Origin of the sequence: Micromonospora sp. II, assembly GCF_001709195.1 — a bacterium.
GTDB classification, from domain to species: Bacteria; Actinomycetota; Actinomycetes; order Mycobacteriales; family Micromonosporaceae; genus Micromonospora; species Micromonospora chalcea.
In genome coordinates, this window is sequence record NZ_LYXF01000004.1 from 56,991 (window position 1) to 170,108 (window position 113,118).

Sequence of the window (113,118 nt, forward strand, 5' to 3'; positions counted from 1 at the left end):
CACCGATCTTCAGGCCGGCGATGCGCTCGCGGATGCGCGCCACCAGGTCGTCGGCGACGGGCTCGACGACCACCAGGGCGGAGATCGCCATGCACCGCTCGCCGGCCGAGCCGAACCCGGCGTTGACCGCCGCGTCGGCGGCCAGGTCGAGGTCGGCGTCCGGCAGCACCACCATGTGGTTCTTCGCGCCGCCGAGGGCCTGTACGCGCTTGCCGTTGCGGGTGCCGGTCTCGTACACGTACCGGGCGATCGGGGTGGAGCCGACGAACGACACGGCCTTGACATCGGGGTGCTCCAGCAGCCGGTCGACAGCGACCTTGTCGCCGTGCACCACGTTGAACACGCCGGCGGGCAGGCCGGCCTGCTCCCAGAGCCGGGCGACGAGCAGCGACGCGGACGGGTCCTTCTCGCTGGGCTTGAGCACGACGGCGTTGCCGGCCGCGATGGCGATCGGCACGAACCACATCGGGACCATCACCGGGAAGTTGAACGGGGAGATGACGGCGCAGACGCCGACCGGCTGCCGGATGGAGTAGACGTCCACGTTCGTGGACACGCCCTCGGAGTAGCCGCCCTTGAGCAGGTGCGGGATGCCGCAGGCGAACTCGACGACCTCCAGGCCGCGGGTGACCTCGCCCAGGGCGTCCGAGACGACCTTGCCGTGCTCGGCCGTGATCAGCTCGGCCAGTTCCTGCTTGTGCTGGTTCACCAGCTCCCGGAACGCGAACAGCACCTGGGTGCGCTTGGTCAGCGACGAGTTCCGCCAGGAGGCGAACGCGGCGGCGGCGGAGGCGACCGCCTGGTCCACCTCGTCGACGGAGGCCAGCGGCACCTCCGTCCGGACCGTGCCCAGCGCCGGATCGTAGACTGGGGCCGTACGCTCGGTGACGCCGGCGAACGCCTTGCCGTCGATCCAGTGGGTCACCCGCTCCAGCGGGACGGGAGCGGGCACGGTGCCGGGTGCTGTCTGGGTCATGCCCGGATCATCTGCGCTTCCCCAGGCCCGGGCAATGGGCACTGTGTCGTTCCCGCCCGGGAGAAGCACACATACTGTGCGCCGGAGCGAGGAGGGAGACGGTCTGATGCCGATGACGGTTCGCGACGTGCTCGAACTGCCGGCGTTGCAGCAGGCCGGGCCGCGTGTCATGGCCGGGCGGGACCGCCTGGACGCTCCGGTGCGCTGGGTGCACGTGGCCGAGATCCCGGAGATCGCCGACCTGCTCCGCGGCGGGGAGCTGGTGCTGACCACCGGTATCGGCCTGCCGCCGGACGACGACGGGCTGCGCCGGTGGATCGACGGCCTGGCGGCGGTCGGCGCGGCCGGGGTCGTGGTCGAGCTGGGCCGCCGGTTCGGCGGGACGCTGCCGGCCGCGCTCGTCGAGCAGGCCCGCAGCCGGAACCTGCCGCTCGTCGCGCTCCAGCGGGAGATGCGGTTCGTGGCGGTGACCGAGGTGGTCCACTCGGTGATCGTCGAGGAGCAGACCGCCGAGCTGCTCGCGAAGGACGAGATCCACCGGATCTTCACCGAGCTGTCGGTGGAGGGCGCGGAGCCCCGGCAGGTGCTCCGCGAGGTCACCCGTCTGTCCCGGCGTCCCGTGGTGCTGGAGAACCTCTCCCACCAGGTGCTGGCGTACGAGACCGGCCCGCTGTCGGCCGAGGAGCTGCTCGACCGCTGGGAGACCCGCTCACGCGCGGTCGAGGTCCCGTCCGGCACCGGCTACGAGCCGCGTTCGGGCTGGCTGGTGACCGGCGTGGAGGCGCGGGGCAACAGGTGGGGGCGGCTGGTGCTGCTGTGCGACCAGGAGCCGCCGGCCCGGACGAGCGTCCTGCTGGAGCGCGCCGCGTCCACCATCGCGCTGAACCAGCTCGTCGCCCGGGACGACTCGTCTGTCGAACGGCAGGCGCGCAGCAGCCTGCTGTGGAGCATCGTCAACCACTCCGCGCCGACCCGGGACGTGGCGCTGCGGGCGCGCGGACTCGGTGTGCCGCTGGAACAGCGGCGGCTGCTCGGGGTGGTGGTCCGCCGGCGCCGGCCGGGCCCGGGGCCCGGCGCCGAGATGAACGCGCGCCGCCGGGAACTGCTGGACGCGGTGGAGACGGCGGTGCGCGACTGCGGGCTGTCGGCGCTGGCCGGGGACGTCGACGGGCTCGGTGGTGCGGAGGTCACCGTGCTCGTCGCCCTCACCGACGCCGAGTCCGACGAGGCCGCGTTGCTCGGCCTGTCCACCGCGCTCACCCGGGCGGGCCTGCGGGCCGGGTCGGACGTCGTGGTCGCCGCCGGATCAGTGGTCAGGTCGCTGGACCTGGCGCGGCGCTCGCTGATCGAGGCGGCCCAGGTGGCCGACGCCACGGCGCACACCGCCGAGCCCCGGCCCTTCTACCGGCTCCTCGACGTCCGCCTCCGGGGCCTGCTGTACCTGCTGCGCGACGACGTGCGTCTGCAGACGTTCGTCGAGCGCGAACTGGGCCCGCTGCTCTCCTACGACGAGCGGCACGGCACGAACCACGTGGCGCTGCTGGAGGCGTACCTGGTCGAGGGGCGCAACAAGCGGCGTGCGGCGGAGGAGATGTCGCTGTCCCGCTCCGCGCTGTACCAGCGGTTGCAGTTGATCGAGCGGGTGCTCGGCGTCGACCTGGATTCGAGCGAGCGGCGCCTGTCGCTGCACGTGGCGCTCACCGCCCGCGACGTCATGCGCGGCGGCGGCATCTCCGGTGCCGCGGGCTGACTGTCACCTGCCGCGACGGGCCCGGGGGCGCCGCACACCGTCGCGGGTGGGCGAGGTGTGCACGCTGACGCTGACGACCGGGATCGCCCTCGCGACGCTCTTGCGTACCGTCTCCAGCGACGCCGTGGCGGGGGAGCACTCCACGATTATCACCGCCGATCGGTCCGGGCACTGCACGTACTGGACGTGCGTCACCGCGACCCGGCGTGAGTGCAGGACGGACAGCACCTTGAGCAGGCCGGTGGTGGAGTGCCCGGGGCCGAGGTGCACCACCATCGTGCACGCGCCGGCGGGGGAGTCGTCGTGCGGCCGGACGGCCGGGCCGGGAAGCCGGCGATCGACGGTGTCGGGGGGAAACGGGAACGTGGTCACGGGAGCCTCACAGTGTCGAGCCGACAGGGTGGCTTGGCCGGCGACGCACGCGAAGGCGTACGCCGCCTAGGTAATCGGCCCGATCGCGATGTGCATGCCCACGGCGGGGAGTGTGGCACGTCTCCGGGCCGCCGGGGAGGCTCCGGCGGCAAGCCGTCCGGCACGTGAGACAGCGCTCTGACCTGCGGATCGACGATCGTGGTGAGGCTTCGCGCCGGGCGCCTGCGAGTTACCGGCCGGTACGCATGCACTTAAGGATCGTTCAGGATCTCGCTCTACACTCGGGCTTGGGACGACGACTTGAGAAGGAGCTCCGCGCATGGACGCTGACGAGATCGCCGCCGGTCGGGCCCGCTGGCAGGCCCGCTACGACGCCGCCCGCAAGCGCGACGCGGACTTCACCACGCTGTCCGGCATGAGCGTCGAACCGGTGTACGGCCCGCCGGAGGGCGCGGCGTACCCGGGCTTCGACCGGATCGGCTGGCCGGGCGAGTTCCCGTACACCAGAGGTCTGTACCCGACCGGCTACCGCGGGCGGACCTGGACCATCCGGCAGTTTGCCGGTTTCGGCAACGCCCGGCAGACCAACGAGCGGTACAAGATGATCCTCGGCGCCGGTGGCGGCGGGCTCTCCGTCGCCTTCGACATGCCGACGCTGATGGGACGCGACTCCGACGACCCGCAGTCGCTCGGCGAGGTCGGCCACTGCGGTGTCGCCGTCGACTCGGCCGCCGACATGGAGGTGCTGTTCGACGGCATCGACCTGGCCGGCGTGACCACCTCGATGACCATCTCCGGTCCGGCCGTGCCGGTCTTCTGCATGTACCTGGTCGCCGCCGAACGGCAGGGCGCCAATCTGTCCACACTGGACGGAACGCTCCAGACGGACATCTTCAAGGAGTACATCGCGCAGAAGGAGTGGCTGTTCGACCCCGAGCCGCACCTGCGCCTCATCGGCGACCTGATGGAGTACTGCGCCCGGGAGATCCCCCGGTACAAGCCGCTGTCCGTCTCCGGCTACCACATCCGCGAGGCCGGCTCGACCGCCGCGCAGGAGCTGGCGTACACGCTGGCCGACGGGTTCGGGTACGTCGAGCTGGGCCTGTCGCGCGGGCTCGACGTGAACACGTTCGCCCCCGGCCTGAGCTTCTTCTTCGACTCCCATGTGGACTTCTTCGAGGAGATCGCCAAGTTCCGCGCCGCCCGCCGGATCTGGGCCCGCTGGCTGCGCGACGTGTACGGCGCCACCAGCGAGAAGGCGCAGTGGCTGCGGTTCCACACGCAGACCGCCGGAGTGTCGCTCACCGCGCAGCAGCCGGTCAACAACGTGGTACGGACCGCCGTGGAGGCCCTGGCCGCGGTGCTCGGCGGCACCAACTCGCTGCACACCAACGCCCTCGACGAGACGCTCGCCCTGCCCACCGACGAGTCGGCCGAGATCGCCCTGCGTACCCAGCAGGTGCTGATGGAGGAGACCGGGGTGACCAATGTGGCCGACCCGCTCGGCGGCGCCTGGTACGTCGAGGCGCTCACCGACCGGATCGAGGCCGAGGCGGAGGAGATCTTCGCCCGGATCAAGCAGCTCGGCGGCGAGGGCCCGCACGCCATCGGCCCGATGACCTCCGGCATCCTGCGCGGCATCGAGGACGGCTGGTTCACCGGGCACATCGCCGAGTCGGCGTTCGCCTACCAGCAGGCGCTGGAGAAGGGCGACAAGAAGATCGTCGGCGTCAACTGCCACACCGGCACCGTCGCCAAGGACCTGGAGATCCTGCGCATCTCGCACGAGGTGGAGCTGGAGCAGCGCCGGGTGCTGGCCGAGCGCAAGTCGGCCCGCGACGACGCCGCCGTCACCGCCGCCGTGGCGCGGATGGTCGAGGTGGCCCGCAGCGGCGAGAACATGATCCCCGCCATGCTCGACGCGGTCCGCGCCGAGGCCACCCTCGGCGAGATCTGCGACGCCCTCCGCACCGAGTGGGGCGTCTACCGCGAGCCCGCCCGCTTCTGACCGCCGCTTTGTAAGGAAGGGCCCCTTGTTAACAGCTGCTGTTAACAAGGGGCCCTTCCTCTACCGCAGGCGTTAACAAGGGGCCCTTCCTTACGGGCGGGCTGAGCTGGGGGAGAGTGGTGACTGTCGCCGTCGCGGCTGGTCGGAGATCCGTCGCGTACGTGCGAGACTAGACAACCATGAGCGACCCACGGATCACCTCGTCGATCTTCACCCGCGGCGCGGTCGACCTCAGCGCGCTGCGCACCCCCGCACCTGCCGACACCTCCACCGCCACACCGTCTCCGGGCGGCACGCCCGCCGGGCTGCCGGGCAGCCCCGCCGGCTCCGCCGCCGTGATCGACGTGACCGAGGCGAACATCCAGTCCGAGGTGCTCGAACGCTCGCTCACCACACCGGTAGTGGTCTTCTTCGGCGCCGCCGGTTACCCGGAGAGCGACCAGTTCGCCCCGGTGCTGGAGAAGCTGGCCGCCGAGGGCGGCGGAGCGTGGCTGCTGGCCCGGGTCGACGTGCAGCAGCAGCCGCGGCTCGCGCAGATGTTCCAGCTCCAGGCGCTGCCCACCACGTACGCCATCGTCGGTGGCCGCCCGATCGACGCCTTCCCCGGCCCGGTGCCCGAGTCGCAGTTGCGACAGTGGCTCCAGGCCGTGCTCAAGGCCGGTGGCGTCACCGTCGCCGAACCGGAGGACCCGCGCCTCGACGCCGCCGACGACGCGCTGATGAGCGGTGACCTCGACGCGGCCGAGGCGGCGTACCGGAAGATCCTCGCCGAGTCCCCGGCCGACGCGGCGGCGGAGGCGGGCCTGGCGCAGGTCGGGCTGGCCCGCCGGGTCGCCGGCGCCGACCCGCAGGGCGCGCTGGACGCCGCAGCCGCCGCCCCCGACGACGTGGACGCCCAACTGCTGGCCGCCGACATCGAGGTGCTCAGCGGCCTCGCCGACCAGGCGTACCAGCGGCTCGTCGGCCTGGTCCGGCGCACCGCCGGGGACGACCGGGACCGGGTACGCCAGCACCTGCTCGGCCTGTTCACCATCGCCGGCCCGGACGACCCCGCCGTGGCCTCCGCCCGACGCGCCCTGGCCAGCGCGCTGTTCTGAGTCAACCCGCGCGGGCCGGCGCACCGCCGGCCCGCCCGACCACCGAGGACGGGAGCCCATGATGCGCCGGATCGCCGTCCTCGACGCGCCGACGAACCTCGGGCTGCGCCCACCCACCGCCAGCTCCGTGCCCGGATGCGCCAAGGCGCCGGGCGCGCTGCGCGACCACGGCCTGCTCGCCCGGCTGCGGGCCCGAGACGCCGGCTGCCTGACCCCGCCCCGGTACGACCCGGGGGACTGGCGACCCGGCGACGGCGTCTGCCACGCGCCGGAGATCTCCGCGTACTCGCTGGCGCTCGCCGACCGGATCGGCGCGATCATCGACCGGGGCGAGTTCCCGCTGGTGCTCGGCGGCGACTGCTCGGTGCTGCTCGGCTCCGGGCTGGCCATGCACCGCCTCGGCGAGGCGGTCGGCGGGCGGATCGGCCTGGTCTTCGTCGACGGCCACTCCGACTTCCGGCACCCCGGCAACGCCTCCTACGTCGGCGCGGCCGCCGGGGAGGACCTGGCGCTGGTCACCGGGCGGGGGCAGCCCGACCTGGCGGCCATCGAGGGGCGGCGGCCCTACTTCCGGGACATCGACGTGGTGGTGCTCGGCATCCGCGCGCAGGACGAGTACCGCCTCGACCTGCAGGCCGCCGGCATCACCACCCGGCCGGTGCCGGCGCTGCGCGCCGAGGGCGCGGCCCGGACCGCCCAGTGGGCGCACGAGCAACTCGTCGACTGCGCCGGCTACTGGGTGCACATCGACGTCGACGTGCTCGACCCGGCGGTGATGCCCGCCGTGGACGCGCCCGACCCCGGTGGCATCGCCTTCGCCGAGCTGGAGATCCTGCTGGCCGGGCTGGTCGACACCCCGCACTGCCTCGGCGTCGAGCTGACCGTCTTCGATCCCGACTACGACCCGGACGGGGCGTACGCGGCCGAGATCGTGAACACGGTGGTGGCCGGGCTCGCCCCGGTCGTCGCGCCGGGCGCCGTTCCGCCCCGTCTGCTGCCGCCCGGCCCGCCGCCCCAGCGCGCACGGTACGCGGAGGCAACCCGGGCGGGCAGCTTCCTATCGCCGAACGGCGACGCCGCAGAGCGGGACGCGGATCCGGCGGCCGGGACCGCCGGGCTCGGCTCCGGCCTGGCGGCGGACGAGCCGGATCTCGCCTCAGCGCCGACGTCCGGAGGGCTCGCCTCGGCGTCGTTGGAGACGCCGGTGCCGGCCGTCGCCGTTGAGCCGATCGGGCCAGCCGCCGCGGTCTCCTCCGGGCTGCTGCGTCGGGTGCCCCAGACCGACGAGGACGCACCGAAGGACACCCCGCCGTCGTCCGCGGGCATCGACTGATCGCGCGGCAGTTCAGCCCGGCCGTCGGAACACGAACGCCGCCGCCTTCCGCTGCACGGCGGTCACCTCGGCGACGCTCAGATGGAGCAGCCTCGCCGCCGACGCCATCTCCTCCGGAAGCGTAGCCCCGCTCTCCAACGGGACGTCCGTGTTGAAGCAGACCGGCACACCCGCGTCGAGGAAGGTCCGCACCGGGTGGGCGTGGGCCGCGTCGACCGCGCCCAGGGCCAGATTCGATGAGATCGACACCTCGACGAGCACACCGTCGTTTCCCAACCGCTTGAGCAGCGACGGGCTGCGGGCGGCGGCGACCGCGTGGCCCAAACGCTGCGCGCCGAGTTCGTCCAGGGCACGCCATACGCCATCCAGGTGCCCGAACTCCCCGGCGTGCACCGTGACGCCGAGCCCCGACTCGCGGGCGGCGCGGAACAGGCCCCGGAACGGAGCCGTGTCGTCGTACCTGCTCTCGTCGCCGGCGAGGTCGATGCCCACGAAGGTGGCCGGAAGGTCGGCCAGCGCGCCCGTGCAGGCGCGAACGAACTCCTCGTCGCTGTCCCGGTTGATCAGGAGAATCCCCCGGACCGACGGGCGCTCCAGCGACTCCATTGTGGTGTGCGCGACGCGGAGGAACGCGGCCAGTGGCATGCCGTCCCACACGAACCGCCGCGGCGAGAGCCGGAGTTCGACGTGATCCACCCCTTCCCGGCGCTGCTCCTCGTGCATCTGCCGGATGAACGATCGCAAGTCGTCCGCCGATACCGGGAGCCGTCCGCGATTGCCGACGTCGTGCGCGGCGAAGAAGGCCGCCGGATCCCGGCGATGCTCGGCGGGAGTCAGGCCCACCTGTAGACGTTTGCGCTGCTGGGGTTCGAGGTGCAGATGGAGGTGGGGCAGCACGGTCAGTACCTCCTCGTAGCCAGCACCTTTACCCAGCTCTGCGCGGATCGGCCCGAGTTGCTCTCCTCCTCGGTCCAGGCCCGGGTCACCTCGAAGCCGGCCTCCTCTACCAGAGCGCGCAGCTCGGGCAGCTCGTACAGGAAAAAGTGCCGGACCTCGCCCGATTCGCCCAGCTGCTCGCTGACGAGCCCTCGGCCCTCCTTGACCGAGATCTGCATGATGCCCCCGGGTCTCAGCACCCGGTGCAGCTCGTCGAGCGACCGTCGTACGTCCGCACCGCCGAGATGCAGCAGGACCGCCGAACACCAGATCGCGCCGACGGAGCAGTCGGCCAGTGGGATGTCCCTGATGTCGGCCACCAGCCGTGAGAACGGGGCGCTCCACTTGACCTGGGTGAGCAGGGAGGCAGAGGCGTCCATGGCGACGACGGGACGGCCCCTGGCCGCCATGTAGTGTGCGTCCCGACCCGCGCCCGCCCCGGCGTCCAGTACCGGACCGGTGGTCGCATCGAGCAGGTGGTCGATCTGGTGGGGAAGCGCGGAGTCGTCCGCGAACTGTTCGGTGTCCGCCGCGTAGCGCGCGGCGTTGTTCTCGTAGGTGGCCAGCGTCTCGTCCAGGACCTCGGCACCAATCGTCTCGTTCATCCGCGCCTCGTCCCGTCGGAGTTCCCTAATGGTGATGTGGCAGTTCTCAATATAGGGAAAAGCGGCCCAGTCCCAGGTGTCCGGCAGGCCCACGATTTCGGCCCAGACACGTCGCGCGTACTGCGAAACCGCAGGAGGTTCGAGGGTCAGATAGTGGAAGGACGGTGCCCACGAGCAGTAGTAGTAGTTCCTGCGGGCGTCGGCCGCCTTGATCAATGGGCCGAGGCCGTCGACGGGGTGGGCGCCGGGCGGAACCAGCGCGCGGGCATCCGCCTCCGGCGGGAGCGGAAACAAATGGATGTGACAGTGGGTGATGCAGCCGCCGCCGCGGTGACCGGCCTCCTTGCCCGACGAGCCGTGTTCGACCAGAGTCACCCGGCAGGCGAAGACGCGCTCGATCTGGGCGGCGACGGCGCGGGCCAGGACGTGCAGCCGGGACCGTTCCCCGGCGGGGAGGTCGCCGCTGCTCGGCGCGTGACGGTGCGGTACGACCAGGGCGTAGCCCGGAGTCAGGGAGCCGAGTCCGGCCATGACGTCGAGGCCCGACCACCGCATGACGAGCCGGGGCGGCGAGGGATCGTCGAGGCCGGACGCGCCAACGGTGTTGCGCCTGACCTCCCGGCACATCTCGCAGCTGTCGGCCGGTCCGCCCGTCACTGCCCTTGCCCTCCGCGCCGCCGGCGTGCCCCCCAGATCAGTTGGAAGATCAGCAGCAGCGCGGGGAGGATGAGACCGACCAGAAACTCGGTGCGATCGACGGCTCTGGTCAGGTAGAGGACCACCGCGCCGATCGAATAGACGACCCCGATCGACCACAGTGCGAGCGTCACCTTGCGTCGGCGTACCCAGTTCAGCAGGAAGTTGCGCATCAACAGGGCGCTGGTCAGCCTCCTCGCGCTCACCTGTGTCTGTACCAGGGCGCAACCCGGGTAGAGGAGCTGAGCCTCGCCGGTCCGTCCGGGGAACACCGCCTCCCGCATCTTCGACAGGGCCGAGACGAAGGGCCAGATCGCCCAGATGGACTCCCGTAACGGGCTGCGTGGCAGTTCCCAGGCGCCGGTCGGACCCTGATCCCGCATGATCGCGGAAGCCGCCGTGAACAGTTTGGGTTGCAGCGGGTCGACGCCGGCCGCCAGGAGAGCGGTGACGGCGATCGGGCCGGCGAAGTGCGGCAGGACATTCTGGAACACCGTCTGGCGGTCCCCGTCCGGGTACGGGACGTCGAACTCCTCCACCGTCGACGACCGCTCGACGTGCTCGCCCGCCTCCAGCCGTTCGAGGATCCAGTCGGTCGTCTTGCTGATCGTGTTGACGCTCAGCGCGCCCTCGAGTTGGGAGAGGGCGAGCAGTGCGAAGCTGGTGTGCAGGAGGGTGGGCGGAGCGCCGGGCAACGGGCCCCAGGCCGGCGCGTCGGGGCTCTGCGCCCCGATCAGCCACTTCTTGGCGTTGTCGATGACGTGCGGCGGGCCGCCGCACTCCTGGAGCGCCAGCATGCACAGCGCGGTGTGGAAGACTCGTGAGGGTTGACCGGCGTATGAGGCCCAACCGAAGTCGGTGTTCTGGTTCTCTTCCAGGAAGCGCACGCCACCCCGCAATGCGTCGGACGCGGCGAGCCGACCCGTGCCGGGAGGGCTCAGCGCGCGTACCACCCACGCGGTGGCCTCGATGATCGGGAAGCCGTTGGTGGTTCTCACGGCCCAGCCACCCGCTCCGCCGTCCGGATCGACGATCTGCTGGTCGACCAGGTATTTGATGATCTCGTCAGCCCGTTCGAACTCCTGACCCGCGATGCGGAAGGTGAACAGCCCGACGGCGGAGGCGGTGATTCCCGGATTGGGATCGTCCAGGAAGTGATACCAACCAGCCGTGCCCTCGGGCGACCGGAAGTTGACCCGAAGGCAGGACAAGGCGCGGTCGATGGATTCGGACAGGGATTTTCCCGAGAGCGCTGCTACTGGGTGTGCCAATTCATCTCCACAGCGATGATGGGCGGATCGCCGCCTGTGGGCGCGTGTCGGCACCGTACAGCGCTGTCTTGATGTTCACCACCCGTCATGACGGGAGTCGATGGCCGTCGGTTGCGGTAATGACCCGATCGACGACTGTCCGAGAAAAAGCGCAAGGGATTTGCGAGGGTGTGTCGGAGTTTCGTCGCCGCGTCGGCCGCCGCTTCCCCACCGCAAGTGAATGCCGGACATCCGACAGTGCTGCGCCCGGTGCGCGTACGGCGGGGCAGGCGGGCTAGCGGGCGAGGCCGCGCAGGAACTTCTCGGCGATCGGCGCCGCCACCTTCGAGCCCGCCCCGCCCTGCTCGACGAAGACGGCGAAGGCCACGTCACCCTGCCACCCGACGAACCAGGCGTGCGTGTTCGCCGGGTTGTTGTCGTACTCCGCGGTGCCGGTCTTGCCGTGCACCGGCTCGCCGGGCACATCCGCCAGCGCGCTGCCACTGCCCGCTGTGACCACCCCGCGCATCAGCGACTTCAGCGCCGTCACCGACTCCGGCTTGAGCGCCTCGCCGGCCGGCGCGGGCTTGGCCGGCGCCGGGTCGAGAAGCAGCTTGGGCTGCTCGAACTTGCCCCGGGCCACGGCCGCGGTGGCGCTCGCCATGGCCAGCGGGCTCACCAGCGTGGTGCCCTGGCCGATCGCGGCGGCGGCCTGCTCGGTGGCCGGGCCGTTGGCGGAGACCTTGCCGGTGAACGCGTCCGCGCCGAGATCCCACGCGGCCTCCAGGCCGAGCGTACGACCGGCCTGCGCCAGCCCGTCCGGGCCGAGCTTCGGCGCCAGCGCCACGAACGCGGTGTTGCAGGACTTGGCGAAGTCGGTGGCGAACGGCACCGCGCCCAGCTCGAAGTTGTCCGAGTTCTTGAAGCTGCGGCCCTCGACCGTCGCCGTCTTCGGGCAGTTCACAGTGGTCTGCGGGGTCACCGCGCCCCGGTCGATCAGGCCGAGCGCGCTGACCATCTTGAACGTCGAGCCAGGCGGCACCTGGGCGGTGAACGCGAGGTTCTCGCCGGCCGCCCCGGGACCGTTCGCGGCGGCCAGCACCGCGCCGTCGCTGATCCGCAGCGCCACCAGCGCGGAGCGGCGGGTCTGCCCGCGCAACGCGGCGTCGGCAGCGTTCTGGGTCGCCACGTCGATGGTGGTCTTCACCGGCTGACCGGGCTTCGGGTCGGCGCGGTACAGCTCCGTGCCGGTCGGCTCGACCTTGCCGTCCGGGGTGGTCCGCTCGGTGATCACGGTGACGCCGGTGACGCCGCGCAGCCGCTCGTCGTACCGGCCCTGGAGGCCACCGTGGCCGACCAGGTCGCCGCGCGCGTACCGCTCGGGGTGGGCCTGCAGGTCGTCGGCGGTGGCCTGGTCGACCGAGCCGAGCAGCGCCCGGGCGAACTCGCGCGTCGGGGCCAGCATGAGCTGGTCGGTGGCGAACCGGGTGCCGGGCAGCTCGTAGATGCGCGGCTTGATCTGCCGGTACGCGTCCTCACGCAGCGTCACCACCTCGACGAGCCCGTCCGGCTTCGCCTCCTTGAGCCGCTTGGGCAGGTCGCCCAGGTCGACCGGCGGGCTGAGCGCGGGCCGGATCGCCTTGAACGCGGCGTCCAGCTTCTTGACCAGGCCGGGCACGTCGGTGACCTCGCCGGGAACGACCTGCACCCGGACCACCGGGCGCGGCGCGACGATCGGCTGGCCGGCGGCGTCCAGCACGCCGGCGCGCTGCGCCGGCTCCCGCCGCAGCGCGATCCGGTCGCCGCTCTCCAGCTTCTCGTGCACCACAGCCGGTTCCCAGATCACCTGCCACTGGTCGTCGCCGCCGCGCTTGAGGCGTACCGGGTTCTCGTAGGCCCAGCGGGCGCCGCCGGGCAGCGCCCAGCTCACCTTGACCCGGGCGGTGGCGACGTCGCCCTTGGTGGTGATCTCGCCGGTGCGCGTCAACTCCGGCGGGTTGGCGGCCAGCTCACCGGCGAGCGCCTGGAGCTGCTTGGTCACCTCGCCGGCCGCCACCCGCCCGCCGGCCGGCTGGATGAAGCCGACCGCCTGCAGGTCGCCGGAGCGCCAGCCGCCGAGGAACGCCTCGACGGCCGCCTCCGGGCCGTCGTCGCCGGAGCAGCCGGTCAGCGCGCCCGCTGTGACCAGGGCGGCGGCCAGCCCCGCGAGGAGGCGACGACGGGTGTGACGGCTGGGGCGGACGGGGTACGACACGGGCATGAAGCGGTCCCTCCGGTGCTCAACTGCCCTGCACGCTAGTACGGCCCGGCGCTCGCCACCGCCCCGCCACGGCCTCCGGCAGCGCGGAAAGCCCCGTGTGGCAGTGTGATGAACATCGCCAGTCGGGGTACTCCGCGGGCGGCCGACCACGAACCCGCAACGGGTGAAAGGACAGAGTCCCGATCCGGACGTCCGGCCGGTGGTCCGCCGCGGGAGGTACCACGCGGTAGGGCCTAGGCTGGGCGGCAGAGTGACCCACAGTGCGGTGGGTCGAGGGGAGTGGCACCGATGGACCGGCGTCCGGCGATCAAACCGGGACCCGACCTCCGGCAGGCTGACACCGGCCGGGACGACGACAGCTTCGATTCGGCGACCGACGGGGACGGTTTCAGCCGTCTCGACACAGGAGTGACCGGGATGACCGGTTCCAGCATCGACACCCTCTACGACCTGGGCCTGCCCACGCAGGCACTGGCCGACGAGTCGGAGGACGCCGAGCTGGACGAGCCCGTTCCCAACGCGGAGCGGCTGGTCGCCCAGGCGGTCGCGCTGGCCGGCGACGACCACGATGCGGCCACACTCGTGGACCGCTTCTGGCGGTTCGCGCCGGACGAGGAGCTGATCGGCTTCACCGCCGAGGAGATGCTGGAGGCGGCCCGGGCCCACCGGGACCTGGCCCAGCAGCGGGTTCCGGGCGAGCTGAAGCTGCGCATCCACGAGCCGGACGCCGAGCAGCACCACACGGTCGTCGAGATCGTCACCGACGACATGCCGTTCCTGGTCGACTCGGTGACCGCCCTGCTCAACTCCCGTCACCTCGACGTGCACCTGCTGGTGCACCCGCTGGTCGTGGTGCGGCGCGAGCCGCTGGGCCGGCTCACCGAGGTCTCGGCGGACGTGGAGCCGGACGACGCCATCGCCGGTGACCTGGTCGAGAGCTGGATGCGGATCGAGATCGACCCGGTCCGCGACCCGGCCGAGCGGGAGGCGCTGCGCCGCGAGTTGCAGCGGGTGCTCACCGACGTGCGCGAGGCGGTCGAGGACTGGCCGAAGATGCGGCAGCGGGCCCTCGCGCTCGCCGACGAGCTGGCCGCCGCCCGGACGTCGGACAACCGCCCGCCGGTGCCGGAAAAGGACATCACCGACTCGGTGGAGCTGCTGCGCTGGCTGGCGCACGACCACTTCACGTTCCTCGGCTACCGCGAGTACCGCCTGGTCGACGCCGACGGCGCGCGCGGCAGCGGGCAGGCCCTGGAGGCGGTGCTCGGCACCGGCCTGGGCATCCTGCGCTCCGACTCGCCGGAGGCCCGGTCGCTGAACTCGATGACGCCCGAGGCGCACGAGAAGGTGCTGGAGAAGCGCCTGCTCATCATCACCAAGGCCAACTCGCGTGCCACCGTGCACCGCTCGGCGTACCTCGACTACATCGGCTTCAAGATCTTCAACGAGGCCGGCGAGGTGGTCGGGGAGCGGCGCTTCCTGGGCCTGTTCTCCACCGCCGCGTACCGGACCAGCGTGCAGGAGCTGCCGGTGGTCCGGCGCAAGGTCGCCGAGGTGCTCGACCGCTCGGGCCTGAGCCTGCGCAGCCACTCCGGCAAGGACCTGTTGCAGATCCTGGAGACGTACCCGCGCGACGAGCTGTTCCAGATCAAGACCGACGACCTCTACCACGCGGTGATCGGCGTGCTGCGGATGGCGGGCCGCCGGCAGCTGCGGGTGTTCCTGCGCCGCGACGCGTACGGGCGGTTCATCTCCTGCCTGATCTACCTGCCGCGGGACCGGTTCACCACGCAGAACCGGCTGCGCATGCAGGACATCCTGCTGCGCGAGCTGAACGGCGTCGGCGTCGACTACACCACCCGGGTGACCGAGTCGATGCTGGCCCGCGTGCACTTCATCGTGCGGACCGACCCGAACAACCCGCCCGGTGACATCGACGCCGACCTGCTCGCCGAGGAGCTGGCCGACGCGACCCGCCTCTGGGACGACGACTACCGGCTGGTGCTGGAGCGCAAGCTCGGCGACGAGCAGGCCAAGCACCTGTTCGCCCGGTACGCCGACGCGTTCCCGGAGGGCTACAAGGACGGGCACACGCCGTACGAGGCGATGAAGGACCTGGCGAAGCTGGAGCTGCTGGAGGAGCCCGGCCAGCTGGAGATGCACCTGTTCCGCAAGCAGGCGCCGCCGCGTCCGTACGCCGCCCGCGCCGCCGACGCCGACGAGGCGATGGACGTGCGGTTCAAGGTCTACCGGTACGGCGAGCCGATGATGCTCTCCGCCGTGCTGCCGGTGCTGCACTCGCTCGGTGTGAAGGTGGTCGACGAGCACCCGTACGAGGTGGAGCGCGTCGACGGCCGGATCTGGCTCTACGACTTCGGTCTGGAGCTGCCCGAGCGGCACCAGGACCTGGCCGAGGTACGTCCGCACGTGGAGAACGCCTTCGCCGCCGCCTGGCGGGGCGAGGCCGAGGTGGACGGCTTCAACGAGCTGGTGCTCCGGGCCGGGCTCACCTGGCGGCAGGTCGTCGTGCTGCGCGCGTACGCGAAGTACCTGCGCCAGGCCGGCACCGTGTTCTCCCAGGAGTACATGGAGCAGACGTTCATCGCGTACCCGCAGATCGCCGAACTGCTGGTGAAGCTGTTCGAGACCCGGTTCGCCCCGGGCGCCACCACGCTCGACGAGCGGCGGCAGCGCAGCGGTGAGCTGGTCGACGCGATCGGCGAGGCGCTGGACGAGGTGGCCAGCCTCGACCAGGACCGCATCCTGCGGGCCTACCTGACGCTGATCCAGGCCACGCTGCGCACCAGCTTCTACCAGAAGCCGGTGGGCGGGCGGCCCAAGCCGTACGTGGCGTTCAAGCTGGACCCGCAGGCCATCCCGGACCTGCCCGCGCCGCGACCCAAGTTCGAGATCTTCGTCTACTCGCCCCGGTTCGAGGGCGTGCACCTGCGCTACGGGCCGGTGGCCCGCGGCGGCCTGCGCTGGTCCGACCGGCGCGAGGACTTCCGGACCGAGGTGCTCGGCCTGGTCAAGGCGCAGATGGTGAAGAACGCGGTGATCGTGCCGGTCGGCGCCAAGGGCGGCTTCGTGCTCAAGCAGAAGCCGGGCGACCGGGACGAGGCGGTGATCTGCTACAAGGAGTTCATCTCCGCGCTGCTGGACGTCACCGACAACATCGTCAGCGGCGAGATCGTGCCGCCCGAGGACGTGGTCCGGCACGACGGCGACGATCCGTACATGGTGGTGGCCGCCGACAAGGGCACCGCGACGTTCTCCGACATCGCCAACGAGATCTCCGAGGCGCACAGCTTCTGGCTGGGCGACGCGTTCGCCTCCGGCGGCTCGGCCGGCTACGACCACAAGAAGATGGGCATCACCGCCCGGGGCGCCTGGGAGTCGGTCAAGCGGCACTTCCGGGAGCTGGGGCACGACACCCAGACGCAGGACTTCACTGTGGTCGGCGTCGGTGACATGTCCGGCGACGTGTTCGGCAACGGGATGCTGCTGTCGAAGCACATCCGGCTGGTGGCCGCGTTCGACCACCGGCACATCTTCCTGGACCCGGATCCGGACTCGGCCCGGTCGTGGGAGGAGCGCAAGCGGCTGTTCGACATGCCGCGCTCGTCGTGGGAGGACTACGACCGCGAGCTGATCTCCGAAGGCGGCGGCGTCCACTCGCGTACGGCGAAGTCGGTGCCGATCTCGCCGCAGGTCCGCGCGGTGCTCGGCCTCGACGAGGACGTCACGCAGCTCAGCCCGCAGGAGCTGATGAAGGCGATCCTCACCGCGCCGGTGGACCTGTTCTGGAACGGCGGCATCGGCACCTACGTCAAGGCGTCCAGCCAGACCAACGCCGAGGTCGGCGACAAGTCCAACGACGCCATCCGGGTGGACGGCAAGAGCCTGCGCTGCCGGGTGGTCGGCGAGGGCGGCAACCTGGGCTTCACCCAGCAGGGCCGGATCGAGTACGCCTCGACCGGCGGCCGCATCTACACCGACTTCATCGACAACGCGGCCGGTGTGGACTGCTCCGACCACGAGGTCAACATCAAGATCCTGCTCAACACGGCGGTGGCCGACGGGGAGCTGGACCGGCCGGAGCGTGACGAGCTGCTGGCCCGGATGACCGACGAGGTCGCCGAGCTGGTGCTGCGGGACAACTACGACCAGGCGCGGGCGCTGAACAACGCCCAGGCCCAGGCCGCCTCGCTGCTCCCGGTGCACCGGCGGATGATCAACGACCTGGAGCGGTCCGGCGCGCTGGACCGGGCCCTGGAGGCGCTGCCGTCGGACGAGGAGCTGGCGGTCCGCACCGAGAGCGGGCTGACCGCGCCGGAGTTCGCGGTGCTGCTCGCGTACGTCAAGATCGTGCTGGAGCGCGAGATCGTCGGCGAAGGCCTGGCGGACGAGGAGTGGACGACCGACATCCTGGTCAACTACTTCCCGACGCCGTTGCGGCAGCGCTTCGCCGACCGGATGGGCCGGCACCGGCTGCGCCGGGACATCGTCACCACTGTCCTGGTCAACGAGGCGATCAACCGGGGCGGCATCTCGTTCGTCTTCCGGGTGGTCGAGGAGACGGCCGCCTCCGCGGCGGACGTGCTCCGGGCGTACGTGGTGGTCCGCGAGGTGTTCGGCCTGCGTGACCTCTGGGACGCGGTCGAGGCGCTGGACAACAAGGTCTCGCCCGAGTTGCAGACCGCCGTCTACCTGGACACCCGGCGGCTGCTCGACCGCGCGGTGCGCTGGCTGGTCACCAACCGCCGGTCGCCGATCGACGTGCCGGCGGAGATCGACCGGCTGCGCGACGGTGTGGCCCAGCTCCTGCCGGACCTGGAGCACCGGTTCTGGGGCACCGAGCGGGAGGCCATCGCGGCGCACATCGAGTCGCTGGTCGACCGGGGGCTGCCGCGTGACCTGGCCGAGCAGGCGACCCGCCTGATGTACAGCTTCGGCCTGCTCGACATCGTCGAGACGGCGCAGGCGACCCGGCGGGACGTGGGCGAGGTGGCCTCGGTCTACTTCGTGCTCTCCGACCGGTTCCGGGTGGACGCGCTGCTGTCGAAGATCTCCCTGCTGCCGCGCGAGGACCGGTGGCAGACGCTGGCCCGGATGGCGCTGCGCTACGACCTGTACGCCGCGCTGGCCGCGCTCACCGCCGAGGTGCTCGGCTCCACCCCGGACGACGTGCCGCCGGTGGAGCGGGTGCAGGAGTGGGAGCAGGCGAACGCCACCTCGATCCACCGGGCGCACCGGGCGATGGGGGAGTTCGACGAGTCCCGCGCCGACCTGTCCGCGCTGTCGGTGCTGCTGCGCCAGATCCGTACCCTGGTCCGGACCTCGGCGGCGGCCTGACCGCAGACGCGCGCGTGGCCCGGTGGTCGGGGAACCGACCACCGGGCCACCGCCGTTTCCGCCCTCAGCTCGTCATCGGGGCGTAGACGACGATGTTGTTCAGGTAGCTTCCGGCCGTGCGGTCGAACACCCCGCCGCAGGTCACCACGCGCAGGGCGGGCACGGCCGACGGACCGTAGACCTGCGCGGCGGGAAAGGCGGTCTTCGGGTACGACCCGACCTCGCGCACCGTGAACGTGGCGGACCTGCCGTCCTGCCGGGTGACCACTATCGTGTCGCCGGCCACCAGCGCGCCGAGGTTGAAGAACACCGCCGGGCCGAGCTGGGCGGAGTCGACGTGGCCCACGATCACCGCGTTGCCGGCCTCGCCCGGGCTGGCGCCGGGGGAGTACCACCCGGCCTTCATGGCCTGGTCCAGCGGGGGCACCTGGACCGTGCCGTCCGGGTTCGTGCCGAGCGACATGATCTCGGCCCGCACCCCGATACGGGGGATCGAGATGGTCGTCGGCGCGGACCGGGGCAGTGGAGCCGGGGCGGCGCCGTTCGGGCTCGTCGCGCCCGCTGGGCCCGTTGCTGCCGGAGCGCCCGGGACCGCTGCGGCCCCCGGGGCGGCTGCGGTGCCCGGGGCGGCCGCGGTGCCCGGGGCGGCGCCGGGTGGGCCGGTCGTCGGGCCGGGCGTCGCGGGGCCGACGGCGCCCCCGGCGGCGTCCGCCGTCGGCAGGCCGGTGCCGTCCGGCGTCAGCTGACCCTCGGCGTCCGGCCCCGGTTGGCCCTCGGCGTCCGGGTCTGCTTGGGGGCCGGTGGTGACCGGGGCCGCCTGCCCGAGCGGCTGCGGCGGGGACGGTGGCGGGACGGTCCGGACGGACGCGCCGATCAGACCGGCCCCGGCCATGGCGAGCAGGACGACGACGGCCGTGCCGGCGGCACGCCACGGACTTCCGTGACGGCCGCCGGCCCGGGTCGTCGTCCGGTCAGACCAGGTCACCGGCCCGCCGCCGGCGCAGCAGCACCAGGCCGCCCAGTGCCGCGGCGCCGATCATGCCCGCGCCACCGGTGGCGAGGGTACGGTCCACGCCGGTGGTCGTCATGCCGCCGTCGCCGCCGTCGACCCCACCGCGCGGCAGGACCACCAGCTCGCCCTCACCGCAGGAGCCCCGCAACTCGTACCGGCCCGGCCGGGCGTCGTGCGAGACGGTGGCCTCGCCGTAGTAGACGAAGTCCTTCCCGTGCTCCCAGCCGTCCTTGCCGTCCTTGCCGTAGTCGCGCTCGGCGTCCTTGCCGTAGTCGCCCTTGTCGTCCTGCCAGGCGCCTCCGCTCGCCTGCCAGTCGTCCTTGTCGCCCGGCCAGTCGCTCTTGTCGCCCGGCCAGTCGTTCTCACCTTCCTGCCAGTCGTTCTTGCCGCCCTGCCAGGAGCCGTGCTCGTCCTTGCCGTCCTTGCCCTTGTCGTCCGGCCGGCCGCCACGGTCGTCCTTGCCGTGCTCGTCCTTGGCGTCCTTGCCGTGCTGTTCCTTGCCGTCGGGGCCGTGCGCGTCCTTGGTCCAGTCCGGCCCGCCCGGCTTCTCCTTCTCCCAGCCCGGCTCGGCGTCCTGGCCGTACTCGTCGTGCCCCTGCCAGTCGCCGGGGTCGACGGCCGCGCCGGCCCCCGCGCCGCCCGGCTGCGGCTGCCCTTCCGGCTGGCCGGCCGGCGGCTGGGGCTGGTCCGCCGGGGGCTGCGGCATGCCGTCGCCACCCGGGCCGTTGCCGCCGGGCCCGTTGCCACCCGGGCCGTTGCCACCCGGGCCGTTGCCACCCGGGCCGTTGCCACCCGGGCCGTTGCCACCCGGGCCGTTGCCACCCGGGCCGTTGCCGCCCGGCCCGTTGCCGTCGGGCCCGTTTCCGCCCGGCCCGTGTTCGTCCCCGCCCGGCTCGCCGCGGCCGTCCGGGCCCTTGCCGTGGTCGTCCTTGCCGTCCGGGCCCTTGCCGTGCTCGTCCTTGCCGTCCGGGCCCTTGTCGTCCCAGCCCCAGTCCTGGTCGCCGCCCCAGTCACCGCCCCGGTCGGCCCAGTCGCCGTGCTCGCCGTCGCGGGCCGGGCGCAGGTCGACCTTGCCGGTCACCTTCGACCAGACGGTGGCGTGCTGCTGCGGCTCGGAGCAGATCGCGAGCAGTTCGACGGTGTCCCCCGCCTTCACCACGTGCGGCTTGGCGATGACCTTGCCCTCGTCGTGCCCTCCCGCGTAGGCCATTCCCGGGGTGAACACGAGAAGGCCGGCGCCGCCGAGGGCAGCGCCCGCGACCACCTTCCCGAGCATCTTCTTAGCCATGACCAGCGTCTCCATCCCTGTTCGTCCTGAGCCCGACGTCAGTCGAGCTAAGGCCGACGCTAGACCTTTTCGCGACTTATTCGGGGAAAGATTCGCTTTTAGGAGTTTGTCGAGATCGGGCGTGTCCGCGCTGTCCCCGCCTCCGCGCGCCGATCGGCCCGACTTCGGCGACCCCGCGACCCGGATCCCGCTCGTACGGTTCCGACGGTCTCGCCTCCGCCGGTGGGTGGAACGCCATGGGTGTCATTTGGCCGTTTTGGCACCCATGGCGTTCCAGTCGGCCGGGCGGAGGCGGGACGGTCCGCCGCCCGGCGTGAGGGTGGCGCGGCGAGGTGGGGGCCGCGGGTGGTTGGCGGCGAGCCCGGCTGGTGTAGCGGGGTCCGGGCGCGCGGTGAGCGGGGCGGGGTCGGGGCGGGCGGTAGGGTGGGCCGCGAGGCGCATCGAGGCATTGCCATGGAAGCGCTCCCATGCAAGAATCGCTGCACGCGGTTCGGGGAGCCACACCGCGAGCTCAGGCGTCGAGGGCAGCCGGTTGACCGGCCGACGTCCGGCTCCATCGGCCGGTCCTGCGGACCGGTCGGCACCACCACCCCCAACGCCCGTCCGGGTCGGGCGTCCCCCGAAGTAACCAGTGGCGCGCACGGTCGTTCCCGCAGGGCGACCGCCGCCGCCATTTGCGCCGGGCCGTACGCGGATCCGGTCTCGCCCAAGGAGATCAGTGGCATGAATCTGTGGAGAAGGCTGTCCGGCCGGAACCGGGCGCTCGCGCTGACCAGCGCCGGCGTCCTGGTAGCCGGTGGACTGGTGACCCTCCCGGTCACCGCGGCGCAGGCCGCCACCCAGTGCAGCGTGACCTACACGACCAGCGACTGGCCCGGTGGATTCACCGGCACCGTGACCATCAAGAACATCGGTGACGCGCTCACCTCGTGGAACCTCGGCTTCACCTTCCCGAACAGCTCGCAGCGGGTGGTGAACGGCTGGTCCGCGCGGTGGTCCCAGAGCGGCCAGAACGTCACCGCGCAGAACGAGGCGTACAACGGGTCGCTCGCCAGCGGCGCCAGCACCACCATCGGCTTCAACGGCTCCTGGAGCGGCAGCAACCCCAAGCCGACCCAGTTCACGCTGAACGGCACGGTCTGCAACGGCGGCACGCCGACCACCAGCACCCCGCCGACGAGCACGCCGCCCACCAGCACGCCGCCGACCAGCACCCCGCCCACGAGCACGCCGCCGACGTCGACCCCGCCGACGTCGCAGCCGCCGCCCGGGCAGCGGGTCGACAACCCGTACGCCGGGGTGAAGGGGTACGTGAACCCCGAGTGGAAGGCCAAGGCCGAGTCGGTGTCCGGCGGCAACCGGGTGTCGAACAACCCGACCGCGGTCTGGATCGACCGGATCGCCGCCATCAACGGCACGCCGGACAGCAGCTCCAACGGCGCGATGGGCGTCCGTGACCACCTGGACGCCGCGCTCGCCCAGGGCGCCGGCTACATCCAGTTCGTCATCTACAACCTGCCCGGCCGCGACTGCTCGGCGCTCGCCTCGAACGGCGAGCTGGGCCCGGACGAGCTGCCCCGCTACAAGGCCGAGTACATCGACCCGATCGCCGCGATCCAGGGCGACTCGAAGTACCGGAACCTGCGCATCGTCAACATCATCGAGATCGACTCGCTGCCCAACCTGGTGACCAACACCTCGGGCAACGCGGGCGGCACGGTCATGTGTGACACGGTGAAGGCCAACGGCGCGTACGTGAACGGTGTCGGCTACGCCCTGGCGAAGCTGGGCGCGATCGGCAACGTCTACAACTACATCGACGCCGCCCACCACGGCTGGATCGGCTGGGACAGCAACTTCGGCCCGGTCGCCGACCAGCTCAAGGCCGCCGCGGTCGCCTCCGGCAGCACCGTCGCCAACGTGGCGGGCTTCATCGTCAACACGGCGAACTACTCCGCGCTGAAGGAGCCGTACGTCAAGATCACCGACACGGTGAACGGCCAGACCGTGCGGCAGTCCAAGTGGGCCGACTGGAACCAGTACCTCGACGAGCTGTCGTTCGCCCAGGCGTTCCGGCAGAAGCTGGTCTCGATCGGCTTCGACAGCAACATCGGCATGCTGATCGACACCTCCCGCAACGGTTGGGGCGGCTCCGCCCGGCCGACCGGCCCCGGCCCGTCGACCAGCGTGGACGCCTACGTCGACGGTGGCCGGGTCGACCGCCGCTTCCACACCGGCAACTGGTGCAACCAGGCCGGCGCGGGTCTCGGCGAGCGGCCGCAGGCCAACCCGGAGCCCGGGATCGACGCCTACGTCTGGGTGAAGCCCCCGGGTGAGTCGGACGGCTCCAGCAAGGAGATCCCGAACAACGAGGGCAAGGGCTTCGACCGGATGTGCGACCCGACCTACACCGGTAACGCCCGCAACGGCAACAGCATGTCCGGTGCCCTGCCGGACGCGCCGATCTCCGGCGCGTGGTTCGCCGCCCAGTTCCAGCAGCTGATGCAGAACGCGTACCCGCCGCTCTCCTGAGCCGCGGCCGTACCACCCGCGGCGGCGGGAGTGAGGCACCGCCCGCGCGGGTTCCCCGGGCCCCTGGTCGACGCCCACGTCGACCAGGGGCCCTCGGGCGTCCGGGTCAGGGAACCGTACGCTCGATCGCGGCCCGGCCCAGCTCGTGCAGGTCGTGGCGGGCCCGTTCCAGGTTCTCCGGCGTCATGTCCTGGCCCCGGGCCATCACCAGGTCCTCCGGGTCCCAGGGCTGCTCGGCGCCGGTACGGATGCCGTCCGGCGCCGCGCCCGTGCCGGTGCCGGTCGCGCCGGTCCCGGCCGCGTACGGGTCACCGATGATGTTCGGCGAGCCGGTGTCGGCCACCGCGCCGTCGGGCTCGGTGAAGGTGGGGTTGTCCGGGTCGACGCCGCCGGCGCGCAACTGGGGCACCGTGCTGTCGTCGTCCACCGCCGCGGCCACCTCGGGGGTCTCCTCGAGCGGCCGCTCGCCACCGCGGTCACGATCGGTCATGCTGCTGCCCTCCTGTCCCTTCGCGTGATCCCCTGGGCGTACCCGGTGCGGGCCGCGCCATGCGGACGGTCAGGCGTCGTCGTGGCCGGGCTCCGGCGTCTCGGTCGGGCTCAGCCGTTGCCAGAGCAGCATCAGCAGGCCGAACACCAGCATCGCCGCGCCGGCCCACAGGTTGATCCGCAGGCCCTGTGCCTTGTCGATCTCGGCGGACGTGTCGAAGAGCCCCATCAGGCCGACGATCAGCCCGTACGCGACGAACAGGCCGCCGATGACCCGGCGGATGTCGAACAGCCGGGCCGCCGCCGAGCGGGCCTCGCGGGCGTCCTCGGTCTCGTCGACGAGCGGGTCGTGCGCCTCGCCGCCCTGGTAGTTGCGGTCCGCGTCGTCTGTCATGGCGTGCGTCCCCTCCTCTAGAAGACCGGGATGTAGAACAGGGCGGCGAGGATCACGGCGACGACGCCGAGCAGCACCGGGGAGCGGTACCAGGCGGCGTCGCCGGCCAGCGAGTCGTCGGCGAGCGCGGTGTCGCTGAGGCCGTACACCAGCCCGGTCAGCTGGTCGTCGGTCTTCGGCCGGGTCAGCGGCGTGACGATCGCGGCCACCACCGCGACGGTGGCGAAGGCCAGGCCCGCGCCCCAGAAGCTCTCCTCCAGGTCCGAGTTGAAGCTGATCACGCCGCCCTTGTAGAGCAGGTACGTGGCGGTGGCCACGACGGTGCCGGACAGCAGCGACCAGAACCCGGCCAGCGGCGTCATCCGCCGCCAGAACATGCCGATGATGAAGGTGCCGAAGAGCGGGGCGTTGAACACCGAGAAAAGCGCCTGGATGTAGTTCATGATGTTGCTGAACCCGGCCGCGATGAACGCGGTGCCGATGCCGATCACCACCGCGCCGACTGTGGCGAGCCGGCCCACCTTCACGTAGTGCTCGTCCGACTCGTTGCGCCGGAAGTACGCCTGCCAGATGTCGTACGTGAAGACGGTGTTGAACCCGCTGACGTTGGCCGCCATGCCGGCCATGAACGAGGCCACCAGGCCGGTGACCGCGATACCGAGCACGCCGTTGGGCAGCAGGTCGCGCATGAGCAGCGGGATCGCGTTGTTGTAGACCAGGTCGCCGTCGTCGGCGCCCAGCCCCTTCACGGTGACCAGGGCGATCAGGCCGGGGATCACGGTGACCGCGGGGATGAGCAGCTTCGGGTACGCGGCGATGATCGGCGTACGCCGGGCGGCGCTCATGTTCCGTGCGGACAGCGCGCGCTGCACCTCGGCGAAGTTCGTGGTCCAGTAGCCGAAGGAGAGCACGAAGCCGAGGCCGAACACGATGCCCAGCCAGTGCGCGCCGAGCGGGTTGCCGGTGCTGCCGGTGCCCTCCCAGGCGTGCAGGCCGGCCTCGCCGAGCCTGGAGTCGCGGACCGCGTCCATCAGGCCGCTGACGCCGCCGACCTTGACCAGGCCGATGACCGTGATCGGCACCAGGCCGGCGATGATCACGAAGAACTGGAGCACCTCGTTGTAGATCGCGCCGGAGAGCCCGCCGACGGTGATGTACGCCAGCACGATCACCGCGCCGACGATGATCGCGAACCAGAGCGGCCAGCCGAGCAGCGCCTGCATGATCAGCGCCAGCGCGTAGAGGTTCACGCCCGCGATCAGCACCTGGGCTACCGCGAAGCTGATCGCGTTGAGCAGGTGGGTGGGGCGGTTGAAGCGCAGCCGCAGGTACTCGGGGACGCTGCGGACCTTGGAGCCGTAGTAGAACGGCATCATCACGATGCCGAGGAAGACCATCGCCGGTACGGCGCCGATCCAGTAGTAGTGCACGGTCATGATGCCGTACTGGGCGCCGTTGGCGGCCATGCCGATGATCTCCAGCGCGCCCAGGTTCGCCGAGACGAACGCCAGGCCGGTGACCCAGGCGGGCAGCGATCGGCCGGAGAGGAAGAAGTCCACGCTGGTGCGGATCGCGCGCCGGGCGGCGAAACCGACGCCGAGCACAGTGACGAAATAGAGCGCGAGGATCAGGTAGTCCACCGCGTTCATGTCCAGACGCAGGCCGCCGCCGCCCATGCCCGTGCTCCCCTCGTGTGCACCGCTGCCCGCACGTACCCCGTTTGCGAAGTTTCATGCCTGCTGGCCGGTCCGGGCACGACGGAGCCCCGGCCGGGTCGCCGGCCGGGGCTCGGTGGGGTCCTGCGGCGGGCCTCAGCGCCCCAGTACGCGGTCCAGGAAGTCGCGGTAGCCGCGCACGGCCACCCGGAGCTGCTCGGTGTCGGTGGAGCCGGACTCCTGCCACGCGCCGAGCCGGGTGCGCTGCTCGCGCAGGGCGGTGGAGAGCGCCTCGATCGCCTCCTCGACGAGCGACTCGGCCTCGCCGACCGCGGCGCGCGGGTCGTCCACGAAGCGCAGCTGCACGTCGCGCCAGCGGTCCCGGAAGCCCTGCGCCGCCGCCGGCGCGAACAGCGTCGCGGCGTCGGCCGGTACCGCGCCCGGCGTGGGCCGGTCCGCCCCGCCCAGGGCCGTGCCGGCCGCTGCCGCGCCCGCCGCCGCGGTGCCCGCGTCGATGTGGTCGTGGCGCCGGTCGGCGTCCTCGTCGGCCGCGGGGACCGGCTCGGCGTCGGGGTCGACCAGGCCCGGCTCGGCGCTGCCGTACCCGACCGCGCCGTCGGCCGCCGCGTCGTCCCGGACGACACCGTTGGCCCGTGCGTCGCCGTCGACCGCCGCGTCGCCGTCGGCGTGCTCGGCGTCCCAGCGGTCGCGGTCGTGCAGTCGGTCCCCGGCCGTCGGATCGGCCCGCTCGTCGTCCAGCGGGTCGGTCCGGCCCGGCGCGCCGTCGCCCGGCACGGCCGTGTCCTCGTCGCGGGCGTCGCGCTCGTCCTGCGGACGGCCGCTCGCCAGCGCCGACGCGGCGACCGCGTCGCCCACCGTGGCCGCGCCGAACGCCGTCGGCAGCGGCGCCGGCTCGTGGAACGGCGGACGCCCGTCGTCGTCGCGCCCGTCGTCGGTACGGTCGGCCGCGTCGCTCAGTTCACCGGCTTCGTACGCGCGGGTCTCGTCGACCTCGTCGCCCCGGTCGTCGATTCCGTCGTGGCGCCGGTCGTCGGCGCCGAGTTCGCGCCGGTCGTCGGCGACGGCCGGGTCGTCGAAGGTGCCCCGGTCGTCGAGCGCGTCCTCGGGCACGTCGGCCCGGTCGGCGTCGTGCCGGCCGGGGCCGGCGTGGTCGCCCGGCTGTGGCACCGGTACCGGCGCGGACCGGACGGCCTCGGGGTGGTCCTGCGTGACCTGCTGCTCTTCCTGGCGCATGGCGGCGGCCTCCTCAGCGGCTCGTGACGTCGTGGTCGTGGTCGGGGTGGCGCTGCTCCGGCTGCTCCCGCTGCTCCGGCTGCGGCGTCGATGTGGGCACCGGGTCCTCACCGAGCAGGTCGGCGAAGAGGGCCCGGTAGTGCACGAGCGCCTGCCGGAGGTCCTCGGTGCCGGCCTCGCCGCGCTCGTTGCGCTGCCGGATCTCGTGGGCGTCGCGGTAGTGGGTGAGCGTGCGGGCGTGCTCGACGGAGAGGTGGGCGATCTGGTCCGAGAAGTCCCCGGTGGGGTATCCGCGCTCGGCGATCAGGCGGCTGACCAGCTCGTCCGCCTCGCCGACGGTCTCGGTGGGCGAGTCGACGAAGCGCACCTGCAGCTCTTCCCAGGCGGCGGCGTAGCGGGCCCGGGACTCCGGGCTCAGCGGGGTCAGCTCCAGTTCGGCGTGCCGGCGCTCGCGCTCACGCAGCTCGCGTTCGGCCGCGCCGCGGCTGTCCTGCTCGGCGACGACCCGGTCGTACTCCGGGCCGAAACGCTCCCGCAGCGCCCGGCGGCGGCTGGCGACCACGGCGAACGCGGCGAGCGCGGCGATGACGAGGACGACGATGACTATGACGATTACCTGGGTGGACGACATGGCTCCTCCTTCGCCCGCTGGTATTCCCTCATGCGGGTGATCGCCAATCCCGTTGCGCGGCACTTTCCGCCCCGGTCGGGAAATAAGGAGCGGTGTCGCGACCGCCGTCCGGTGCCGGTCCGGTGTCCGACTGCGCCCGCCGTGCCCGTCTCGGACCGTAGTGAGAGCCGAGACGGCCGGTAGTGCATCCGCCCCGGATTACGTATCCTGCCCAAGGCGTCCGGGCCGGGGCCCGGCGTCGTGGCCGGCGAACGTGACGGCCGCTGCCGGCGCCACCGAGCGACACCTTCCCGGGCGAGGTCTGATTGAACACCCGTGACTGGCCGATCCGCGCCAAGCTGACCGCGCTGGTCATCGGCCCGGTGACCGGGCTGCTGGCGTTGTGGATCTTCGCCACCACGCTCACCTTCGGGCCCGCGCTCGACCTGCTCTCCGCCCGTACCCTTCTCTACGACCTCGGCCGTCCCGGCGAGCGCGTGGTGGCGGAGCTGCAACGGGAGCGACGGCTGTCGGTGGTCCAGCTCGCCGGCCGCAGCGCCCTGCCGGCCCTGGCGGAACAGCGCGTACGCACCGACGACGCGATCGTCGAGCTGCGCCGCAAGGTCGACGGCAAGGCCCTGCGCGACGTCGCCGACGAGCAGCTCGACGGCCGCCTCGACCAGCTGGTCTCGGCACTGGACGCGCTGCCCGCCGGACGCGCCTTCATCGACGACCGGAAGGTGGACCGGTCCGGCGCCGTCGGCCTCTACAGCGGGATGATCGGTTCGGCGTTCCAGGCGTTCGGCGCGATGGCAGCGCTGCCCGACGCCCAGCTCAACCGGGAGGCCACAGCGCTCACCGCGCTGGGCCGCTCCCGCGAGCTGCTCGGCCAGGCCGACGCGCTGCTGGCCGGCGCGGTCATCGCGGGCCGGTACGCCGACGGCGAGCACGAGCAGCTGGTCCGGACCCTGGAGAACCAGCGTTTCCTGGCGGAGACGGCGGTCGCCGAGCTGCCTTCCGAGGAACGGACCTCGTACCAGCGGTTGACCGAGGGCGCCGGGTTCGTCAAGCTGCGCGCGCTCCAGGACACCCTGATCCGCTCGTCCGCGTTGCCGGCCCGGTTCGACATGGCCGGCTGGGAGGCCGGCCACGCCGAGGTGTGGCAGAGCCTGCGCGACTTCGAGCTGCGCGGCGCGGACGCCCTGGCCGAGCGGTCGGTGCCGATGGCCACCCGGATCCTCGTCCAGCTCGCCGCCGCCGGTGTGCTGGGTCTCGTCGCGATCGTCGTCTGCGTGCTGGTGGCGCTGCGGGTCGGCCGGTCGCTGGCCCGGCGGCTGACCGGCGTACGCACCGCCGCGACCGAGGTCGCCGAGCAGCGGCTGCCCGACGTGGTCGCCCGGCTGCGCCGCGGCGAGGAGGTCGACATCGCCCGGGAGGCGCCCGAACTGGACCACGGCGGCGACGAGATCGGCCAGGTGGCGCGCGCGTTCAACGAGGTGCGGCGTACCGCGGTGCGCGCCGCGATCGACGAGGTCACCCTGCGCCGGGGGTTCAACGAGGTGATCCTCAACCTCGCCCGGCGCAGCCAGGGCCTGGTGCACCGGCAGTTGGCGCTGCTGGACCGGCTGGAACGGCGTACCGAGGACCCGGACGAGCTGGCCGGACTGTTCCAGGTCGACCACCTGGCGACCCGGCTCCGGCGGCACGCCGAGGACCTGGTCATCCTCGCCGGCGCCGCGCCCGGGCGGGGCTGGCGCCGGCCGGTCGCCGCGGTCGACGTGATGCGCGGCGCGATCTCCGAGGTCGAGGCGTACGACCGGGTCGACGTGGGTGAGGTGGCGTCGGCCGGGGTGCTCGGCCGGGCCGTCGGCGACGTGATCCACCTGCTCGCCGAGCTGATCGAGAACGCCACCGCGTACTCCCCGCCGGGCACCCGGGTGGACGTCACCGGCCGGACCGTGCCGGGCGGCTACACCATCGAGATCACCGACCGGGGGCTGGGCATGTCCGCGCCGGCCCTGGCCGCCGCCAACCGCAAGCTGGCCGAGCCGCCCGAGTTCGACCCGGCCGGCAGCGCCCGGCTGGGGCTGTTCGTGGTGGCGCGCCTGGCCGCACGGCACGGCGTGCGGGTGGAGCTGCGGCCGGCCCGTCCGGCCGGGATCGTCGCCGCGGTGTTCGTACCGTCGGATCTGATCACCGACGAGCCGCCGGTGGGCACGGACGGCCCCGCCGGGCCGGAGCGGCGGCGCCTGGCCAAGGTGACCCGGTTGACGACGGTGCCGCGTCCGGGGCGCCCGAACCGGCCGGGACGGGACCGGTCGGAGAGCACCGTGGTCCCGTTGCAGTCCGCGCGCGCCTCGACCGTGGAGCCTCCCACCGACGGCGACGGCCTGCCACGCCGGATCCGGCGGCGCGGCGCGTCCGCGCGTCCGCGCGCGGCGGTCGTGGACGCCCCGGCGTACCGCACGCCGGAGGAGGCGCGCCGGGCCATGTCGGCGTTGCAGGCGGGCACCGCGCGGGGTCGCCGGGACGGCGCCCGCGCCACCGACCCGGCCGGTGACGCCGATCCGGCCACCACCGAAAAGCCTGACACCGGTACGCCGTCCGCCACGTCGGGGCCGGCCGTGGAGCCCGCCCTGCCGGTGGCGGAGGACCGAACCGCGACTGAGAGGGACGCCTAGTGGTGTACACGACGCGGCAGAACGCCGATCTCGACTGGCTGCTCGACGACCTGGTGGAGCGGGTGCCCGCCGCACGCCGGGCGGTGGTGCTCTCGGCGGACGGGCTCCTGCTCGGCGCCTCCGGCGACCAGGACCGCAGCGAAGCGGAGCACCTGTGCGCGCTGGCGTCCGGCTTCTCCGGCCTGGCCAAGGGCGCCACCCGGCACCTGGGCGGCGGCGCGGTCCGCCAGACCGTGGTGGAGATGGAGTCGGCCTATCTCTTCGTGACCGCCGCCGGACAGGGCGCCTGCCTGGCGGTGGCGAGCGACGCCGACGCCGACATCGGCCTGGTGGCGTACGAGATGGCGATGCTGGTGATCCGGGTCGGGGAGAACCTGGCCGCGCCGGCCCGCAGCGGCGGGGGGCCGGCCGATGCGCGCTGACTCGCCGGGGCCGCAGCACGAGTGGCTGGACGCCGACGCCGGTCCGGTGGTGCGCCCGTACACGCTCACCGGGGGCCGGGTGCGCCCGCCGGTGGACGGCTTCGACCTGCTGGCTTTCGTGCTCGCCACGCCGGACGCCGAGCCGGCCGGCACGCCCGGCCTCCAGCCGGAGCATCGCCGGCTGATCGAACTGGCCCGCCGGCCGAAGGCCGTGGCCGACCTCGCCGCCGACCTGGACCTCGCCGTGGGCGTGGTGCGGGTGCTGCTCGGCGACCTCCTCGCCCATGGCTTCGTCGCGGTGCACCGGCCACCGGCCACCGCGTACCTGCCCGACGACAACATCCTCAAGGCGGTGGTCAGTGGACTCCGTGCGTTATGACCGGGAGCCGGGGGCGCCCCAGGTGCCGCTGGCTCTGAAGATCCTCATCGCCGGTGGCTTCGGCGCCGGCAAGACGACGCTGGTCAGCGCGTTGAGCGAGGTCCGGCCGTTGCAGACCGAGGAGGTCCTCACCGGCGCCGGGCTCGACACCGACGACGTCTCCGGGGTGGAGCAGAAGGCGACCACCACGGTGGCGATGGACTTCGGCCGGATCACCATCAACGACGACCTGCAGGTCTACCTGTTCGGCACCCCGGGTCAGGACCGGTTCTGGTTCCTCTGGGACGAGCTGGCGTTCGGCGCGCTCGGCGCGGTGGTGCTCGCCGACACCCGGCGGCTGGCCGACTGCTTTCCCTCCATCGACTACTTCGAGCAGCGGGGCATCCCGTTCGTGGTGGGCGTCAACTGCTTCGAGGGCTCCCGGCGGTTCGGCCTGGAGGCGGTGCGCGACGCCCTCGACCTGGACCCGGACGTCCCGCTCGTGCTCTGCGACGCCCGGGACCGGCAGTCCGGCAAGCTGGTGCTGATCTCGCTGGTCGAGCACGTGGCGCGGCAACGCGGCGAGCCGGTGCCGGTGGGCTGAGCCGCCCGCGGCGAATCTCGTCGGCCGTCGCGGGACTGATCGGACGCCTGACCGGGAAGCCTCTGGTTGGATCTGGCGGAGACAGGACCGACGGAAGGTGGGAGCGGTGACCGGGCAGGACGAGATCGTCCACATCGGCGGCTACACGGCGGAGACGGGCGGGCGGGGTGAGGGCGTCGTCGCGGCCCGGCGGGACCGGGCGACCGGCGGGCTGACGCCGCTGGGTGTCGTGGCGGTCACCCCGTCGCCGTCGTTCCTGGCCCGGCATCCGGCGCTGCCGGTGCTGTACGCGTGCAACGAGCTGCCGGACGGCCGGGTCGGCGCGTTCCGGGTGGCGCCGGACGGCGACCTCACGCCGCTGGGCGAGCGCCCGTCCGGCGGGGCCGAGCCCTGTCACGTGGCGGTGGCCCCGGACGGGCGGCACCTGTTCGTGGCGAACTACGGCGGCGGCAGCGTGGCGGTGTTCGGCCTGGACGCCGAGGGCGTGCCGGGGGAGCGCGCCGACCTGGTCCGGCACGAGGGGCACGGGCCGGACACCGACCGGCAGGAGCACGCGCACTGCCACATGGTGTCGCCGGATCCGGCCGGCGGCGCGCTGCTCGCCGTCGATCTGGGCACCGACTCGGTCTACCGGTACGACGTCGACGCCGGCTCCGGCCGGCTGACGCCCCGGGAGCCCCGGGTGAGCACTCCGCCCGGCACCGGGCCCCGCCATCTGGCCCGGCACCCGGACGGGCGGCGCGCGTGGCTGGTCGGCGAGCTGGACGCCACTGTCACCGCGTACGACCTGACGCCGGACGGGCCGCGGGAGCGGGCGCGCGTCGACGCCAGCGGGCGGGCCGGGCATGTCCAGCCGTCCGAGGTGAGCGTGGGACCGGGTGGGCGTTTCCTCTACGTGGGCAACCGGGGCGTCGGCACGGTGGCGGTCTTCGCGCTCGACGGCGAAGCGCCGGAGCTGGTGGCCGAGGTCGACACCGGCGGTGAGTGGCCCCGGCACTTCGCGTTCGCCGGTGAGCACCTGTACGTCGCCGACGAGCGGGCCGACATGATCAGGATCTTCCGGGTCGATCCGGTCAGCGGCGTGCCCGAGGTGATGGGGGAGCCGGTGCCGGTGGCGAGCCCGACCTGCTTCCTGCCGTGAGCGGACGGTCACCGAAACGACCGTCCGCAGTGGACTTCATCACTCTGAAATGACTGACCAGTAACTTAGCGTATGAGTTAGGTGATCAACTGTTTCTGCTGCGTAACTTTCGTCCGAACGGTTGTGGTGGTAACCCCACGAGGTACGCAAGATGGTCACCGTGTCTGGCCGCCATCGCATGCGTTCCAACCTCCGTGGAGCAGGCGCCGCCGCTGTGGCGGTAGCCCTGGTCGCCGTCGTGGGCGGCTCCTGGTTCGGCTACCAGCAGCTGGCCGGCCCGAACTGTTCGGGCCGGATCGAGCTGTCGGTGGCGACCGCCCCGGAGATCGCCCCCGCGGTGCGCGGCGCCGCCGACCAGTGGGTCGCCGACGGCGCCGCGGTGGGCGGCACCTGCATCGCCGTCAACGTCTCCTCCTCGGAGTCGGTCGAGGTGGCCGCCGCGGTGGCCAGCAAGCACGGCGCCACGCTCGCCGGAGTCGGGCAGGCCAGCGGCACCGCTGTCACCCCGGACGTCTGGGTGCCGGACTCCTCGACCTGGCTGGTCCGGCTCAAGAGCGGCGGAGCCAGCGCCTTCGCGCCGACGAACGGCGCCTCGATCGCGCGCAGCCCGGTGGTGGTGGCGCTGCCCGAGCCGGTGGCCTCGCGCATAGGGTGGCCGGACAAGAAGCTCCGCTGGTCCGACCTGCTGACCCAGGTCACCGCGAGTAAGCCGCTGCGGGCCGGGATCGTCGAGCCGACCCAGGACGCGGCCGGCCTGTCCGGGCTGCTGTCGCTCACCGCCGCCGCCAGCTCCACCGGCGATTCCGGCTCGCCGAAGGCGCAGGAGGCGATGGTCGGGGCGCTGCGGGCCCTCGCCACGAACCGCTCCTCGCTGCGGCAGGACCTCCTCGCGCGGTTCCCGCGCTCGTCGGACCCGACGGCGATCGCCAACGGGCTGGGCGCGGCGGCGCTGTCCGAGGAGGACGTGATCGCCTACAACAGCACGAAGCCGCCGATCCGGCTGGCCGCGCTCTACCTGGAGCCGGTGCCGATCCCGCTCGACTACCCGTTCGCGGTGCTGCCCGGCATCGAGCCGGCCAAGGCGTCCGCCGCCCGGGTGCTCTTCGAGGTGCTGCGTACGCCGGACTTCAAGGACCGGCTGGCCGCGCAGGCGCTGCGCGCGCCGGACGGCAACTGGGGGCGCGGCTTCCAGGCCCCGACGGGCGCGCCGAGCCCGGCGAACGGCGGCGCGAGCCAGGTGCCGCCGTCCGGTCAGGGCGGCGCGGCCGACCTCGACCCGGGCGCCATCTCGACGGCGACCACCACCTGGTCGGTGGCCACGCAGTCGGGCCGGATGCTCTGCGTCATCGACGTCTCCGGCTCGATGAAGAAGCCGGTCGCGACGGCGAACGGCGCCAGCCGGGAGCAGGTCACGGTGGCCGCCGCGAGCCAGGGCCTCGGGCTCTTCGACGACTCCTGGTCGATCGGCCTGTGGACGTTCTCCACGAACCTCCAGGGCTCGCAGGACTGGAGCGAGCTGGTCGGAATAAAGCCGTTGTCGAGCAACCGGGGGGCGCTGCAGCGCGGCCTCGCCTCGATCAAGCCCTCCAGCGGCGACACCGGCCTGTACGACACCATGCTCGCGGCGTACAAGAAGGTGCAGCAGGACTGGGAGCCGGGCAAGGTCAACTCGATCGTGCTGTTCACCGACGGCAAGAACGAGGACGACAACGGCATCTCGCAGAAGGAGCTGCTGGACCAGCTGAAGAAGCTGAAGGACGACGAGCAGCCGGTCCAGGTGGTCATCATCGGCATCGGCACCGAGGTGAACCGGGCCGAGCTGGAGTCGATCACCAAGGTCACCGGCGGCGGCGCGTTCGTCACCACCGACCCCAGCAAGATCGGCGAGATCTTCCTCCGGGCGATCGCGCTCCGGCCGCCCGCCCCGCGCTGACCTGAAGCTCAGCGCTAGTCTTCCGCCGTACCGGCAAATCCGGTACGGCGGAAGGCTTCCCGGGTCAAGACGCGGGATGAGAACTGACGGTAATGCGTCCGAATCAATCGGTAACCATAATTGTCCAGGCATGATGACCGGGTGCCTCGACCGCGGGCTCCACACCGGAGCCGGGCGGGGACGGGGCGGTCCTGAGCGAAGTGGGGAGGGCCGGTGACCTCGGCGACGCTGTTGACCCCTGCCACGTCGTCGCGACCCGGTGGTGAACGCCCGGGCAAGACGACACGAGCCGCGGAGCGGGCCTACATCCGGGTCCTGGTGGTGCTGGACACCACCGTGCTGGCGGTGGCCATCCTGGTCGGTTACCTGGCCCGGTTCGGCGACGAGGAGCCGACCGGGTCCGAGATCCCGTACGTCGTGGTAGCCCCGGCGCTGCTGCTGGTCTGGCTCGTCTCGCTCAAGGCGATGCGGTGCTACGACGACCAGGTGCTCGGGTACGGCGCGGACGAGTACCGCCGGGTCAGCGCGGCGAGCATGCGGCTGGCCGGCGGTATCGCGATCGCCGGGTACATCGCCGACGTCGGCGTCTCCCGGGGCTTCCTGGCCATCTCCTTCGCCGTCGGCACCGTCGGCCTGGAGGTGGCGCGGTTCGCGGCCCGCAAGCGGCTGCACCGGGCCCGCGACCGGGGCGCCGGCTGGTCGCGCAAGGTGCTCGTGGTGGGCGACACGGCACACGTGCTGGAGCTGGTGCACACGCTGCGCCGGGAGCCGTACGCGGGCTACCAGGTGGTCGGCGCGTGCATTCCGGACGCGCTGCTCGCCCCGGTGCCGCAGCGGCTGGGTGACGTGCCGGTGGTCGGCTCCTTCCGGGGCATCCCGGAGGCGGCCACCGCGATCGGCGCCGACACGGTGGCGGTCACCGCCTCCGGTGAGCTGACCGCGACCCGGCTTCGCCGCCTGGGCTGGCAGCTGGAGGGCACCGGGGTCGACCTGGTGGTGGCACCGGCGCTGACCGACGTCGCCGGCCCTCGCATCCACACCCGCCCGGTCGCCGGCCTGCCGCTGATCCACGTCGAGGCGCCCGAGTTCCGTGGCGCCCGCAAGCTGGTCAAGGGCTTCGTGGACCGGTCGATCTCGCTGATCGCGCTGCTCGTGCTGGCGCCGCTGCTGATCGTGATCGCGCTCGCCATCAAGATCGACAGCCGGGGTCCGGTGCTGTTCCGGCAGACCCGGGTCGGTCAGGGCGGCGAGGAGTTCGGCGTCTTCAAGTTCCGCACCATGGTGGTCAACGCCGACGCCCTGCTCGCCGAGCTGGCCGCGCGCAACGAGACCGACGGCCTGATGTTCAAGATGCGCGACGACCCGCGGGTGACCCGGGTGGGCCGGCTGCTGCGCAAGTGGTCGCTGGACGAGCTGCCCCAGCTCGTCAACGTGCTGCTCGGCCAGATGAGCCTGGTCGGCCCGCGCCCGCCGCTGCCGTCCGAGGTGGCCCGCTACGACGGCGACGTGGCGCGACGCCTCCTGGTCAAGCCCGGCATGACCGGCCTCTGGCAGGTCAGCGGCCGGTCCGACCTGAGCTGGGAGGACGGCATCCGGCTCGACCTCTACTACGTGGAGAACTGGTCGCTGGCCGCCGACCTGACCATCCTCTGGAAGACGTTCGGCGCCGTGATCAACAGCCGCGGCGCGTACTGAGCGGGCCGGGTCAGGGCTGCGGGCCCAGCCAGTCCAGGCACACCACCACCGCGTCGTCCACCAGATCGCCGGCGACGAAGGCCCGCAGGTCGCCGATCAGCGACCGGACCGCGTCCAGCGGCTCCATCGGCCCGGTCCGGCGCAGGAACCGGTCCAGCGCCGCCTCGCCGTAGCGCCCCTGCTCGGTGGTGGCGTCGATGACGCCGTCGCTGACCACGAAGAGCCGGTCACCGCGCTCCAACTGGAACGTCTGCTCCCGGTAGTCGGTGCCCTCGAACATGCCGAGCGGGAACTGCTCGTCCAGCGTCTGCTCGCTGACCTCGCCGGCCCGCAGCCGCAGCAGACGGGGCGAACCGGCGTCGACCACGGCCAGCGTGCCGGTGGCCAGGTCCAGTTCGACGAGCAGCACCGAGACATGCTGCTGGCCCCGGTGCTGCGCGTAGATCGCCTGGTCGGCCAGCGCGGCCTGATCGGCCAGGGGGAGCCCGGCCCGGCGCGCGTTGCGCAGCGCGTACGTGGCCAGCGAGGCGAGCAGCGCCGCGGCCACCCCCTCACCGAAGCCGTTCAGCACCGCCAGCCAGAGCCGGTGGCCGTCGTCGGACCAGTCGAAGCTGTCCCCGCGCACCGCGTACGCCGGTTCCAGCTGCCCGGCCAGGCTGAACGACGGCCGGATCCGGCTGCGCCCGGGCAGCAGCTCCCACTGCATCTCGGCGGCCAGCGTGAGGCGCCGGCTGCGCCGGGCGGTCCGGTAGATGTCGGTGGTCGCCATGACCGCGCTCAGCTCGTGCCCGAGCACCGTGGCGATGGTGTCCAGCTCGCGGCGCGCGTCCGGGTCGGCCGGTACCGGAGAGACCCGGAGGACGCCCCGGCGTTCGCCGCGCATGCCCACCGGGAACCAGCCCACCTCGTCGGCGATCACCGGCTCCTGATGGTCGAAGGCGCGCCAGGCCGGGTGACCGGGGCGGGCGAGCGCCTCGCCGTCACCCAGCGGCAGCAGCTCGGCGAGCCGGTAGTCGACCTGGTAGAGCTCGGTGCGGGTGATTCCGTACGTGCGCGCCAGCTCGGCGGCGAGCCGGTCCACGATGAGATCCGTCGGCGCCTCGGTCAGGACCCGGCGCGCGCGGCCCTCCGCTCCGCTCATCTTTGCTCCTTTGCACAGGTCGCCGGGCAGATCCGGGGGGTAGTCTCGGGCCCACCATGACCGAAGAGCCTGGTCCCCAGGGACCTGACACGAGTATGTCCGCCGCCCTGGACGAGGCGGCAGGCACCTTGCTCGCCGTCTGGGAGGCGGCCCGGGAGCGCACCACCAGCCGGCTGTCCAGTGCCCAGTTACGCGCGATCATGGTCGTCGAGCAGTATGACGGCATCAACCTCCGCCGGCTCGCCACCCTCACCGACATGCTGCTCTCCTCCGCCAGCCGGCTCTGCGACCGGCTGGTCGCGGCCGGCATGCTGGAACGCGAGCCGGGCCGCTACGACCGGCGGGAGATCTCCCTGCACCTCACTCCGGAGGCCCTGCGGCTCCTCGCCGAACTGCGCACCGACCGGCGGCGCCGGCTGGAGCGGATCCTGGACGGAATGAGCTCGGAGGGCCGGGTGGCACTGCTGCAGGGCATGCGCGAGTTCGACGTGGTCGGCCGGCGCGGGGAGGCGACAGCGGCCGAGGGCTGGCCGGTGCTGCAGCCCTCCGGGGAGCGGATCGGTGACCCGGTCCGCCCGTCCGGCGAGCCGCCGGTGGCCCGTACCGCCTGACTTCACCCGCGGACGGCCCGCAGCCGGGCCACCACCCGGGGATGCTCGGTCAGCGCCCGCTCCAGCGTGCCGAGCACCTCGTCCAGCAGCGCCCGCCCGCCCCGGGACGTCAGCGCCTCCGCCTGCCACTCGACGAAGTCCCGCAGCAGCCGGTCGTCGTCCACCCGCACGGCCGCGATCAGCGCGTCCACCAGGTGCGCGATGCCGGTGGCGGCGTCCTCGGCGGTCTCCTCGGGCGGGTCCACCGCGGTCAGCGCGAGCCGAACCAGCTCCCGCCGCCGGTGCAGCAGGGCGACGTACGAGTCGTCGGGCGGCGGTGGTGGCGCGCCGATGTGCGTGCCCGCGGACAGCGGCCGGTCCAGCAGCGCGACGGCGTCCCGGGCGCTGGCGCCCCAGGCCGCCGCGCCGATCGTGGCGGCCCACCGGCCCTCCGGCCCGAAGCCGGGGCCGCCCGCCAGTACCGGCACCCCGGCCGCGCGGCTCGCCTCCACCATCCGCGCCGCCCGGACCAGCCGGTTCGGCTGCACGCAGCTCAGCAGTACCGCGTCCGGGCCGGTCTGGTGCAGGTAGGAGACCAGGTGCCGGGCCGGCACGCTGGCGCCCAGGAACGTCACCCGCCAGCCGGCCGCCCGGACCACCTCGGCGACGATCCGGGCGGCCAGCGCGTGCCACTCGCCCTCGACGCAGGCCATCACCACGTGCCCACGTCGCGGTGCGCCGATCGTCGCGCCCACCGCGCCGACCACGAGTTCGCTGACATGGGTGGCGGCGTGCTCCTGGGCCACGCTCCAGGAACCGGTGAGCCAGCGGCGGCCGATCTCCTGCTGCGCCACCGCGACGAGGTCCACCAGGACGTCCGCGACCGGCACGCCGTCGGCGAGCAGTTCCTGCGCCAGCGCGATCGCGCCGGCCCGGTCGGCCCGGTCCAGGTGATCGAGATACGCGGCGAGCGTCTCCGGCCCGATCCGGCGCTCCGGGCTCACCCGGCGGCCAGCGCCAGCATGGCGATGTCGTCGTGCGGCTGCCCGTCCAGCCACTCGTCGACGAGCTGGAGCACCCGCTCCACGAGCGCGGCCGGCGGGAGCCCGGCACCGGAGGCGACCGCCTGGCGCAACCGGTCCTCGCCGAACATGGCCAGCTCGGTCGGGCCGCCCCGGGCCTCGGTCACCCCGTCGGTGTACGCCAGCAGCAGGTCGCCCGGCGCCAGCCGTACCTCGGCGTCGACGAACCGCGCGTCGGTGAGCGCGCCCACCGGCATGCCGCCCACCCGGACGGTCTCGATCCCGCCGCCGGCGCGGGCGACGAGCGGGGCGGGGTGCCCGCCGCCGGCCACCCGGACCCGCAGCCCGCCGCCGGGCTCGCGGCGGACCGCGCCGAGCAGGAGCGTCGTGAACTGGGCCCGGCGGGCGGCGTCCGGCGCGTCCAGCAGCGCCCGGTTGAGCAGCTCCAGCAGTTCCCGGGGACGCTGCTCGACGAGGCGCAGCGTCTGCAGCGACTGGCGTACCCGGCCGGTCAGCACTGCCGCGCCGACGCCCTTGCCGCAGACGTCGCCGAGCGCGAGGAGGCCGCCCTCGCCGGTGGGGAACACGTCGTAGAAGTCCCCGCCGATGCGCAGGCTGTCCCCGGCGGCGCGGTAACCGCCGGCGAGCGTCATCCCGGGCAGGCGCGGCAGTTCCGGCGGGAGCAGGCTGTTCTGCAGCACGCGCGCCAGGTGGGCCTGCTCGCCGTACAGCTCGGCCGCGGCCAGCGCGGCGCCGGCCCGCCCGGCGAACTCCCGGGCCAGTGCGATCTCCCGCTGGTCGAAGCCGGGCCGTTCGGGGCGGCGGGCCAGCACCAGCGCGCCGGCCGGGCCGCCGGCGCTGGGCATCGGGCTGATCAGCACGGTGCCCGGCCGGCCGAAGCCGGTGGGCAGCACCTCGGCCAGGTCGGCCAGTTCGGCGTCGAGCCAGGGACTGGGCTCGGTGCGGTCGCCGTCGAGCGCCTCGACCAGCCCGGGGACGGACTCCACGGTGCGCCAGCCGGTCACGCCGGTGACCGGGCCGGAGTCGCCGGTGGCGTACCGGATCCAGTGCGGCGCGTCCTCGGCGGGCGGGGCCGGGCGGTGCACCACCACGGCGACGTCGGCCAGGTAGGGCACCGGCAGCGTGACCGCGGCGCGCAGCGTCTGGTCCCGGTGCAGGGACAGCCCGAGCCGGCTGCCGGCCCGGGCGAGGAACGCGGTCCGGGAGCGTTCGGCGAGCAGCGCGTCGGTGCGTGCGTGCTCCTCCGTGACGTCTCGGACGTACCAGGCGCCGCGCCCGGCGGCCAGCGGGCGCCGCAGCCCGCGCAACCGCCGGCCGTGGTGCTCGGTCTCGAACGTGTCCGACCCGGTGCGCGCCGCCTCGGCCAGCGCCGGCACCTGGCACCCGGCCAGGTCGACGCCGGGGCTCAGCTCCGGGAGCAGGTCGATGGCCATCGCGTTGACCAGGGCCACCACGCCGGCCGGGTCGACTGTCACGACCGCTTCGGCGAGCCCGTCCAGCAGCTCCTGGGCGAGCCGGTCGTCAGCCGGGAGCGCGGCCCCGGCCACCCGCCGGGGTCGCTTCCTCCAGGCGTGCCCCCCGCCGCTGACCGGCCCCGCGACACCGCCCCGGCGCGCGGCTGTCACCTCAGGTGGCCGGGCGCTTCGGTCAGTCGACCCCTGCGCATGCTGTCGGTGCACTCCTCGCTCGGCGGACAGGTTGCCTGGCGGCAAGCGTACCGAGCGCGGGCACGTAATGCCCGTCCAGGAACGGCCGGATCAGGCGCTGCGGGCCAGCCAGCCCACCGGCCGGTCGACGATCCGGCGGACCACCGAGCCGGCTCCGCCGACCGCCGCGGACTGCGCCCCGAGCACGGCCGGGCGTACCTCGACCGGTGCCCAGGCGGCGGTCAGCACCCGCCGGGAGATCTCCGCCACCACAGGCGGCCGCAGCCAGGGGGCGAGCGGGGCGTATCCGCCGCCGAGCACCACCGTGTCCAGGTCCAGCAGGTTCACCACGCCCGCCACGGCGACCCCGAGGGCGGCGCCGGCGTCGGCCAGGGCGGTCAGCGTGGCCGGGTCACCGGCGTCGGCCAGGTCGGCGAGCCGGGTGGCGGCGGTGTCGGCGGGCAGTTCCGCGCCGGGCAGCCCGGCGGCGGCCAGGATCGCCTCCTGGCCCGCGTACCGCTCCAGACAGCCCTGGCCGCCGCAGCGGCACGGCCGCCCCTGCGGCTGGACCGGGAAGTGACCGATCTCTCCGCTCCAGCCGCGCGCGCCCCGGTAGAGCGAGCCGTCCAGCACGATTCCGGCGCCGATGCCGATCTCGCCGGTGATGTGCAGGAAGCTGTGGGGGCCGGCCGGTCGCGCGTACAGCTCGCCGAGCGCCGCCAGGTTGGCCTCGTTGTCGACCACGAGCGGTGGCACCCCGTCGACCGGCTCGGCCAGCGAATGCCCGGCCAGCAGCGCCGGCACGTCCACGTCCCGCCAGCCGAGGTTCGGCGCGAGCCGGACCAGGCCGCCGTCGCCGACCAGGCCGGGCACGGCGAGCGCCGCGCCGGCCAGGGTCAGTCCGTCGCGTACGGCGGCGGCGCGCGCCTCGGCGGCCAGCGCGGCGAGCCGGGCGAGCGCGTCGGCGGGGGAGACCGGGCGCAGGTCGGCGCGGCGGACCAGGTGGTGCCGGACCGTGCCGGTCAGGTCGACGACGCAGGCCGCCAGGTAGTCGACGTTCACCTCCAGGCCGAGCCCGGCCGGGCCGTCGGAGGCGAGCACCAGCCCCCGGGCCGGCCGGCCCGCACCGGTACGCGGCTCCGGCTCCGCCTCGGCGACCAGCCGGCCGGCGATCAGGTCGTCGACCACGGCGGAGACGGTGGCCCGGGTCAGGCCGGTGTCGGCGGCGATCCCGGCCCGCGAGGGCGGCCGGTCGGCGGCGGCGATCCGCCGGAGCACCACTGCGAGGTTCAACTCGCGCAGGCTGCCCTGCCGGACCGCCCCGGCCGTGCTGGCGCTTGTCACCTCTTGACACTGCCACATCGCCGCCATTTAATTCAACCGCTGAACAAATCGCGGACGACACCACCACTGGAGGTCTGCCATGGCACCCCGTCCCACCCCCGCGGACAAGTTCTCCTTCGGCCTCTGGACGGTGGGCTGGCCGGCCCGTGACCCGTTCGGCGACGCGACCCGTCCCGAGCTGGACGCCGTCGAGGCCGTGCACCGGCTCGCCGAGCTGGGCGCGTACGGCATCACCTTCCACGACGACGACCTGGTCCCATTCGGCGCGGACGCCGCCACCCGCGACGCCCGGCTCAGCCGCTTCCGCAAGGCGCTCGACGAGACCGGCCTGGTCGTGCCGATGGTCACCACCAACCTGTTCAACCACCCGGTGTTCAAGGACGGCGGCTTCACCAGCAACGACCGCGACGTGCGGCGGTACGCGCTGCGCAAGGTGCTGCGCAACATCGACCTGGCCGCCGAGATGGGCGCGAAGACGTTCGTCATGTGGGGCGGCCGGGAAGGCGCCGAGTACGACGTCGCGAAGGACGTCCAGGCCGCGCTGGACCGCTACCGCGAAGCGGTCGACCTGCTCTGCGAGTACGTCGTCGACAACGGCTACGACCTGCGCTTCGCGCTGGAGCCGAAGCCGAACGAGCCCCGGGGCGACATCCTGCTGCCCACCGTCGGCCACGCGCTCGGCTTCATCTCCACCCTGGCCCGCCCGGAGATGGTCGGGCTGAACCCGGAGGTCGGGCACGAGCAGATGGCCGGGCTGAACTTCGCCCACGGCATCGCCCAGGCGCTCTGGCAGGGCAAGCTGTTCCACATCGACCTCAACGGCCAGCGCGGCATCAAGTACGACCAGGACCTGGTCTTCGGCCACGGCGACCTGCTCAACGCGTTCGCCCTGGTCGACCTGCTGGAGCACGGCGGCCCGAACGGCGGCCCGGCCTACGACGGCCCGCGCCACTTCGACTACAAGCCGTCCCGCACCGAGGACATCGCCGGCGTGTGGGCCTCCGCCGAGGCGAACATGCGCACGTACCTGCTGCTCAAGGAGCGGGCCGCGGCGTTCCGCGCCGACCCGGAGGTGGTCGAGGCGCTCGCCGCCGCCCGCGTGGCCGAGCTGGCCACGCCGACGCTGAACCCGGGTGAGGGCTACCGCGAGCTGCTCGCCGACCGCACCGCGTTCGAGGAGTTCGACCCGGAGGCCGCCGGGGCGAAGGGCTTCGGCTTCGTCCGGCTCAACCAGCTCGCCGTCGAGCACGTGCTCGGCGCGCGCTGAGGCGGGCCGCCATGCCGCTCGTCGCGGGGGTCGACTCGTCGACCCAGTCCTGCAAGGTGGTGGTCCGGGACGCGGAGACCGGCGCGCTGGTCCGGCAGGGCCGCGCGCCGCACCCGCCCGGCACCGAGGTCGACCCGTACGCCTGGTGGGAGGCCCTGCGGGCGGCGGTGGCCGAGGCCGGCGGCCTGGCCGACGTGGCAGCCGTCTCGGTCGGCGGCCAGCAGCACGGCATGGTCTGCCTGGACGCCTCCGGTGAGGTGGTCCGGCCGGCGCTGCTGTGGAACGACACCCGGTCCGCCGACGCGGCCCGGGACCTGGTCGAGGAGGCCGGCGGCGGGGAGACCGGCCGCCGGTTCTGGGCCGAGGCGACCGGCGCGGTGCCGGTGGCCAGCTTCACCGCCACGAAGCTGCGCTGGCTGGCCCGGCACGAGCCGGACCACGCCGACCGGGTGGCCGCCGTGTGCCTGCCGCACGACTGGCTCACCTGGCGGCTCGCCGGCGCGCCCGGCCTGGACGCGCTGCGCACCGACCGAGGCGACGCCAGCGGCACCGGCTACTGGTCGCCGCGCACCGGCGAATACCGGCTGGACCTGCTGGAGCGGGCCTTCGGCCGGCGCGTGACGGTGCCGGTCGTGCTCGGCCCGGCCGAGGCGGCCGGGCACCTCGACCCGGCGGTGCTCGGCGACGGCGCGGCGTCCGGTACGGCCGGAACCCCGGGAACCGGTGCCGCCGGCCCGGTGCTCCTCGGGCCGGGCACCGGGGACAACGCCGCCGCGGCGCTCGGTGTCGGCGCCGGTCCGGGCGACGTGGTCGTCTCGATCGGCACCTCCGGCACCGTCTTCGCGGTCGCGGACAACCCGGCCGCCGACCCGAGCGGCGCGGTGGCCGGGTTCGCCGACGCCACCGGCCGGTTCCTGCCGCTGGTGTGCACGCTCAACGCGGCCCGGGTGCTCGACGCCACCGCGACCCTGCTCGGCGTCGACCTCGACACGCTCGGTGAGCTGGCCCTGTCCGCGCCGCCCGGCGCCGACGGGCTGGTCCTGGTGCCGTACCTGGAGGGGGAGCGGACGCCGGACCGACCGCACGCCACCGGCGAGCTGAAGGGCCTGACACTGCGCACCTCGACCCCGGCGCACCTGGCCCGGGCCGCGGTCGAGGGGATGCTCTGCGGGCTGGCCGACGGTCTCGACGCGCTGCTCGCCCAGGGCGCCCGCGCCGACCGGATCATCCTGGTCGGGGGCGGCGCCCGGTCCGCCGCGGTACGGCGGATCGCGCCGCAGGTCTTCGGCCGCCCGGTGGTGGTGCCGCCGCCCGGCGAGTACGTGGCCGACGGCGCGGCCCGGCAGGCCGCCTGGGTCGCGCTGGGTGGCGACACCCCGCCCACCTGGTCGGTCGGCGACACCGAGGAGTACACCGGCGAGGCGGTCCCCGCCATCCGCGAGCGCTACGCCCACGCCCGGGGGTAAGGAAGGGCCCCTTCTTAACGCCTGCGGTAGAGGAGGGGCCCCTTCTTAACACGCGCGTCGGCCGGGGGCGGTGTCCCGGAACCCGCCCGCACCTGATTGGCTGCCCTGCATGACGGGCACGAAGGTCTCCCGGCGCGGGAACGCGGCACACCGGTTCTACAGCGTCGTCGTCTTCGTGGTGCTCGCCTCGCTGGACAACGTGGCGATCGGCCTGGTGCCCCCGCTGTACGGGCCGATCTCCACCGCCCTCGACGTACCCCAGCGGATGCTCGGCCTGGTCACCGCCGTCAGCTTCCTGGTCAGCGCGGTGGCGGCGGTGGGCTGGGCGTACGTGGGGGACCGCACCAACCGCAAGCCGCTGCTCATGGTCGGCACGCTGCTCTGGGCCGCCGGCACCGCCGGCAGCGCGCTCGCCGGGGGGTACGCGACGTTCCTGGCCGCGCAGTTCGTCGGCGCGGTCGGGCTGGGCGCGGTGGGCTCGGTCGGCTTCTCCGTGGTCACCGACCTGATCTCGCCGCGCCGACGCGGCCTGGTGATGAGCTTCTGGGGGCTGTCCCAGGGCGTCGGCACGCTGGCCGGGACGCTGCTCGGCGGCGTGCTCGGGGCGACCGACTGGCGGCGGCCGTTCCTGCTACTGACCGGCGTGGGTCTGGCCGCCACGGTGGCGTACCTGTTCACCTACGACATCCGGCGCGGGCAGAGCGAACCGGAGCTGGCCGGGGCGATCGACGCCGGGAACGAGTACGACTACCGGATCAGCCGCGCCGACCTGCCCCGGATCCTGGCCCGCCGGACCAACCGCTGGCTGATCCTGCAGGGGCTGACCGCCCAGGCCGCGTTCGGCTCGCTGGTCTGGCTGCCGGTGCTGTTCAGCCAGCGGGCCGAGGCGCAGGGCTACTCGCCGGCGACGGCCGTGGTGGTGGGAAGCGTCTTCGCCACCCTGTTCCAGCTCGGCGGGGTGTTCTCGATCGTGGGCGGCCTGGTCGGCGACGCGCTGCAACGGCGTACGCCCAGCGGCCGGGCCACCGTCGCGGCCGTCGGCATCCTCGCGGCGCTGCCGTTCTACCTGGTCCTGTTCTTCGTGCCGATCCGCATCGACGTGCCCGACGGCGCCGGGGCGGGCGCGGTGGTGACGGCGGTGCTGTCCAGCGTGCTGACCGAGCCGACGGTGGGGCTGAGCCTGCTCACCGCCGTGGTGGCGCTGGCGCTGACGTCGGCGAACTCGCCGAACTGGTTCGCGCTGATCGCCGACGTCAACCCGCCCGAGCACCGGGGCACCGTCTACAGCCTGGGCAACCTCGTCAACGGCGTCGGGCGGGCGGCCGGCAACGGGCTGGTCGGGGTGGTGTTCGCCGCGCTGCGTACGGCCTTCCCGCCGCCGTTGAACTACGCGGTCGGGCTGGCCGCGTTCCAGCTCTTCTTCATCCCGACCGGGATCATGTACTGGCTGGCCGCGCGTACGTCGCCGCGGGACATAGCGCAGGTGCACGACCTGCTGCACGCCCGCGCCGACCGCCTGGAAGGAAGGGCCCCTTCTTAACGGTGAGTGTTAATAAGGGGCCCTTCCTATACCGGAGGCGTTAACAAGGGCCCTTCCTTACACCACCCGGAACCAGACGGTGACGTCCGTCGGGACCGTGGCGTCGTCCAGCGGCGCGCTCGACACCAGCACCTGCGCGCCGGCCGGCAGCGGCGCCGGGTCGGCCCCGAAGTTCGTCAGCACGGTGAGGTCGCCGTTGGTGAACGTGAGCACCTCGTCGCCGGAGGACAGGAACCGCAGCGGGCCCCGGGCCAGCGCGTGCTCGCGGCGCAGCCGCAGCGCGGTCCGGTACAGCTCGTACGTCGACCCGGGCACGCCGCGCTGCCGGTCCAGCGCGTACTCGGCCCAGGTCGACGGCTGGGGCAGCCAGCTCGCGTCGGTCGGCCCGAAGCCGTACGACGGGGCGTCGGCCTCCCACGGGATCGGCACCCGGCAGCCGTCCCGGCCGCGCTCGGTGTGCCCGCTGCGTGCCCAGGTCGGGTCCTGGCGGGCCTCGTCGGGCAGCGTGGTGTGCTCCGGCAGCCCCAGTTCCTCGCCCTGGTAGAGGTAGGCGGAGCCGGGCAGCGCGAGCATCAGCAGGCTGGCTGCCCGGGCCCGGCGCAGACCCAGCGCGGCGTCCGGCTGCGGGTCGTCCACGCCGACGCCGTTGGCCCGGCCACCGGCGGTGCCCAGCCCCAGCCGGGAGGCGTGCCGGACCACGTCGTGGTTGGACAGGACCCAGGTGGTGGGCGCGCCGACGGAGTCGGTGGCCTCCAGCGAGCGGGTGATCACCGCGTACTGGGCCGGCGCGGTCCAGGCGGCCAGCAGGTACTCGAAGTTGAACGCCTGGTGCATCTCGTCCGGGCGCACGTACCGGGCCAGCCGCTCGGCCGGCTCCACCCACGCCTCGGCGACCAGGATCCGCTCACCGGGGTACGAGTCGAGGACCCGCCGCCACTCCCGGTAGATCTCGTGCACGCCGTCCTGGTCCCACATCGGCGGGCGCGGCTTGTCCACCTCGCTGCCGGAGAGGATCTCCTGCGGCTCCTGCCAGTCGGCCAGGTCGGCCTGCTTGATCAGGCCGTGCGCCACGTCCACCCGGAAGCCGTCCACGCCCCGGTCCAGCCAGAAACGCAGCACGTCGAGGAACTCCGCGCGCACCTCCGCGTTGTCCCAGTTGAGGTCGGGCTGACCGGAGTCGAACAGGTGCAGGTACCACTGTCCGTCCGGCAGCCGCGTCCAGGCGGGGCCGCCGAAGACGCTCACCCAGTCGTTCGGCGGCTCGGCGCCGTCCGGGCCCTTGCCGTCGCGGAAGACGTAACGCTGCCGCTCCGGGCTGCCCGGGGCGGCCGCCACCGCCTCGGTGAACCAGCGGTGCGCGGACGAGGTGTGGTTGGGCACCAGGTCGACGATCACCCGTAGCCCGCGCGCCTTCGCCTCGGCGATCAGCTTGTCGGCGTCGGCGAGCGTGCCGAACAGCGGGTCGACGTCGCGGTAGTCGGCCACGTCGTACCCGGCGTCGGCCTGCGGGGACGGATAGAACGGGGACAGCCAGAGCGCGTCGACTCCCAGCTCGGCGAGGTGGTCGAGCCGGGAGGTGATGCCCGGCAGGTCGCCGATGCCGTCGCCGTCGGAGTCGGCGAACGAGCGCGGGTAGACCTGGTAGATCACCGCCTCGGTCCACCAGCCGGTGCCCGGGGCCTGCTGCGTCGCGTCGGTGTTCAGCGCCTTACTCCTGTCTGGGTGGTGCGGGGACGAGCAAGTTGGTTCAGTGTGCCCGCGGCGGCGCTGTCGATTCGCGCACCACCAGGCGAGTGGGCAGGATCACCGGGGGTGGCGTCCCGTCGTCGGTGCCGGCGCCGCGCGGCGCGGGCACCAGGCCGGGGTACGGCTCGGTGGCCCGTACGCCGAGCGGGTCGAGCAGGATGCGGGCGGCGAGCAGTCCCTGGTCGGCGGCGGGCTGGGCGATCGTGGAGAGCCCGAGCACACCGGCGAGGTCGTGGTCGTCGATGCCGATCACGCTCACGTCCTGCGGCACCCGTAGCCCGGCGTCGCGCAGCGCGGTGACCGCGCCCATCGCCATCTCGTCGCAGGCGGCGAAGATGGCCGTCGGCGGCTCGCCCCGGGCCAGCAGTTCGGCGGTGGCCCGGGTACCCCCGTCGATGGTGAATCGCGACTCGACGTCGAGGCTCGGGTCGGGCCGCAGCCCGGCGGCCCGCAACGCCTCCTGGTAGCCGCGCCGCCGGTCCAGGTGCGTGGTGAAGGCCAGTTCGTCGTCCGGGTCGCCGGAGATGTGCGCGATCCGGGTGTGGCCGAGGTCGAGCAGGTGGCGGGTGGCGGTCCGGGCGGCGGCCACGTCGTCGATCCGGACGCAGGGCCACCCGGGCACCTCGCTGCCGGAGCTGATCGTCACGCCGGGCAGGTCCAGGTTCGTCAGCGCGTGCACGTCCGCCGCGCGCAGCGGGGTGGCGACCAGGATGATCGCGTCCACGCGCTTGTGCAGGCTCGCCGTGCGCAGCACCCGCTGGCGGGTCTGCTCCCGGCCGCCGAGGTTGTAGAGCAGCAGGTCGTAGCCGCTGTCCTGGAGGAACTCCTCGACCGCCTCGACCACCGTGCCGAAGAACCATCTGGTGATCCGGGGCACCACCACCGCGACCGTGCCGGTCCGGCCGCCGGCCAGCCGGCTGGCGCTCGGTGACACCGCGTACTGGAGCTGTTCGGCGGCGGCGAGCACCCGGCGCCGGGTCGCGGCCGAGACCGTCGGCAGGCCCCGCAGCGCCCGGGAGACGGTGGCCGTGGAGACCCCGGCCAGCCGGGCGACGTCGTCAATTCTGGTCATCGTGTGGGCTCCCCGCCGTGACCCGGGCCCCGCCGCCGGCCGTGCCGGCGGCGGGGCGCGGATCAACCCTTGACGCTGCCGGCGAGCAGGCCTCGCACGAAGAAGCGCTGGAGGGACAGGAACACGATCAGCGGTACGACGATCGACACGAATGCGCCGGCCGTCAGCCGCTGCCACTCGTTGCCCCGGGTGCCGGCCAGTTCCGCGAGCCGGACCGTCAGCGGGGCGGTCTCGTCGCCGCCACCGGCGAAGATCAGCGCGACCAGCAGGTCGTTCCAGACCCAGAGGAACTGGAAGATGCCGAACGCCGCCAGCGCGGGCATGATCAGCGGCAGCACGATGGTGCGGAAGATCTTCGGGTGGGTGGCCCCGTCGACCCGGGCCGCCTCCATCAGGTCGCCGGGAAGCTGCGAGATGAAGTTGTGCAGCAGGAACACGGCGAACGGAAGCGCGAAACAGGTGTGCGCGAACCACACCTGGGCGAACTTCTGCTCGTCGACCAGGTCCCACGCGGGCAGGATCTGCACCCCGGCGACCGTGACGCCGGTGGAGAAGAACCGCAGCAGCGGCACCAGGGCCATCTGCAGCGGCACGATCTGCAGTGCGAAGATGCCGATGTAGACCCAGTCCCGCCCCTTGAAGTTCATCCATGCCAGCGCGTACGCCGCGAGCGACGCGAACGCGAGCGGGAAGAGCACCGAGGGGATGGTGATCGCCAGCGAGTTGATGAAGTAGCTGGCCAACTGCCCGGACGAGCCGGAGCTGAACAGCACCTCCTGGTAGTTCTCCAGCGTGATCTGCGGGTCGCTGAAGAACGTCCACCACCCGGTGGTCTTGATCTCGTTCTCCGGCCGGAGCGAGGAGATGAACAGGCCGAAGGTCGGGATCGTCCAGAGCATCGCGATCACGACCGACACGAGCGTGGCGGTACGGCTGTTCAGACGCTTGCGCACCCGGGCGCCCCGGGTGGTCGGTTCGGTGGCCTGGGCGCCGACTCCGACGGTGGGCGTGGTGGTGGTCATCTCAGCCCTCCCGCTGCTTGCGCAGGTTGCGGATCTGGTAGATCACGATCGGGATCACCAGGACGAACAGGAACACCGCCAGCGCCGAGCCCTGCCCGTTCTCCTGGTAGCGGAACGCCTGGTTGTACATCTCGGTCGCGATCACGTTCGTGTCGTAGTTGCCGTTGGTGGCGGTGCGGACGATGTCGAAGACCTTGAGCGTGGCGATGGAGATCGTCACCACCACGACGATCAGCGCCGGCCGGATGCTCGGAATGGTGATCCGCCAGAACATCTGCCACGCGGTGGTGCCGTCGAGCCGGGCCGCCTCGACGATGTCGGCCGGGATGGCCTTGATCGCGGCGGAGAGCACCACCATCGCGAAACCGGCCTGGATCCACACCATGATCACGATGAGCAGGAACGTGTTCAGCGGCGAGTCCAGCAGCCACTGCTTCGGTTCTCCGCCGAGGCTCACCACGATCTGGTTGAGCAGGCYGATCTGGTCGCCCTCGCCCCGGTAGGCGTAGACGAAGCGCCAGATGATGGAGGCGCCGACGAACGAGATCGCCATCGGCAGGAAGATCAGGGACTTGGCGACCGCCTCGAACCGTGCCTTGTCCACCAGGACCGCGTAGATCAGGCCGAACGCGGTGGCCACCAGCGGCACCAGCAGCACCCAGATCAGCGTGTTGACCAGGACCCGGACGATCGAGTCCTCGGCGAACATCCAGCGGTAGTTGTCCAGTCCCACCCAGTTGCTGCTGCTGGAGTCCATGAAGGAGAGCAGCGTGGTGCGGATGGCCGGCACCACCAGTCCGACGGCGAGCAGCAGCAGCGTCGGCAACAGGAAGAAGAACGCGAACGCGCCCTCGCGCTGCTTGGGCCGGCGGGGCAGCGGCGTGCCGCTCACCGAGGCGGCGACCAGTTGCGCCTCCCGGCGCCGGGCGAAGTACGACGGCACCACGTCGAGGAGCAGGAGCAGCCCGCCCACCACCGCGACGAAGGCGATCAGCCCGTACATCAGCATGAGGAACTTCGGCTGCTCCGCCGCGAAGTCGAACTCCATCGACCCTCCTTCAAGGGTTCGGCTAGCAGAGGTGGCCCGGCCCGGGGGAACCGGACCGGGCCACCTGCTAGATCACTTCCAGCTGCCCTCGATGTCGTTCAGGACGGAGTTGGTGTCCTTGCCGTTGATCCAGGCCACCATGCCCTTCCAGAAGGTGCCGGCGCCGACCGCGGCCGGCATCAGGTCCGAGCCGTCGAAGCGGAAGACCGTCTTCTCGTCCTGGAGGATGCCCACGGAGAGCTTGTCCACCGGGTTCGGCACGTTGTTGATGTCCAGCTTCTTGTTCGCGGACACCCAGTCACCGATCTTGGCGCGGCTGTTGGCGTACTCGCCGGAGGCCAGGTAGGTCTGCACCGCCTGGACCTCGGGACGGTCGGCGAACGCGCCGACGAACTCGCCGCCACCCAGCACCGGCTTGCCCTTGGCCGGGTCGATGGCCGGGAAGTAGAACGCGAAGACGTCGCCGTCCTCGGCCACCTTGGTGCCCTCGGGCCACTGGTTGGCGTAGAAGGACGCCTGGCGGTGCATCGCGCACTTGCCGGTGGTGATCGGCGTGCCGCCCTCCTGGAAGGCGGTGGTGGAGATGCTCTTGACGCCGCCGAAGCCGCCGTTCATGTACTTCTCGTTCTTCAGGATGGTGCCGGCCCGGTTGAGCGCGTCAGCCACCTGCGGGTCGTTGAACGGGATCTGGTGGGTGGTCCACTTGTCGTAGACCTCCGGGCCGCCGGTACGCAGCAGCACGTCCTCGATCCAGTCGGTGGCCGGCCAGCCGGTGGCGTCACCGGACTCGATGCCGGCGCACCACGGCTTGGTGCCGCTGGCCGCGATCTGGTCGGAGAGCTTGATCAGGTCGTCCCACGTGGTGGGGACGGTCCAGCCCTTGTCCTTGAAGGTCTTCGGCGAGTACCACACGAAGGACTTCACGTTCGAGCCGAGCGGGGCGCCGTAGAGCTGGCCGTTGACGGTGCTGTACTTCAGCCAGTCGGGGGAGTAGTTCTGCTCGGCCATCGCCTTGGTGTCGGCGCCGACCGGCTTGAGCTTGCCCGAGTCGACGAAGCGCTTCAGCAGGCCCGGCTGCGGGATGAAGGCGAGGTCGGGGGYGTTGCCGCCGTCGACCCGGACCGGGAGCTGCGCCTCGAACTCGGCGTTGCCCTCGTGGTCGATCTCGATGCCGGTGCAGTCCTCGAACTGCTTCCAGGACTCGTTGAGGCGGTCGGCCTCGATCTCCCGGATGGAGGAGTAGATGGTCACCTTCTTGCCGTCGTGACCTTCGTACTTCTCGTATGCGGCGCATTCGGCCGATCCGGCCTTGTCGCTCTTCTTGTCATCGCCGGTGCCGCAGGCGGCGACACCGAGCGCCAGCCCCAGGACGCCGGCGACCGCGAGCGTCTGGCGCGATCTGGCAAACGCCATGCCGATCTCCTTCCTTGCCGGCGCGTGGGGGGATCGAACCCGCGCCGGTCCGATGGTCGTCCTCACATGTAAGCGCTTGCATCGTGTCGGGTCCACCCCTAACCGGACACGGCCCGGTAACAATCCCGAAACCCTGGCCAGGGGCTTGGGTGCGCTCCCACGAATCTTCCCGGGAACGGAACTTTCTGTCAGGATGTCCGCACCACATTGAAGACTTTCAACATTGGAGGCAGTGGATGCGTAAGCGATGGCTCGCCCTCGGGGCGAGCGCGACGGTCCTGGCGGCGACCCTCGTGCCGGCCGCGCCGGCGATGGCCGCGCCGACGTTCAAGGTCCCGTTCCCCTGCAACCAGTCCTGGTCCGGTCAGACCCGGACCAACCACAGCCCGGCGAACGCCATCGACTTCAACCGCACCGACGACGCCGGCGACCCGGTCGTCGCCAGCGCGCCCGGCACCGTCGACGTGGTCACCAACCTCGGCGACACCAGCTACGGCAAGTACGTCCGGATCAACCACGGCGGCGGCCACACCACCTACTACGCCCACCTGAGCGCCTTCAACGTCTCCGTCGGGCAGACCGTCGGCTACGGCCGGGTGATCGGGTACGTCGGCACGACCGGCGGCTCCACCGGCCCGCACCTGCACTACGAGCAGCGCATCGACGGCAGCTCGGTGAAGATCAAATTCAACGGCGTCCAGGCGCTCTACTGGGGCACCAAGACCTACACCAGCGACAACGGCTGCGGCGGGACGAACACCGGCCAGGGCACCGTGAACACGGCCGGCTCCCCGCTGACGGTCCGCTCCGGCCCCGGCACCGGCTACAGCTCGGTCGGCACGGTCGCCGACGGGGCGAAGGTGACCATCCAGTGCCAGACCAGCGGCACCAGCGTCAGCGGCACCTACGGCACCAGCTCGATCTGGGACCGGATCGGCTCCGGCCGGTTCATCTCCGACGCCTACGTCTACACCGGCTACGACGGCTACATCCCCGGCGTACCCCGCTGCTGAGCCCGGCGGGCGCGGGGGCGACCGGCCCTCGCGCCCGTACCGGTCAGGAGTTCAGCCGCCACACCGCGAAGTTCAGCGCGGACGCGAACGTCACCCACGCCCAGTACGGCAGCATCAGCAGCGTGGCCGGCCGGGAGACGCGCCGGAACAGGACCACGGTCACGCCGATCGCCAGCCACATCAGCACGATCTCGGCGAACGCCAGCCCGTACGCCCCGGCGCCGAAGAACAGCGGGGTCCAGATCGCGTTCAGCACGAGCTGCACCACCCAGGCCCAGAGCGCGGGGCCGAACCCGGCCCGGCGCCAGACCAGCCAGCCGGCGATCGCGATCAGCGCGTAGAGGACCGTCCAGACCGGGCCGAACAGCCACGACGGCGGCGCCCACGCGGGTTGCTCCAGGCTCTGGTACTCGGCGGAGGTGCCCTGCACACCCAGCCCGCCGATCGCGGCCGCGGCGAAGGTGGCGGCGCCGAAGCCGAGCAGCGCCCACCACTTCCGGGTGCCGGTGGTGCGCCGGGTGACACTCTGCGACGTCTCCATGGTCGAGATGTTTCCGCTCGTCCGGCCCGGCAAACGCCGGCCCGGACGCGGAAAAGCCGGAGTCACCCGGCCCGGGTGTTCCGGTCCGGCAGGACGGAACACCCGGGCCCGGCGACCCCGGCGGGTACGAGAACCGCTGTTACGTGTTGAAGATGCTGACGCCACCCGGGCCGACCAGGAGGCCGACGACGATGAGGACGATGCCCCAGAGGATCTGCCGGCGGAACAGGGCGAGAATTCCGGCGACCACCAGTACGACTGCGAGAATCCAGAGAATCAGCTCCATGTCGGCTGAATACCCGTGCGCCCGATCCCGGAAACCTCCCGGTCAGTCGAGCTGGTCACCGCCCAGGTGGAAGACGCTGTACGCCTGCTTGATCACCGGGTGCGCCACGTTGCGCACCCGCACCCCGCCCGGCGTGGTGCCGCGCTCGGTGCCGTGGTGGGCGTGCCCGTGCAGCGCCAGCGCGGTGGGCGCGGCGTCGATCGCCTGCCCGAGCTGGTAGCAGCCGAGGAACGGATAGATCTCCAGCGGCTCGCCGGCGAGCGTGTCCGGCACGGGGGAGTAGTGGGTGAGCGCGACGAGCGCGTCGCAGTCCAGCGAGAGCAGCGCGTCGGCGAGTGCGTCGGCGCTCTCCCGGGTGGTCCGTACGAACGCCTTCATCTCCGGCTCGCCGAAGTCGCTGGCGCAGCGCCCGGCGAACCCGCCGCCGAACCCCTTGACGCCGGCCACCCCGAGCCGCCCGCCCGGCGTGTCCACCACGACGCCGGTGCCCTCCAGCACCGTGATCCCGGCGTCCTCCAGCACCTTCACCACCTGCGGCACCTGGTCGCACTGGTGGTCGTGGTTGCCGAGCACGGTGATCACCGGTACGCCGAGATCGCCGAACTCCCGGGCCACGCAGCGCGCCTCGGCCTCGGTGCCGTGCCGGGTCAGGTCACCGGCGAGCAGCAGCGCGTCGGCGGAGCCGGGCAGCTCCTCCAGCGCCGGACGGAACCGGCCCACCACGTCCTCGTCCAGATGCACGTCGCCGACGGCGGCGATCCGGATCACCATCGAACCTCCCTCACGGCAGCTCCTCGACCTGGGTGGGCGCCTGCGTGCGGATCACCCCGATGTCGCTCGTCACGTGGGTGTCCGGGAAGCGCTCGGCCACCCGGCGCAGGATCTCCTCCCGCCGGTGCGGGCTCTCCACCTCGCCGTAGAGCACCAGCCCGTTCTCCCGCCGCACCACGGTGATGCCCTGCTCGGCCACCGTCGGGTCCTCGGCCAGCATGCTCTGGATCTCCGCCTCGACGTACTCGTCGGGGGGAACGTCGCCGGACAGTCCGGTCACAGGGTCTCCCTTCCGCCGGGCGCGCCGCCGGGCAGCACGTCCAGCCGGTCGAGCAGCACCAGGAACGCCTCCGCGTACGGCGAGTGCTGCGTCTCCTTCCGTACCCGTTCCCAGTCGATCTGCTCCCGCAGCGAGCGGGCCAGCGGCAGGGCGCGGGCGAAGTCGCAGTAGTGCTGCGAGAAGCTCAGCAGCTTGTGCACCATGAGCTGGCTGGCCGAGAGCACCGGCATGTGGATGGCGTCGACCGGGCGCACGATCGTGTCGGCGAACGTCTCCTCGGTCACCGGCGTCTCCACCGGCCGGTGGATCAGGTCCACCATCCGGTCCTCGTCGTAGACCTTGACCAGCCAGTCCTCCGGCGGGCGCTCGGCGGTGAAGCCGGCCTCGACGAGCGCCTCCAGCGCCCGGTCGACGTCGACCTCGCGGAGCAGGAAGTCCACGTCGTGGTCGCTGGAGTGGCCGCCGTGCGCGTACACCGCGAAGCTGCCACCCAGCGCGAACGGGATCTCGGACTGTTTGAGCACGGCGGCGACCTTCTTCAGCGTGTGCACCAGGGTCTCGTCCCCGCGCTCGGCCATCTGCGGCTCCCTCGTCGTCATGGGCGGTGGGATCACGTTGCGTACCCGGCGGACGCTCCGGTCACACCTGTTGCGGCGCGATCGGCCCGCCAGGGCAGGAAAGCGACATACAGGCCGGTGTGGGCGTCGGTCGGATAACCTCGGGAGGGTGGCCAGCTCACTGCGGACGCGGCGGGGCAGGGCCCGACTGCGTGCCGTCGCCCTGATCGGCATCGACGGCTCAGGCAAGACCACCCAGGCGCACCGGCTCGCCCAGGCCCTCACCGCCGCCGGCCACCCCGCGACGTACCACCGCAACGCCGGTGGCCGCCGCTGGCTCGGCCGCGTCGCCCAACGGATCGGCCGTCCGGACGCGCAGCGGCTCGTCGGGCGTGACGGCCTGCTCGTGGTCGAGTCGGCGCTGCGCTGGCTGGCCATCGCGCTCGCGCTGCTGAGCTGCCTGGTCACCGGCCGCACCGCGGTGATGGACCGCTGGTCGTACTGCCAGTACGCGAGCATCCGGGCGCACGGCGGGCAGCGGTGGGAGCGGCTGGTCCGGGCCGGCTACCGGGTCTTCCCGGCGCCCGCTGTCACGTTCCTGCTCACCGTCGACCCGGCCGAGGCGTACCGCCGGATCGAGCGGCGCGGCACCGACCACGAGAGCATGGCCTGGCTGACCGACGCGGACACCGCCTACCGGAGGCTGCCGGAGTACGGCGGCTTCGTGGTGGTGGACGGCAACGGCCCACCGGAGGAGGTGGCCCGCCGGATCCGGGCGCACCTGAGCGAGTGGCTGCCCGACGATCCGTCCGCCGGTCCCGGCCCGGCTCCGGGCGGCCCTCCACGTCCGGCCGGCGGGGCGGGCCGCGACGGCCCGGTGCCGGTTCAGGCCCGGCCGTAGACCGGGATGCCGGCGCCGCTCGTGGGCGCCGACTCGGGGGAGGCCAGGAACCGGATCACGCCGGCGATCTGCGCCGGAGGCACCCAGCGCCGGTGGTCGGCGTCGGGCTGGGCGGCCCGGTTGGCCGGGGTGTCGATGACGCTCGGCAGCACCGTGTTGCACCGCACCCCGCGCTGGCGGTACTCGACCGCGACCGCGTCGGCGAACGCCCGCACCGCGGCCTTGGCGGTGACGTAGCCCGAGGCGCCCGGGAACGGCGACACCGCCGCCCGCGCGGAGACGCAGACCACGGCGCCGTCACCGGTTGCCACGAGGTGCGGCAGTGCCGCCCGGGTCACCAGGTAGGTCGGGCGCAGGTTGAGCCGCAGCATCCGCTCGAACTCCTCGACCGGGGTCTCGTGCACCAGGCCGCCCGCGGCGTACCCGCCGACCAGGTTGACCACCGCGCGCAGTGGCGCGGCCGGCTCGGCGGTCGCGACCTCGACCGCCCGCGCGGCCCCCTCGGGGGTCAGCAGGTCGGCCACGACCCGGACCGGGCCGTCGTCCGTCCCGGCCTCCCGCTGGGGTACGACCACCCGCCAGCCTGCGTCGAGGAAGGTGGCGGTGACCGCGCCGCCCAGCCCACCCGTGCCTCCGGTGACCAGCACCGTGCGTTCCGTCATGGACACACACGCTAGTCAACCGTCGTGCCGACCGACCGGTGACCCGCACGGGCCGTCCGGACCGTCCGGCCGAGGCCGACCAGGCAGGCCCTGCCGCGCGACGGCGGACCGGCACGTCGGGCGGCAGGAGTGACTCGACCGGACCGGTTGAGGCGGTGGGGCTGCGACAATGGGATCCTTGGCCCGGGGGCGGGCACGGAAGACGGTAAATTTCCCGATACGCGGTGTCATGGTTGACGCTCACGCGCTCTGAAAGTAAGTTTCATCCGTGGCGAAGAGTCCGAAGATTTCTGCGAGTCACGAGCCCGGTGGACTGATCGTCCACATCAGCGGCCTGCTGCCCTCGCTGTCCCCGGCCGAACAGCGGGTGGCCCGGCTGGTCGTCGCCGATCCGGCGGACGCGGCCCGGCGCACGATCACCGACCTCGCCACCGCCGCCGAGACGTCCGAGGCGACAGTGATCCGCTTCTGCCGCTCGGTCGGCATGGACGGCTACCCCCAGTTGCGCATCCGCCTCGCCGCCGAGGCCGCCCGCCGGGTCGAGCCGCCGGACGCGCGGGTGGTCGGTGGCGACATCCCGCCGGGCGCGGACCTGGCCCAGATCATCGCCACCATCGCCTTCAACGACGCCCGAGCCGTCGAGGAGACCGCCGAGCAGCTCGACCCGGCCGTCTGCGAACAGGTGGTCGAGGCGATCGGCGCGGCCGGCCGGATCGACGTCTACGGCGCGGGCGCCAGCGGCTTCGTCGCCTCCGACTTCCAGCAGAAGCTGCACCGCATCGGCCGCATCGCGTTCTACTTCCCGGACGTGCACACCGCGCTCACCTCCGCCGCCCTGCTCGGGCGCGGCGACGTCGCGGTCGGCATCTCGCACACCGGCACCACGTCCGACGTCATCGAGGTGCTGGAGCAGGCGCGGGCCCGGGGAGCCACCACCGTGGCGCTCACCAACTTCCCGCGCTCGCCGATCACCGAGGTCGCCGACCACGTGCTCACCACAGCCGCCCGGGAGACGACCTACCGCTCCGGCGCGACGGCCAGCCGGCTGGCCCAGCTCACCGTCGTCGACTGCCTCTTCGTCGGGGTGGCCGCGCGCAGCCGGGCCCGGACCAAGAAGGCGCTCGAAGCCACGGCCGAGGCGGTCCAGTCGCACCGGGTCGGTCCCGGGCGGAGGCGGGGATGACGGCGGGCCGGGCGGAGCGCGACGGCGTGGCGGCGATCCGGCCGGTGGTGCGTGTCGGCGCGCCGACCGAGCGGCGCAACCCGCACAGCTTCGACCTCGACCTGATGTCCACCCGGGACGTGCTCACCGTGATCAACGAGGCGGACCGGCGGGTGCCGGCCGCCGTCGCCGCGGTGCTGGACGAGATCGCCGAGACCGTCGACCTCGCGGTGGCCGCGCTGCGCGACGGACACCGCGTGCACTACTTCGGCGCCGGCACCTCCGGCCGCCTGGGCGTGCTGGACGCGGCCGAACTGGCCCCCACGTTCAACTCGCCCCGGCACTGGTTCTGCTCGCACCTCGCCGGTGGCCCGGACGCCATGTGGCGGGCGGTCGAGGACGCCGAGGACGACGAGCGCGGCGGCGCCGCCGAGGCCGCCGAGTGCGTGCGCCCGGGCGACCTGGTGGTCGGCCTGGCGGCCAGCGGACGCACCCCGTACGTCCTCGGGGCGCTCGCCGCGTCCCGGGAGCGGGGGGCCGCTACGGTGCTGCTCTGCGCGAATCCGGAGGCCCCGGCCGCCGCGTCGGTGGACGTCTTCATCGGCGTGGACACCGGGCCGGAGGTGGTCACCGGGTCGACCCGGATGAAGGCCGGCACCGCGCAGAAGCTGGTGCTCAACACGTTCTCCACGGCCGTCATGGTGCGTCTGGGCCGTGTCTACTCGAACCTGATGATCGACATGGTGGCCACCAACGCCAAACTGCGCGGTCGCATGATCTCGATCCTCGTGGAGGCCACCGGTTGCGCCGAGGAGGTCTGCCGGGTCGCGCTGCGGGAGGCCGACGGCGACCTCAAGACCGCGCTCGTCGCGCTGGTCTCCGGCGCGGAGGTGCCGGCCGCCCGGGCCGCGCTGGCCCGCTCCGCCCACCAGGTACGCGGCGCGCTCGCCCTGCTCGCCTCCTGACCGCCCCCGCTCACCCCTTCTCCCGGCGATCCACCCGCCCGGCGCATCCGTCCGGCGGGTGCGACACGTATCACGTGCGGGAGGGGGACGTTCCCGCCCGTACGGATTGTTCAACGAGGCGGAGGGTAATCCTGAGCGTGGCTGAACCGACCGGTCCACGAGCGCGTATCTCGCAGTGACCAGGATCGCAACGACCCGGTGACGCGGCTCGCTGTGTTCATGGAACAGGCAATGGTGCCATTCCATGGGCGAATAGCGATTCAGCAGCTCCGGCGGGCCCCCAAAGCCGTGTCCGGAAGCCGTCCGAACCGGGCCGGTAACAGGAAACATGGACCGGGCTCTCAGCTAGTACTCAGGCATTCGTGACAGTTTCGACTCACGACATGGAATCCCCGAAGCGTCACATCTGTTGTGTAGGTGTCAGCACCTACGGGCACAGCGGAGGTTACGGGGAGGGCTGATGAACGTGGGGATGGCAAGGAACCGGGCAACCGGCGCGAGCGAGGGGACCGTGGCAATCGTGGACAAGAACATCGGCATGCGTACCGACGAGGTCGCCGAGGAGCGGGACCTGGTCGGCGTCTACCTGCACGAGATCTCCCGGACGCCGCTGCTCGACGCCGCCCGGGAGGTCGACCTCTCCAAGGCGATCGAGGCGGGCCTCTACGCCGAGCACCTGCTCGACGAAGACCGGATCCCCGAGGGCGTCGACCGGGAGGACCTGGAGCGGCTGGTCGTCGAGGGTGAGCGCGCGAAGGACCTGTTCATCCGCGCGAACCTGCGACTGGTCGTGTCCATCGCCCGGCGCTACGTGCGCTCCGGGATGCCCATGCTGGACCTGATCCAGGAGGGCAACACCGGCCTGGTCCGGGCGGTCGAGAAGTTCGACTACGAGCGGGGTTTCAAGTTCTCCACCTACGCGACCTGGTGGATCCGCCAGGCCATCAGCCGGGCGATCGCCCAGCAGGAGCGGACCGTACGGCTGCCCGTGCACCTGGTGGAGGACGTCAACCGGATGCGCAACGTGGCCCGGCAGCTCACCCGTGAGCTGGGCAGCGACCCGGAGCCGGAGCAGATCGCGACCGCCCTCGGCGTGACCGTCGAGCGGGTCAACGAGCTGGTCCGCTGGTCGCAGGACACCGTCTCGCTGGACACCCCGGTGGGCGACGACGGCGACACCAACCTCGGTGACCTGGTCGCCGACAGCGACGCGCCGTCGCCCGAGGAGATCGTGCTCACCGGCCTGGAGCGGCAGCGGATCGAGGGTCTGCTCAACCACCTCGACGACCGGTCCGCCGGCATCATGCGGGCCCGGTACGGCCTGGAGGACGGTCGCGAGCACTCGCTGACCGAGGTCGCGTCGCGGTTCTCGCTCTCCCGGGAGCGGATCCGCCAGCTGGAGATCCAGGCCCTCGGCCGGCTGCGTGAGCTGGCTCGCGCGGAGGGGCTGCAGGCGGCCTGACCTGGTAGTAATTGAGACAACGAACGGCCGGCGTCCGACAGGGGGACGCCGGCCGTTCGCCGTCCGCGTCGATCAGACCCGGCCGTAGCCGGCGATCGACATGATGTTCATACCGCGTTTGCTGACGTTGCGTCCGGCGCTGGGCGCGTCGATGATCTGGCCGTTGCCGACGTAGAGCGCGACGTGCCCGAGCCCGGAGTAGAACACCAGGTCACCCGGTTGCAGCTGGCTGCGGCTGATCCGCGTGGTGGCGTTCCACTGCCGTGCCGCGCTGTGCGGCAGCGACTTTCCGGCGGCCCGCCACGCGGCGAGCGTCAGACCGGAGCAGTCGTAGCTGCCCGGGCCGTCCTGGGCATAGCCGTAGGGCTTGCCGACCGCGCCGTAGGCGTACCGCACGGCCTTGCCGGCGTCGCCGGAGACGGCCGGGGGCTTGCCCGCCGAGCCGGCGTTGCCGGGCGCCTCGGTGGCCCGCCCGTACGCCCTGCGCCGCATCTCGTAGAGGTCGGCCAGGTCTCCCTCGATCCGCGTCTTCGCGGACTTGAGCTGCTTGGCCTGCGCCGCCTCCCGGGCGAGCGTGGCGTCCAGCCGGGTCTTCTGGTCGATCAGCCGCTGCTGGTCGGCGGTGAAGCTGGAGAGGGTGCGCTGGCGCTGGCGGGTGAGCTGGTCCAGTGTGCCCAGCCGCTCCGGCAGCGTGGCCTGGCCACCCGGGTCCAGCAGGGCCGCCGCGGTACGCATGCCGCCGGTCTTGTACGCCGTCGCCGCCAGCACGCCCACCTCGGCGCGGCTGCGCTCGGCCTGTTCCTGCAGCGGCCCGATCCGGGCCTCCAACGTGGCCGCCGTGGCCTTGTTGGCCTTGATGTCCTCGTTGAGCTTGTTGTAGGACTCGACGATTCGCTCCAGCTCAGTCGAGGACTTCTCGATCTGCTTCGTCAGCTCTGCGGGTGTGGGCTCGGCCCGGGCCACCTGCGCCGGGGCGAGCAGCGCGGCCGAGAGGCCGGCCACCGCGAGCGAGCGGAGCAGCATCCGTAAGGACGACAAGAGCGGAAAGCTCCTCTCCCACCGGTCGCCGGGCGCGTTCGCGACCCGGCGACACCGGCCCGGGGCCATCCGGGTGGATGGCTGTCGACCGGGCCGACCTGCACAACCTAACCCGTGATCGGAGTGGTCGGGAGTTCAAGCAGGGGCGAAAGTTGGCAAAGTGGCGGAAAGTGACGATGGTGCAGCATGGTGTGGCTCGCCCGATTGGTCGTTCTGGGCGGATGTCGTCAGCCACCGCCACGCAAAGTCATGACAAAGACTGAAATCGCTTCCTCTTTCCGGCGGGCCACCCGGGGCAGAACCGGCGGCCGATCGCCGAAAACCCGAGGTCAGGTGGCGGGCCCGCAACACAATGAAGCCCGGAACCGGGATTCCCGCACGGGATCCGCGTCCCCGGGAGGCCGCCGTGCAGACCGAACGCTCCGCCACCCAGCCGCCCCGACCCACCTCGCCCAAACTGCTCTACGCCCGCCCCGGCATCGTCGTCACCGCCGAGCGCTTCACCGTCGGCCGCAACAGCTGGCCGGTGGCCGAGATCACCCAGGTGCGGACCGATCGCGGCCCGCACGACCGGCTCGCGATCCGCGCCGTCGCCGTGTCCGCCGCGATGATCGCCGCGGTCGGGCTGCTGCTCGGCTTCACCGGCGGCCTGCACCGGCTCACCGCCGAGGCGTACCTCCTGCTCGGCGCGGTCGGGCTGGTGCCGCTGCTGCTCGTGCTGATCGGCGACCGCTGGCGGCCCCCGGCGCACGAGCTGTGGGGCCGGGTGCGGGGCACCGAGGTGCTGCTGTTCAGCAGCGACGACGAACGACAGTTCGGTCAGGTCAGCCGGGCGCTGCGCCGCGCCCGCGAGGCGGCGCGCATGGGCGGCTGGGCCGACCCACCGGCGGCCGAGCCGTGGCGACCGGCGCGGTGAGCGGCGCTCAGCCCGCGACCGGCTCCGGGGTACGCGGCTGCTGCTCGGCAGCCACCCACTGGCTCACCCGCCGCTCGGCGTAGAACGAGACGAACGGCACGGTCCCGGCGAGCATCACCAGCAGCATCCGCTTCAGCGGCCAGTTCGCCCGGCGGGACAGGTCGAACGTGAGCGCCAGATAGAGCATGTACAGCCAGCCGTGCGCCACGCCGACCACGCCCACCACGCTCGGGTTGTCGAAGCCGTACTTCAGCGGCATGCCGATCAGGACCAGCACCACGAGCGCCACGCCCACGATCCAGGCGATCACGCGGTACCGGGTAAGGGCTCCGCCCACCGTCGTCCGTCCTTCCGCACCGGCCTCAGCCGGGATAGTCGCCGGGCCGGGCGCCCGGATTGGCGTTCAACCAGGATAGATAGCGGTTGTACGCGGCCAGCTCGGCGTCGTCCGCCCCGTCGGCCGGGGCGGACGGCGTCCGCACGACGCGCACCGGGCGGCGTACCGCCGGGGTGGTGACGGCCGGCTCGGCGCCGGCGGCCGCCGACGGCGCCGGATCGGCCGTCGGCTGCGCGTCGCCCGGCGGCGTCGCCCGCAGCGTCTGGCGGACCTCCCGCCACCAGACGAAGATCACGAAACCGGCGAACACCGGCCACTCGATCGCGTAACCGAAGCTGATCGCGTTGCCCCCGGCGGCGCGGGTGACCTGCCACCAGCCCATCCCGAGGCAACCCGCCACCAGCACGACCATGGCCACGTGGCGGACGATCCACGCCGGTGTCCAGAGCCGTTCCATGCCCACGAGAGTACCGGGACTCCCCGGGCGTCTCCGACACGGCGTCGTAGTCCGGGCGGTGGTTTGGTGGCACGCCCGCTGGGCATCCGAACAGGTGCCAACCCGAACGAGACGAGGGGGCGACGATGACCGAATCGGTACGCCGGGACGCGAGCCCGGAACAGCGGGTCGCGGAGTGGGACGGCGATCACGCCCGCACCGTCGACGGCGAGCAGCTCGGGGTGGACCCGGTGGAGCTGGGCGACGAGGACCTGGTCCGGGAGATGCAGAGCCTGCACCGCACCCGGCTGGACACGCTGCGCCACGCCACCGACTCGGCGCTCGCCAACCACCTGCGGCGCACCGCCGAACTGGAGACGGAGTACCTGGCCCGGCACCCCGGCCGGGAGGTCGACCCGAGCCGGCTGCGGGACGCCTGATGGGCAGCCACGCCGAGCGCGGCATGTCCGCGCCCCCGGAGGTGGTGTTCAACACCGCCACTGATCCGGACCGCTCCTCGGCCTGGCTGCCCGAGCGGCTGCGCAACTCCGGCACCTGCCGGGTCGAGGTCGTCGACGCCGACGACATGCGCGCCCGGTGGAGCGCCGCGGACTGGTCCGCCGAGATCGACGTGGAACCGGCCGACGCGGGCGGCGCCCGGGTCCGGCTCGACCTGGCCGGCCCGGACCACGACCTGGCCGACGAGATCCTGGCCAACCTCGACCGCGAGGTGGCCGACAACCTGACCGCCGGCTGAGCCCGGCCGCACGACGAGCACGAGGAGGCCGGCTTGACCGGGAGTGGCCTGAAGCAGAAGGTGGCGCGCCTGCGCCAGGCGTACGCGCCGCACGAGCACCGGCCGCTGGAGGGCTACCTGAAGGCGATGGGCACGTACGCGGGCGTGACCGCCGCGCTCGTCGGCCTGGTCCGGGCGACCGGACGGCCGGTGCCCGAGCGGCCCACGCCGGCGGACGTGGTGCTGCTCTCGATCGCCACGCACAAGCTCAGCCGGCTGCTGTCCAAGGACGCGATCACCAGCCCGCTGCGGGCGCCGTTCACCCGCTACGACCACCCGATCGGCAGCGGCGAGGTGATGGAGCAGGTCCGCGACGAGGGCAGCCCCACCCGGCACGCGCTCGGCGAGCTGGTCAGCTGCCCGTTCTGCCTGGCGGTCTGGGTCGCCACCGGGCTCACCGGCGGGCTGGTGCTGGCGCCCCGGCTGACCCGGCTGGTCGCCACCGCGCTGACCGCGGTGGCCGCCTCCGACTTCCTCCAGATGGGGTACGCGGTCGCCCAGCAGGCGGCCGAGGGCGGTCACCACGAGGCGTGAGGGATGCGGACACGAAAAGGGGGCCGGCGCACGCCGGCCCCCTTTTCGCGCGTCTCCCACGGTCAGGTGGGGGTGGTGCCGTGGTCCTCGCCGGCCCAGCCGCGCGACGCCTCCGGCTCCCGCTCCTCCTCGTCCTCCCCGGTGACGATGTCCCGGTCCACAGCGGTGCGCTCGTGCTCGTTGGCGAAGTCCGGCTCCGGCAGCGTGTCGACGCCCTCCGGGGGCTGGCCGAGCGCCGCCAGGTGCTCGTGCTCGGGGTTGCGGTCGGTCATGTCGCGTCCTCTCGTCTTCCGGGGGCTCAGGCGACCGTGCCGCCCAGCAGATCGGCCGCCTCGTCCGCCGCGTACTCGCCCTGGGGGAGCGCGGCGATCCGGGTGAGCAGCTCCGCGGGGAGTTCGGCGGCCACCGCCCGGCGGTAGATGTCCGCCTGGGTGATCCGCTCCTGGCCGTGGTAGATGTCGTCGAGCAGGTCGTCGAGCGGCCGCGTGTCGGGCTGCTCGGTCACGGGCGCGTCATCGGTCACGCCGACCACCTACCCGGCGCCGAACCGGTCAAACTCGCCCCAACCCCGCTCAGGCCGGCGCCGGCAGCGTGGCCCGGCGGGCCCGGACGGCCTGGGCCAGGTGCTCCAGGACCTCGGCAGTGCTGTCCCATCCGATGCAGGCGTCGGTGACCGACTGGCCGTACGCCAGCTCCCGGGTCGGGTCCAGGTCCTGCCGGCCGGGCACCAGGAAGCTCTCCAGCATGATGCCGACGATCCCGCGCTGACCGGCGGCGAGCTGGGCGGCCACGTCGGCGGCGACCAGCGGCTGGTTGCGGTGGTCCTTGCCGCTGTTGGCGTGGCTGGCGTCGACCACCACCCGCTCCGGCAGGCCCGCGGCGCGCAGCAGCTCCAGCGCCCCGGCCACCGACTCCGCGTCGTAGTTCGGCCGGCCGCCCCCGCCGCGCAGCACCAGGTGCCCGTCCGCGTTGCCCCGGGTGTGCATGATCGCCGGGGTGCCGGAGACGTCGATGCCGGGGAAGACGTGCGGCACCCCGGCCGCCCGGATCGCGTCCACGGCGGTGGCGATGCTGCCGTCGGGGCGGTTCTTCATGCCGATCGGCATGGACAGCCCGGAGGCGAGCTGCCGGTGCACCTGGCTCTCCACCGTCCGCGCGCCGATCGCGCCCCAGGCCACCGTGTCCGCGATGTACTGCGGGGTGATCGGGTCGAGGAACTCGCAGCCCACCGGCAGGCCCAGCCGCAGCACGTCGAGCAGGAGCGCCCGCGCGGTACGCAGACCGGTGTTCACGTCGCCGGACCCGTCCAGCGCCGGGTCGTTGATCAGGCCCTTCCAGCCCACCGTCGAGCGCGGCTTCTCGAAGTAGACGCGCATCACCACGAGCAGGTCGTCGGCGACCCGGGCGGCGGCCTCGCGCAGCCGGCCCGCGTACTCCAGGGCGGCGGCCGGGTCGTGCACGGAGCAGGGGCCGACGACGACGAGCAGCCGGTCGTCGTCGCGGTCCAGCACCCGGCCGACGGCACGGCGGCCCGCCACGACGGCCTCGGCCAGCGGGGTCTCGAGCGGCAGGTGGTGGTGCAGCAGGGCCGGGGTGGTCAGCGGCACCACACGGTCGATGCGCTGGTCGATGACCCGATGGGCGTCCTGGGACGTGGTCACGGTGGGGATTCCTTCCGCCGACCGTGCCCCCGTGCCGGGTCCGGGGGATCGAGCCGGCTGCTCGCATACGAAAGGGCAGGGAAAAGAATCCCTGCCCGGCCGGCTCGAAGAGGTAAGTGACGTCAGCTCATGGTCGAGTCACCGGCTCCTCCAGCCGGCTGCCTAAACCATCGATACGACCGCGTCACGTCGGCCAGCGTACCCGACGCGCGCCGGAAAGCCCGCTGTCGTTCCGAAGTGCGGAACACGGGGTATGTGATCGCCATGACCACCAGCCATGACCCCAGTGACCAGGAACGGATCGAGTCCCGGGCGCATCTGCTGCCGGAGGAGGCGGCGGCGGGCAGCGACGACGCCGAGGCGCAGGCCGACGCGATCCTCACCGAGTCCGACATCCGCGAGGCGGACCAGAACGCCGCCCCCGACACGGTGCTGGAGCACCGCACCTCCGAGCAGACCGTCACCCCCGTCGAGCCGCCCGACTGAGCGTCGCGCCCCGGGCCCGGCGGGAACCCCGGTAACTGTCGTCCCGCAACCGGGCCAGCGGGCCGGCCAGGCGCAACCCCGGCGGCACGTTGCCGATCGGATCGAAGGCGAGCGCGGCGTCCTCGGCGGCGCCGCGCTCGCCGTCGAGGCGTACCTCGCCGAACGGCCGCCACCGGCCTGCCGCCGAGGCCACCGCCAGCACCAGCCGGGGCTCGTCGGCGGCCACCGCCGCGCCCGCCCCGGCCAGGCCGCGACCCAGGTCGGGTGACTCCGGGTCGGCCAGCACGGCCAGGAACAGCCGTCGCCCGCCGGCCCGGAACGGCATGATCGACGTGTACGTCCCGGTGAAGCGCCGCCGGGGCAGCGGCAGGTTCCGCAGCACCGGCGCGGCGGCGCTGGAACTGAACAGCAGGTCCACCGGCGGCTCCGGGTCGCGGCGCAGCCGTACCGCCACGCCCAGTACGTCCGGCCAGGCGCCCGGCGTCGGCACGCCCTTGGAGAGGCGGATCGTGGCCGGCCACCGGCCCGGCAGGTCGAGCAGCGGCACCCCGGTCGGCGGTCCCGGCGTACCCCAGATCCGGACCTCGCCGCCGAACGTGCGCCCCGCCGGGTGCAGCAGGCGGGCGTGCCGGAGCCGGGCCAGCGCGGCGGCGGCGCGCTCGACGGCGGACGGTGAGGTGGTGGCCATGCCCGCACGGGTACCCCGGCGCGCACCGACGATGCTCCGGCGCGCGTGTCACCTTTCCGCCTCCGGGATCGGATAGCGTCGTCTCATGCCCGACAGCGGTTTCCCCTGGCCGATCGAGACGACCCGACTGGACAACGGCCTGCGTGTGGTGGTGAGCGAGGACCGCACCGCCCCGGCCGTGGCGGTCAACCTCTGGTACGACGTGGGCTCCCGCCACGAGCCGGCCGGACAGACCGGCTTCGCGCACCTCTTCGAGCACCTCATGTTCGAGGGTTCGGTGAACGTGGCGAAGACCGAGCACATGAAGCTGATCCAGGGCGCGGGCGGCTCGCTCAACGCGACCACCAACCCGGACCGCACCAACTACTTCGAGACCGTTCCAGCCGAGCACCTGGAGCTGGCGCTCTGGCTGGAGGCCGACCGGATGGGCGGGCTGGTGCCGGCGCTGACCCAGGAGACGCTGGACAACCAGCGCGACGTGGTGAAGAACGAACGGCGGCAGCGCTACGAGAACGTGCCGTACGGCGACGCCTGGCTGCGCCTGCTGCCGCTGCTCTACCCGCCGGGGCACCCGTACCACCACGCGACGATCGGGTCGATGGCCGACCTGAACGCCGCCGACCTGGCCACCTTCCAGGAGTTCCACAGCACCTACTACGCGCCGAACAACGCCGTCCTCACCGTGGTCGGTGACACCACCGCCGCCGAGGTGTTCGGGCTCGCCGACAAGTACTTCGGCGGGCTCGCCGCGCGCGCCGACATCCCGGCCGCGCCGGACGGCCGTACCGTGCCGGCCACCGGCCGCCCGGCGGTGGAGACGGTCACCGCCGACGTGCCCGCCCCCCGCGTCTACGTCGCGCACCGCACCCACCCGTTCGGCACCCCGGGGTACGACGTGACCACGGTGCTGGCCACCGTGCTCGGCAGCGGCCGGGGCAGCCGCCTCTACCAGCGCCTGGCCGACGGCGAGCGGATCGCCCAGCCGGACCTCGTCGGCGCGTACGGGGTGGACCTGGCGCACGCGCCCGCCCCGCTGATCGCCACCGCCACGGCCCGCCCCGGGGTGAGCGCCGAGCGGCTGCGCGACGGGCTGGCCGAGGTGGTCGACGAGCTGGCCACGGTGCCGGTGACCGCCGCCGAGCTGGACCGCGCCAAGGCGCTGCTGAGCACCATGTGGTGGCGGCAGATGTCCACTGTCGACGGGCGGGCCGACACGCTTGGCCGGTACGCCACCCAGTTCGGCGACCCGGCCCGCGCGGCCGACCGGCTGCCGGCCTGGCTCGCGGTGACCGCCGAGCAGATCGCCGAGCAGGCCGCCGAGCTGCTCGGCGCCGCCGACCGGGTGATCCTGACCTACCTGCCCGAGGAGAAGTGATGTCGCTGATCGCCACCCGTCCCGGCCCCGGCGCCGCCCGCGCCTACCGGTTCCCGCAGGTGGTCCGGCGGACAGCGGCCGGCGGCCAGGTGGTCGCCGCGCACCTGCCCGGGCAGAACCTCGCCGTCGCGTTGCTGCTTCTCGACGGCGGCGCGGGCCGGGAGCCGGTCGGCAAGGAAGGGCTCGGCGCGGTGCTGGCCAAGGCGCTGGAGGAGGGCACCGCGCAGCGGGACGCCACCGCGTACGCGCTGGCCATCGAGGCGCTCGGCACCGAACTGTCGACCGGGCTGGACTGGGACTCGTTCCAGGTGAGCGTGCAGGTGCCGGTGGACCGGCTGACCGCCGCCGTGGAGCTGCTCGCCGAGGCGGTCCGTACGCCCCGGCTCGACCCGGCCGACGTGCGCCGGGTCCGCGACGACGAGGCGACGGCGCTGCGGATGGACTGGGCCAACCCGGGCCCGCGCGCCGACGCGGTGCTGCGGGCCGAGCTGTTCGGCGCGCAGCACCGGTGGGGCCGCCCGCTCTACGGCGACCCGGACAGCGTGGCCGCGCTGGAGGTGGACGACGTCACCGTCTTCCACTCCGAGTGGTTCATCCGCCCCGGCACCCTGATCGTCGCCGGTGACCTGGAGCGGATCGACCTGGACGCGCTCGCCGCGACGGCGTTCGCCGGCGCCGGCGGCGGCCCGGTGGAACGCGGCGGCCCGATCGACGTGCCGCTGACCGGGCAGCGCCGGATCATTCTGGTGGACCGGCCCGGCTCGGTGCAGTCCACGCTGCGGCTGGGCCACCCGTCCCCGCACCGCGCCCACCCGGACCACGTGCCGATGACGCTCGCCGGCACCGTGCTCGGCGGCGCGTTCACGTCCCGGCTCAACCACCTGATCCGCGAGGTACGCGGCTACACGTACGGGATCCGGGGCGACTTCGCCTCGTCCCGGCGGTTCGGGCGGTTCGCGGTCAGCTCCGGCGTGCAGACCGCGGTGACCGCCCCGGCGCTCGTCGAGTCGGTGGGCGAGATCTCGCGTACCCAGCTGACCGGGGTCACCGAGGACGAGCTGGAGGTGGCGCGTTCCTGGCGGGCCGGCCAGCTCTCGGTCGAGCTGCAGAGCCCGCGCGCGATCGCCGCGGCCCTGACCACGCTGGTCGTGCACGACCTGCCGGACGACTACCACGCGCGGCTGCGGGAGCAACTGCTCGCGGCGACCGTCGAGGACGTTTCCGCCGCCGCGGCGACCTACCTGCACCCCGAGTCGCTGACCATGGTGATCGAGGGGGACGCGGCGGTCATCCGGGACGAGCTGGTCGCCAGCGGTCTCGGCGAGGTGCTCGACCACACGTGACCGGACGGGGCGGCGGGCCTGTGATTCCCGTCGCCCCGCATCCGCGCGGTGGGAAACGTTTCCCACCCGCACCGCCCGGCTGGGTAGCCTCGCGGGCATGAGGATCGGCATTGTGGGAGCCACCGGTCAGGTCGGTGGCGTCATGCGGCAGGTGCTGGCGGAGCGCGAGTTCCCGGCGGAGCAGGTGCGCCTGTTCGCCTCGGCGCGGTCGGCCGGGCGCACGCTGCCCTGGCGCGACGGCGAGGTCACCGTCGAGGACGCGGCCACCGCGGACTACCGCGGCCTGGACATCGTGCTCTTCTCGGCGGGCAAGGCCACCGCGAAGGAGCTGGCTCCCCGGGTCGCCGAGGCCGGCGCCGTGGTGATCGACAACTCCTCGGCGTTCCGGATGGACCCGCAGGTGCCGTTGGTGGTCGCCGAGGTCAACCCGCACGCGATCGCCGACCGCCCGAAGGGCATCGTGGCGAACCCCAACTGCACCACGATGGCCGCCATGCCGGTGCTGCGTCCGCTGCACGACGAGGCCGGGCTGGTCAGCCTCGTCGTCGCCACCTACCAGGCGGTCTCCGGCGCCGGCCTGGCCGGCGTGGCGGAACTGGACGAGCAGGTCCGCAAGGTGGCCGGGGACGCCGCCGGGCTGGCCTTCGACGGCGGTGCGGTGGAGTTCCCGGCGCCGCGCTCGTTCGCCCGCCCGATCGCCTTCAACGTGCTCCCGCTCGCCGGCTCGATCGTCGACGACGGCTCGTTCGAGACCGACGAGGAGCAGAAGCTGCGCAACGAGAGCCGCAAGATCCTGGAGATCCCCGGGCTGAAGGTCTCCGGAACGTGTGTGCGCGTCCCGGTCTTCACCGGCCACTCGTTGCAGATCAACGCCCGGTTCGCCCACCCGATCGACCCGGCCCGGGCCCGCGAGCTGCTCGACGGCGCGCCCGGCGTGGCGCTGCGCGACGTGCCCACGCCGCTGGAGGCGGCCGGCCAGGACCCGACGTACGTCGGCCGGATCCGGGCCGACGAGACCGTCGAGCACGGGCTCGCGCTGTTCTGCGCCAACGACAACCTGCGCAAGGGCGCGGCGCTGAACGCCGTGCAGCTCGCCGAACTGGTCGCCGCCGAGCGCTGACCCTGCGGGCGTCCGTGCCGGGCCACCCGGCACGGACATCCGCTCAGCGGGTATGCCCGCCGGGTCGCCGGCCGCCCCGCGCGCCGGCAGGGCGGAGGTGCCGATGACGGCCGAAGGGGACACCGAGGCCGCCGGGATGCGTTCGGACACGGGCCGGGCGATCGGGTTCAGCGACGCGGTCTTCGCCATCGTCATCACGCTGCTGGTCCTCGACCTGCGGGTGCCCGAGACGGCGCCGGGCGGAATGCTGCGCGCGCTGCTCGACCAGTGGCCGGTCTACCTCGCCTACGTCACGTCCTACCTGTACGTGGCGGTCAACTGGCTGAACCACAAGGGGACGTTCCACCGGGTCCGCTGCGCCGACCGGGGACTGCACTGGGCCAACCTCGGCGTGCTGTTCAGCGTGGCGCTGCTGCCGTTCGTCACCGCGCTCGTCTCCCGCGCCGTGGAGGAGGGCGACGTCTTCGACGAGCGGGTCGCGGTGTCCGCGTACGGGCTGGTCGGCGTGATCCTGTCGATCACCTGGCTGTGGCTCTACCACTACCTGAGCCGGCACCCGGAACTGCTGGAGCCGCACGTCCCCGCCCGTTTCTTCGAGGCCGAACGCGTCCGGGCGCTGCTCGGCGTCCTCGCGTACGCGATCGCCGGTCTGGTGGGCGTGTTCCTGAGCGTGCCGGTGGCGCTCGTGGTGCTCCTGCTGCTGCCGATCTTCTACGGGCTGTCCAGCAACGGCTTCTACGACCTGCGCCGGCGCCTGCGCCACCGGCGGTGACGCCCCGCGTTACCCCGCCTCGGGCGGCGGGTAGACCGCCGTGCCGACACCGAGAGGGGAGCACCATGACAACGGTCGGAGAGTTCATGACGACCCGGTTGGTGACGATGGACGGCAACGACACGCTCACCGCCGCGGCGCAGGAGATGCGCGACAGCGCCATCGGCGACGTGGTGGTGACCGACGGCGACAACGTGGTCGGTATCGTCACGGACCGGGACATCACGGTGCGGGGCGTGGCCGAGGACATGGATCCCACCTCCACCCGGCTCAACCAGATCACCAGCAAGGACGTGGTGACGGTGAGCCAGTACGACGACGCGGTGGCCGCCGCCGACCTGATGCGCACGTACGCGGTCCGCCGGCTCCCGGTGGTCGAGGACGGCCGGCTGATCGGCCTCATCTCCATGGGTGACCTGGCGGTCGAGCGGGAACCCCAGTCGGTGCTCGCGGACATCAGCGCCGACGACCCCAACAACTGACCTGACCGACGCGGTGACGCCGGCTCCCGGTTCGGGGGCCGGCGTTCCGCGTCACGCAGGCGACGCGGCGGTCACCCGGATCGGGCGAGGTTGACCGCGGAACGGGTGGGGACACCGCATCCCGGACGGAAGACCGCGGAACGCGGGAGGAGTCGCCCGGATGGTGGACATGGCCACAAGATTCTTCGAGGACCTGGACCGGCGGGGGTTCGAGCCCCTGTTAGTCAAGACATCCGGAACGCTGCGCTTCGACCTGCACGAGGGCCCGCACACCACGCACTGGCTGCTGGAGATAGAACGGGGCAACCTGCGGGTCCGGCAGGAGGACGGCGAGGCGGACACCGTGGTCGGCACCGAGCCGCGCCTCTTCGCCGAGCTGGTCGGCGGTGAGGAGAACGCCATCGCGGCGCTGCTGCGCGGCGACATGACTGTCGTCGGCGACCTCCGGCTGGTGTTGCAGGTCGAGCGGGTCTTCCCCGGTCCGCCGGACTCCCGGGGACCACGTCACACGTTCGGTGGGAGGGGCGCCTGATGCCCGGGCAGAACACCGTCCGCATCCTGGACGGCAACACGTTCGTGGTCAGCGAGGACAGCGGCGACATCGAGGCCACCCCGAACGAGCCGACGGGTCTCTTCTCGCTCGACACGCGCTACCTGTCGAAGTGGGTGCTCACCGTCAACGGCGAGCGGCTCAACGTCCTGTCCTACGACGACCTGCAGTACTACGAGGCCCGGTTCTTCCTGGTGCCCGGCATGGCCACGCACTACATCGACGCGAAGCTGTCGGTGATCCGGGAACGGGCGGTGGGCGGCAGCTTCCGGGAGACGCTGACCATCCTCAACCACGACGAGAAGGCGGTCGACCTGGAGGTCCGGATGGACGCCGGGTCCGACTTCGCCGACCTCTTCCAGATCAAGGACGAGATCCTGAACAAGAAGGGCGAGCTGTACGCCGAGGCCGAGTCGGACCGGCTGCGCCTGGGCTACCGGCGGGGCAACTTCCGGCGCGAGACCGTCGTCTCCGCCAACCAGCCGGCCCGCTACGACCAGCGCGGCTTCGCCTGGAGCCTGCGGCTGGAACCCAACGAGCAGTGGGACGCCGTCATCGACGTGCAGACGTTCGCCATCGGTCCCGGCGGCCGGGACCTGCGGATCGGGCTGCGCGCCCACGGCGTCGAGCGGCTCGCGCTCCAGCACGACCTGGAGGAGTGGATCAGCCGGGCCCCGAAACTGAACAGCGAGCACGAAGATCTCGCCGCGACCTACCGGCGGAGCCTGGTCGACCTCGCTGCGCTGCGCTTCTCGCCGCTGTCGCTCGGCGGGCAGACGCTGCCCGCGGCCGGCCTGCCCTGGTTCATGACCATGTTCGGCCGGGACAGCATCCTCACCTGCCTGCAGGTGCTGCCGTTCGCGCCGGAGATGTCGAAGACCACGCTGCGGATCCTCGCCGCGCTGCAGGGCACCCGGTTCGACGACTTCCGGGACGAGGACCCGGGCCGGATCCTGCACGAGATGCGCTACGGCGAGACCGCCGCGTTCGAGGAGCAGCCGCACTCGCCGTACTACGGCTCGGTGGACGCCACCCCGCTGTTCGTGGTGCTGCTCGACGAGTACGAGCGGTGGACCGGCGACGGGGCGCTGGTCAAGGAGCTGGAACTGGAGTGCCGGGCCGCGCTGAGGTGGATCGACAAGTACGCCGACCTGATCGGCAACGGCTACATCTGGTACGAGCGGCGCAACACCGACACCGGCCTGGAGAACCAGTGCTGGAAGGACTCGTGGGACTCCATCTCGTACGCCGACGGCACGCTGCCGCCGTTTCCCCGGGCCACCTGTGAGGTGCAGGGCTACGCGTACGACGCGAAGATGCGCGCGGCCCGGCTGGCCCGGGTGTTCTGGGGCGACCACACGTACGCCGACCAGCTCGAACGCGAGGCCGCGGAGCTGAAGCGGCGCTTCAACCAGGACTGGTGGGTCGCCGACCGCGGCTTCTACGCGCTCGCGCTGGACCCGGACGGGCGCCAGTGCGACGTGCTCAGCTCCAACATCGGCCACCTGCTGTGGAGCGGGATCGTGGACGAGGAACGGGCGTCGAGTGTCGCCGAGCACCTGGTGGGGCCCCGGCTCTGGTCCGGCTGGGGGGTGCGGACGCTGGCCGAGGGCGAGGTCCGCTACAACCCGATCGGCTACCACAACGGCACGATCTGGCCGTTCGACAACTCGTTCGTCGCCTGGGGCCTGCGCCGGTACGGCTTCAACGAGGAGGCGGCCACCGTGGCCAACGGCATCCTCGACGCGGCCGCCTACTTCGACGGCCGACTGCCCGAGGCATTCGGCGGCTACCAGCGGGAGCTGACGAAGTTCCCGGTGGAGTACCCGACCGCGTGCAGTCCGCAGGCGTGGTCCACCGGCGCGCCGCTGCTGCTGATCCGCACCATGCTGGGCCTTGAGCCGCACGAGGGGCACCTGGCGGTGGACCCGCGCCTGCCGATGGGCATGGGACGCATCGAGGTGCTGGACATCCCGGGCCGCTGGGGCCGGGTGGACGCGTTCGCCCGGGGCCGGCTCGACCTCGACGAGCTGGCCGAATGAGTCAGTGCCCGGGCGGACGCGCGGTGTGCGCCTCGTCCGGCGGCAGCAGGCAGAACTCGTTGCCCTCCGGGTCGGCCAGCACGGTCCAGCGCGGCAGCTCGCGTACCACTGTCGCGCCCGCCTCCAGCACGGCGGCCCGCTCCTCGGCGTCGCCGACCAGGTCGAGGTGGATCCGACCGGGCGCGGGCAGCTCGGCGGCGGGGCTGATCCACAGGTCCGGCCGCCGCCCGTGCGGGTCGCGCAGCAGCACCGCCTCGGCCGGGGCGAGCGTGCCCTCGGCGAGCTTTACCCGGTCCTCCTCGACCACCGGCAGCCCGGTGACCGCGCTCCAGAACGGCGCGAGCAGGTACGGGTCGCGGCAGTGGATGACGATCGCGGCGAGGTCGGGCATGCCTCGAACCTAGTCGCCCGCGACGGCGGGCAGGACGTTGTCCAGGAACGCGGCGGACACCGCCCCCGGTACGCGGGCCCGGTCTGCCGAGGGCAGTCGGCCCTACGGTCGCGTAACCTACCCGGGGTAAAGTTTCGCCATGTCGGAACTCGTGTACCCACCCGTGATCACCGCCGCGAAGACGATGTTCCGGCTTCTCGACCTGCGCCTCGACGTGTCCGGCAGCGAGCACGTGCCGCCCACCGGCGGCGCCGTGCTCGCATCCAACCACGTGAGCTACCTCGACTTCATCTTCTGCGGCTACGGCGCGCACCCGGCCAAGCGGCTGGTCCGCTTCATGGCCAAGGACAGCGTCTTCCGGCACCGCGTCTCCGGGCCGCTCATGCGCGGCATGAAGCACATCCCGGTCAACCGGGCCGCCGGCGCCGGCTCGTACGCCGCCGCGGTGAGCGCGCTGCGCCGCGGCGAGGTGGTCGGCGTCTTCCCGGAGGCGACGATCAGCCGCTCCTTCGTCGTCAAGGACCTCAAGAACGGCGCGGCCCGGATGTCGCAGGAAGCCGGCGTGCCGCTGCTGCCGGTCGCGCTCTGGGGCACCCAGCGCCTGTGGACCAAGGGCCGCCCGCGCACGCTCACCCGCCGGCACACGCCGATCACCATCATCGTCGGCGATCCGATGGACCCGGCCGCCTACCCGGACGCCACAGTCATGACCGCCGACCTGCGTACCCGGCTGTCGGCGCTCGTCGACCGGGCCCAGCGGGAGTACCCGGACCAGCCGTCCGGCCCGGACGACACCTGGTGGCAGCCGGCCCACCTGGGCGGCAGCGCGCCCACCCCGGAGGAGGCCGTCGAGCTGGACCGCTCCGAGCGCCGCACCCGCAGCGCCTCCTGACCCCCGCGGTCCGCAGCTCGGCTCGGCTCGGCTCGGCTCGGTAGATCTTGGTACGAAAAGGCCCCCATGAGGGACCTTTCGTACCAAGATCTACACAGATCTCATGACGTAGTACGTTCGTCTCATCTGGTGGTGTGCCCTCCAGGAGTGTGGTGCGCGCCCGGCCGAACTGAGCGAGTGGAGTCTCACGCAACGCCCCTCCGTTGCCGAGATCTTCGGCCGCCCACCACGCACATACGAGGAAAGGGCCGCCGAGAACGCTCACCTGTTCCGCCGACTGAGGACAGCCGCACCGCGCAAGGATGCACCTCCATGCCGCAGAGGATGCGCGCTCGGGGGAGGGTCAGCAGGCGGAACCGGGCTGGTCGCGGGCCGGGACGTCGGACAGCGCCCACGGCGACGCCTCGGCCACCGGCGGACGGTAGTAGTCGTCGCGGGACAGGAACTCCACCGGCAGCGAGCCCGGCAGCGTCACCGTGCCGAGCATCGGGCCGGGGGAGGCGGCGACCCGGGTGGCGAGCACGTCCCGCTCCGGCGGTGAGAGGTCGACCAGATCGGGGTTGGCCAGGCGGTATCCGGCCACCGCGCGGCGGACCTGCCGGGCCAGCCCGGCGACCGGCCCGACCGGGCCGGTCAGTGCCAGCGCCGGCTGCCGGATGGTGCGCAGCGCGTCGCAGACCACGCGCAGCTCGGCTGTGCCGTCGCCGTGATCGACCAGTTCCAGCCGGGACGGCCACTGCCAGCGGATCTGACCGCTGACCAGGCGGGACAGCCGGACCGGGCGCCGGTGCCGGGCACCCGTCCGGCTGTCCTGCCCGGGGACCACTGACAACTCGGAACCGCTGCAGACGTACGCCAGCCGGCGGTCGGTCACGGTGATCGTCGCCGGCGCGGGCAGCGCCCAGCAGCGGACGTCCTCGGTGGGGCCCAGCAGGTGACCGGCGACCCGCAGCAACTGATGCCCGAGTATGCGCTCACCCGGCTCGGGCACCAGCGCGTAACGCCGGTCCAGCACGGGACGGGTGGGGTCGGCGTCGGCGTCGAACCGATGCGGTCCGACGAAGAAGGGTGCGGCGTCCTCCGGCACGGTACGACCTCCCGGTGACGGTTGGCGGTATCAGGGAGCCTGCCGGATTCGTAGGGTGATTGTCATGACACCTGTTAGGGGGTCGGCCGGTCGGCCGACGCCTGCGACCGGTAGATGCCGATATCTTCCGGTCGGACGAGTCCGTCCTCGATCGCGCGGGCGAGCAGGGCCGCCTTCGTGGCAGCCGGACGCCCCGCTCGGGTGTACTTGATCCGCGCTCGGTCGACGTACTGCTTCACTGTGTGCTCGCTGATCTGCATCCGGCGCGCCACCGACGCCTTCGACATCGACTGGAACCACAACAGCAGCGCCTCGCGCTCCTTGTCCGACAGGGCCGGACGATCCGGCCGGGCGTCGCCGACCATCGCGCCGGCCAGTGCGGGCGGCACGTACGGCCGGTCCTGCGCCGCCGCCAGCACGGTGCCCACACAGTGCTCGCGTCCCTCGTGCTTGGCCAGGAACGCCACCGCGCCCGCGTCCAGCGCGGCCAGCATGGTCGGCGGGTCGCTGTGCTCGGAGTAGACCACCACCCGGCGCCCGGCCGCGCTCAGCTCGGCCAGCTTGTCCAGCACCATCCGGCCGTGCAGGCGCAGGTCGAGCAGCACCACCTCGGCGTCGGGCGCGGCCCGTAGCACCTCGTCCGGGTCGTCGCCGGTGGCCACCACCCGCAACCGCGGCTCGCCGGCCAGCCAGGCCCGCACCCCGTCGATCACCACCGGATGGTCGTCCACGATCGCCACCCCGATCGGCCACCCGGCGTTCACGTCCGCCGCCAGCGGGTCTGCGTCCATCTGATCTCCCCGTCCCGCTCGTGCAGGTGTTCCACCGGTCCGCCCCCACCGGTCGTCGTCTCGTCCGGGCCGTCGTGGTCCGGTGTCACCAGGCTGACCACCACCTCGTCCGGTCCCGCGACCACTGTCAGCCGCGCCCAGCCCTCGGCCGCGGCGAGCCCTGCCGTGAGCGGGTCGGCCAGCCCGCGCCGGATCTCCACCGGCAGCTCCGGCGGCGTGCCGACCGCCACCAGGTCGATCGGCAGCCCGTTGCGTTCGGCCAGGTCGGCCGCCGCGCGCAGCTCGTGCAGCAGCGCGTCGGGCACGTCGTCGGACTCGGCGATGAGCCGGCGCAGCCGGGCCGCGGCCAGCACCGCCCGCCGCCGCACCGCCGGGTCGGCCGGGTCGGCGTCGCCCGCCGCCAGCTCGGCCAGCACCTCCTCGGCGGTGCCGCTGACCAGAGCGAGCCGTTCCTGGCGCTCGGTGCGGGCCCGCTCGGCCGCCTCCCGCTCCGCCGCCACGGCCAGCGCCGCCGCCGCGGTGGCGGCCCGGGCCCGGGCCTGCGCGGTGAGCGCCGCCGCGCCGACGAAGACCGCCACCGGCAGGGTGGAGGTGCCGTAAACGTACATCGTGGCCCGGCTCAGATCGGCCGACGCGGTCGCGCCGTACAGCACCACCGCGGTCACCGCGATCGCGCCGTGCGCGGCGAGCATGACCAGCAGCCAGCGCACCGGCCGCCGCCAGAGCGCCAGCAGGAAGAACCACGCCAGACCGCCCCACACCCAGTTGGCGGTGCTGAACAGGAAGCGCTCGCCGGCGCCCGCGACGACCGCCGCGTCGACCACCAGCAGCGCCGCGGCCAGGCTCCGGGCCGGGGGCAGTTCGCCGCGCAGCAGTAGTACGCCGGCCCAGACCCCGATCAGCGCGGTCACCAGCCAGCCCACCGCCACCACGGCGGGGAAGGCCATTCCCGGTCCCGCCCGCAACACGGCCGGCAGCGCGATCGCCAGGTGCCAGGCCGCCGCGATGACGATGGCGGCGATCCGCGCGCCCCCGTCGGAGGCGTCGGCCACCGCGTGCGCCTCCGGCGGTGCGGTGGCCGGTCCGGGGCGCGTCGCCACCCGCGGCCGGGGAAGGGGACGCAGCACGGAGTCGGTGGTCACCGCCGCACCCGACTCAGTCGGCATCGGACCACTCCAGCCGAATCCGGGTGCCCGCGCCAGGGGCGGAGGTCACCAGCGCGCGTCCACCCACAGTGGTCATCCGCCCGTGGATCGACTCGCGCAGCCCGTACCGGTGGGCCGGGACCGTGGCGGGGTCGAAGCCCGGACCGTCGTCGACCACCTCGACCACGACGGCGCCGCCCTCGCGGGCCAGGCGCAGCGACGCGGTCGCGCCGGGTGCGTGCCGCGCCACGTTCGCGAGCGCGGCGGCGGCGCTGTCGGCGAGCGCCGTGGCGACCTCCGCCGGCAGCCGGCAGGGCGCGAGCGTCGCGGTCACCGCCGGCCCGGGCGTTCCGGCGAGCACCTGGCGCAGCCGTTCGTCCAGGTCGGCCTCGCCGGCCGCGGTCGCGGACCGCGCGCCCGCCAGGGCGGTGAGGGTACGCAGATCGTGCGCGCACCGCTCGCGCAACGTCGCCGAGTCGGGTACCGCGCCGAGGCCGACCATGGTGAGCGTGCCCAGCACGGTGTCGTGCAGGTCGCGGTTCTGCCGCCGTTCGTCCTCGCGGGCGGCGCGCGCGACCACCGCCTCGTGGGACAGCCGCTGGTAGTCGGCGAACGCGGCGTCGGCGCGGGCGATCCGGCGGCGCATCACCGCTGTCATCACCGCCGCGCTTCCGGTCTGCACCAGCAGCGTCCCGGCGTGCGCCCGCGCCTCGACCGGGTTGCCGGCCAGCGTGGTGCCGGTGACGTACGCGGCGGTGACCAGCAGCCCGGCCGGCACCGACCAGCGGGCCGGCGCGGTGGCCTGCGTGTTGATCACCGTCGAGCTGGCCAGCACCGCGATCCAGCTCGCCTCGCCCGGCAGCACCTCCGGCGCGACCAGCCACGGGACGGCGAGCGCGGCGGCGGTGGTGAGCGCGACGTCGCCGGCCACCAGCGGCCCGTCGATGCCGTGCCGGAACGCCCGCCAGGCGTACCAGACCGACCAGACGGTGAGGACGACGACCGCGGGGATCAGCAGCGCCACCCGCACCGGCGGTGTCCGCACCGACAGCGCGACCACCGCGCCGACCAGACCGCAGGTGAGTCGCAGAAGCGCGGGAAGCGTCGTGAAGATCAGCGTGAACGCCTCAGCCGCCGGCCGGGCCTGGGTGGACCCGGGCAGAGACGTGGCGGCAGCGACCGGCATCGGGGGGATGTCCTTCCGGCAGCGACCCGGCCGGGTCCGCGCGGCATAGATTGACGCCGGAGAATAACACGGTTTGTGGGTACTGGTCACCCTTGGTGCTTGACGAGTTTCGCACCGGCGTAAAGCAGCCGAGGCTCAGCGCCCGCCGAGAAGCGGAGCCGCGGCCTCCGGTTTACGGTTGCCGGCGTCTCCTACCCTGCGGGGTATGGCATACCAGCCGGCCATGGTGCCGCCGAAGAAGTCCAAGCGAACCCTGTTCATCGTGCTCGGCGTGGTGCTGGCGATCTGTTGCTCCGGCGGTGTGCTCGGTGGCTTCTTCCTCTTCCGGGTCGTGCAGGAAGCCACCGGCCCGGCGCGCTCCACAGCACAGACCTACGCCGAGGCGATCGTCGACCGCGACTATCCCGCCGCGTACCGGCAGCTCTGCACCCGCGTACGCGACCGGGTCAGCGAGGCGGACTTCACCCGGCAGCAGTCCTCCCAGCCGGAGTTCACCGGCTACGAGATCACCGGGCTCAACGTGTCGAACAACAACGGCCGGGTGAGCGGGTCGACGACCATCCGGTTCACCCCGGCGGTCGGGACCAACGTGACGCAGTCGTTCCCGATGGTCAAGGAGGACGGGGAGTGGCGGATCTGCGAGTGAGCCGGTGGCGCTCCTCCGCGCGCACCTGATCCACTTGTCGCATGGCCCCATCTCCCACCGCACCGGTTCCCCCGGCCGTCGAGGACCGGCTCGCCCGCGAACGCAACGTCTGGCTCTGCACGCTGCGCCGGGACGGCTCACCGCACATGACGCCGGTGTGGTTCGTCTACGCCGACGGCGTCTGGTGGATCGGCTGCGRGGGCCGCAGCGTCAAGGCCCGCAACGTGGCGGCCGACCCCCGCGTCTCGCTCGCCCTGGAGGACGGCGTCCACCCGGTCGTCGCGGAGGGCGTCGCCCGACTGCACCGTGCCGGCTTCCCGCCCGCGATCGTGGCGGCGTTCGCTGAGAAGTACGGCGGCTGGGACATCCGGCAGCCGGTCACACCGGACAGTGAACGGGTGCTGCTGGAGGTGCCCGTCCGGCGGTGGCTGCTCGCCGGCCGGGCACGCTAGTCCCCGGAGAACCCCCAGAAGTAGATCTCGCTCGGGACGCCCGCCTCGTCGTGCAGCACGGCGTACCGGCCGAACCAGCGCTGCTCGGCCAGCGGCGCGAGCGCCTCGACGTGCGCGCGGGTCGGCCTGGCGACGCCCACGCGTGCGAGCGCCTCGGCCTCGGTCACCCGCTGGAACGTCCCGAAGCCGGGCTCCTCGCCGTCGGTCAGCACCCGCGACATGTCCAGGATGGAGTGGGTGCCGGACTCCTGTACCCGCTCGTCCGCCCACAGCTCCTCCTCGCTGCGGGGACGGTCCGGGAAGTCGGCGGCGGACGCACCGAACTCGCCCGGCGCCGCCCACCAGTAGTCGCCGGTCTCGAAGACCTGCCGGCGCAGTTCGTCAAGCGCGGCCTGGGCATCCGGCTGGTACGCCACGAAGTAGGTCCATCCCGATGCGCCCACGCTGCCTCCCGGTGATCCCGCTCGTCGACCGCCGTCGTGCGGCGGCGCACGCGATCATGCCCGACACCACCGACGAAACCGGCGGGTCGACGCGACCAGGATTCCTGTGCCACTCTCCGCCTTGCGTCTGTCGTCGGGCCTGCGCGGGCGATCGCGCCTACGGGTGCGAATCGGTGATCGCGATGACCTCGTCGAGGCGGTCCAGGGCCGCCCGGAGATCGTCGACCTTGGCCTGGATGCGCTCGCGCTCGGCGCGCAGCATGGCCCGCTGCCCGGGGTCGGTGTGCCCGGAGTCCCAGCACGGCAGGAGTTCGGCGATCCGGCTGCTGGTCAGGCCCGCCGCGTACATCTGCTGGATGAACCGGACCAGCGTGACCGTGTCCGGCCGGTAGAGGCGCTGGCCGGACGGGCTGCGCCTGGGGACGAGAAGGCCCTGCTCCTCGTAGTAGCGCACGGCCCGTACCGAGACACCGGCGTTGCGCGCCACCTCGCCGATGCGGATCAGCGGCTCGGTCACGGTGACCCCTCTCACCCCGGTTTCGGCGATCAACACTTGCCTCTGACGTCAACGTCAGGTTTTAGCGTACCGGGCATGGACATCAACGACTCGGTAGCCCTCGTCACCGGCGCCAACCGCGGCCTGGGCCGCGCCTTCGCTCAGCGCCTGCTCGAACGCGGCGCCCGCAAGGTCTACGCGACCGCCCGCCGGCCGGAGACCGTCGACCTGCCCGGCGTCGAGGCGCTGCCGCTCGACATCACCAGCCCCGCATCCGTACGGGCCGTCGCCGCTGCCGCCCCGGACGTCACGCTGCTCGTCAACAACGCCGGCATCCAGACCGGAACCGACCTGGTGACCGGTTCGCTGGAGGCGGTACGGCACGAGGTGGAGACCAACGTGCTCGGCCACCTGACGATGATCCGCGCGTTCGCGCCGGCACTCGCCCGCAACGGCGGAGGCGCGATCGTGAACGTGCTCTCCGCCATGTCGTGGTTCGGGACCAGGGGCGCCGGCGCGTACCACCTGACCAAGGCCGCCGCCTGGGCCATGACCAACGGCGTACGACTGGAACTCGCCGACCAGGGCACGCTCGTGACGGCGGTGCACCTCGGCCTGGCCGACACCGACATGTCAGCGGGCTGGCCCGTCGACAAGATCGCGCCGTCCGATCTGGCCGACGCGGCGTTCGACGGCGTCGAGGCGGGTGCCGCCGAGGTGCTGGCCGACCAGTGGAGCCGGGACGTCAAGTCCCGGCTGACGCTGACGCCGGAGGAGTTCAACGCCGCGATGGACCGCGCCCTGGCGGCGCTGGCGGCCTGACCGGGCCTGGCGGTACGTGCCGGTCGTGGCCGCGTTCGCTGAGGCGCCACATCGCCGACCGGTTGCAGCGCGTTGACGGTGACCCGGAGGGTGTCGTGGCGCTTCCGATCACCCTGATGCAGGATGCAGCAGGTGACCTCGATCTATCGAACCGCTGCGGGCCGGGACAGGATCCGCCGGTGGTGCGAGGAACAGTTGACTGCATGGCCGGTCCCGCACGATCGACGCGTGATTCGCGCCCAGGCCGAAGACACTCACGTCGTCTCCGTCGGCGCGGGCCCGGTCACAGTCGTCTTCGTCGCCGGTGACCGCTTCAGCAGCACCGCCTACCTGCCGCTGCTCACTGCCCTGGCCCAGCGCTGTCGGGTGGTCGCCGCCGACATTCCAGGCCAGCCAGGGCTGAGCTCCGACGAAGCGGGCACCGCCGGTGGCCGGCTCACGTGGTACGGCTCGTGGCTGGGAGAGGTCATCGAGAAGACCACCGCCGGGCCGGTCGTGGTGCTCGGGCATTCGTTCGGCGGCGCTGTCACGCTCGCCGCGGATCATTCGCGGATTCGGGGAAAGGTCGCCGTGTCTCCAGGCGGGTTGTGCCGGCTCCGGATCACACCCCGTGTCCTGCTGGCGTTCCTGGCCTGGCTGGTGCGGCCACGCGCTGATTCGAGCCGTCGACTGCTACGCATCCTGTCTGCTCCCGGCCAGGAGCCCCGCGCCGAACTGGTGGAATGGATGACGCTGGTCGCCCGGTACGCCCGTCCGGTGAGCTCCGACGACCTCGTACCGGCGGCCGCTCACACGATGCCGGTCGTGGTCGCGAGCGGACACCACGACGTGTTCCTGCCCCCGGAACGACTGCGCGCAGGAGCACGACAGCGGATCCATGCGGACGCCGACATCGTTCCCGCCGCCGGCCATCTCGTCACCGACGAGCACCCCGACCTGATCGCCGCGCTGGTTGCCCGGCTGAAGGATCAGTGGCACTGAACAAGCGGGGCAGTCGGCCCATCGTCGTCGACGGCAACCGCTACTGCTGGCTCGTCCGCCGGAAGCCGACGTACAGCCAGGGTCTGACCTGGTCACCGTTGAGCTTCGCCGTTGAGCGCGCGGATCTGGCTGGGTGCGCCACTCTCGTCGTCCGACTCGCGTCACCGCGACCGGACAACTGGATGAATGCCGTGGCCCCTCCGGTGCTCCCTTCGCTGGTCGCAAGTGCCATCCGGCAAGGGCTTGAGCGGGGCTGGCAGCCCGAGCGCCCCGGCTCCCCGTTCATGCTGGACCTCGGGCGCTGACGAGCAGGGCTAGGGCCGGCGACGCGGAGCGCACCGCGCTGAAACACGTCCTTGGAACTCGTCTCGTGACCGTGCGGAAGGCCGGAAACGCGGTTCTCCGATTGGCGTTTCGCTCCGTAGGATCTCCGGCGATCAAGGGGGATGAACGGTGGGCGATTTCCAGCAGTTCGTGACGGATGTGACTTCACGTCTGTCCACCATGTCCAAAGGTGAGTTGTACCTCGTCGGCGACGGCCTCGACCGGGACTCACTCTGGCTCACCTTCCTCGAATCCTTCCCCGCCGGCACCAATCCGCGGTTCCGCGAGCGATCCGAGTACGACTGCTCGACCTGCCGCGGCTTCATCAAGCACTTCGGCAACGTCGTCGAGATCCACGACGGGCGGGTCCGTACCCTCTGGTCCGGGGTCTCGGCCTCCGACCCGGTCTTCTCCGTCGTCGCCGCCGCTCTGGACGAGTTCGTCCTTTCGCTGCCGTTGGCCACCGTCTTCCGGTCCACTCAGGCGCAGTACGGCACGAAGACCACCCGATCGCTGCGCGACGGCCAGGTCGAGGTGTGGCACCACCTGCACGGCCGGGTGGAGAAGCGGCACCGTGTCGAAGACGTCGGCGCGGCACAGAGCGACTTCGACGCCGCGGTGCAGGTCTTCCAGCGCGGCCTGGCCGAGTTGACCCCGCACGCTCTGGACACCGTCGTCGACCTCATCGACGACAACGCCCTCTACCGCGGCGCGGAGCATCGTCGGACGGTGGCCGAGTTCCGGTCGCTGCAGAACCGGTGGACGGAGGCGGCCGACGGACGGGCCTTCGTCTTCGCCAACGCCACGAACCCGGCGGCACGCTTCCGCAACACGGTGATCGGCACCCTCGTCCAGGCTCTCTCCGCGGGCGTCGACCTGGAGCAGGCGGTCCGGTCGTTCGAGACGAAGGTGGCGCCGCAGAACTACCAGCGCCCCACGGCGCTGATCACCCCGGCCATGGTCAAGGCTGCCATGAAGACCATCGACGAGTTGGGCATCGAGGAGTCGTTGCAGCGACGGTTCGCCCGGCTGTCCGACGTGTCGGTCAACAACGTGCTCTGGGTCGACAACGACACCCAGCCGCAGATGAAGGACGGCATCGAAGGGCTGCTCATGCAGGCGGCCACCACGACGTCGACAGGTGCACGCCTGCGTGACGCGAAGCCGGAGGAGATCCCCGTGGTCTCCTTCATGAAGGACATCCTGCCCGGCGCCACCTCCATCGACCTGTGGGTCGCCAACACCCACGAGCCGCACTTCGTCAGCCTCACGACCGGCCGGCACCCGGCCGCTCCGCGGTTGTTCAGGTGGGACAACGATTTCGCCTGGTCGTACGGCGGCAACGTCGCCGACTCGATCCGGGAGAAGGTCAAGCGGGCCGGCGGCAACGTCACCGGCAAGCTGCGGGTGAGCCTGTCCTGGTTCAACCACGACGACCTCGACCTGCACGTGTTCGAACCAAACGGCGACCACATCTGGTACCAGGAGAAGCGCGACAAGCTGGACGTCGACATGAACGCGAGCGGGCCGCTCTCCCGCGAGCCGGTGGAGAACGTCACCTGGACCGACCACGTCCCCGACGGTGAGTACCGGATCGAGGTGAACCAGTACCGCAAGCGGGACAGCGCCCAGGTCGGCTTCGTGATCGAGACCGAGAGCAACGGGAAGATCGAGCATTACCGCCACGAGCGCGCGGTCGGCCACAAGGAGACCGTCGAGGTGGGCCGGATGACGGTCACCGACGGCGTGATCACCGCTTTCYGGCCCGGTAAGGACGTGCAGCGAGGCAGTGCGGGCAAGGAGCTGTGGGGCATCACCACCGAACAGTTCGTACCGGTCTCCACCGTCATGTACTCGCCGAACTACTTCGACGACAACGAGGTCGGCAACCGGCACTACTTCTTCATCCTGAAGGGGTGCGTGAACGACCAGCCGACGCGGGGGATCTACAACGAGTTCCTCCGCGCCGACCTGCAACCGCATCGCAAGGTGTTCGAGGTTCTCGGCGACCGCACCAAGTGCGAGCCCTCTCCGGATCAGCTCTCCGGCCTCGGCTTCAGCTCCACGGTCCGTAGCTCCGTGGTCGCCAAGGTGACCATGACCGGCGGCCGGCGCCGCCTCGTCAGCATCCAGTTCTGATCCCCTAACCAGTAATCGGAGAGAGGTCGTTGTGACCATTTTTGAGAAGGCCACGCGGGAGAAGTTCCGCTATCCGTCGGCCAAGGGACTGCTGACCACGGAGCAGTTGTGGGAGCTTCCGCTGACCGCCAAGTCCGGCTTCAGCCTCGACGACGTGGCCAAGGCGGTCAACGCTGAACTGAAGGCCGTCGACACCGAGTCGTTCGTGGCCACCGAGGCCAATCCGGCCAAGGCGACCCTGGAGACCAAGTTGGAGGTCGTCAAGCACGTCATCGCCGTCCGCCTCGCCGAGGACCAGGCGGCGAAGGCGGCGGCGGCCAAGAAGCTGGAGAAGGAGAAGCTGCTGGCGGTCCTGGGCCGCAAGCAGGACGCGGTCCTGGAGAACCTGACCGAGGCGGAGCTGCTGGCCCGGATCAACAACCTGTAGCCCGCTGACGATCTGGCCTGCGGTGGGGATGGTGCGCCCGGCAGGATTCGAACCTGCGGCCTTGGGATTAGAAGTCCCCTGCTCTATCCGCTGAGCTACGGGCGCGCGCCGACGGTCGTCGCGCCAAGAGGGTACCGCCGCTCCCCGTCCGCCCGGGGGTACGGGTCGGCGCGTCCGTTCCGCCCCTCAGCGTCCCATGCCGGGGCCCGGAACGGCACCACAGTTCCGGCGGGTCCCGCGTGGGCCGGGCGGGACGCGATCCGTACCCTCGTCGGATGCTGCTCGACCAGGAAACCGAGAACGAGATCGTCTTCGAGCTGTGTCAGCTCCTCGGACGGGCGATCCTGCCCCTCACCGGCTCGGACGGCCCGGGCACGCCGCCCGGCGTCCTCGGCACCGCCTTCTTCTACAGCGAACTGGTCGGCGCCACAGACGACGGGGAGGTCGCGCACGAGTGGCTGCTCACCGCCGACGCGCTCACCGACCGGGCGTACGGCGAGATCGGGCTGCGGCCGAGCGTCACGGACCCGGCCGAGGGCGCGGACGAGCCGATCGACCTGCCCGGTTTCGCCGACCACTGGCTGCACCTGCCGGAACTGGGGCTCGCCGCGATGCCGACCGGCGGCCTGCACGGCTGGGCCGACGACCGGGGCTGGCGCTGGCGTACCCAGCAGGTCACCGAGGCGGTGGCCGCGCCGGCCGACTCGGTCGCCCGGATCGGCGCGGCGCCCGTCTCGGCGTTCGTGCTGGCCCTGGGCGCGGGTGAGGACGGGTCGCGGCCGTTGGAGGCGGTGGTCGAGCGGGTCGCCCGGGACGGCGGCGAGGTGCGGGTCACCACGGAACTGCCCGCCGGCTACGTGGGCGCGCCGGTGTTCGCGGTGGAGGCCGGACCGGACGGCGGACCGGCGCTGCGCTGCCTGGGCGTGGTGCTGCCGTGGCGCGCGGGCGGGCACCCGGTCGCGACGTTCGACCGGATCCGCGCCGCGCTCGCGGCGGTCGTCACCGACTGAAGCGGCGAGGCGGGTCCCGGCTCAGCCCTCGGCAGTCGCGTCGGCCGGCCGCCGAGGTGACGGCGGCGTCGTGGGCTCCGGCTCGGTCGGTCCGGCGCGGAGGAACCCCTCCGCCCACCGTCCGACCTCCGCGAAGACCTTCTCGCGTACGCCGGGACTGGACAGCGTGAGGTCGTGCAGCCCGCCGTCGAAGCGGGCCAGCGTGACGTGGCGGCCGAGGCGGGGCGCCCAGCGCACCATGTGCTCGACGTCGAGCACCGCGTCGGCGCCGGTGGCGCTGTCGTGCCACTTCGTGCCCCGGAAACTCCGCGTGGAACAGGCGAGCAGCACCGGCACCGGGATGTCCAGCCCGGCCCGCAGGCGACGCTGACCGGTGCGGATCGCGTTGATCCAGCCGGCCCGCACCGGGAACCCGGCGAGCGGCTTCCAGGCCAGGTCGTACCGCCACTCGCCCCGGTGGTCGGCGTGCAGGCTCTCGCCGTACACCGTGCCCAGGCCGAACGGCAGGACACGCTGCGGCGCCCTGCGGCCCAGGCGGGAGACGGCGGCCGCGAGGGGTCGACGGACCATCCAGGGCGCGTTGATGTCGAAGAAGGGGCTGTTGAGCACGATGCCGTCAACCAGGCCGGCGTCGCGGCGGTCGTGCGCCCACAGCGAGATGATCAGGCCGCCGGTCGAGTGGCCCATCGCGAGCAGGGTGTCGTGGCCCTCCTCGGCCCGGATGATCTCCGCGGCGGCGTCCAGCTCGGGGAAGTAGTCGCTCAGGTCGCGGCAGAAGTTCGGAGTCTGGTGCGCCAGCAGGCTGCGGCCGTACTTGCGCAGGTCGAGCGCGTAGAAGTCCCAGCCGCGCTCGGCGAAGAAGTCGGCTACGTGGGTCTGGAAGAAGTAGTCGACGAACCCGTGTACGTAGAGCACGGCGCGACCGGTCGGGCGGTCGGCCCGCCGCCGCACCAGGGTCGCGACGACCGGCCCCTCGTCGTCGGTGCCCAGGTCGATCGTCCGCCGCTCGTAGGGGGCGCCCAGCACGTCCGGTTCCACGACCGCGACGGTACGCCGCCGCGCTACCCGGCGGTAGGGGTGCTGGGCTGTAAGGAGGGGGCCCTTGTTAACGCATCCGGTAGAGAAAGGGCCCCTTCTTAACAACGCCTCGGCGCGGGGAACGGCCCGCCCGCCGGCACCGAGCGGGCGGGCCGTGCCGGGATTCAGACGGTTTCGGCGTCCTCGCGTGCGGCGTCCTGCAGCGGGACGCCCTCGGGCTGGTCGACGGCGCGCAGGTGCTTGTTGTTGCGCGGCTCCTGCCGGGTCTTCGCGTCGTTGAGCTTGCGGCGCAGGTCGTCCCGGACGTCGTTGAGCGCGGCGTGCAGATCCTCCTCGGTCGAGGTGGTGACGATCTTCTGCCGGCCGGCGATCCAGCACTCCAGGGTCACCTTCTGGCCCCGGGCCTCACGATCCTTGACGGACACCTCCAGCTCGGTGGCGTCGGCGTGGAAGCCGGCGAGCCGGGTGTCCAGGGTCGCGAACTGCTCGGCGATCCAGTTGCGGTCGCCCTGGGAGAACCCGGCGCCGACCCGCAGGCACTCGGCCACGGTCGCGGGGTTCGCCACGGCGCTCATCGCGCTGCCTCGCGGACGTCTCGGAGAAGCATCGGAGCTCCCTTTCTCTCGGTTGATCAAGTACTTACCCAACCGGCGTGATTCCGGAACGCCTGCTTGCCGGCTCCACTCGATCATGCGTCGCCGCAGGTCAGGCGCGTAGGGCCGGTTGACCTAGCAGATCGGGACCTTGATCAGGGGGTTGTCCACAGGGCGGTCCGTCATCCACAGGTACGGGCCGGGCGGGTGGCCCGGGCGAGGCGGCGGGCCGACGCTTTCCGGGACAAGTCGATCCCTGGGAGGGGCGATGTTCGATACGTACGTCACGATCGTCGGCAATGTGCTGACCGCGCCGGAGTGGCGCCGGACCACCCAGAGCGGAACGCTGGTGGCCAACTTCAAGGTCGCCTCGACCGCCCGCCGGCTCGACCGCGACAGCGGCCGCTGGGTCGACGGCAACAGCCTGCGGGTACGGGTCAACTGCTGGCGCCGCCTGGCCGAGGGAGTCGCGTCCTCGGTGGCGGTCGGCGACCCGGTGATCGTCGCCGGCCGTCTCTACACCCGGGACTGGACCGACGAGTCCGGCACCCACCGCACGCTCTACGAACTGGAGGCGGTCGCGGTCGGGCACGACCTGTCCCGCGGCCGGGCCCGGTTCCTGCGTAACCAGCCCCGCGCGGCCACCAGCACGGTCGAGGACGCGGAGGCCGAGCAGCGGGTGCACGGCGAGACGACCGAGCCGGTGCCCGACGGGCAGGCCCCGGCCACCTTCGACGACCGGCCCTTCGACGACGACTTCCCGCCCTCGGAGTACGGCGGCGGCCGGGTCGGGCTCGTCGGCACCGTGGAGCGGGTGGGTGAGCCCGACCCGTTCGACGCCCGGTCCGTCGACGCCCGGTCCGGTGCGCGGCAGGCCGCCGGCTTCGACCCCGGTTCGGGTGGCCCGGCGGGGGAGGAGGACGAGCTGGGCGACGTGGCCGACGACGGGCCGGCCACGGCCGAGGACGACGAACTGGGCGAGGTCGCACCGCCGGAGGTCGGCGGACCGGGTGGTTCCGGGCCGGGTGAGGGCGAGCCGGGTGAGGGCGAGCCGGGCGGCGCGAGCCCGGGCGGGACCGCGTCGGGGCGCCGGAGCAGGCGACGGACCCCGGTGCCCGCCTGACAGTCCGACGGGGGCGCGGGGTGGTGACATCGGCGTCTCCACCCCGCGTACGACTAGGCTGGCCGGCCGGAGGTGGTGACGGGTGCGGCAGGCGACCGCCATGGCGAACGCGACCGGACTGGTGGCGGGTTACGCGCTCGACGCGCTGCTCGGTGACCCCCGCCGGTGGCATCCGGTGGCCGGCTTCGGCCGGGCGGCCGGCGCCCTGGAACAGCGGCTCTACCGTCCCGACCGGTCGGCCGGCGCCGCGTTCACGGCGCTCGCCGTCGGCGCGCCGGTCCTGCTCGGCGCCGCCGCTGCGCTGGCCACCCGCCGTCATCCGGTGGCCCGGGCCGCGCTGGTCGCCGCCGGCACCTGGACGGTGCTGGGTGGGCGCACGCTGCGGCACGAGTCCCGGGTGATGGCACGGGCGCTGGGCCGGGCCGACCTGCCCGCCGCCCGGGCCCGCCTCGGCAACCTCTGCGGGCGGGACCCGTCCGCCCTCGACGAGTCCGAACTCGCCCGCGCCACGGTCGAGTCGGTCGCCGAGAACACCTCGGACGCGGTGGTCGCCCCGCTGGTCTGGGGCGCAGTCGCGGGCCTGCCCGGTCTGCTCGGCTACCGGGCGGCGAACACGCTCGACGCGATGGTCGGTCACCGCTCGCCCCGGTACGCCCGCTTCGGCACCCCGGCGGCCCGGCTGGACGACGTGCTGAACCTGGTGCCGTCCCGGCTGACCGGGCTGCTCACGGTGGCGGTCGCGCCGGCGGCGCACGGGGACCGTGCCGTCGCCTGGCGGGTGTGGCGGCGGGACCGGGCCGACCACCCGAGCCCCAACGCCGGTCAGTGCGAGGCGGCGATGGCGGGCGCGCTCGGTGTCCGGCTCGGCGGGCGCAACGTCTACTTCGGCCGCGCCGAGACCCGGCCGTTCCTCGGTGACGGGCCCCGCCCCGAGGCGCGGCACCTGAAGCGGGCCGCCCGGATCTCCGGCGCGGTCGGCGCGGCCGCGCTCGGCCTGGCCGCGCTCTACCCGGTGACCGTCGGGCGCGTGGCCGGGGCCGCCGGACGGGCCGCGCTCGGCGTCCTCATGCGGGCAGCCCGCCGGGGGAGCGGGCGGTGAGCGGCGGGCTGCTGGTCGCCGGCACCACCTCCGACGCCGGCAAGAGCGTGCTCACCGCCGGTATCTGCCGCTGGCTGCGCCGCCGGGGCGTCCGGGTCGCGCCGTTCAAGGCGCAGAACATGTCGAACAACTCCGCCGTCGTGGTCGGCCCGGACGGTCGCGGCGGGGAGTTGGGCCGGGCCCAGGCCATGCAGGCCGCCGCCTGCGGGCTCGACGCCGACCTGCGGTTCAACCCGGTGCTGCTCAAGCCGGGCAGCGACCAAGCCAGCCAGGTGGTGCTGCTCGGCGAGGCGGTCGACACGGTCACCGCCGGCAACTACCACGAGGTGCGGTCCCGGCTCGCCACCACCGCGTACGCGGCGCTGACCGAGCTGCGCGAGGAGTACGACGTGGTGATCTGCGAGGGCGCGGGCAGCCCCGCCGAGATCAACCTGCGCGACGGCGACTACGTCAACATGGGGCTGGCGCGTGCGGCCGGGCTGCCGACGATCGTGGTCGGCGACATCGACCGGGGCGGCGTGTTCGCCTCGATGTTCGGCACCGTCGCCCTGCTCGACGCGGCCGATCAGGCGCTGGTCGCCGGGTTCGTCGTGAACAAGTTCCGGGGCGACCGGGGGCTGCTCCAGCCGGGGCTGGACATGCTGCGCCGGGTCACCGGCCGTCCCACGTACGGGGTGGTGCCCTGGGCGCTGGACCTGTGGCTGGACGCGGAGGACTCGCTCGCGTACGGGCGGGTGCTCGGCCGGCCGCCCGCGCCCCGGGGCACCGACTGGCTCGACGTGGCAGTGGTGCGGCTGCCCCGGATCAGCAACGCCACCGACGTCGAGGCCCTCGCCACCGAGCCGGGTGTGCGGGTACGCCTCACCGTCGAACCGGCCGAACTGGCCGCCGCCGACCTCGTGGTGCTCCCCGGCACCAAGTCGACTGTCGCCGACCTGGCCTGGCTGCGGGAGACCGGCCTGGCCGACGCGGTACTGGCGCACGCCGCCGCCGGCCGGCCGCTGCTCGGCATCTGCGGCGGCTTCCAGATGCTCGGCCGGGCGATCCACGATCCGGTGGAGAGCCGCGCGGGCACCGTGCCCGGCCTCGGGCTGCTGCCCGTCGAGATCACGTTCGAGCCGGTCAAGACGGTGCGCCGGGCCGAGGGCAGCGCGGCCGGAGACGTGCCGGTGAGCGGCTACGAGATCCACCACGGCCGGGTGTCGACGGCCGACCCGGGGCTCGCGCCGCTGTTGCGTCACACCGACGGCACCGGCGAGGGCGCGCGCCTCGGCAACGTGTACGGCACCCACTGGCACGGCACGTTCTCCTCCGACGAGTTCCGCCGCCGCTTCCTGACCGAGGTCGCGGCGGCGGCCGGGCGCACCGGCTTCAAGGTCGCGCCGGACACGTCCTTCGCGGCGGCCCGGGAGCGGACGCTGGACCTGCTGGGCGACCTGGTGGAGGAACACCTCGACACGGACGCGCTGTGGCGGCTGATCGAGTCCGGTCCGCCGCCGGGACTGCCGTTCGTGCCACCCGGCGCGCCGCCGGCACAGAGCGACGTCCGGCGGCCCGCCGTCGACCGCGCGGTTCAGTAGCGCACGTCGGCCGGGCGGTCGGACATCGGCAGCCCGGCCTCCCGCCAGCCCTGCACCCCGCCGATCATGTCGGTGGCCTGCCGCAGCCCCAGCGTCTGGAGGCTGGCGGCGGCCAGACTGGAGCTGTACCCCTCCCGGCACACCACGACGATCTCGCGGTCGTACCCGGTGGCCTCGGGGATGCGCCAGGCGCTGGCCGGGTCGAGCCGCCACTCCAGCACGGTGCGGTCGATGACGATCGCGCCGGGCAGCTCACCCTCCTCGCGGCGCTGCGCCTCGGTACGCGTGTCGATCAGCAGCGCGCCGCCTCGGACCGCCTCGACGGTCTCGTGCGGAGTGAGCCGGCGGAGACCGGCGCGGGCCTGTTCCAGGAGGGCGTCGACGCCCGGACACATCACGTCATGGAGCACCCCCCGATGATGCCCAGCCGCCCACGTCACCGCTCGCCGAAACGGTCCGCCCGGGTCGCAGGTTCCAGCGGACGGGGGAACGTTAGCGTCGGTCGGGTGAACGTCGCCGTGATCGAGGCGTACGCCGGGTTGGCCCACCGCGTGCTGGCCGGTCCGGCGCGGTTGGGGCGTACCCGGCTGGTGGCCGTCGACGGGCCCAGCGGCGCGGGCAAGAGCGTGTTCGCGGCGCGCCTCGCGGACGCGCTCGCGGAGCGGGCGGGCGGCGTGCGCCCGCCGTTGGTGCACACCGACGACCTGCTCGACGGCTGGGACGACCAGCTCACGTTCTGGACCCGGCTGGAGGAGCAGGTGCTCGGCCCGGTGCGGGCCGGCCGGGCGGGCGGCTACCGCCGCTACAGCTGGGTGCGCCGGCGCTTCCTGGACCGGGTGGTGCCGGTGCCGGCCGGTCCGGTGCTGATCGTCGAGGGGGTGAGCGCCGCCCGCGCCGCGGTACGCCCCGAGCTGACGCTGTCGGTGCTCGTCACCGCGCCGGCCGAGCTGCGGTTGCGCCGGGCGCTCGCCCGCGACGGTGAGCAGATCCTGCCGGAGCTGCGCCGCTGGCACGCGGGGGAGCGGGCGCACTTCACCGCCGACGGCACCGCGGTGGCGGTGGACCTGGTCGTCGACGGCGCCCCGGACCTGCCGCACGACGCGGACCGCTACTACGTCCGGGTGGGCGGCCGGCGATCAGGCTCGGCCGACGTGGCGGGGTAAGGCCAGCATACGATTCCGGTCATGACCACTCCGATCCTCTCCGAGTCCGAGGTGCGGGCCGCCGTCGAGCGGGAACTGCCCGGCGTCCGTGCCGACCTCGAGCGACTCGTCCGCATCCCGGGCATCGCCTTCGAGGGCTTCGACCACTCGCACGTGGAGCGTTCCGCCGAGGCGGTGGCGGAGCTGCTGCGCGGCTGCGGCCTCGACACGCGGATCGTCCGGTCCGGCGGCCAGCCCGCGGTGATCGGCACGAAGGCGGCCCCGCCCGGCGCGCCCACCGTGCTCATGTACGCGCACCACGACGTGCAGCCGGTCGGCGACCTGTCGCTGTGGGAGTCGGACCCGTTCGAGCCGGTGGAGCGTGACGGCCGCCTCTACGGCCGGGGCGCCGCCGACGACAAGGCCGGCATCATGGCGCACGTCGCCGCGCTGCGCGCGTTCGGCGACCGGCTCCCGGTCGGCGTGGTGCTGTTCATCGAGGGCGAGGAGGAGTACGGCTCGGACTCGCTGGAGCGGCTGCTCGCCGAGCACCGTGACGATCTGGCCTCCGACGTCATCGTGATCGCCGACTCCACCAACTGGGACGTCGGCGTGCCCGCGCTGACCACCTCGCTGCGCGGCATCGTCAACTGCTTCGTGGAGGTGCGCACGCTCGACCACGCGGTGCACAGCGGCATGTTCGGCGGCGCGGTGCCGGACGCGCTCACCGCGCTGGTGAAGCTGCTCGGCACGCTGCACGACGAGGCCGGTGACGTCGCGGTGGACGGACTGGTCGGCCGCGAGGGTGCCAGCGTCGACTACCCGGAGGACCGGTTCCGCGCCGAGGCCGGCCTGGTCGACGGCGCGGAGCTGTTCGGCACCGGCCGGATCACCGACCGGCTCTGGACCAAGCCGGCGCTGGCGATCCTCGGTGTGGACGCGCCGGCCACCGGCGAGGCGCCGAACGCGCTGGTGCCGTCCGCGAAGGCGAAGGTGAGCGTACGGCTCGCGCCGGGCGACGACCCGAAGAAGGCGTACGCGGCGCTGACCGCGCACCTGGAGCGGCACGCGCCGTGGGGCGCGCAGGTGTCGGTGACGTTCGAGCACGACGGCGCGCCCTGCGTCATCGACGCCTCCGGGCCGATGTTCGACGCGGCCCGGTCGGCGTTCCGGGCGGCCTGGGACGGCACCGACCCGGTGGACATCGGGGTGGGCGGGTCGATCCCGTTCATCGCCACGTTCCAGGAGATGTTCCCGCAGGCCGCGATCCTGGTGACCGGGGTGGAGGACCCGCACGCGCGGGCCCACGGGCCGAACGAGAGCCTGCACCTGGGCGAGTTCGCGCGGGTGTGCCTGGCCGAGGCGCTGCTGCTGGCCCGGGTGGCGGAGGCCGGAAACCGCGGCTGAGGTGTCGAAACCGTAACTTCGGGGCCGATGTCGGAGTTTGTGGTGTGTCGGCGGGCGGGGTGTTATAGCCTTTCGAACATGCGTACGAACGACGAGATGGAGCGGCTTCAGGCCGCCGTCCGTGCTCTGGGGGACGTCGACGTCTCCGCGTGGTCCGAGGACACGCTCAACGAACAGATCGGCGAGCTCTCCGCCGCGCTGGTCACGCTCGACGCGCTGCTCACCCGGGTCGCCGAGGGCGTGCGCGGGCGCGGCCTGCGGATCGAGGAACCGGTCTCGGCCTGACCGGTTGCCGGTGACCCGGCCACCCGTGTGGTGTGCCGGGTCGCCGGATCGGCCCCGGTGTCGCAGGTGACTGGCAGGATATGGGCGTGCGTTTCGTGGAGCTGGCGGCCACCTCGGCCGCGGTCGGCGCCACCAGCGGCAGACGAGCCAAGGTGGAGCTGCTGGCCGCTGCGCTGCGCGGGCTGGAGCCGGGCGAGATCCCGGCCGGCGCCGGCTATCTCGCCGGTGAGCTGCGCCAGCGTCAGACCGGTGTCGGCTGGGCTGGCCTGCGTGACCTGCCGCCGCCGGCCGCCGAGCCGACGCTCACCGTCGCCGCCGTCGACGCGGCGATCGAGGAGATCTCCCGCGTCGCCGGCTCCGGTTCGCAGGCCCGGCGGCGGGATCTCGTCGGCCGTCTCTTCGCCGCCGCGACCGCCGACGAGCAGCGCCTGCTGACCGGCCTGTTCCGGGGCGAGCTGCGGCAGGGCGCGCAGGCCGGGCTGCTGACCGACGCGGTCGCGCGCGCCGCCGACGTACCGGTCGCGGCCGTCCGGCGTGCCCTGCTGCTCGCCGGTGACCTGCGCGCGGTGGCGGTCGCGGCGCTCACCGGCGGCGCCCCGGCGCTGGCCGGGTTCGGCCTCCAGGTGGGCCGCCCGCTCGCGCCGATGCTGGCGCAGAGCGCGCCTTCCGTCGACGAGGCGCTCACCGCCACCGGCGTGCCGGCGATGGTCGACGTGAAGCTCGACGGCATCCGCATCCAGGTGCACCGTTCCGGCTCGGACATCGCCGTGTTCACCCGCAGCCTGGACGAGATCACCGGCCGGCTGCCCCAGGTGGTGGCGGCCGTACGCGCGCTGCCCGCCCGCGAGCTGGTGCTCGACGGTGAGGCGATCGGGCTGGACGCGGCCGGCCGGCCGCTGCCGTTCCAGGAGACGTCCAGCCGGGCGGCCCGGCGCACCACGCCCAGCACCACCGGGCCGACGCAGGTCGCGCCTGCTGTGCTGGCCGCCGCCGAGCGCACCGGCGAGCCGGTGCTCACGCCGTACTTCTTCGACCTGCTGCACCTCGACGGCGCCGACCTGATCGACGCGCCCGGGCGGGAGCGGTGGGCGGCCCTGGCCCGCGCGGTCGACGCCTCGCTGCTCGTCGACCGGATCGAGGTGGACGACGCGGAGCAGGCGGCCACGGCGTTCGCCGCGGCTGTCGACGCCGGGCAGGAAGGCGTGGTCGTGAAGGACCCGGCCGCGCCCTACGACGCCGGCCGGCGCGGCTCGGCCTGGGTCAAGGTCAAGCCGCGGCACACGCTCGACCTGGTGGTGCTCGCGGTCGAGTGGGGCAGCGGCCGGCGCGAGGGATGGCTGTCGAACCTGCACCTCGGCGCCCGTGACCCGCGAACCGGCGAGTTCGTCATGCTCGGCAAGACCTTCAAGGGGCTCACCGACGAGATGCTGCGCTGGCAGACCGAGCGGTTCCTGTCGCTCGCAGTGGAGAAGGGCGACTGGGAGGTGCGGGTCCGGCCGGTGCAGGTGGTCGAGATCGCCTTCGACGGGGTGCAGACCAGCAGCCGCTACCCGGGTGGCATGGCCCTGCGCTTCGCCCGCGTGCTGCGTTACCGCCACGACAAGACGGCCGCCGAGGCGGACACGATCGACGCGGTCCGCGCCATCCACGCCGGCCGGCTCACCGGCTGACCGGTCCGGCTCAGGCGGAGGTGGGGGCGGCCGGCTCGGCGGCCCGGTCCGCCGGCTCGCCCGGCTTGTCCAGTCCGGCGAGGCGCCGCGCCTCGCGGCGCGCCACCCAGCCGTAGCCGAACAGGCTCATCACCGCGAAGATCCACCACTGCCACACGTAGCCGAAGTTCTGCCAGTTGTTCGTGTGCCCGATCTGCACCGCCCGGAACGCCGGGTCGGCGGCCGGCGTCTGCCCGTCGAGCAGCACGTAGCCGCCGGTCACCGGATAGGGGAGCTGCTCGGCCAGGCGGGGGATGTCGATGCGCCGGGCCTCCAGCTTCCCGTCTCGCCGGCTGACCCCGCCCCCGCCGCTCTCGCTGGCGACCACCCGGCCGGTCACTGTCACCTCGCCGCCCGGCGCCGCCGGCACCTGCGGCTGGACCGTCGCGCCGGCCCCCGGGGCGGGCGGGATCCAGCCCCGGTCGACGAGCACCGCGCTGCCGTCGGCGAGCACCAGCGGGGTGAGCACCTCGAAGCCGACCGTCCGGTCGACGGTCCGGCCGCGGATCAGGACGGTGTTCGCGCTGTCGTACCGGCCGGTGGCGGTGACCCGGCTCCAGGTCAGCTCCTCCGCCGGAGCGGGACCGACGGCACCCGCGCCGCCGGTGGGCGCGGGCAGCGCGTCGCGCAGCGGCGCGGGCGTCATGGTGGCCCCGGCGTCGATCCGGTCGTTGATCGCCGTGCGGCCCCGGTAGCGGTCCAGCTGCCAGTTGCCCAGGAACACCATCACCGTCGCGGCGACGAGCGTCAGCGCGAGGTAGCCGAGCCAGCGCGGGGTCAGCAGGAACCGGTACACGTTGGCCAAGGCTACCCGTATGAGCGATGCCACTCGCCGTCGCCGGGCAGAAACGGCGGTACGCGCGGACGTCGCGGGCCGGGCCGGACGGGTATGGTCACGCGGGCGGAAACCACCCACATCAGGAGTCGATGATGACCGACGTGCCGCGCGTCGTGCTGAGTGCGCCCTCCTCGGGTCACGGCACCGGCGCCGTCTCTCTCGGCCTGCTGGCGGCCCTCGCCGACCGGGATCTCCCGGTGGCCGGCTTCAAGGTCGGGCCGGACCAGGTGGACGCGGCGTACCTCGGGCTCGCCGCCGGCCGTCCCGGGCGCACGCTCGATCCGAGGCTGGTCGGTCCGGAGCGGATCGTCCCGCTCTTCGCGCACGGCGCGGCCGGGACCGGGTTCGCCCTGGTGCAGGGGACGATGGGCCTCTACGACTCGGTCGCCGGGCGGCCGGAGAGCGAATCCACGGCGGCGGTGGCCACCGCGCTGCGCAGCCCGGTGGTGCTCGTGGTGGACGTGGCCGCGATGGGCCAGTCGGTGGCCGCGCTGGTGCACGGCTTCCGGGCGTACGACGACGAGCTCTGGCTGGGCGGCGTGATCCTCAACCGGGTTGCCTCGCCCCGGCACGAGGCGCTGCTGCGCGAGGCGCTCGACGACGTCGGCGTGCCGGTCTACGGGGCGCTGCGCCGGCACGAGCTGCCGCCGGTGCTGCCCGCCCGGCGGTACGGCACCGGTCCCGTGGTGCGCGGCGACGCCGACGCCGAACGTGGCGTACGCCGGCTCGGGGAGGCGGTGGCCGCCACCGTCGACCTCGATCGGCTGCTGGTGCTGGCCCGGTCCGCCCCGGCGCTCACCGTTCAGGCGTGGTCGCCGGAGCCGGCCGACGCCCCGGCGGCGTCGGCGGAGCGCCCGGTGGTCGCGCTGGCCGGCGGCCCGGCCGGCGCCTACAGCCACCCGGAGGTCGCCGAGCTGCTGCGCGCCGCCGGCGCCGAGGTGGTCACGCTCGATCCGCTGCGCGACGAGGCGCTGCCCGCCGGGGCGCGGGCGCTCGTCGTCGGCGGCGGGTTGCCCGAGACGTACGCGGAGCAGCTCTCCGCCAACCGCCGCCTCTGCATCGCGGTGGCCGAGCTGGCCCGCTCGGGCCGTCCGGTGATCGCCGAGGGGGCCGGCCTGCTCTGGCTGGCCCGGGAGCTGGACGGCCTGCCGATGTGCGGCGTGCTCGACGCGGTCGGCACGGTCCGGGACGGCCTGGTGGTCGGCTACCGCACGGCCACGGCGGTCACGGACAGCGTGGTGGCCCCGGCCGGTACGACGGTGACCGGGCACAAGCAGCACGCGGCAGTGCTCACGCCGCGCGCCGGTGAGCGGCCGGCCTGGCGCTGGGAGGGCGGCAACCCGGAGGGGTTCGTCCGGCAGGCCGTGCACGCCTCGCAGCTCGTGCCGCACTGGGCCGCGCACCCGGACGTCGCCGCCCGGCTGGTGGCCGCCGCGCTGGCGCCCGTGCCGGCGCCCGCCTGACCGCAAGGTGACGGAAACGTCGATCAAGGAGCTCGCGTCGGCGGATCAGGCGATCCGGACGCAAACTCCTTGATCGACTACCCGGGCGCACCCCCGGGCGGATCGGGGCGGGTCAGCCGACTATCTGGTCCGAGGGTGGGGTGAACTGGCGGGTCGGCTGACCCTTCAGGGAATCCCGCAGGGTCTGCGCCACCGCGTTCACCGGGATCTGCGACTGCCCGTCACCCACCGCGTTGAACGGATTGTCCGGGTCGGCGATGAAACTCGCCGCCGCCAGCTCCGGCGTGTAGCCGACGAACCACGCCGACCGGGTGCTGTCCGTCGTACCCGTCTTGCCGGCGACCGGCCGGCCCACGGTGCCGCGGACGCTGTCGGCCGTCGACCAGCCGCCGCAGCTCCCCTTCGCCGGGGTGTCGCCGGTCGGGCAGCGCGCCGCGTCCGTGGCGGCCCGGGCCGCGTCCGCGTTCACCACCTGGCGGCACCGCGGCTTGGCGACCTCCCGCTGCACCCCGCCCGGCGTGGTGTACGTGGCCGGTGTGCCGTCCCGGTTCATGATCGCGTTGACCGGGATGGCCTCGCAGTAGCGCCCGTCGGCGGCGATGGCGGCGTACGCGTTCGCCATCTCCAGCGGGGTGGCGTCGGAGACGCCGAGCGTGAACGCGCCCCACTTCTTCGCCTTGCCCGGCGACGCCTGTTCCTTGTCCACGTCGGTACGCCAGCGCAGCCCCAGTTGCTCGGCCAGCCGCACCCCGGCGTCCGCGCCGATCTTCTCCTCCAGCTGGACGAAGTAGGTGTTCACCGACTTGCCGAAGCCGGACCACATGGTCTGCCGCCCGGTCATCGCGCCGCTGGCGTTCGACGGGGCCCACCCGTCGTAGACGGCCGACTTGTACGTGTACGGCGAGTCGTACGCGGTGGACAGCGGCATCCCGGCGTTGAGCGCGGCGAGCATCGGGAACATCTTGAACGTCGAACCGGCCTGGTAGCCCGGGAGCGTCCCGCCGCCGAGCAGCGGCGCCACCGTGTTCGGGTAGTTCGCCTTGACCTTCGGTCCGGCCTCCGGGTTCGAGCTGTTCGGGTTCTCGGCCAGGTCCAGCGAGTAGTTCCGGTTCACCGCCATCGCCTTGATCCGCCCGGTGCCGGGCTCGGCGACCACGATGCCGTTCGCGAACGGGCTGCCGGTGTTGTCCTTGGCGCCCACGTTCTTCTCCGCCGCCGCCTGCGTCTTCGGATCGAGCGCGAGCACGATCCGGTAGCCGCCGCGGCGCAGCTTGTCCATCCGTTCCAGCCGGTTCTCGCCGAACGCGGGCTGGGCGCTCCACCAGTTCTTCAGGTAGTCGCAGTAGAAGCCCCAGCTGCGGTGCCCGCCGTCGATCGCGGCGCAGTCGTTCGGCGGGTCGGTCAGCTTCAGCTTGATCGGCTGGCCCTTGGCCGCCGCGGCGGCGTCGGGCGACAGGTAACCGAGGCGGGCCATGTTGTCCAGCACGTAGTTGCGCCGGCCGGTGGCCTCCTTCTGGTCGGAGGTGATCGGGTCGTACTCCGACGGCGACTTCACCAGCCCGGCCAGCGTGGCCGCCTCGACCGGGGTGAGTGTGGCCGGCGTCTTGGAGAAGAAGATCTGCGAGGCGGCGTAGATCCCGTACGCGCGGTGGCCGAAGTAGGCCGAGTTGAGGTAGCGCTCCAGGATCTGTTCCTTGGTCAGGTGCTTCTCGATGTCCAGCGCCATGCGCATCTCCTTGACCTTGCGCAGGCTGGTCTGCTGGGTCGCCTCCTGGACCTCCTTGGGCGTGGTCGCGCTGTCCCGCAGCGCCATCCGCACGTACTGCATGGTGATCGTCGAGGCGCCCTGGGAGACGCCGCCGGATCGGGCGTTGGAGACGAAAGCTCGCGCCACGCCCTTCGGGTCGACGCCGTGGTGCTGGTAGAAGCGGTTGTCCTCGGCGGCGACGATCGCCTGCTGGATGTTCGGCGACATGTTCTCGATCTTGGTGTACTGCCGGTACTCCTCGTAGAACATCGTCAGCACCGTCTTGCCGTCCGGCGCGTAGACGTACGAGGTCTCGGCCGGCAGCGCGGTCTTGAGGATGCTCGTCTTCTGTTCGATCGCGTGCGCGGTGGCCTTGGCCCCGATGCCGGTGACGGCGACCAGCGGATACAGGGCGGCGGCGACCACGATGCCGGCGATCAGCCCGGCGCGGAGAAGAGGAACGAGACGGCCAGCGGAAGCAAGGGGACGACTGCTCACGGGGTCAAGCTATGACATTTCCGATTCGGAAATGAGAAGAACTCATAAACCGGCGGACCGTGACGCGACCCACGCCGGGATGCGCTGTCCCGGGCGGCGGCTACCCGGCAGGATCGCGGGCATGCCCGCACCATCGACCGGGAGCGCCGCCGCGCTCGACGAGCCCGACCTGGGCCATCACGGGGACGCCGAGGCCACGCCTGGCCTGGTCGACCTGGCGGTCAACGTGCGCCGCGCCCCGATGCCGGACTGGCTGGCCGACCCGGTCACCGCCGCGCTGGGCGACCTGGCCGCGTACCCGGACCCGGCGCCGGCCCGCGCCGCCGTCGCTCACCGGCACGGGCGACCCCCGGAAGAGGTACTCCTCACCGCCGGCGCCGCCGAGGGTTTCGTCCTGATCGCCCGCGCGTTGTCCGGCGTCCGCCACCCCGTCGTGGTGCACCCCCAGTTCACCGAGCCGGAAGCCGCGCTGCGGGCCGCCGGGCACCGGGTGGACCGGGTGCTGCTCGACCCGGCCGACGGCTTCCGCCTGGACCCGGCGAGCGTCCCGGAAGACGCCGACCTGGTCATGATCGGCAACCCCACGAACCCGACCTCCGTGCTGCACCCGGTGGAGGCGATCGCCACGCTGGCCCGCCCCGGACGGGTGCTCGTGGTCGACGAGGCCTTCGCCGACACCACCACCGCGCCGGGCATCGACGGCGAGCCCGAGTCCCTGGCCGCGCGCCGTGACCTGCCCGGCCTCGTGGTCGTGCGCAGCCTCACCAAGACCTGGGGCCTGGCCGGGCTGCGGATCGGCTACCTGCTCGGCGACCCCGCGCTGCTGGCCCGGTTCGCCGCCGCGCAGCCGCTCTGGGCGGTCTCCACCCCCGCGCTCGCCGCCGCCACCGCCTGCGCCGCGCCGGCCGCCGTCGCCGCCGAACGCGCCATCGCCGCCGAACTCGCCGCCGACCGCGACCACCTGGTGGCCCGCCTGTCCGGCCTGCCCGGGGTACGCGTGGCGGGCCGCCCCGCCGCCGCCTTCGTCCTGATCCACGTGGCCGGCGCCGCCGACGTACGGGAGCGGCTGCGCGCGCACGGCTGGGCGGTACGCCGGGGCGACACGTTCCCCGGGCTCGGCCCGGACTGGCTCCGGATCGCCGTACGCGACAGGGGCACCACAGACGCGTTCATCGAGACGCTGGCACGGATCCTGGAGGCATGATGCTGGAGTCCACAGTCGCGGCGATCCGGCCGCTGGACGAGGCCGCCATGGCGGCGGCCCGCGAGTTGCAGGGGCGGCTGACCAAGCCCGCGGGCTCGCTCGGCGCCCTGGAGCCGCTCTCGGTACGCCTCGCCGGGCTGGCGGACGCCTGCCCGCCGCCGCTGCCCGAGCCGGCCGCGGTGGCGATCTTCGCCGGTGACCACGGCGTGCACGCCCAGGGCGTGACCCCGTGGCCGCAGGAGGTCACCGCCCAGATGATCGCCAACTTCCTGGCCGGCGGCGCCGTGGTGAACGCGTTCGCCCGCCAGGCCGGCGCCTCGGTCACGGTGGTGGACGTCGGCGTGGCCACCCCGATCCCCGGCGCCGAGTCCGCCGACCCGGCCGGGCCGCGTCTGGTGTCCGCGAACGTCCGCGCCGGCACCCGCGACATGACTGTCACCGCCGCGCTCACCCGGGACGAGGCCCGCACGGCCGTCGAGACCGGTATCCGGGTCGCGGGCGAGCTGATCGACGCCGGGGCGGGCATCCTGCTCACCGGCGACATGGGCATCGGCAACACCACCCCGTCCGCCACGCTCATCGCCGCGTTCTCCGGCGTCGACGCCGAGGCGGCCACCGGCCGGGGCACCGGGGTCGACGACGAGACGTACGCCCGCAAGGTGGCGGTGGTGCGGGCCGCGCTGGCCCGGCACGAGCCCGACCCGGCCGACCCGCTGGGTGTGCTGGCGACCGTCGGCGGGCTGGAGCACGCCGCGCTGACCGGCCTGATCCTCGGCGCCGCCGCGCGCCGGGTGCCGGTGCTGCTCGACGGCGTGATCGCGGTGAGCGCCGCGGTCGCCGCCGCCGCGTTCGCGCCGGACGCGGTGGGCGCCATGGTGGCCGGGCACCGCAGCGCCGAGCCGGGCGCCACGGCGGCGCTGCGGCACCTCGGGCTGGAGCCGCTGATCGACCTGGGGCTGCGGCTCGGCGAGGGCACCGGGGCGCTGCTCGCCCTGCCGGTGGTCACCGGCGCGGTCCGGGTACTGCACGAGGTGGCGACGTTCGACTCCGCCGGGGTGGCGGAGAAGTGACCGGACCGACGTCGCCCAGCCCGTACCCCCTGGGGTTGCGGCTGGACGGGCGGCGCGTGGTCGTCGTGGGCGGGGGAGCGGTCGCCACCCGGCGGGTGCCGGCGCTGCTCGACGCCGGCGCGGACGTCCTGCTGGTCTCGCCCGAACTGACGCCGGCGCTGCGTGCCCACGTCGACGCCGGGCGGCTGCACTGGGAGCCGCGCCGGTTCGCCCCCGGTGACCTGGACGGCGCGTGGCTGGTCCAGGTGGCGGTGGACGACCGGACCGCCGCCGCCGCGGTCAGCGCCGCCGCGGCCGAGCGGCGGATCTTCTGCGTACGCGCCGACGACCGGACGGCGGCGAGCGCGTGGACGCCGGCGGTGACCCGGCACGGCCCGGTGACGGTGGCGGTCCTCGGCGGCGGCGACCCCCGCCGCGCGATGGCAGTCCGCGACGCCGTCCGGGAGTTGCTCGGAAGGAAGGGCCCCCCGTTAACGCCTGCGGTAGAGGAAGGGACCCCTGTTAACACCGGCGGCCGCGTCGCGCTCGTCGGATCCGGTCCGGGCGACCCGGAGCTGATCACCGTGAAGGGATGGCGGCTGCTCACCGAGGCCGAGGTGGTCGTCGCCGACCGGCTCGTGCCCGGACTGCTCCTGGACGAGATGCGCCCCGACGTCGAGCTGGTCGACGCCTCCAAGATCCCGTACGGGCCGTCGCGCGCCCAGGAGGAGATCAACCGGATCCTGGTGGACCGGGCCCGGGCCGGCAAGGTGGTGGTACGGCTCAAGGGCGGCGACCCGTACGTCTTCGGCCGTGGCGGCGAGGAACTGCTGGCCTGCGCCGAGGCGGGCGTACCGGTGACTGTGGTACCCGGCGTGACCAGCGCGATCGCGGTGCCCGAGGTGGCCGGCGTGCCGGTGACGCACCGGGGCGTGGCGCACGAGTTCACAGTGGTCTCCGGGCACCTCGCGCCCGACGCGCCCGCGTCACTGGTGCGCTGGGACGCCCTGGCCGGGCTGCGCGGCACGCTGGTGATCCTGATGGGGCTGAAGAACCTCGCCGCGATCAGCGCCACCCTGATCGCGCACGGCAAGCCGGCGGACACCCCGGCCGCGGTGATCCAGGAGGGCACCACGTCGGCCCAGCGCACGCTGCGCTCCACGCTCGGCGCGGTCGCCGCCGACGTCGAGGCCGCCGCCCTGCGCCCACCCGCGATCGTGGTGGTAGGCGACGTGGTGCACGCCCTGACCCCCGCCTGACCCTCCGCCCTCGCCCTCGCCCTACGCCGCCCCGCCCCGCCCCGAGCGCGTCGATCTTGCACTTCGTGCCCGCGGGATGCCCGTTTCGGCCACCTTTGCCCGGGCCGCAACTGCAAGATCGCGGGGGCGGGGCGGGGCGGGCGGGGGCGGGGCGGGGCGGGGATGGAACGAGGGCGGCGGCGGGGACCGGAGGGTCCCCGCCGCCGCCCTCGTACGGCGTTACTGCTTGAGCATGTTGTCCAGCAGCAGGGCGCAGCGGATCAGGCCCAGGTGGCTGTACGCCTGCGGGTGGTTGCCCAGCCCGCGCTCGGCCAGCGGGTCGTACTGCTCCGGCAGCAGCCCGGTCGGCCCGGCCGTGTCGACCATCTGGGTGAACAGCTCCTCCGCGTCGCTCCGGCGGCCGGTGCGCAGGTACGCCTCGATCAGCCATGACGTGCAGATGTGGAAGCCGCCCTCCCGGCCGGGCAGGCCGTCGTCCCAGTGGTACCGGTAGACGACCGGCCCGCTGCGCAGCTCCGCCTCGATCTTGAGCACGGTGGAGAGGAAGCGCGGGTCGTCACCGGCGAGCAGCCCGGAGATGCCGATCCACAGCGACGAGGCGTCCATCTCCTCGTAGCCGTAGGCGACGCTGTACGCCTCGGCCTCCGGGTGCCAGCCGTGCTCCAGCACGTTCGAGGCGATCCGGTCGCGCAGCTCGACCCACTCGGGCCGGTCCTCGCCGCCGTGCCGCCGTACGACGTGCAGCGCCCGGTCCACAGTCATCCAGAGCATGACCTTGGAGAAGACGTGGTGCCGCGGGGGGAGGCGGGCCTCCCAGATGCCGTGGTCGGGCTCGTGCCAGCGGCGGCGTACCGCCTCGACCATGTTCTCCAGCACCCGCCACTCGTCGTCCCGGATCGAGCCCCGGGCGTCGGCGACTGCCGCGATCAGGTCCGCGACCGGGCCGAACACGTCGAGCTGGAGCTGGTGGTTGGCGAGGTTGCCGACCCGTACCGGCCGGGAGCCGGCGTAGCCGGGCAGCGTGTCGATGACCGCCTCGGCGCCCAGCTCGAAGCCGTCCACCGTGTAGAGCGGGTGCAGCCGCTCCGGGTGCCCGCCGGTGCGCTCGACCACGCCGTCGATCCAGCGCAGCAGACCTTCGGCCTCCTCGGTGGAGCCGAGGTCGACCAGCGCGCGGGCGGTCATCGCGGCGTCGCGGAGCCAGCAGTAGCGGTAGTCCCAGTTGCGGACACCGCCCAGCTCCTCGGGCAGCGACGTGGTGGCCGCGGCGAGGATCGAGCCGGTGGGCTCGTGGCAGAGCCCGCGCAGCGTCAGCGCGCTGCGGGCGACCAGGTCCCGGGCGGTGGCGGGCAGCCGCAGCGAGGCCACCCAGTCCTTCCAGGGCTGCTCGGCGGCGGCCTGCCGTTCGTGCACCGGCAGCCGGTGCGGCTCCAGGCTCTGGGTGCCGAAGCGCAGCTCCAGCACCACCTGGCCGCCGGCCGCCGACAGGTCGACCACCGCCTTCGCGGTCTCGTACCCAGCGTCGTTGGTGACCTCCCACTCGACGCCGGGGGAGTGCAGCGCGACCGGCTCGTTGGAGCCGAGCACCAGCAGGCCGTCGTCGAGCGGCTGGAGCTGCACCGCGACCTGGCCGAACTCGGGCCTCGGCGCGAACTCGACGCGGGCCCGCCCGGTGCCGCTGAGCACCCGGACCAGTGTGGAGTCGCCGCTGACCACGGCCGGGTCGTCCGGCGTGGTCTGCCGTACCGGTAGGTCGAGCCAGTCGGTCACGGTCAGGCCGGACCAGCGGGTCTCGACGGTCATCGTGTTGCTGCGGTAGCGCTGGCCGAGCGGGATGCCGCCGCGCTCCGGGCCGACCGTGAAGTGCCCGGCCGGGCTGCCGCCGACCAGGTCGGCGAAGATCGCCGCCGAGTCCGGCTTCGGGTGACACAGCCAGGTGATCTTCGCTTCCGGCGTGACGAGCGCGACGGTACGGCCGTTGGCGAGCATCGAGTGCCGCTCGATCGGCACCGCCCGCTCGCCGAACAGCCAGTGCCGCCGCGTCTCCAGCAGCAGCCCCAGTGCGCGGGCCGCCTCGATCGGCTCGGACACCCGGTAGTCGGCGCGGGTCTCGCCGGGGCCGATCTTGATGCCGACGTCCGGCCCGGTCAGGTTGCCGAACGCGTTCTCGTCGGTGACGTCGTCGCCGATGAACAGCACCGCGCTGGCGGCGAGCTGGGTCCGGAGCTGGTCGATCGCGGTGCCCTTGTTGGTGACCACCACCGACAGCTCGATGACTTCCTTGCCCTGGGTGACCGTCACGCCGTCCCAGGTCGCCGGCCCGTTGCGGACCGCCTCGACGGCCCGGGCGGCGGTGTGCGGGTCGACGCCGCGGGTGTGCACGGCGACGCTGGCGGGCTTGCGTTCCAGGCGGATGCCCGGATGCTCGGCGGCGATCTCCCGCAGCGCCTCGCGGAGCCGGTGCCGGACCGCGATCAGCTCGGGGGTGAGGCGCTCGACGAAGCCGATGTCGAACTCCGAGCCGTGGCTGCCGACGAGGTGCACCTCGCTGGGCAGCCGGGAGAGCGTGGCCAGGTCGCGCAGCGCGCGGCCGGAGACCACCGCGACGCTGGTCTGCGGCAGCGAGGCCAGAGCGCGTACCGCGGCCACCGACTCCGGCAGCGGAACGGCCTTGCTCGGGTCCTCGACGATCGGCGCGAGCGTGCCGTCGTAGTCGCAGGCGACCAGAAGCTGCGGAACCCGGGCGATGCGGCCGATCGCGGCACGCAGTTCGGGATCCAGCACGCCGCCGTGTGCGGCGGCGAGGGCGGGCGAGGTCACGCAGCCTCCGTATCTCCGACGCCGAGCTCGCTGAGGAACGACTTGGCCCAGTGGCCCACGTCGTGGCTGCGCAGATGGCGTTGCATGACGCGCATCCGGCGGCGGGCTTCGGGCTTTTCGACATGCACGGCCCGCAGCAACGCGTCCTTCACCGCGTCCGGGTCGTGCGGATTACACAGGAACGCCTGGCGCAGCTCGGTGGCAGCGCCGGCGAACTCACTGAGCACGAGCGCGCCGCCCTGGTCGGCGCGCGATGCGACGTACTCCTTGGCCACCAGATTCATTCCGTCTCGCAGCGGGGTCACCATCATGACGTCGGCCGCGACGTACATCGCGGCCAGTTCGGAGCGACTGTACGACTGATGCAGATAATGCACTGCAGGCACGCCGACCCGGCCGAATTCACCATTGATCCGGCCAACCTCGCGTTCCACCTTCACCCGAAGTGCCTGGTAGTGCTCCACACGCTCGCGGCTGGGCGTGGCGACCTGCACCATAACCGCGTCCGGAACTGTCAACTTTCCGTCAGCGAGGAGTTCGCGGAAGGCCTTCAGGCGGAGTTCGATGCCCTTGGTGTAGTCGAGCCGGTCGACGCCCAGGATGATGGTCTTCGGGTTGCCCAGCTCCTCGCGGATCTGCTTGGCCCGGGCCTGGATCGCCGGGTCCTCGGCCAGCCGCTCCATCTCCTTGGTGTCGATCGAGATGGGGAACGCGCCCGCCTTCACCTGCCGGCCGTCGACCTGGATCATCTGGCCCTCGTAGCGCAGGCCGAGCAGGTGCCGGGCCAGCCGGACGAAGTTCTGCGCCGCCAGCCGCTGCTGGAAACCGACAAGGTCCGCGCCGAGCAGGCCGCGCAGGATCTCGGTGCGGAACGGCATCTGCATGAACAGCTCGATCGGCGGGAACGGGATGTGCAGGAAGAAGCCGATCCGCAGGTCCGGCCGCAGCTCGCGGAGCATCGCCGGCACCAGCTGGAGCTGGTAGTCCTGGACCCAGACCGTGGCGCCCTCGGCCGCCACGTCGGCCGCGGCCTCCGCGAACCGGGCGTTCACCAACCGGTACGCCTCGCGCCAGCGCCGCTTGTACGCGGGTGTCTCCACGGCGTCGTGGTAGAGCGGCCAGATCGTCGCGTTCGACTGGCCCTCGTAGTAGCGCTCCAGCTCCTCGGCGCTCAACGGCACCGGGTGCAGGCGGATGCCCTCCAGGTCGAACGGCTCGGGCGCGGCGCCGGTGCCGCCGGCCCACCCCACCCAGGTGCCCTGGTGCTCGGCGAGCACCGGGTGCAGCGCGGTCACCAGCCCGCCCGGGCTGCGCCGCCACTGCCGCCCCTCGGGTGTGCTCACCTCGTCGACCGGCAGGCGGTTGGCCACTACGACAAAGGAGCTACGGACGGTCACGATCGGCCACCTCCGGGTACTGACGGGTCCACCGCGATGAGCGTACTGAGCGTAGCTGCGGCCTCTGTTCCCCCGTGCCGGAGTTACCTACCCGTCCCAGAACCGCCGAACCCACCGCGTGATCTTGTCGACACCGGTGGCTCAGAGGTCGATGATCGGCCACTCCTTCGGCAGCACCTCACCGAGCAGCTCCCGCCGGTCCGTCACGATCGGCACGAGCGGATTGGCGGCGGCCTCCATGGCCAGCTGCGCGAGATCCATCCGCCCGGTCATCCGCCGCGACCAGCCTCCGAGGTAGGCGCACATGTCAGGTTCCACGGGGGTGATCTGCACCTGCGGCAGGGCGGCCAGCAGTTCCAGAAGCTCCCACTGCGGAGCCGTGGCCTGCTGATGGGCATGCGCCAGGCAGAGGGCGGGCACCAGCACGTCACGCGCGTAGTCGGCGGCCTCGGCGATCCTCGCACCGACGTCCTTGGCGCCCGAGGCATAGGCCAGCAGCGCGGCCGTGTCGAGCGCCAGGCCGAACTGCGTCACCGCCGCGCCTTCGCCCTGGCCGCAAGGACCTCCGACTGGAGCCGGCTGGCCCGCTCACGAAGCTCGGGCGTGATACTCGCGGTGAGCTGCTGCATCTCCGCGTGGGCCCGGGCCACGTCCTCGTCGGTGATCGTGACACCGGCGCGAGCGAGCAGCACCCGCGTCTGCTCGCCGGCCATCTGCCGACGCACGGCGCGCGCTACGAAGGCGGACACGTTCGGCTCCTTGGCCAGCCGCTCCGCGACGTCGTCCGGCAGGCTCACGGCGATCTTCTTGGTCATACGCCAAGGCTATTCAGTCATACCCGCGCCGGCAAGGAGGCGCGCCACCGTACCCCTGGGGTGGGGTGATGTGGGCGTGGCGGTCCGTACCTGTCAGGATTGACGGCGGCGTGCGTGCGGCCGGCTCCCGGCCGGCGGCGGCGGGCGGAGATCGACGCCCGCGCCCCGCACCCGACAAGCCCGCGAACGCAACCGACGGAGGTAGCCCGCACCGTGGCCCAGTTCATCTACGTCCTGGACAAGGCGCGCAAGGCGCACGGCGACAAGGTCGTGCTCGACAACGTGACGCTGAACTTCCTGCCGGGTGTCAAGATCGGGGTGGTCGGTCCGAACGGCGCCGGTAAGTCCAGCCTCCTCAAAATCATGGCAGGGCTGGACCGGCCGAGCAACGGCGAGGCCCGGCTCATGCCCGGCTACTCCGTCGGCATGCTCGCGCAGGAGCCGCCGCTCAACGAGGAGAAGACGGTCCTCGGCAACGTCGAGGAGGCGGTCGCCGAGACCAAGGCCAAGCTGGAGCGGTTCAACGCCATCGCCGAGCAGATGGCCACCGACTACTCCGACGAGCTGATGGAGGAGATGGGCAAGCTCCAGGAGGAGCTG

105 protein-coding genes, 1 tRNA gene and 1 pseudogene (2 of these 107 running past the window's edge) are annotated in these 113,118 nt (G+C 72.9%); 55 read left to right on the forward strand and 52 right to left on the reverse strand.

The annotated features are described in order from the left end of the window. Window positions 1-976, reverse strand: the 5' portion of a protein-coding gene (locus A8711_RS01455) for a CoA-acylating methylmalonate-semialdehyde dehydrogenase (RefSeq protein WP_069087256.1). Its footprint begins 557 nt before the window's first position; 976 of the gene's 1,533 nt are visible here — the first part of the coding sequence; its start codon is at window positions 974-976; its stop codon lies beyond the left edge, outside the window. A 106-nt stretch (window positions 977-1,082) separates the two neighbouring features. On the opposite strand from A8711_RS01455, the gene A8711_RS01460 reads away from it, so the two are divergent. Continuing rightward, window positions 1,083-2,726 carry a PucR family transcriptional regulator gene (locus A8711_RS01460; protein WP_069087257.1) on the forward strand — a complete coding sequence of 548 codons (1,644 nt, stop codon included), beginning with the start codon at window positions 1,083-1,085 and terminating at the stop codon, window positions 2,724-2,726. Window positions 2,727-2,729: 3 nt separating this feature from the next. Here the strand turns inward: A8711_RS01460 and A8711_RS01465 are convergent, their stop codons facing one another. Continuing rightward, window positions 2,730-3,098, reverse strand: coding sequence for a hypothetical protein (locus A8711_RS01465; RefSeq protein WP_069087258.1), 369 nt, complete (start codon window positions 3,096-3,098; stop codon window positions 2,730-2,732). 319 nt (window positions 3,099-3,417) lie between these two features. Between A8711_RS01465 and A8711_RS01470 the strand changes: the two genes are divergently transcribed. From A8711_RS01470 to A8711_RS01480, 3 genes are all read left to right on the forward strand, one after another. Continuing rightward, the gene (locus A8711_RS01470) at window positions 3,418-5,106 is read left to right on the forward strand and encodes a methylmalonyl-CoA mutase (protein WP_043328778.1); all 1,689 of its coding nucleotides are present in this window, start codon (window positions 3,418-3,420) and stop codon (window positions 5,104-5,106) included. Window positions 5,107-5,285: 179 nt separating this feature from the next. Beyond that, window positions 5,286-6,203 carry a tetratricopeptide repeat protein gene (locus A8711_RS01475; RefSeq protein ID WP_043328779.1) on the forward strand — a complete coding sequence of 306 codons (918 nt, stop codon included), beginning with the start codon at window positions 5,286-5,288 and terminating at the stop codon, window positions 6,201-6,203. 58 nt (window positions 6,204-6,261) lie between these two features. Next, window positions 6,262-7,536: an arginase family protein gene (locus tag A8711_RS01480; RefSeq protein WP_043328780.1), complete on the forward strand. Its 1,275-nt coding sequence runs from the start codon at window positions 6,262-6,264 to the stop codon at window positions 7,534-7,536. A gap of 12 nt (window positions 7,537-7,548) precedes the next feature. On the opposite strand, the gene A8711_RS01485 is transcribed toward A8711_RS01480, so the two are convergent. From A8711_RS01485 to A8711_RS01500, 4 genes are all read right to left on the reverse strand, one after another. Beyond that, a complete protein-coding gene (locus A8711_RS01485) occupies window positions 7,549-8,433 on the reverse strand; it encodes a hypothetical protein (protein WP_064447796.1) in 885 nt (294 codons plus the stop codon). 2 nt (window positions 8,434-8,435) lie between these two features. Then, entirely contained in the window at window positions 8,436-9,734 is a 1,299-nt protein-coding gene (locus A8711_RS01490; RefSeq protein ID WP_043328781.1) for a methyltransferase domain-containing protein, read from the reverse strand. Beyond that, complete coding sequence (locus tag A8711_RS01495; protein ID WP_158629869.1) at window positions 9,731-11,044, reverse strand: prenyltransferase/squalene oxidase repeat-containing protein; 1,314 nt, start codon at window positions 11,042-11,044, stop codon at window positions 9,731-9,733. The genes A8711_RS01490 and A8711_RS01495 overlap by 4 nt, the downstream gene beginning before the upstream one ends. 274 nt (window positions 11,045-11,318) lie before the next feature. Next, on the reverse strand, window positions 11,319-13,283 hold the full coding sequence (locus A8711_RS01500; RefSeq protein WP_069087259.1) for a penicillin-binding transpeptidase domain-containing protein: 1,965 nt from the start codon (window positions 13,281-13,283) through the stop codon (window positions 11,319-11,321). A gap of 288 nt (window positions 13,284-13,571) precedes the next feature. Here A8711_RS01500 and A8711_RS01505 point away from each other — a divergent pair, with 288 nt between their 5' ends. Further along, complete coding sequence (locus A8711_RS01505; protein ID WP_069087260.1) at window positions 13,572-18,638, forward strand: NAD-glutamate dehydrogenase; 5,067 nt, start codon at window positions 13,572-13,574, stop codon at window positions 18,636-18,638. Between the two features lie 64 nt (window positions 18,639-18,702). On the opposite strand, the gene A8711_RS01510 is transcribed toward A8711_RS01505, so the two are convergent. Next, window positions 18,703-19,530, reverse strand: a complete 828-nt coding sequence (locus A8711_RS01510) for a class F sortase (RefSeq protein WP_069087314.1) — start codon at window positions 19,528-19,530, stop codon at window positions 18,703-18,705. A 79-nt stretch (window positions 19,531-19,609) separates the two neighbouring features. Continuing rightward, complete coding sequence (locus A8711_RS01515) at window positions 19,610-20,953, reverse strand: hypothetical protein (RefSeq protein WP_069087261.1); 1,344 nt, start codon at window positions 20,951-20,953, stop codon at window positions 19,610-19,612. Window positions 20,954-21,661: 708 nt separating this feature from the next. Here A8711_RS01515 and A8711_RS01520 point away from each other — a divergent pair. Then, window positions 21,662-23,470 carry a glycoside hydrolase family 6 protein gene (locus A8711_RS01520; RefSeq protein WP_069087262.1) on the forward strand — a complete coding sequence of 603 codons (1,809 nt, stop codon included), beginning with the start codon at window positions 21,662-21,664 and terminating at the stop codon, window positions 23,468-23,470. A gap of 106 nt (window positions 23,471-23,576) precedes the next feature. On the opposite strand, the gene A8711_RS01525 is transcribed toward A8711_RS01520, so the two are convergent. The 5 genes from A8711_RS01525 to A8711_RS01545 form a co-directional block, all read right to left on the reverse strand. Next, on the reverse strand, window positions 23,577-23,960 hold the full coding sequence (locus tag A8711_RS01525; RefSeq protein ID WP_043328785.1) for a hypothetical protein: 384 nt from the start codon (window positions 23,958-23,960) through the stop codon (window positions 23,577-23,579). 69 nt (window positions 23,961-24,029) lie between these two features. Continuing rightward, window positions 24,030-24,353 carry a hypothetical protein gene (locus tag A8711_RS01530; protein WP_043328786.1) on the reverse strand — a complete coding sequence of 108 codons (324 nt, stop codon included), beginning with the start codon at window positions 24,351-24,353 and terminating at the stop codon, window positions 24,030-24,032. A 17-nt stretch (window positions 24,354-24,370) separates the two neighbouring features. Continuing rightward, the gene (locus tag A8711_RS01535) at window positions 24,371-26,029 is read right to left on the reverse strand and encodes a sodium:solute symporter family protein (protein WP_064447792.1); all 1,659 of its coding nucleotides are present in this window, start codon (window positions 26,027-26,029) and stop codon (window positions 24,371-24,373) included. A 135-nt stretch (window positions 26,030-26,164) separates the two neighbouring features. Further along, the gene (locus A8711_RS01540; RefSeq protein WP_069087263.1) at window positions 26,165-27,262 is read right to left on the reverse strand and encodes a hypothetical protein; all 1,098 of its coding nucleotides are present in this window, start codon (window positions 27,260-27,262) and stop codon (window positions 26,165-26,167) included. A 13-nt stretch (window positions 27,263-27,275) separates the two neighbouring features. Then, window positions 27,276-27,893: a hypothetical protein gene (locus A8711_RS01545; protein ID WP_069087264.1), complete on the reverse strand. Its 618-nt coding sequence runs from the start codon at window positions 27,891-27,893 to the stop codon at window positions 27,276-27,278. Between the two features lie 305 nt (window positions 27,894-28,198). Between A8711_RS01545 and A8711_RS01550 the strand changes: the two genes are divergently transcribed. The 7 genes from A8711_RS01550 to A8711_RS01580 all read left to right on the forward strand — a co-directional run bounded on the left by A8711_RS01550 (window position 28,199) and on the right by A8711_RS01580 (window position 36,706). Continuing rightward, a complete protein-coding gene (locus tag A8711_RS01550) occupies window positions 28,199-30,553 on the forward strand; it encodes a nitrate- and nitrite sensing domain-containing protein (RefSeq protein WP_069087265.1) in 2,355 nt (784 codons plus the stop codon). Beyond that, window positions 30,553-30,975, forward strand: a complete 423-nt coding sequence (locus A8711_RS01555; protein WP_043328791.1) for a roadblock/LC7 domain-containing protein — start codon at window positions 30,553-30,555, stop codon at window positions 30,973-30,975. Before A8711_RS01550 ends, A8711_RS01555 begins: the two co-directional genes overlap by 1 nt. Continuing rightward, entirely contained in the window at window positions 30,965-31,354 is a 390-nt protein-coding gene (locus A8711_RS01560; protein ID WP_030502282.1) for a DUF742 domain-containing protein, read from the forward strand. The genes A8711_RS01555 and A8711_RS01560 overlap by 11 nt, the downstream gene beginning before the upstream one ends. Next, entirely contained in the window at window positions 31,335-31,937 is a 603-nt protein-coding gene (locus tag A8711_RS01565; protein WP_043328792.1) for an ATP/GTP-binding protein, read from the forward strand. The genes A8711_RS01560 and A8711_RS01565 overlap by 20 nt, the downstream gene beginning before the upstream one ends. Before the next feature lie 106 nt (window positions 31,938-32,043). After that, window positions 32,044-33,078 carry a lactonase family protein gene (locus A8711_RS01570; RefSeq protein ID WP_176722729.1) on the forward strand — a complete coding sequence of 345 codons (1,035 nt, stop codon included), beginning with the start codon at window positions 32,044-32,046 and terminating at the stop codon, window positions 33,076-33,078. Between the two features lie 178 nt (window positions 33,079-33,256). Next, complete coding sequence (locus tag A8711_RS01575) at window positions 33,257-35,011, forward strand: substrate-binding domain-containing protein (RefSeq protein WP_051611375.1); 1,755 nt, start codon at window positions 33,257-33,259, stop codon at window positions 35,009-35,011. A gap of 213 nt (window positions 35,012-35,224) precedes the next feature. Next, window positions 35,225-36,706: a sugar transferase gene (locus A8711_RS01580; protein WP_043328795.1), complete on the forward strand. Its 1,482-nt coding sequence runs from the start codon at window positions 35,225-35,227 to the stop codon at window positions 36,704-36,706. 10 nt (window positions 36,707-36,716) lie between these two features. On the opposite strand, the gene A8711_RS01585 is transcribed toward A8711_RS01580, so the two are convergent. Next, window positions 36,717-37,847 (reverse strand): PP2C family protein-serine/threonine phosphatase, encoded by a 1,131-nt coding sequence (locus A8711_RS01585; RefSeq protein WP_069087266.1) that lies wholly within the window; start codon window positions 37,845-37,847, stop codon window positions 36,717-36,719. Window positions 37,848-37,942: 95 nt separating this feature from the next. Between A8711_RS01585 and A8711_RS01590 the strand changes: the two genes are divergently transcribed. Continuing rightward, the gene (locus tag A8711_RS01590) at window positions 37,943-38,458 is read left to right on the forward strand and encodes a MarR family winged helix-turn-helix transcriptional regulator (protein WP_064447786.1); all 516 of its coding nucleotides are present in this window, start codon (window positions 37,943-37,945) and stop codon (window positions 38,456-38,458) included. A gap of 2 nt (window positions 38,459-38,460) precedes the next feature. Here A8711_RS01590 and A8711_RS01595 read toward each other — a convergent pair whose 3' ends face one another. The 3 genes from A8711_RS01595 to A8711_RS01605 all read right to left on the reverse strand — a co-directional run bounded on the left by A8711_RS01595 (window position 38,461) and on the right by A8711_RS01605 (window position 42,497). Continuing rightward, window positions 38,461-39,441 carry a B12-binding domain-containing protein gene (locus A8711_RS01595; protein WP_069087267.1) on the reverse strand — a complete coding sequence of 327 codons (981 nt, stop codon included), beginning with the start codon at window positions 39,439-39,441 and terminating at the stop codon, window positions 38,461-38,463. After that, a complete protein-coding gene (locus A8711_RS01600) occupies window positions 39,438-41,027 on the reverse strand; it encodes a PP2C family protein-serine/threonine phosphatase (RefSeq protein ID WP_233607814.1) in 1,590 nt (529 codons plus the stop codon). The genes A8711_RS01595 and A8711_RS01600 overlap by 4 nt, the downstream gene beginning before the upstream one ends. A gap of 210 nt (window positions 41,028-41,237) precedes the next feature. Continuing rightward, on the reverse strand, window positions 41,238-42,497 hold the full coding sequence (locus A8711_RS01605; RefSeq protein WP_069087268.1) for an ROK family protein: 1,260 nt from the start codon (window positions 42,495-42,497) through the stop codon (window positions 41,238-41,240). Between the two features lie 52 nt (window positions 42,498-42,549). Between A8711_RS01605 and xylA the strand changes: the two genes are divergently transcribed. The 3 genes from xylA (at window position 42,550) to A8711_RS01620 (ending at window position 46,743) form a co-directional block, all read left to right on the forward strand. Continuing rightward, window positions 42,550-43,737, forward strand: coding sequence for a xylose isomerase (gene xylA, locus A8711_RS01610; RefSeq protein WP_043328799.1), 1,188 nt, complete (start codon window positions 42,550-42,552; stop codon window positions 43,735-43,737). Between the two features lie 11 nt (window positions 43,738-43,748). After that, complete coding sequence (gene xylB / locus A8711_RS01615; RefSeq protein WP_069087269.1) at window positions 43,749-45,203, forward strand: xylulokinase; 1,455 nt, start codon at window positions 43,749-43,751, stop codon at window positions 45,201-45,203. A 109-nt stretch (window positions 45,204-45,312) separates the two neighbouring features. Then, window positions 45,313-46,743, forward strand: coding sequence for an MFS transporter (locus A8711_RS01620; protein ID WP_043328800.1), 1,431 nt, complete (start codon window positions 45,313-45,315; stop codon window positions 46,741-46,743). A gap of 57 nt (window positions 46,744-46,800) precedes the next feature. Here A8711_RS01620 and A8711_RS01625 read toward each other — a convergent pair whose 3' ends face one another. The 5 genes from A8711_RS01625 to A8711_RS01645 form a co-directional block, all read right to left on the reverse strand. Beyond that, a complete protein-coding gene (locus A8711_RS01625) occupies window positions 46,801-48,447 on the reverse strand; it encodes an alpha-amylase family glycosyl hydrolase (protein WP_069087270.1) in 1,647 nt (548 codons plus the stop codon). 43 nt (window positions 48,448-48,490) lie between these two features. Next, window positions 48,491-49,561, reverse strand: a complete 1,071-nt coding sequence (locus A8711_RS01630; RefSeq protein WP_043328803.1) for a LacI family DNA-binding transcriptional regulator — start codon at window positions 49,559-49,561, stop codon at window positions 48,491-48,493. A 62-nt stretch (window positions 49,562-49,623) separates the two neighbouring features. Beyond that, on the reverse strand, window positions 49,624-50,583 hold the full coding sequence (locus tag A8711_RS01635) for a carbohydrate ABC transporter permease (protein WP_069087271.1): 960 nt from the start codon (window positions 50,581-50,583) through the stop codon (window positions 49,624-49,626). A gap of 1 nt (window position 50,584) precedes the next feature. After that, the gene (locus tag A8711_RS01640) at window positions 50,585-51,631 is read right to left on the reverse strand and encodes a carbohydrate ABC transporter permease (protein ID WP_069087272.1); all 1,047 of its coding nucleotides are present in this window, start codon (window positions 51,629-51,631) and stop codon (window positions 50,585-50,587) included. Window positions 51,632-51,703: 72 nt separating this feature from the next. Further along, complete coding sequence (locus tag A8711_RS01645) at window positions 51,704-53,044, reverse strand: ABC transporter substrate-binding protein (protein ID WP_069087273.1); 1,341 nt, start codon at window positions 53,042-53,044, stop codon at window positions 51,704-51,706. Between the two features lie 236 nt (window positions 53,045-53,280). Here A8711_RS01645 and A8711_RS01650 point away from each other — a divergent pair, with 236 nt between their 5' ends. Further along, a complete protein-coding gene (locus tag A8711_RS01650; protein WP_043328805.1) occupies window positions 53,281-54,057 on the forward strand; it encodes a M23 family metallopeptidase in 777 nt (258 codons plus the stop codon). A gap of 43 nt (window positions 54,058-54,100) precedes the next feature. Here the strand turns inward: A8711_RS01650 and A8711_RS01655 are convergent, their stop codons facing one another. The 5 genes and pseudogenes from A8711_RS01655 to A8711_RS01670 all read right to left on the reverse strand — a co-directional run bounded on the left by A8711_RS01655 (window position 54,101) and on the right by A8711_RS01670 (window position 56,513). Next, window positions 54,101-54,598: a TspO/MBR family protein gene (locus A8711_RS01655; protein ID WP_069087274.1), complete on the reverse strand. Its 498-nt coding sequence runs from the start codon at window positions 54,596-54,598 to the stop codon at window positions 54,101-54,103. 139 nt (window positions 54,599-54,737) lie between these two features. After that, a complete protein-coding gene (locus tag A8711_RS32310) occupies window positions 54,738-54,884 on the reverse strand; it encodes a GPGG-motif small membrane protein (protein ID WP_013288160.1) in 147 nt (48 codons plus the stop codon). Continuing rightward, a pseudogene (locus tag A8711_RS01660) lies at window positions 54,875-55,655 on the reverse strand (metallophosphoesterase). The gene A8711_RS32310 and the pseudogene A8711_RS01660 overlap by 10 nt, the downstream one beginning before the upstream one ends. Window positions 55,656-55,665: 10 nt before the next feature. Then, window positions 55,666-55,875, reverse strand: a complete 210-nt coding sequence (locus A8711_RS01665; RefSeq protein WP_225319459.1) for a hypothetical protein — start codon at window positions 55,873-55,875, stop codon at window positions 55,666-55,668. A gap of 56 nt (window positions 55,876-55,931) precedes the next feature. Continuing rightward, window positions 55,932-56,513 carry a nucleotidyltransferase gene (locus tag A8711_RS01670; RefSeq protein WP_013288157.1) on the reverse strand — a complete coding sequence of 194 codons (582 nt, stop codon included), beginning with the start codon at window positions 56,511-56,513 and terminating at the stop codon, window positions 55,932-55,934. A gap of 148 nt (window positions 56,514-56,661) precedes the next feature. Between A8711_RS01670 and A8711_RS01675 the strand changes: the two genes are divergently transcribed. After that, window positions 56,662-57,393: a dTMP kinase gene (locus A8711_RS01675; protein WP_043328813.1), complete on the forward strand. Its 732-nt coding sequence runs from the start codon at window positions 56,662-56,664 to the stop codon at window positions 57,391-57,393. Here A8711_RS01675 and A8711_RS01680 read toward each other — a convergent pair. Beyond that, on the reverse strand, window positions 57,378-58,055 hold the full coding sequence (locus A8711_RS01680; protein WP_069087275.1) for an SDR family NAD(P)-dependent oxidoreductase: 678 nt from the start codon (window positions 58,053-58,055) through the stop codon (window positions 57,378-57,380). The genes A8711_RS01675 and A8711_RS01680 overlap by 16 nt on opposite strands. A 268-nt stretch (window positions 58,056-58,323) precedes the next feature. Between A8711_RS01680 and A8711_RS01685 the strand changes: the two genes are divergently transcribed. The 3 genes from A8711_RS01685 (at window position 58,324) to A8711_RS01695 (ending at window position 61,644) form a co-directional block, all read left to right on the forward strand. Continuing rightward, complete coding sequence (locus A8711_RS01685; RefSeq protein ID WP_051611377.1) at window positions 58,324-59,238, forward strand: MurR/RpiR family transcriptional regulator; 915 nt, start codon at window positions 58,324-58,326, stop codon at window positions 59,236-59,238. Beyond that, entirely contained in the window at window positions 59,235-60,182 is a 948-nt protein-coding gene (locus A8711_RS01690) for an N-acetylmuramic acid 6-phosphate etherase (protein ID WP_051611378.1), read from the forward strand. The genes A8711_RS01685 and A8711_RS01690 overlap by 4 nt, the downstream gene beginning before the upstream one ends. A gap of 472 nt (window positions 60,183-60,654) precedes the next feature. Beyond that, on the forward strand, window positions 60,655-61,644 hold the full coding sequence (locus tag A8711_RS01695; protein ID WP_043330973.1) for an RNA polymerase sigma factor RpoD/SigA: 990 nt from the start codon (window positions 60,655-60,657) through the stop codon (window positions 61,642-61,644). Window positions 61,645-61,716: 72 nt separating this feature from the next. Here A8711_RS01695 and A8711_RS01700 read toward each other — a convergent pair whose 3' ends face one another. Continuing rightward, complete coding sequence (locus A8711_RS01700; RefSeq protein ID WP_043328816.1) at window positions 61,717-62,682, reverse strand: C40 family peptidase; 966 nt, start codon at window positions 62,680-62,682, stop codon at window positions 61,717-61,719. Between the two features lie 406 nt (window positions 62,683-63,088). Between A8711_RS01700 and A8711_RS01705 the strand changes: the two genes are divergently transcribed. Beyond that, window positions 63,089-63,598, forward strand: coding sequence for a DUF6232 family protein (locus A8711_RS01705; RefSeq protein WP_043328818.1), 510 nt, complete (start codon window positions 63,089-63,091; stop codon window positions 63,596-63,598). A 7-nt stretch (window positions 63,599-63,605) separates the two neighbouring features. Here A8711_RS01705 and A8711_RS01710 read toward each other — a convergent pair whose 3' ends face one another. Together A8711_RS01710 and A8711_RS01715 are read right to left on the reverse strand one after the other, a co-directional pair. Beyond that, window positions 63,606-63,935, reverse strand: a complete 330-nt coding sequence (locus A8711_RS01710; protein ID WP_043328820.1) for a DUF3817 domain-containing protein — start codon at window positions 63,933-63,935, stop codon at window positions 63,606-63,608. Window positions 63,936-63,960: 25 nt separating this feature from the next. Next, entirely contained in the window at window positions 63,961-64,392 is a 432-nt protein-coding gene (locus A8711_RS01715) for a hypothetical protein (RefSeq protein ID WP_064447779.1), read from the reverse strand. Between the two features lie 125 nt (window positions 64,393-64,517). Here A8711_RS01715 and A8711_RS01720 point away from each other — a divergent pair, with 125 nt between their 5' ends. The 3 genes from A8711_RS01720 to A8711_RS01730 are packed head-to-tail and all read left to right on the forward strand — an operon-like array spanning window position 64,518 to window position 65,701. After that, complete coding sequence (locus A8711_RS01720; protein WP_030502251.1) at window positions 64,518-64,811, forward strand: DUF6158 family protein; 294 nt, start codon at window positions 64,518-64,520, stop codon at window positions 64,809-64,811. Beyond that, a complete protein-coding gene (locus tag A8711_RS01725) occupies window positions 64,811-65,128 on the forward strand; it encodes a hypothetical protein (RefSeq protein ID WP_064447778.1) in 318 nt (105 codons plus the stop codon). Before A8711_RS01720 ends, A8711_RS01725 begins: the two co-directional genes overlap by 1 nt. 33 nt (window positions 65,129-65,161) lie before the next feature. Beyond that, a complete protein-coding gene (locus tag A8711_RS01730) occupies window positions 65,162-65,701 on the forward strand; it encodes a DUF1360 domain-containing protein (RefSeq protein WP_030502249.1) in 540 nt (179 codons plus the stop codon). Window positions 65,702-65,763: 62 nt separating this feature from the next. On the opposite strand, the gene A8711_RS01735 is transcribed toward A8711_RS01730, so the two are convergent. Genes A8711_RS01735 through A8711_RS01745 form a run of 3 tightly spaced genes read right to left on the reverse strand, consistent with a single transcriptional unit; the run spans window position 65,764 to window position 67,371 of the window. Continuing rightward, on the reverse strand, window positions 65,764-65,973 hold the full coding sequence (locus tag A8711_RS01735) for a hypothetical protein (RefSeq protein WP_043328824.1): 210 nt from the start codon (window positions 65,971-65,973) through the stop codon (window positions 65,764-65,766). Between the two features lie 26 nt (window positions 65,974-65,999). Further along, a complete protein-coding gene (locus A8711_RS01740) occupies window positions 66,000-66,233 on the reverse strand; it encodes a hypothetical protein (protein ID WP_018786980.1) in 234 nt (77 codons plus the stop codon). A gap of 40 nt (window positions 66,234-66,273) precedes the next feature. Beyond that, a complete protein-coding gene (locus A8711_RS01745; RefSeq protein WP_069087276.1) occupies window positions 66,274-67,371 on the reverse strand; it encodes a 3-deoxy-7-phosphoheptulonate synthase in 1,098 nt (365 codons plus the stop codon). 255 nt (window positions 67,372-67,626) lie between these two features. Here A8711_RS01745 and A8711_RS01750 point away from each other — a divergent pair, with 255 nt between their 5' ends. After that, the gene (locus tag A8711_RS01750) at window positions 67,627-67,848 is read left to right on the forward strand and encodes a hypothetical protein (RefSeq protein ID WP_013288141.1); all 222 of its coding nucleotides are present in this window, start codon (window positions 67,627-67,629) and stop codon (window positions 67,846-67,848) included. On the opposite strand, the gene A8711_RS01755 is transcribed toward A8711_RS01750, so the two are convergent. Continuing rightward, a complete protein-coding gene (locus A8711_RS01755) occupies window positions 67,823-68,536 on the reverse strand; it encodes a phosphodiesterase (protein ID WP_069087277.1) in 714 nt (237 codons plus the stop codon). The two genes, A8711_RS01750 and A8711_RS01755, sit on opposite strands and share 26 nt — an antisense overlap. Window positions 68,537-68,621: 85 nt before the next feature. On the opposite strand from A8711_RS01755, the gene A8711_RS01760 reads away from it, so the two are divergent. The 7 genes from A8711_RS01760 (at window position 68,622) to A8711_RS01790 (ending at window position 76,220) form a co-directional block, all read left to right on the forward strand. Further along, window positions 68,622-69,911 carry a pitrilysin family protein gene (locus tag A8711_RS01760; RefSeq protein WP_043328830.1) on the forward strand — a complete coding sequence of 430 codons (1,290 nt, stop codon included), beginning with the start codon at window positions 68,622-68,624 and terminating at the stop codon, window positions 69,909-69,911. After that, window positions 69,911-71,254, forward strand: a complete 1,344-nt coding sequence (locus A8711_RS01765) for a pitrilysin family protein (RefSeq protein ID WP_069087278.1) — start codon at window positions 69,911-69,913, stop codon at window positions 71,252-71,254. The genes A8711_RS01760 and A8711_RS01765 overlap by 1 nt, the downstream gene beginning before the upstream one ends. 97 nt (window positions 71,255-71,351) lie before the next feature. After that, window positions 71,352-72,374, forward strand: coding sequence for an aspartate-semialdehyde dehydrogenase (locus A8711_RS01770; protein ID WP_069087279.1), 1,023 nt, complete (start codon window positions 71,352-71,354; stop codon window positions 72,372-72,374). A gap of 103 nt (window positions 72,375-72,477) precedes the next feature. Further along, on the forward strand, window positions 72,478-73,146 hold the full coding sequence (locus A8711_RS01775; RefSeq protein WP_069087316.1) for a TMEM175 family protein: 669 nt from the start codon (window positions 72,478-72,480) through the stop codon (window positions 73,144-73,146). 65 nt (window positions 73,147-73,211) lie between these two features. Then, the gene (locus tag A8711_RS01780) at window positions 73,212-73,628 is read left to right on the forward strand and encodes a CBS domain-containing protein (RefSeq protein ID WP_043328834.1); all 417 of its coding nucleotides are present in this window, start codon (window positions 73,212-73,214) and stop codon (window positions 73,626-73,628) included. Window positions 73,629-73,788: 160 nt separating this feature from the next. Next, window positions 73,789-74,160: an SCP2 sterol-binding domain-containing protein gene (locus A8711_RS01785; RefSeq protein ID WP_043328836.1), complete on the forward strand. Its 372-nt coding sequence runs from the start codon at window positions 73,789-73,791 to the stop codon at window positions 74,158-74,160. Next, complete coding sequence (locus A8711_RS01790; protein ID WP_043328837.1) at window positions 74,160-76,220, forward strand: glycogen debranching N-terminal domain-containing protein; 2,061 nt, start codon at window positions 74,160-74,162, stop codon at window positions 76,218-76,220. Before A8711_RS01785 ends, A8711_RS01790 begins: the two co-directional genes overlap by 1 nt. A 1-nt stretch (window position 76,221) precedes the next feature. On the opposite strand, the gene A8711_RS01795 is transcribed toward A8711_RS01790, so the two are convergent. Next, window positions 76,222-76,611: a VOC family protein gene (locus tag A8711_RS01795; protein WP_043328838.1), complete on the reverse strand. Its 390-nt coding sequence runs from the start codon at window positions 76,609-76,611 to the stop codon at window positions 76,222-76,224. Between the two features lie 139 nt (window positions 76,612-76,750). Between A8711_RS01795 and A8711_RS01800 the strand changes: the two genes are divergently transcribed. Continuing rightward, entirely contained in the window at window positions 76,751-77,503 is a 753-nt protein-coding gene (locus A8711_RS01800; protein ID WP_030502236.1) for a 1-acyl-sn-glycerol-3-phosphate acyltransferase, read from the forward strand. A gap of 343 nt (window positions 77,504-77,846) precedes the next feature. Here A8711_RS01800 and A8711_RS01805 read toward each other — a convergent pair whose 3' ends face one another. The 4 genes from A8711_RS01805 to A8711_RS01820 form a co-directional block, all read right to left on the reverse strand. Next, on the reverse strand, window positions 77,847-78,590 hold the full coding sequence (locus A8711_RS01805) for a hypothetical protein (protein ID WP_069087280.1): 744 nt from the start codon (window positions 78,588-78,590) through the stop codon (window positions 77,847-77,849). 74 nt (window positions 78,591-78,664) lie between these two features. Then, window positions 78,665-79,381 carry a response regulator transcription factor gene (locus A8711_RS01810; protein ID WP_043328844.1) on the reverse strand — a complete coding sequence of 239 codons (717 nt, stop codon included), beginning with the start codon at window positions 79,379-79,381 and terminating at the stop codon, window positions 78,665-78,667. After that, window positions 79,351-80,547 (reverse strand): hypothetical protein, encoded by a 1,197-nt coding sequence (locus A8711_RS01815; protein ID WP_069087281.1) that lies wholly within the window; start codon window positions 80,545-80,547, stop codon window positions 79,351-79,353. The genes A8711_RS01810 and A8711_RS01815 overlap by 31 nt, the downstream gene beginning before the upstream one ends. After that, window positions 80,537-81,712 (reverse strand): ATP-binding protein, encoded by a 1,176-nt coding sequence (locus tag A8711_RS01820; RefSeq protein WP_064448673.1) that lies wholly within the window; start codon window positions 81,710-81,712, stop codon window positions 80,537-80,539. The genes A8711_RS01815 and A8711_RS01820 overlap by 11 nt, the downstream gene beginning before the upstream one ends. 205 nt (window positions 81,713-81,917) lie before the next feature. On the opposite strand from A8711_RS01820, the gene A8711_RS01825 reads away from it, so the two are divergent. Then, window positions 81,918-82,358 (forward strand): hypothetical protein, encoded by a 441-nt coding sequence (locus tag A8711_RS01825; protein ID WP_043328848.1) that lies wholly within the window; start codon window positions 81,918-81,920, stop codon window positions 82,356-82,358. 41 nt (window positions 82,359-82,399) lie between these two features. Beyond that, a complete protein-coding gene (locus tag A8711_RS01830; protein WP_069087282.1) occupies window positions 82,400-82,810 on the forward strand; it encodes a TIGR03618 family F420-dependent PPOX class oxidoreductase in 411 nt (136 codons plus the stop codon). Here A8711_RS01830 and A8711_RS01835 read toward each other — a convergent pair. Together A8711_RS01835 and A8711_RS01840 are read right to left on the reverse strand one after the other, a co-directional pair. Continuing rightward, window positions 82,807-83,253 carry a hypothetical protein gene (locus A8711_RS01835; protein ID WP_043328852.1) on the reverse strand — a complete coding sequence of 149 codons (447 nt, stop codon included), beginning with the start codon at window positions 83,251-83,253 and terminating at the stop codon, window positions 82,807-82,809. The two genes, A8711_RS01830 and A8711_RS01835, sit on opposite strands and share 4 nt — an antisense overlap. A 157-nt stretch (window positions 83,254-83,410) precedes the next feature. Beyond that, window positions 83,411-83,770: a MerR family transcriptional regulator gene (locus A8711_RS01840; RefSeq protein ID WP_176722730.1), complete on the reverse strand. Its 360-nt coding sequence runs from the start codon at window positions 83,768-83,770 to the stop codon at window positions 83,411-83,413. A gap of 75 nt (window positions 83,771-83,845) precedes the next feature. Here A8711_RS01840 and A8711_RS01845 point away from each other — a divergent pair, with 75 nt between their 5' ends. The 5 genes from A8711_RS01845 (at window position 83,846) to A8711_RS01865 (ending at window position 88,442) form a co-directional block, all read left to right on the forward strand. Next, window positions 83,846-84,571, forward strand: coding sequence for an SDR family oxidoreductase (locus A8711_RS01845; protein ID WP_069087283.1), 726 nt, complete (start codon window positions 83,846-83,848; stop codon window positions 84,569-84,571). A 123-nt stretch (window positions 84,572-84,694) separates the two neighbouring features. Then, the gene (locus A8711_RS01850) at window positions 84,695-85,552 is read left to right on the forward strand and encodes an alpha/beta fold hydrolase (RefSeq protein ID WP_199744105.1); all 858 of its coding nucleotides are present in this window, start codon (window positions 84,695-84,697) and stop codon (window positions 85,550-85,552) included. Then, on the forward strand, window positions 85,543-85,857 hold the full coding sequence (locus A8711_RS01855; RefSeq protein WP_069087284.1) for a hypothetical protein: 315 nt from the start codon (window positions 85,543-85,545) through the stop codon (window positions 85,855-85,857). Before A8711_RS01850 ends, A8711_RS01855 begins: the two co-directional genes overlap by 10 nt. Before the next feature lie 148 nt (window positions 85,858-86,005). Beyond that, a complete protein-coding gene (locus A8711_RS01860; RefSeq protein WP_069087285.1) occupies window positions 86,006-88,015 on the forward strand; it encodes a hypothetical protein in 2,010 nt (669 codons plus the stop codon). Window positions 88,016-88,046: 31 nt separating this feature from the next. Beyond that, entirely contained in the window at window positions 88,047-88,442 is a 396-nt protein-coding gene (locus A8711_RS01865) for a hypothetical protein (RefSeq protein WP_043328857.1), read from the forward strand. Window positions 88,443-88,471: 29 nt separating this feature from the next. Here A8711_RS01865 and A8711_RS01870 read toward each other — a convergent pair. Then, a tRNA-Arg gene (locus A8711_RS01870) sits at window positions 88,472-88,547 on the reverse strand. A gap of 170 nt (window positions 88,548-88,717) precedes the next feature. On the opposite strand from A8711_RS01870, the gene A8711_RS01875 reads away from it, so the two are divergent. Then, a complete protein-coding gene (locus tag A8711_RS01875) occupies window positions 88,718-89,452 on the forward strand; it encodes a hypothetical protein (RefSeq protein ID WP_064448662.1) in 735 nt (244 codons plus the stop codon). Window positions 89,453-89,473: 21 nt separating this feature from the next. Here the strand turns inward: A8711_RS01875 and A8711_RS01880 are convergent, their stop codons facing one another. Together A8711_RS01880 and A8711_RS01885 are read right to left on the reverse strand one after the other, a co-directional pair. Next, a complete protein-coding gene (locus A8711_RS01880) occupies window positions 89,474-90,490 on the reverse strand; it encodes an alpha/beta hydrolase (protein WP_043328867.1) in 1,017 nt (338 codons plus the stop codon). 164 nt (window positions 90,491-90,654) lie between these two features. Further along, window positions 90,655-91,065 (reverse strand): HPF/RaiA family ribosome-associated protein, encoded by a 411-nt coding sequence (locus tag A8711_RS01885; RefSeq protein WP_043328869.1) that lies wholly within the window; start codon window positions 91,063-91,065, stop codon window positions 90,655-90,657. A 286-nt stretch (window positions 91,066-91,351) separates the two neighbouring features. On the opposite strand from A8711_RS01885, the gene ssb reads away from it, so the two are divergent. From ssb to A8711_RS01900, 3 genes are all read left to right on the forward strand, one after another. Beyond that, window positions 91,352-92,206: a single-stranded DNA-binding protein gene (ssb, locus tag A8711_RS01890; RefSeq protein WP_069087286.1), complete on the forward strand. Its 855-nt coding sequence runs from the start codon at window positions 91,352-91,354 to the stop codon at window positions 92,204-92,206. An 82-nt stretch (window positions 92,207-92,288) separates the two neighbouring features. Further along, entirely contained in the window at window positions 92,289-93,305 is a 1,017-nt protein-coding gene (locus A8711_RS01895; protein ID WP_069087287.1) for a cobalamin biosynthesis protein, read from the forward strand. Beyond that, a complete protein-coding gene (locus A8711_RS01900) occupies window positions 93,302-94,885 on the forward strand; it encodes a cobyric acid synthase (protein WP_069087288.1) in 1,584 nt (527 codons plus the stop codon). Before A8711_RS01895 ends, A8711_RS01900 begins: the two co-directional genes overlap by 4 nt. Here the strand turns inward: A8711_RS01900 and A8711_RS01905 are convergent. Beyond that, the gene (locus tag A8711_RS01905; protein WP_013288093.1) at window positions 94,879-95,280 is read right to left on the reverse strand and encodes a rhodanese-like domain-containing protein; all 402 of its coding nucleotides are present in this window, start codon (window positions 95,278-95,280) and stop codon (window positions 94,879-94,881) included. The genes A8711_RS01900 and A8711_RS01905 overlap by 7 nt on opposite strands. A gap of 111 nt (window positions 95,281-95,391) precedes the next feature. Between A8711_RS01905 and A8711_RS01910 the strand changes: the two genes are divergently transcribed. The 4 genes from A8711_RS01910 to A8711_RS01925 all read left to right on the forward strand — a co-directional run bounded on the left by A8711_RS01910 (window position 95,392) and on the right by A8711_RS01925 (window position 99,389). Further along, on the forward strand, window positions 95,392-96,048 hold the full coding sequence (locus A8711_RS01910; protein WP_233607813.1) for a uridine kinase: 657 nt from the start codon (window positions 95,392-95,394) through the stop codon (window positions 96,046-96,048). 21 nt (window positions 96,049-96,069) lie between these two features. Then, window positions 96,070-97,434, forward strand: a complete 1,365-nt coding sequence (locus A8711_RS01915) for a dipeptidase (protein ID WP_069087289.1) — start codon at window positions 96,070-96,072, stop codon at window positions 97,432-97,434. A 78-nt stretch (window positions 97,435-97,512) separates the two neighbouring features. Next, complete coding sequence (locus A8711_RS01920; protein WP_030273275.1) at window positions 97,513-97,719, forward strand: hypothetical protein; 207 nt, start codon at window positions 97,513-97,515, stop codon at window positions 97,717-97,719. Window positions 97,720-97,805: 86 nt separating this feature from the next. Continuing rightward, the gene (locus A8711_RS01925; protein ID WP_069087320.1) at window positions 97,806-99,389 is read left to right on the forward strand and encodes an ATP-dependent DNA ligase; all 1,584 of its coding nucleotides are present in this window, start codon (window positions 97,806-97,808) and stop codon (window positions 99,387-99,389) included. Window positions 99,390-99,399: 10 nt separating this feature from the next. Here A8711_RS01925 and A8711_RS01930 read toward each other — a convergent pair whose 3' ends face one another. After that, window positions 99,400-100,224, reverse strand: a complete 825-nt coding sequence (locus A8711_RS01930) for an SURF1 family protein (protein ID WP_069087321.1) — start codon at window positions 100,222-100,224, stop codon at window positions 99,400-99,402. Between the two features lie 134 nt (window positions 100,225-100,358). On the opposite strand from A8711_RS01930, the gene A8711_RS01935 reads away from it, so the two are divergent. After that, window positions 100,359-101,729: a cobyrinate a,c-diamide synthase gene (locus tag A8711_RS01935; RefSeq protein ID WP_064448657.1), complete on the forward strand. Its 1,371-nt coding sequence runs from the start codon at window positions 100,359-100,361 to the stop codon at window positions 101,727-101,729. A gap of 112 nt (window positions 101,730-101,841) precedes the next feature. Here the strand turns inward: A8711_RS01935 and A8711_RS01940 are convergent, their stop codons facing one another. Next, the gene (locus tag A8711_RS01940) at window positions 101,842-103,974 is read right to left on the reverse strand and encodes a transglycosylase domain-containing protein (protein WP_069087290.1); all 2,133 of its coding nucleotides are present in this window, start codon (window positions 103,972-103,974) and stop codon (window positions 101,842-101,844) included. Between the two features lie 121 nt (window positions 103,975-104,095). On the opposite strand from A8711_RS01940, the gene cobC reads away from it, so the two are divergent. The 3 genes from cobC to cobA are packed head-to-tail and all read left to right on the forward strand — an operon-like array spanning window position 104,096 to window position 107,486. Next, the gene (gene cobC / locus A8711_RS01945; RefSeq protein ID WP_069087291.1) at window positions 104,096-105,178 is read left to right on the forward strand and encodes an Rv2231c family pyridoxal phosphate-dependent protein CobC; all 1,083 of its coding nucleotides are present in this window, start codon (window positions 104,096-104,098) and stop codon (window positions 105,176-105,178) included. Beyond that, on the forward strand, window positions 105,178-106,248 hold the full coding sequence (gene cobT / locus A8711_RS01950; RefSeq protein WP_069087292.1) for a nicotinate-nucleotide--dimethylbenzimidazole phosphoribosyltransferase: 1,071 nt from the start codon (window positions 105,178-105,180) through the stop codon (window positions 106,246-106,248). Before cobC ends, cobT begins: the two co-directional genes overlap by 1 nt. Next, window positions 106,245-107,486 carry a uroporphyrinogen-III C-methyltransferase gene (gene cobA / locus A8711_RS01955; protein WP_043328883.1) on the forward strand — a complete coding sequence of 414 codons (1,242 nt, stop codon included), beginning with the start codon at window positions 106,245-106,247 and terminating at the stop codon, window positions 107,484-107,486. The genes cobT and cobA overlap by 4 nt, the downstream gene beginning before the upstream one ends. Before the next feature lie 219 nt (window positions 107,487-107,705). Here cobA and otsB read toward each other — a convergent pair whose 3' ends face one another. From otsB to A8711_RS01975, 4 genes are all read right to left on the reverse strand, one after another. Continuing rightward, window positions 107,706-110,306 (reverse strand): trehalose-phosphatase, encoded by a 2,601-nt coding sequence (gene otsB / locus A8711_RS01960; RefSeq protein ID WP_043328885.1) that lies wholly within the window; start codon window positions 110,304-110,306, stop codon window positions 107,706-107,708. Beyond that, on the reverse strand, window positions 110,303-111,703 hold the full coding sequence (locus A8711_RS01965) for a trehalose-6-phosphate synthase (protein ID WP_043328887.1): 1,401 nt from the start codon (window positions 111,701-111,703) through the stop codon (window positions 110,303-110,305). Before A8711_RS01965 ends, otsB begins: the two co-directional genes overlap by 4 nt. A gap of 141 nt (window positions 111,704-111,844) precedes the next feature. Further along, window positions 111,845-112,237 carry a hypothetical protein gene (locus A8711_RS01970; RefSeq protein WP_051611384.1) on the reverse strand — a complete coding sequence of 131 codons (393 nt, stop codon included), beginning with the start codon at window positions 112,235-112,237 and terminating at the stop codon, window positions 111,845-111,847. After that, window positions 112,234-112,518 (reverse strand): hypothetical protein, encoded by a 285-nt coding sequence (locus A8711_RS01975; RefSeq protein ID WP_043328891.1) that lies wholly within the window; start codon window positions 112,516-112,518, stop codon window positions 112,234-112,236. The genes A8711_RS01970 and A8711_RS01975 overlap by 4 nt, the downstream gene beginning before the upstream one ends. Before the next feature lie 213 nt (window positions 112,519-112,731). Here A8711_RS01975 and ettA point away from each other — a divergent pair, with 213 nt between their 5' ends. Beyond that, window positions 112,732-113,118, forward strand: partial view of an energy-dependent translational throttle protein EttA gene (gene ettA / locus A8711_RS01980; protein WP_043328893.1) — the start only. Its footprint extends 1,290 nt past the window's final position; the window shows 387 of its 1,677 coding nt (coding positions 1-387); it begins with the start codon at window positions 112,732-112,734; its stop codon lies beyond the right edge, outside the window.

Excerpts from the sequence above, each read along its gene's own strand:
- xylA (WP_043328799.1), top strand. The coding sequence starts at position 42,550 with ATGGCACCCCGTCCCACCCCCGCGGACAAGTTCTCCTTCGGCCTCTGG.
- A8711_RS01845 (WP_069087283.1), top strand. The coding sequence starts at position 83,846 with ATGGACATCAACGACTCGGTAGCCCTCGTCACCGGCGCCAACCGCGGC.
- A8711_RS01725 (WP_064447778.1), top strand. The coding sequence starts at position 64,811 with ATGGGCAGCCACGCCGAGCGCGGCATGTCCGCGCCCCCGGAGGTGGTG.
- A8711_RS01695 (WP_043330973.1), top strand. The coding sequence starts at position 60,655 with ATGGCAAGGAACCGGGCAACCGGCGCGAGCGAGGGGACCGTGGCAATC.
- A8711_RS01540 (WP_069087263.1), bottom strand. The coding sequence starts at position 27,262 with ATGCGCCAGGAAGAGCAGCAGGTCACGCAGGACCACCCCGAGGCCGTC.
- A8711_RS01790 (WP_043328837.1), top strand. The coding sequence starts at position 74,160 with ATGCCCGGGCAGAACACCGTCCGCATCCTGGACGGCAACACGTTCGTG.
- A8711_RS01535 (WP_064447792.1), bottom strand. The coding sequence starts at position 26,029 with ATGGGCGGCGGCGGCCTGCGTCTGGACATGAACGCGGTGGACTACCTG.
- A8711_RS01815 (WP_069087281.1), bottom strand. The coding sequence starts at position 80,547 with ATGCCGACTGAGTCGGGTGCGGCGGTGACCACCGACTCCGTGCTGCGT.
- A8711_RS01515 (WP_069087261.1), bottom strand. The coding sequence starts at position 20,953 with ATGGAGACGCTGGTCATGGCTAAGAAGATGCTCGGGAAGGTGGTCGCG.
- A8711_RS01670 (WP_013288157.1), bottom strand. The coding sequence starts at position 56,513 with ATGGCCGAGCGCGGGGACGAGACCCTGGTGCACACGCTGAAGAAGGTC.
- A8711_RS01475 (WP_043328779.1), top strand. The coding sequence starts at position 5,286 with ATGAGCGACCCACGGATCACCTCGTCGATCTTCACCCGCGGCGCGGTC.
- A8711_RS01460 (WP_069087257.1), top strand. The coding sequence starts at position 1,083 with ATGCCGATGACGGTTCGCGACGTGCTCGAACTGCCGGCGTTGCAGCAG.
- ssb (WP_069087286.1), top strand. The coding sequence starts at position 91,352 with ATGTTCGATACGTACGTCACGATCGTCGGCAATGTGCTGACCGCGCCG.
- A8711_RS01975 (WP_043328891.1), bottom strand. The coding sequence starts at position 112,518 with ATGACCAAGAAGATCGCCGTGAGCCTGCCGGACGACGTCGCGGAGCGG.
- A8711_RS01650 (WP_043328805.1), top strand. The coding sequence starts at position 53,281 with ATGCGTAAGCGATGGCTCGCCCTCGGGGCGAGCGCGACGGTCCTGGCG.
- A8711_RS01850 (WP_199744105.1), top strand. The coding sequence starts at position 84,695 with ATGCAGCAGGTGACCTCGATCTATCGAACCGCTGCGGGCCGGGACAGG.
- A8711_RS01760 (WP_043328830.1), top strand. The coding sequence starts at position 68,622 with ATGCCCGACAGCGGTTTCCCCTGGCCGATCGAGACGACCCGACTGGAC.
- A8711_RS01680 (WP_069087275.1), bottom strand. The coding sequence starts at position 58,055 with ATGACGGAACGCACGGTGCTGGTCACCGGAGGCACGGGTGGGCTGGGC.
- A8711_RS01720 (WP_030502251.1), top strand. The coding sequence starts at position 64,518 with ATGACCGAATCGGTACGCCGGGACGCGAGCCCGGAACAGCGGGTCGCG.
- A8711_RS01635 (WP_069087271.1), bottom strand. The coding sequence starts at position 50,583 with ATGACCACCACCACGCCCACCGTCGGAGTCGGCGCCCAGGCCACCGAA.
- A8711_RS01800 (WP_030502236.1), top strand. The coding sequence starts at position 76,751 with ATGTCGGAACTCGTGTACCCACCCGTGATCACCGCCGCGAAGACGATG.
- A8711_RS01575 (WP_051611375.1), top strand. The coding sequence starts at position 33,257 with ATGCGTTCCAACCTCCGTGGAGCAGGCGCCGCCGCTGTGGCGGTAGCC.
- A8711_RS01655 (WP_069087274.1), bottom strand. The coding sequence starts at position 54,598 with ATGGAGACGTCGCAGAGTGTCACCCGGCGCACCACCGGCACCCGGAAG.
- A8711_RS01795 (WP_043328838.1), bottom strand. The coding sequence starts at position 76,611 with ATGCCCGACCTCGCCGCGATCGTCATCCACTGCCGCGACCCGTACCTG.
- A8711_RS01505 (WP_069087260.1), top strand. The coding sequence starts at position 13,572 with ATGGACCGGCGTCCGGCGATCAAACCGGGACCCGACCTCCGGCAGGCT.
- A8711_RS01820 (WP_064448673.1), bottom strand. The coding sequence starts at position 81,712 with ATGCCGGTCGCTGCCGCCACGTCTCTGCCCGGGTCCACCCAGGCCCGG.
- A8711_RS01755 (WP_069087277.1), bottom strand. The coding sequence starts at position 68,536 with ATGGCCACCACCTCACCGTCCGCCGTCGAGCGCGCCGCCGCCGCGCTG.
- A8711_RS01545 (WP_069087264.1), bottom strand. The coding sequence starts at position 27,893 with ATGTCGTCCACCCAGGTAATCGTCATAGTCATCGTCGTCCTCGTCATC.
- A8711_RS01810 (WP_043328844.1), bottom strand. The coding sequence starts at position 79,381 with ATGGACGCAGACCCGCTGGCGGCGGACGTGAACGCCGGGTGGCCGATC.
- A8711_RS01775 (WP_069087316.1), top strand. The coding sequence starts at position 72,478 with ATGACGGCCGAAGGGGACACCGAGGCCGCCGGGATGCGTTCGGACACG.
- A8711_RS01530 (WP_043328786.1), bottom strand. The coding sequence starts at position 24,353 with ATGACAGACGACGCGGACCGCAACTACCAGGGCGGCGAGGCGCACGAC.
- A8711_RS01630 (WP_043328803.1), bottom strand. The coding sequence starts at position 49,561 with ATGACCAGAATTGACGACGTCGCCCGGCTGGCCGGGGTCTCCACGGCC.
- A8711_RS01590 (WP_064447786.1), top strand. The coding sequence starts at position 37,943 with ATGTCCGCCGCCCTGGACGAGGCGGCAGGCACCTTGCTCGCCGTCTGG.
- A8711_RS01770 (WP_069087279.1), top strand. The coding sequence starts at position 71,352 with ATGAGGATCGGCATTGTGGGAGCCACCGGTCAGGTCGGTGGCGTCATG.
- A8711_RS01665 (WP_225319459.1), bottom strand. The coding sequence starts at position 55,875 with ATGCTGGCCGAGGACCCGACGGTGGCCGAGCAGGGCATCACCGTGGTG.
- A8711_RS01470 (WP_043328778.1), top strand. The coding sequence starts at position 3,418 with ATGGACGCTGACGAGATCGCCGCCGGTCGGGCCCGCTGGCAGGCCCGC.
- A8711_RS01605 (WP_069087268.1), bottom strand. The coding sequence starts at position 42,497 with ATGGCGGCGATGTGGCAGTGTCAAGAGGTGACAAGCGCCAGCACGGCC.
- A8711_RS01690 (WP_051611378.1), top strand. The coding sequence starts at position 59,235 with ATGACGGCGGGCCGGGCGGAGCGCGACGGCGTGGCGGCGATCCGGCCG.
- A8711_RS01715 (WP_064447779.1), bottom strand. The coding sequence starts at position 64,392 with ATGGAACGGCTCTGGACACCGGCGTGGATCGTCCGCCACGTGGCCATG.
- A8711_RS01510 (WP_069087314.1), bottom strand. The coding sequence starts at position 19,530 with ATGGCCGGGGCCGGTCTGATCGGCGCGTCCGTCCGGACCGTCCCGCCA.
- A8711_RS01825 (WP_043328848.1), top strand. The coding sequence starts at position 81,918 with ATGGCATACCAGCCGGCCATGGTGCCGCCGAAGAAGTCCAAGCGAACC.
- cobC (WP_069087291.1), top strand. The coding sequence starts at position 104,096 with ATGCCCGCACCATCGACCGGGAGCGCCGCCGCGCTCGACGAGCCCGAC.
- A8711_RS01735 (WP_043328824.1), bottom strand. The coding sequence starts at position 65,973 with ATGACCGACCGCAACCCCGAGCACGAGCACCTGGCGGCGCTCGGCCAG.
- A8711_RS01525 (WP_043328785.1), bottom strand. The coding sequence starts at position 23,960 with ATGACCGATCGTGACCGCGGTGGCGAGCGGCCGCTCGAGGAGACCCCC.
- A8711_RS01620 (WP_043328800.1), top strand. The coding sequence starts at position 45,313 with ATGACGGGCACGAAGGTCTCCCGGCGCGGGAACGCGGCACACCGGTTC.
- cobT (WP_069087292.1), top strand. The coding sequence starts at position 105,178 with ATGCTGGAGTCCACAGTCGCGGCGATCCGGCCGCTGGACGAGGCCGCC.
- A8711_RS01520 (WP_069087262.1), top strand. The coding sequence starts at position 21,662 with ATGAATCTGTGGAGAAGGCTGTCCGGCCGGAACCGGGCGCTCGCGCTG.
- A8711_RS01935 (WP_064448657.1), top strand. The coding sequence starts at position 100,359 with ATGACCGACGTGCCGCGCGTCGTGCTGAGTGCGCCCTCCTCGGGTCAC.
- A8711_RS01905 (WP_013288093.1), bottom strand. The coding sequence starts at position 95,280 with ATGTGTCCGGGCGTCGACGCCCTCCTGGAACAGGCCCGCGCCGGTCTC.
- xylB (WP_069087269.1), top strand. The coding sequence starts at position 43,749 with ATGCCGCTCGTCGCGGGGGTCGACTCGTCGACCCAGTCCTGCAAGGTG.
- A8711_RS32310 (WP_013288160.1), bottom strand. The coding sequence starts at position 54,884 with ATGGAGCTGATTCTCTGGATTCTCGCAGTCGTACTGGTGGTCGCCGGA.
- A8711_RS01885 (WP_043328869.1), bottom strand. The coding sequence starts at position 91,065 with ATGAGCGCCGTGGCGAACCCCGCGACCGTGGCCGAGTGCCTGCGGGTC.
- A8711_RS01920 (WP_030273275.1), top strand. The coding sequence starts at position 97,513 with ATGCGTACGAACGACGAGATGGAGCGGCTTCAGGCCGCCGTCCGTGCT.
- A8711_RS01480 (WP_043328780.1), top strand. The coding sequence starts at position 6,262 with ATGATGCGCCGGATCGCCGTCCTCGACGCGCCGACGAACCTCGGGCTG.
- A8711_RS01915 (WP_069087289.1), top strand. The coding sequence starts at position 96,070 with ATGACCACTCCGATCCTCTCCGAGTCCGAGGTGCGGGCCGCCGTCGAG.
- A8711_RS01780 (WP_043328834.1), top strand. The coding sequence starts at position 73,212 with ATGACAACGGTCGGAGAGTTCATGACGACCCGGTTGGTGACGATGGAC.
- A8711_RS01785 (WP_043328836.1), top strand. The coding sequence starts at position 73,789 with ATGGTGGACATGGCCACAAGATTCTTCGAGGACCTGGACCGGCGGGGG.
- A8711_RS01560 (WP_030502282.1), top strand. The coding sequence starts at position 30,965 with ATGCGCGCTGACTCGCCGGGGCCGCAGCACGAGTGGCTGGACGCCGAC.
- A8711_RS01875 (WP_064448662.1), top strand. The coding sequence starts at position 88,718 with ATGCTGCTCGACCAGGAAACCGAGAACGAGATCGTCTTCGAGCTGTGT.
- A8711_RS01585 (WP_069087266.1), bottom strand. The coding sequence starts at position 37,847 with ATGAGCGGAGCGGAGGGCCGCGCGCGCCGGGTCCTGACCGAGGCGCCG.
- A8711_RS01750 (WP_013288141.1), top strand. The coding sequence starts at position 67,627 with ATGACCACCAGCCATGACCCCAGTGACCAGGAACGGATCGAGTCCCGG.
- A8711_RS01765 (WP_069087278.1), top strand. The coding sequence starts at position 69,911 with ATGTCGCTGATCGCCACCCGTCCCGGCCCCGGCGCCGCCCGCGCCTAC.
- A8711_RS01500 (WP_069087259.1), bottom strand. The coding sequence starts at position 13,283 with ATGCCCGTGTCGTACCCCGTCCGCCCCAGCCGTCACACCCGTCGTCGC.